General features: G+C 61.6%; 96 protein-coding genes, 1 tRNA gene and 15 pseudogenes (2 of these 112 cut by a window edge). 58 read left to right on the forward strand and 54 right to left on the reverse strand.

Going from position 1 to position 114953, the window contains the following annotated elements; translation table 11 throughout:
• Together AC5STB_RS22070 and AC5STB_RS22075 are read left to right on the forward strand one after the other, a co-directional pair.
• On the forward strand, positions 1-615 hold the 3' portion of the coding sequence (locus AC5STB_RS22070) for a heme-copper oxidase subunit III family protein (RefSeq protein WP_495445015.1). Its footprint begins 102 nt before the window's first position; only the last 615 of its 717 coding nucleotides appear in the window; its start codon lies off the left edge, out of view; the stop codon is at positions 613-615.
• Between the two features lie 9 nt (positions 616-624).
• Positions 625-990, forward strand: coding sequence for a cytochrome C oxidase subunit IV family protein (locus AC5STB_RS22075; RefSeq protein ID WP_495445016.1), 366 nt, complete (start codon positions 625-627; stop codon positions 988-990).
• A gap of 39 nt (positions 991-1029) precedes the next feature.
• Here the strand turns inward: AC5STB_RS22075 and AC5STB_RS22080 are convergent, their stop codons facing one another.
• Together AC5STB_RS22080 and AC5STB_RS22085 are read right to left on the reverse strand one after the other, a co-directional pair.
• Positions 1030-1734: a CpXC domain-containing protein gene (locus tag AC5STB_RS22080; protein ID WP_495445017.1), complete on the reverse strand. Its 705-nt coding sequence runs from the start codon at positions 1732-1734 to the stop codon at positions 1030-1032.
• Positions 1735-1757: 23 nt separating this feature from the next.
• Positions 1758-7301, reverse strand: coding sequence for a hypothetical protein (locus AC5STB_RS22085; RefSeq protein WP_495445018.1), 5544 nt, complete (start codon positions 7299-7301; stop codon positions 1758-1760).
• A 308-nt stretch (positions 7302-7609) separates the two neighbouring features.
• Here AC5STB_RS22085 and AC5STB_RS22090 point away from each other — a divergent pair, with 308 nt between their 5' ends.
• Entirely contained in the window at positions 7610-7960 is a 351-nt protein-coding gene (locus AC5STB_RS22090) for an META domain-containing protein (protein ID WP_495445019.1), read from the forward strand.
• Positions 7961-8021: 61 nt separating this feature from the next.
• Here the strand turns inward: AC5STB_RS22090 and AC5STB_RS22095 are convergent, their stop codons facing one another.
• From AC5STB_RS22095 to AC5STB_RS22115, 5 genes are all read right to left on the reverse strand, one after another.
• Positions 8022-8858 carry a TonB family protein gene (locus AC5STB_RS22095; RefSeq protein WP_495445020.1) on the reverse strand — a complete coding sequence of 279 codons (837 nt, stop codon included), beginning with the start codon at positions 8856-8858 and terminating at the stop codon, positions 8022-8024.
• On the reverse strand, positions 8855-9238 hold the full coding sequence (locus AC5STB_RS22100; protein ID WP_495445021.1) for an ExbD/TolR family protein: 384 nt from the start codon (positions 9236-9238) through the stop codon (positions 8855-8857). Before AC5STB_RS22100 ends, AC5STB_RS22095 begins: the two co-directional genes overlap by 4 nt.
• Before the next feature lie 10 nt (positions 9239-9248).
• Positions 9249-9626, reverse strand: coding sequence for an ExbD/TolR family protein (locus AC5STB_RS22105; RefSeq protein WP_495445022.1), 378 nt, complete (start codon positions 9624-9626; stop codon positions 9249-9251).
• A gap of 4 nt (positions 9627-9630) precedes the next feature.
• Positions 9631-10536, reverse strand: coding sequence for a MotA/TolQ/ExbB proton channel family protein (locus AC5STB_RS22110; protein WP_495445023.1), 906 nt, complete (start codon positions 10534-10536; stop codon positions 9631-9633).
• A 161-nt stretch (positions 10537-10697) separates the two neighbouring features.
• Positions 10698-10991: a DUF2218 domain-containing protein gene (locus AC5STB_RS22115; RefSeq protein ID WP_495445024.1), complete on the reverse strand. Its 294-nt coding sequence runs from the start codon at positions 10989-10991 to the stop codon at positions 10698-10700.
• Between the two features lie 268 nt (positions 10992-11259).
• Here AC5STB_RS22115 and AC5STB_RS22120 point away from each other — a divergent pair, with 268 nt between their 5' ends.
• Positions 11260-13098 carry an ABC transporter ATP-binding protein gene (locus AC5STB_RS22120; RefSeq protein WP_495445025.1) on the forward strand — a complete coding sequence of 613 codons (1839 nt, stop codon included), beginning with the start codon at positions 11260-11262 and terminating at the stop codon, positions 13096-13098.
• A 3-nt stretch (positions 13099-13101) separates the two neighbouring features.
• Here the strand turns inward: AC5STB_RS22120 and AC5STB_RS22125 are convergent, their stop codons facing one another.
• The 12 genes from AC5STB_RS22125 to speA all read right to left on the reverse strand — a co-directional run bounded on the left by AC5STB_RS22125 (position 13102) and on the right by speA (position 28436).
• Positions 13102-13392, reverse strand: coding sequence for a CcdB family protein (locus AC5STB_RS22125; protein WP_495445026.1), 291 nt, complete (start codon positions 13390-13392; stop codon positions 13102-13104).
• Positions 13380-13634: a type II toxin-antitoxin system CcdA family antitoxin gene (locus AC5STB_RS22130; RefSeq protein ID WP_495445027.1), complete on the reverse strand. Its 255-nt coding sequence runs from the start codon at positions 13632-13634 to the stop codon at positions 13380-13382. Before AC5STB_RS22130 ends, AC5STB_RS22125 begins: the two co-directional genes overlap by 13 nt.
• Before the next feature lie 112 nt (positions 13635-13746).
• Entirely contained in the window at positions 13747-14586 is an 840-nt protein-coding gene (locus AC5STB_RS22135; protein ID WP_495445028.1) for a sugar phosphate isomerase/epimerase family protein, read from the reverse strand.
• Positions 14583-15887, reverse strand: a complete 1305-nt coding sequence (locus AC5STB_RS22140) for a DUF6005 family protein (RefSeq protein ID WP_495445029.1) — start codon at positions 15885-15887, stop codon at positions 14583-14585. The genes AC5STB_RS22135 and AC5STB_RS22140 overlap by 4 nt, the downstream gene beginning before the upstream one ends.
• Entirely contained in the window at positions 15884-17125 is a 1242-nt protein-coding gene (locus AC5STB_RS22145; RefSeq protein WP_495445030.1) for an AMP-binding protein, read from the reverse strand. The genes AC5STB_RS22140 and AC5STB_RS22145 overlap by 4 nt, the downstream gene beginning before the upstream one ends.
• Positions 17122-18834: an IucA/IucC family protein gene (locus AC5STB_RS22150; protein ID WP_495445031.1), complete on the reverse strand. Its 1713-nt coding sequence runs from the start codon at positions 18832-18834 to the stop codon at positions 17122-17124. Before AC5STB_RS22150 ends, AC5STB_RS22145 begins: the two co-directional genes overlap by 4 nt.
• Positions 18821-20596, reverse strand: coding sequence for an IucA/IucC family protein (locus AC5STB_RS22155; protein WP_495445032.1), 1776 nt, complete (start codon positions 20594-20596; stop codon positions 18821-18823). Before AC5STB_RS22155 ends, AC5STB_RS22150 begins: the two co-directional genes overlap by 14 nt.
• Before the next feature lie 336 nt (positions 20597-20932).
• Entirely contained in the window at positions 20933-22927 is a 1995-nt protein-coding gene (locus tag AC5STB_RS22160; protein ID WP_495445033.1) for a TonB-dependent receptor plug domain-containing protein, read from the reverse strand.
• Between the two features lie 193 nt (positions 22928-23120).
• Positions 23121-23981 (reverse strand): agmatinase, encoded by an 861-nt coding sequence (speB, locus tag AC5STB_RS22165; RefSeq protein WP_495445034.1) that lies wholly within the window; start codon positions 23979-23981, stop codon positions 23121-23123.
• Positions 23978-25150 carry a carboxynorspermidine decarboxylase gene (gene nspC / locus AC5STB_RS22170; protein ID WP_495445035.1) on the reverse strand — a complete coding sequence of 391 codons (1173 nt, stop codon included), beginning with the start codon at positions 25148-25150 and terminating at the stop codon, positions 23978-23980. Before nspC ends, speB begins: the two co-directional genes overlap by 4 nt.
• A 108-nt stretch (positions 25151-25258) precedes the next feature.
• Positions 25259-26470: a saccharopine dehydrogenase family protein gene (locus AC5STB_RS22175; RefSeq protein WP_495445036.1), complete on the reverse strand. Its 1212-nt coding sequence runs from the start codon at positions 26468-26470 to the stop codon at positions 25259-25261.
• Between the two features lie 76 nt (positions 26471-26546).
• Complete coding sequence (speA, locus tag AC5STB_RS22180) at positions 26547-28436, reverse strand: biosynthetic arginine decarboxylase (RefSeq protein ID WP_495445037.1); 1890 nt, start codon at positions 28434-28436, stop codon at positions 26547-26549.
• Positions 28437-28803: 367 nt separating this feature from the next.
• On the opposite strand from speA, the gene AC5STB_RS22185 reads away from it, so the two are divergent.
• The 4 genes from AC5STB_RS22185 to AC5STB_RS22200 are packed head-to-tail and all read left to right on the forward strand — an operon-like array spanning position 28804 to position 32398.
• Positions 28804-29727 (forward strand): siderophore ABC transporter substrate-binding protein, encoded by a 924-nt coding sequence (locus AC5STB_RS22185; RefSeq protein ID WP_495445038.1) that lies wholly within the window; start codon positions 28804-28806, stop codon positions 29725-29727.
• Entirely contained in the window at positions 29720-30706 is a 987-nt protein-coding gene (locus tag AC5STB_RS22190; RefSeq protein ID WP_495445039.1) for an ABC transporter permease, read from the forward strand. The genes AC5STB_RS22185 and AC5STB_RS22190 overlap by 8 nt, the downstream gene beginning before the upstream one ends.
• A complete protein-coding gene (locus tag AC5STB_RS22195) occupies positions 30699-31643 on the forward strand; it encodes an iron chelate uptake ABC transporter family permease subunit (protein ID WP_495445040.1) in 945 nt (314 codons plus the stop codon). The genes AC5STB_RS22190 and AC5STB_RS22195 overlap by 8 nt, the downstream gene beginning before the upstream one ends.
• Complete coding sequence (locus AC5STB_RS22200; protein ID WP_495445041.1) at positions 31640-32398, forward strand: iron ABC transporter ATP-binding protein; 759 nt, start codon at positions 31640-31642, stop codon at positions 32396-32398. The genes AC5STB_RS22195 and AC5STB_RS22200 overlap by 4 nt, the downstream gene beginning before the upstream one ends.
• 48 nt (positions 32399-32446) lie before the next feature.
• Here the strand turns inward: AC5STB_RS22200 and AC5STB_RS22205 are convergent, their stop codons facing one another.
• From AC5STB_RS22205 to AC5STB_RS22225, 5 genes are read right to left on the reverse strand one after another with little or no spacing between them, the layout of a single operon-like run.
• Positions 32447-33337: a glucokinase gene (locus AC5STB_RS22205; RefSeq protein WP_495445042.1), complete on the reverse strand. Its 891-nt coding sequence runs from the start codon at positions 33335-33337 to the stop codon at positions 32447-32449.
• Positions 33334-34431, reverse strand: coding sequence for an ABC transporter ATP-binding protein (locus tag AC5STB_RS22210; protein WP_495445043.1), 1098 nt, complete (start codon positions 34429-34431; stop codon positions 33334-33336). Before AC5STB_RS22210 ends, AC5STB_RS22205 begins: the two co-directional genes overlap by 4 nt.
• Before the next feature lie 4 nt (positions 34432-34435).
• Positions 34436-35332: a carbohydrate ABC transporter permease gene (locus tag AC5STB_RS22215; protein WP_495445044.1), complete on the reverse strand. Its 897-nt coding sequence runs from the start codon at positions 35330-35332 to the stop codon at positions 34436-34438.
• Positions 35325-36197, reverse strand: a complete 873-nt coding sequence (locus AC5STB_RS22220; RefSeq protein WP_495445045.1) for a carbohydrate ABC transporter permease — start codon at positions 36195-36197, stop codon at positions 35325-35327. Before AC5STB_RS22220 ends, AC5STB_RS22215 begins: the two co-directional genes overlap by 8 nt.
• Positions 36198-36257: 60 nt before the next feature.
• A complete protein-coding gene (locus AC5STB_RS22225) occupies positions 36258-37502 on the reverse strand; it encodes an ABC transporter substrate-binding protein (RefSeq protein ID WP_495445046.1) in 1245 nt (414 codons plus the stop codon).
• Positions 37503-37731: 229 nt separating this feature from the next.
• On the opposite strand from AC5STB_RS22225, the gene AC5STB_RS22230 reads away from it, so the two are divergent.
• Positions 37732-38466 (forward strand): response regulator transcription factor, encoded by a 735-nt coding sequence (locus AC5STB_RS22230; protein ID WP_495445047.1) that lies wholly within the window; start codon positions 37732-37734, stop codon positions 38464-38466.
• A 5-nt stretch (positions 38467-38471) separates the two neighbouring features.
• Positions 38472-39914, forward strand: coding sequence for a sensor histidine kinase (locus AC5STB_RS22235; RefSeq protein WP_495445048.1), 1443 nt, complete (start codon positions 38472-38474; stop codon positions 39912-39914).
• A gap of 12 nt (positions 39915-39926) precedes the next feature.
• Here the strand turns inward: AC5STB_RS22235 and AC5STB_RS22240 are convergent, their stop codons facing one another.
• The 6 genes from AC5STB_RS22240 to AC5STB_RS22265 all read right to left on the reverse strand — a co-directional run bounded on the left by AC5STB_RS22240 (position 39927) and on the right by AC5STB_RS22265 (position 46081).
• The gene (locus tag AC5STB_RS22240; protein WP_495445049.1) at positions 39927-41300 is read right to left on the reverse strand and encodes an aspartate aminotransferase family protein; all 1374 of its coding nucleotides are present in this window, start codon (positions 41298-41300) and stop codon (positions 39927-39929) included.
• A gap of 81 nt (positions 41301-41381) precedes the next feature.
• A complete protein-coding gene (locus AC5STB_RS22245) occupies positions 41382-42857 on the reverse strand; it encodes an NAD-dependent succinate-semialdehyde dehydrogenase (protein WP_495445050.1) in 1476 nt (491 codons plus the stop codon).
• Positions 42858-42972: 115 nt separating this feature from the next.
• Positions 42973-43452 (reverse strand): Lrp/AsnC family transcriptional regulator, encoded by a 480-nt coding sequence (locus AC5STB_RS22250; protein ID WP_495445051.1) that lies wholly within the window; start codon positions 43450-43452, stop codon positions 42973-42975.
• Positions 43453-43464: 12 nt separating this feature from the next.
• Positions 43465-44457, reverse strand: coding sequence for a N(2)-acetyl-L-2,4-diaminobutanoate deacetylase DoeB (doeB, locus tag AC5STB_RS22255; protein WP_495445052.1), 993 nt, complete (start codon positions 44455-44457; stop codon positions 43465-43467).
• A gap of 3 nt (positions 44458-44460) precedes the next feature.
• Positions 44461-45648 (reverse strand): ectoine hydrolase DoeA, encoded by a 1188-nt coding sequence (doeA, locus tag AC5STB_RS22260; RefSeq protein ID WP_495445053.1) that lies wholly within the window; start codon positions 45646-45648, stop codon positions 44461-44463.
• 19 nt (positions 45649-45667) lie between these two features.
• Positions 45668-46081, reverse strand: coding sequence for a hypothetical protein (locus AC5STB_RS22265; RefSeq protein WP_495445054.1), 414 nt, complete (start codon positions 46079-46081; stop codon positions 45668-45670).
• A gap of 819 nt (positions 46082-46900) precedes the next feature.
• Between AC5STB_RS22265 and AC5STB_RS22270 the strand changes: the two genes are divergently transcribed.
• From AC5STB_RS22270 to AC5STB_RS22315, 10 genes are all read left to right on the forward strand, one after another.
• Positions 46901-48217, forward strand: a complete 1317-nt coding sequence (locus AC5STB_RS22270) for a serine/threonine protein kinase (protein ID WP_495445055.1) — start codon at positions 46901-46903, stop codon at positions 48215-48217.
• Between the two features lie 11 nt (positions 48218-48228).
• Positions 48229-49707 (forward strand): FHA domain-containing protein, encoded by a 1479-nt coding sequence (locus AC5STB_RS22275; RefSeq protein ID WP_495445056.1) that lies wholly within the window; start codon positions 48229-48231, stop codon positions 49705-49707.
• Complete coding sequence (locus tag AC5STB_RS22280; protein WP_495445057.1) at positions 49691-50695, forward strand: PP2C family protein-serine/threonine phosphatase; 1005 nt, start codon at positions 49691-49693, stop codon at positions 50693-50695. Before AC5STB_RS22275 ends, AC5STB_RS22280 begins: the two co-directional genes overlap by 17 nt.
• Positions 50692-51879 carry a hypothetical protein gene (locus AC5STB_RS22285; protein WP_495445058.1) on the forward strand — a complete coding sequence of 396 codons (1188 nt, stop codon included), beginning with the start codon at positions 50692-50694 and terminating at the stop codon, positions 51877-51879. Before AC5STB_RS22280 ends, AC5STB_RS22285 begins: the two co-directional genes overlap by 4 nt.
• 93 nt (positions 51880-51972) lie before the next feature.
• A complete protein-coding gene (locus AC5STB_RS22290) occupies positions 51973-54033 on the forward strand; it encodes a dynamin family protein (RefSeq protein ID WP_495445059.1) in 2061 nt (686 codons plus the stop codon).
• Positions 54030-54992: a dynamin family protein gene (locus AC5STB_RS22295; RefSeq protein WP_495445060.1), complete on the forward strand. Its 963-nt coding sequence runs from the start codon at positions 54030-54032 to the stop codon at positions 54990-54992. Before AC5STB_RS22290 ends, AC5STB_RS22295 begins: the two co-directional genes overlap by 4 nt.
• Before the next feature lie 60 nt (positions 54993-55052).
• Positions 55053-55424 carry a hypothetical protein gene (locus AC5STB_RS22300; RefSeq protein WP_495445061.1) on the forward strand — a complete coding sequence of 124 codons (372 nt, stop codon included), beginning with the start codon at positions 55053-55055 and terminating at the stop codon, positions 55422-55424.
• Positions 55421-56191: a hypothetical protein gene (locus tag AC5STB_RS22305; RefSeq protein ID WP_495445062.1), complete on the forward strand. Its 771-nt coding sequence runs from the start codon at positions 55421-55423 to the stop codon at positions 56189-56191. Before AC5STB_RS22300 ends, AC5STB_RS22305 begins: the two co-directional genes overlap by 4 nt.
• 153 nt (positions 56192-56344) lie before the next feature.
• Entirely contained in the window at positions 56345-56836 is a 492-nt protein-coding gene (locus tag AC5STB_RS22310; protein WP_495445063.1) for a GNAT family N-acetyltransferase, read from the forward strand.
• Positions 56837-57026: 190 nt separating this feature from the next.
• Positions 57027-57103: transfer RNA gene (locus tag AC5STB_RS22315), tRNA-Arg, on the forward strand.
• A gap of 232 nt (positions 57104-57335) precedes the next feature.
• Here AC5STB_RS22315 and AC5STB_RS22320 read toward each other — a convergent pair.
• A protein-coding gene (locus tag AC5STB_RS22320) for an IS5 family transposase (RefSeq protein WP_495444176.1) occupies positions 57336-58093 on the reverse strand; the annotation gives its coding sequence in 2 pieces (ribosomal slippage) (positions 57336-57769 and positions 57769-58093; 759 coding nt in all).
• Between the two features lie 56 nt (positions 58094-58149).
• Between AC5STB_RS22320 and AC5STB_RS22325 the strand changes: the two genes are divergently transcribed.
• From AC5STB_RS22325 to AC5STB_RS22345, 5 genes are all read left to right on the forward strand, one after another.
• Positions 58150-58479, forward strand: a complete 330-nt coding sequence (locus AC5STB_RS22325; protein WP_495445109.1) for a VPA1269 family protein — start codon at positions 58150-58152, stop codon at positions 58477-58479.
• 30 nt (positions 58480-58509) lie between these two features.
• Positions 58510-59669, forward strand: a protein-coding gene (locus AC5STB_RS22330; protein ID WP_495441156.1) for an IS3 family transposase whose coding sequence is annotated in 2 segments (ribosomal slippage) — positions 58510-58768 and positions 58768-59669 — 1161 coding nt in all. Because the reading frame shifts where the segments join, the coding sequence is not laid out codon by codon here.
• 292 nt (positions 59670-59961) lie between these two features.
• Positions 59962-60513 carry a hypothetical protein gene (locus AC5STB_RS22335; protein ID WP_495445064.1) on the forward strand — a complete coding sequence of 184 codons (552 nt, stop codon included), beginning with the start codon at positions 59962-59964 and terminating at the stop codon, positions 60511-60513.
• Positions 60514-60900 carry a hypothetical protein gene (locus AC5STB_RS22340; protein ID WP_495445065.1) on the forward strand — a complete coding sequence of 129 codons (387 nt, stop codon included), beginning with the start codon at positions 60514-60516 and terminating at the stop codon, positions 60898-60900. It begins immediately after the preceding gene.
• 308 nt (positions 60901-61208) lie between these two features.
• On the forward strand, positions 61209-61532 hold the full coding sequence (locus AC5STB_RS22345; RefSeq protein ID WP_495445066.1) for an H-NS histone family protein: 324 nt from the start codon (positions 61209-61211) through the stop codon (positions 61530-61532).
• 269 nt (positions 61533-61801) lie between these two features.
• Here the strand turns inward: AC5STB_RS22345 and AC5STB_RS22350 are convergent.
• Positions 61802-61933, reverse strand: a pseudogene (locus AC5STB_RS22350) (IS5/IS1182 family transposase); the annotation flags it as partial.
• Between the two features lie 65 nt (positions 61934-61998).
• On the opposite strand from AC5STB_RS22350, the pseudogene AC5STB_RS22355 reads away from it, so the two are divergent.
• Positions 61999-62352, forward strand: a pseudogene (locus AC5STB_RS22355) (transposase); the annotation flags it as partial.
• A gap of 196 nt (positions 62353-62548) precedes the next feature.
• The gene (locus AC5STB_RS22360) at positions 62549-63190 is read left to right on the forward strand and encodes an Hpt domain-containing protein (RefSeq protein ID WP_495445067.1); all 642 of its coding nucleotides are present in this window, start codon (positions 62549-62551) and stop codon (positions 63188-63190) included.
• Here AC5STB_RS22360 and AC5STB_RS22365 read toward each other — a convergent pair.
• The gene (locus tag AC5STB_RS22365) at positions 63178-63987 is read right to left on the reverse strand and encodes a response regulator (protein WP_495445068.1); all 810 of its coding nucleotides are present in this window, start codon (positions 63985-63987) and stop codon (positions 63178-63180) included. The two genes, AC5STB_RS22360 and AC5STB_RS22365, sit on opposite strands and share 13 nt — an antisense overlap.
• 208 nt (positions 63988-64195) lie before the next feature.
• On the opposite strand from AC5STB_RS22365, the pseudogene AC5STB_RS22370 reads away from it, so the two are divergent.
• Positions 64196-64312 (forward strand): annotated as a pseudogene (locus AC5STB_RS22370) (IS3 family transposase); the annotation flags it as partial.
• A gap of 108 nt (positions 64313-64420) precedes the next feature.
• On the opposite strand, the pseudogene AC5STB_RS22375 reads toward AC5STB_RS22370, so the two are convergent.
• Together AC5STB_RS22375 and AC5STB_RS22380 are read right to left on the reverse strand one after the other, a co-directional pair.
• A pseudogene (locus tag AC5STB_RS22375) lies at positions 64421-65101 on the reverse strand (IS5 family transposase); the annotation flags it as partial.
• A gap of 202 nt (positions 65102-65303) precedes the next feature.
• The gene (locus AC5STB_RS22380; protein ID WP_495445069.1) at positions 65304-66062 is read right to left on the reverse strand and encodes an IclR family transcriptional regulator; all 759 of its coding nucleotides are present in this window, start codon (positions 66060-66062) and stop codon (positions 65304-65306) included.
• A gap of 214 nt (positions 66063-66276) precedes the next feature.
• Here AC5STB_RS22380 and AC5STB_RS22385 point away from each other — a divergent pair, with 214 nt between their 5' ends.
• The 15 genes and pseudogenes from AC5STB_RS22385 to AC5STB_RS22455 all read left to right on the forward strand — a co-directional run.
• On the forward strand, positions 66277-67113 hold the full coding sequence (locus tag AC5STB_RS22385; protein WP_495445070.1) for a cyclase family protein: 837 nt from the start codon (positions 66277-66279) through the stop codon (positions 67111-67113).
• A 67-nt stretch (positions 67114-67180) separates the two neighbouring features.
• Positions 67181-67525 carry a cupin domain-containing protein gene (locus tag AC5STB_RS22390; protein WP_495445071.1) on the forward strand — a complete coding sequence of 115 codons (345 nt, stop codon included), beginning with the start codon at positions 67181-67183 and terminating at the stop codon, positions 67523-67525.
• A 3-nt stretch (positions 67526-67528) separates the two neighbouring features.
• A complete protein-coding gene (locus tag AC5STB_RS22395) occupies positions 67529-68323 on the forward strand; it encodes an SDR family NAD(P)-dependent oxidoreductase (RefSeq protein WP_495445072.1) in 795 nt (264 codons plus the stop codon).
• A 3-nt stretch (positions 68324-68326) separates the two neighbouring features.
• On the forward strand, positions 68327-69256 hold the full coding sequence (locus AC5STB_RS22400; protein ID WP_495445073.1) for a 3-hydroxyacyl-CoA dehydrogenase family protein: 930 nt from the start codon (positions 68327-68329) through the stop codon (positions 69254-69256).
• 38 nt (positions 69257-69294) lie between these two features.
• Positions 69295-70575, forward strand: a complete 1281-nt coding sequence (locus tag AC5STB_RS22405; RefSeq protein ID WP_495445074.1) for an ABC transporter substrate-binding protein — start codon at positions 69295-69297, stop codon at positions 70573-70575.
• Positions 70576-70623: 48 nt separating this feature from the next.
• Positions 70624-71352, forward strand: a complete 729-nt coding sequence (locus tag AC5STB_RS22410) for an ABC transporter ATP-binding protein (RefSeq protein ID WP_495445075.1) — start codon at positions 70624-70626, stop codon at positions 71350-71352.
• Positions 71345-72052, forward strand: a complete 708-nt coding sequence (locus AC5STB_RS22415; RefSeq protein WP_495445076.1) for an ABC transporter ATP-binding protein — start codon at positions 71345-71347, stop codon at positions 72050-72052. Before AC5STB_RS22410 ends, AC5STB_RS22415 begins: the two co-directional genes overlap by 8 nt.
• Before the next feature lies 1 nt (position 72053).
• Positions 72054-72917, forward strand: a complete 864-nt coding sequence (locus AC5STB_RS22420; RefSeq protein ID WP_495445077.1) for a branched-chain amino acid ABC transporter permease — start codon at positions 72054-72056, stop codon at positions 72915-72917.
• Complete coding sequence (locus AC5STB_RS22425; protein WP_495445078.1) at positions 72914-73942, forward strand: branched-chain amino acid ABC transporter permease; 1029 nt, start codon at positions 72914-72916, stop codon at positions 73940-73942. Before AC5STB_RS22420 ends, AC5STB_RS22425 begins: the two co-directional genes overlap by 4 nt.
• A 1-nt stretch (position 73943) precedes the next feature.
• Positions 73944-74876: a 3,5-dioxohexanoate:acetyl-CoA acetone transferase gene (gene kce / locus AC5STB_RS22430; RefSeq protein WP_495445079.1), complete on the forward strand. Its 933-nt coding sequence runs from the start codon at positions 73944-73946 to the stop codon at positions 74874-74876.
• A 296-nt stretch (positions 74877-75172) separates the two neighbouring features.
• Entirely contained in the window at positions 75173-76045 is an 873-nt protein-coding gene (locus AC5STB_RS22435) for a SphA family protein (protein ID WP_495445080.1), read from the forward strand.
• Positions 76046-76151: 106 nt separating this feature from the next.
• The gene (locus AC5STB_RS22440; protein ID WP_495445081.1) at positions 76152-76529 is read left to right on the forward strand and encodes a hypothetical protein; all 378 of its coding nucleotides are present in this window, start codon (positions 76152-76154) and stop codon (positions 76527-76529) included.
• An 869-nt stretch (positions 76530-77398) separates the two neighbouring features.
• The gene (locus AC5STB_RS22445) at positions 77399-77584 is read left to right on the forward strand and encodes a hypothetical protein (protein WP_495445082.1); all 186 of its coding nucleotides are present in this window, start codon (positions 77399-77401) and stop codon (positions 77582-77584) included.
• Positions 77574-78053: pseudogene (locus AC5STB_RS22450) on the forward strand (recombinase family protein); the annotation flags it as partial. The gene AC5STB_RS22445 and the pseudogene AC5STB_RS22450, both read left to right, overlap by 11 nt.
• Positions 78054-78167: 114 nt before the next feature.
• Positions 78168-78389, forward strand: a pseudogene (locus tag AC5STB_RS22455) (integrase core domain-containing protein); the annotation flags it as partial.
• Between the two features lie 255 nt (positions 78390-78644).
• On the opposite strand, the gene AC5STB_RS22460 reads toward AC5STB_RS22455, so the two are convergent.
• A complete protein-coding gene (locus AC5STB_RS22460; protein WP_495445083.1) occupies positions 78645-79007 on the reverse strand; it encodes a MerR family transcriptional regulator in 363 nt (120 codons plus the stop codon).
• Positions 79008-79075: 68 nt separating this feature from the next.
• Between AC5STB_RS22460 and AC5STB_RS22465 the strand changes: the two genes are divergently transcribed.
• Both AC5STB_RS22465 and AC5STB_RS22470 read left to right on the forward strand, forming a co-directional pair.
• Positions 79076-80326: an NADH:flavin oxidoreductase/NADH oxidase family protein gene (locus AC5STB_RS22465; RefSeq protein WP_495445084.1), complete on the forward strand. Its 1251-nt coding sequence runs from the start codon at positions 79076-79078 to the stop codon at positions 80324-80326.
• Positions 80327-81044: 718 nt separating this feature from the next.
• Positions 81045-81980 (forward strand): helix-turn-helix transcriptional regulator, encoded by a 936-nt coding sequence (locus tag AC5STB_RS22470; protein ID WP_495445085.1) that lies wholly within the window; start codon positions 81045-81047, stop codon positions 81978-81980.
• Here the strand turns inward: AC5STB_RS22470 and AC5STB_RS22475 are convergent.
• Positions 81934-82335, reverse strand: a pseudogene (locus tag AC5STB_RS22475) (integrase core domain-containing protein); the annotation flags it as partial. The gene AC5STB_RS22470 and the pseudogene AC5STB_RS22475 overlap by 47 nt on opposite strands.
• Positions 82336-82554: 219 nt before the next feature.
• Positions 82555-83309: pseudogene (locus AC5STB_RS22480) on the reverse strand (IS5 family transposase); the annotation flags it as partial.
• Between the two features lie 159 nt (positions 83310-83468).
• Here AC5STB_RS22480 and tnpA (AC5STB_RS22485) point away from each other — a divergent pair.
• A pseudogene (gene tnpA, locus AC5STB_RS22485) lies at positions 83469-83885 on the forward strand (IS200/IS605 family transposase).
• Between the two features lie 25 nt (positions 83886-83910).
• Here the strand turns inward: tnpA (AC5STB_RS22485) and AC5STB_RS22490 are convergent.
• Positions 83911-85203 carry a M24 family metallopeptidase gene (locus AC5STB_RS22490; RefSeq protein WP_495445086.1) on the reverse strand — a complete coding sequence of 431 codons (1293 nt, stop codon included), beginning with the start codon at positions 85201-85203 and terminating at the stop codon, positions 83911-83913.
• Between the two features lie 95 nt (positions 85204-85298).
• Between AC5STB_RS22490 and AC5STB_RS22495 the strand changes: the two genes are divergently transcribed.
• Positions 85299-86204: a LysR family transcriptional regulator gene (locus AC5STB_RS22495; RefSeq protein WP_495445087.1), complete on the forward strand. Its 906-nt coding sequence runs from the start codon at positions 85299-85301 to the stop codon at positions 86202-86204.
• 130 nt (positions 86205-86334) lie between these two features.
• Here the strand turns inward: AC5STB_RS22495 and exaC are convergent, their stop codons facing one another.
• The 4 genes from exaC to AC5STB_RS22515 all read right to left on the reverse strand — a co-directional run bounded on the left by exaC (position 86335) and on the right by AC5STB_RS22515 (position 92107).
• Positions 86335-87855: an acetaldehyde dehydrogenase ExaC gene (gene exaC, locus AC5STB_RS22500; protein WP_495445088.1), complete on the reverse strand. Its 1521-nt coding sequence runs from the start codon at positions 87853-87855 to the stop codon at positions 86335-86337.
• A gap of 133 nt (positions 87856-87988) precedes the next feature.
• Complete coding sequence (locus AC5STB_RS22505; protein WP_495445089.1) at positions 87989-88942, reverse strand: GAF domain-containing protein; 954 nt, start codon at positions 88940-88942, stop codon at positions 87989-87991.
• A gap of 130 nt (positions 88943-89072) precedes the next feature.
• A complete protein-coding gene (locus AC5STB_RS22510) occupies positions 89073-90377 on the reverse strand; it encodes an HlyD family type I secretion periplasmic adaptor subunit (protein WP_495445090.1) in 1305 nt (434 codons plus the stop codon).
• Positions 90374-92107: a type I secretion system permease/ATPase gene (locus tag AC5STB_RS22515; RefSeq protein WP_495445091.1), complete on the reverse strand. Its 1734-nt coding sequence runs from the start codon at positions 92105-92107 to the stop codon at positions 90374-90376. The genes AC5STB_RS22510 and AC5STB_RS22515 overlap by 4 nt, the downstream gene beginning before the upstream one ends.
• A gap of 575 nt (positions 92108-92682) precedes the next feature.
• On the opposite strand from AC5STB_RS22515, the pseudogene AC5STB_RS22520 reads away from it, so the two are divergent.
• Together AC5STB_RS22520 and AC5STB_RS22525 are read left to right on the forward strand one after the other, a co-directional pair.
• A pseudogene (locus tag AC5STB_RS22520) lies at positions 92683-93615 on the forward strand (IS5 family transposase).
• A gap of 87 nt (positions 93616-93702) precedes the next feature.
• Positions 93703-94063 (forward strand): annotated as a pseudogene (locus tag AC5STB_RS22525) (hypothetical protein); the annotation flags it as partial.
• Here the strand turns inward: AC5STB_RS22525 and AC5STB_RS22530 are convergent.
• From AC5STB_RS22530 to AC5STB_RS22545, 4 genes are all read right to left on the reverse strand, one after another.
• On the reverse strand, positions 94029-94586 hold the full coding sequence (locus AC5STB_RS22530; protein ID WP_495445092.1) for a hypothetical protein: 558 nt from the start codon (positions 94584-94586) through the stop codon (positions 94029-94031). The pseudogene AC5STB_RS22525 and the gene AC5STB_RS22530 sit on opposite strands and share 35 nt — an antisense overlap.
• A 36-nt stretch (positions 94587-94622) precedes the next feature.
• Positions 94623-94847 carry a hypothetical protein gene (locus tag AC5STB_RS22535; RefSeq protein WP_495445093.1) on the reverse strand — a complete coding sequence of 75 codons (225 nt, stop codon included), beginning with the start codon at positions 94845-94847 and terminating at the stop codon, positions 94623-94625.
• Between the two features lie 75 nt (positions 94848-94922).
• Positions 94923-95858 carry a helix-turn-helix transcriptional regulator gene (locus AC5STB_RS22540; protein ID WP_495445094.1) on the reverse strand — a complete coding sequence of 312 codons (936 nt, stop codon included), beginning with the start codon at positions 95856-95858 and terminating at the stop codon, positions 94923-94925.
• An 812-nt stretch (positions 95859-96670) separates the two neighbouring features.
• Positions 96671-96829 carry a hypothetical protein gene (locus AC5STB_RS22545; RefSeq protein WP_495445095.1) on the reverse strand — a complete coding sequence of 53 codons (159 nt, stop codon included), beginning with the start codon at positions 96827-96829 and terminating at the stop codon, positions 96671-96673.
• Positions 96830-97107: 278 nt separating this feature from the next.
• Between AC5STB_RS22545 and AC5STB_RS22550 the strand changes: the two are divergent.
• From AC5STB_RS22550 to AC5STB_RS22560, 3 genes and pseudogenes are all read left to right on the forward strand, one after another.
• A pseudogene (locus tag AC5STB_RS22550) lies at positions 97108-97266 on the forward strand (IS5/IS1182 family transposase); the annotation flags it as partial.
• A gap of 171 nt (positions 97267-97437) precedes the next feature.
• Positions 97438-97557 (forward strand): annotated as a pseudogene (locus AC5STB_RS22555) (IS3 family transposase); the annotation flags it as partial.
• A gap of 216 nt (positions 97558-97773) precedes the next feature.
• Entirely contained in the window at positions 97774-101151 is a 3378-nt protein-coding gene (locus AC5STB_RS22560) for a calcium-binding protein (RefSeq protein ID WP_495445096.1), read from the forward strand.
• A gap of 89 nt (positions 101152-101240) precedes the next feature.
• Here the strand turns inward: AC5STB_RS22560 and AC5STB_RS22565 are convergent.
• A pseudogene (locus AC5STB_RS22565) lies at positions 101241-101795 on the reverse strand (IS3 family transposase); the annotation flags it as partial.
• 60 nt (positions 101796-101855) lie between these two features.
• Here AC5STB_RS22565 and tnpA (AC5STB_RS22570) point away from each other — a divergent pair.
• From tnpA (AC5STB_RS22570) to AC5STB_RS22585, 4 genes are all read left to right on the forward strand, one after another.
• Positions 101856-102257: an IS66-like element accessory protein TnpA gene (tnpA, locus tag AC5STB_RS22570; RefSeq protein ID WP_495445097.1), complete on the forward strand. Its 402-nt coding sequence runs from the start codon at positions 101856-101858 to the stop codon at positions 102255-102257.
• On the forward strand, positions 102254-102604 hold the full coding sequence (gene tnpB / locus AC5STB_RS22575) for an IS66 family insertion sequence element accessory protein TnpB (RefSeq protein ID WP_134830743.1): 351 nt from the start codon (positions 102254-102256) through the stop codon (positions 102602-102604). Before tnpA (AC5STB_RS22570) ends, tnpB begins: the two co-directional genes overlap by 4 nt.
• A 60-nt stretch (positions 102605-102664) precedes the next feature.
• Positions 102665-104259, forward strand: a protein-coding gene (tnpC, locus tag AC5STB_RS22580) for an IS66 family transposase (protein WP_495445098.1) whose coding sequence is annotated in 2 segments (ribosomal slippage) — positions 102665-104240 and positions 104240-104259 — 1596 coding nt in all. Because the reading frame shifts where the segments join, the coding sequence is not laid out codon by codon here.
• A gap of 26 nt (positions 104260-104285) precedes the next feature.
• The gene (locus AC5STB_RS22585; RefSeq protein ID WP_495445099.1) at positions 104286-104888 is read left to right on the forward strand and encodes a plasmid pRiA4b ORF-3 family protein; all 603 of its coding nucleotides are present in this window, start codon (positions 104286-104288) and stop codon (positions 104886-104888) included.
• Positions 104889-104920: 32 nt separating this feature from the next.
• Here the strand turns inward: AC5STB_RS22585 and AC5STB_RS22590 are convergent.
• Positions 104921-105502 (reverse strand): annotated as a pseudogene (locus tag AC5STB_RS22590) (transposase); the annotation flags it as partial.
• 218 nt (positions 105503-105720) lie between these two features.
• Here AC5STB_RS22590 and AC5STB_RS22595 point away from each other — a divergent pair.
• Together AC5STB_RS22595 and AC5STB_RS22600 are read left to right on the forward strand one after the other, a co-directional pair.
• A protein-coding gene (locus AC5STB_RS22595; RefSeq protein WP_495441156.1) for an IS3 family transposase occupies positions 105721-106880 on the forward strand; the annotation gives its coding sequence in 2 pieces (ribosomal slippage) (positions 105721-105979 and positions 105979-106880; 1161 coding nt in all).
• Between the two features lie 528 nt (positions 106881-107408).
• Complete coding sequence (locus AC5STB_RS22600) at positions 107409-110210, forward strand: hypothetical protein (protein ID WP_495445100.1); 2802 nt, start codon at positions 107409-107411, stop codon at positions 110208-110210.
• 98 nt (positions 110211-110308) lie between these two features.
• Here AC5STB_RS22600 and AC5STB_RS22605 read toward each other — a convergent pair whose 3' ends face one another.
• The 5 genes from AC5STB_RS22605 to tagF all read right to left on the reverse strand — a co-directional run.
• Positions 110309-110551, reverse strand: coding sequence for a hypothetical protein (locus AC5STB_RS22605; RefSeq protein ID WP_495445101.1), 243 nt, complete (start codon positions 110549-110551; stop codon positions 110309-110311).
• Between the two features lie 669 nt (positions 110552-111220).
• Positions 111221-111466: a hypothetical protein gene (locus tag AC5STB_RS22610; RefSeq protein WP_495445102.1), complete on the reverse strand. Its 246-nt coding sequence runs from the start codon at positions 111464-111466 to the stop codon at positions 111221-111223.
• Positions 111467-111645: 179 nt separating this feature from the next.
• Positions 111646-113751 carry a serine/threonine-protein kinase gene (locus AC5STB_RS22615; protein ID WP_495445103.1) on the reverse strand — a complete coding sequence of 702 codons (2106 nt, stop codon included), beginning with the start codon at positions 113749-113751 and terminating at the stop codon, positions 111646-111648.
• On the reverse strand, positions 113748-114530 hold the full coding sequence (locus AC5STB_RS22620) for a PP2C family protein-serine/threonine phosphatase (RefSeq protein ID WP_495445104.1): 783 nt from the start codon (positions 114528-114530) through the stop codon (positions 113748-113750). Before AC5STB_RS22620 ends, AC5STB_RS22615 begins: the two co-directional genes overlap by 4 nt.
• Positions 114520-114953 carry the 3' portion of a type VI secretion system-associated protein TagF gene (gene tagF / locus AC5STB_RS22625; protein ID WP_495445105.1) on the reverse strand. The gene runs 241 nt beyond the window's last position, so the window shows 434 of its 675 coding nt (coding positions 242-675); its start codon lies beyond the right edge, outside the window; its stop codon occupies positions 114520-114522. Before tagF ends, AC5STB_RS22620 begins: the two co-directional genes overlap by 11 nt.

The raw sequence follows: 114953 nt of genomic DNA on the forward strand, positions 1-114953 counted from the left end.
TCCTGGGGCAAGGCGATGATGTGGATCCTGCTGTTGAGCGACACCTTTGTCTTTGCCTGTTTCCTGGTCGCCTATATGACCGCGCGCAGTTCAACCACCGTGGACTGGCCGAACGCAAGCGAGGTGTTTGCCCTGCACATCGGCGGCCATAATTTTCCGCTGCTGCTGATCGCGATCATGACCTTTGTGCTGATCTCCTCCTCCGGCACCATGGCGATGGCGGTCAACAGCGCCTACCGCAAGGCCCGCGTTCCAACCGCGCTGCTGATGCTGGCAACCGCGGCGCTGGGGGCCGCCTTTGTCGGCATGCAGGCCTTTGAGTGGACCAAGCTGATTTCAGAAGGCGTCCGGCCCTGGGAAAACCCCTGGGGGGCGGAGCAGTTCGGGGCGAGCTTCTTTATGATCACCGGCTTTCACGGAACCCATGTCACGATCGGGGTCATTTTCCTGGTGATTATCGCGCGGAAGGTCTGGCGCGGCGATTTCGACGGCGGCCAGCGCAGCTGGCTGTCGGCCGGCAACGGCGACTATGAGGGCGTCGAGATCATGGGGCTCTACTGGCACTTCGTCGATCTGGTCTGGGTCTTCATCTTTGCATTCTTCTATTTGTGGTAGGGGGACGGAATGGCACATTCATCAGAGATCGGTGGGACGCACGCCAAAGCTGCAGTTGATGAGCACGGCGGCCAGCAGCATCCGATCAAGCTTTACCTGCTGGTCTGGGGGCTGCTGTTCGTGCTGAGCGCGGCGTCGTATTATGTCGATTATGCCGGGCTGCAGGGCATCCTGCGGTGGAGCCTGATCCTGATCTTCATGGTGCTGAAGGCGGGGCTGATCACCGCTGTTTTCATGCATATGGCCTGGGAGCGGCTGGCGCTGAGCTATGCCATCCTGCTGCCGCCGCTGGCGCTGATCGGCCTGCTGGTGATCCTGCTGATCGAAAGCGATTACACCGCGGCCACCCGCGTCATCGAGCTGGGCGCCCGCTAGCGCTGCCCGGCTGCCGCGGGGTAGGGGGCGCCGGGATGGTCAGCCCGGGTGGCGGCCCTCGCCCATGTAGAGCTTCTGCATGTCGACGAAACAGCCGGCTTCCAGGCGGCTGCGGACCGCCGCCCAGCCTTCCGGGTTGCTCTGGATGGCGCGGTACAGTTCTGCCGGGACGGTCATGTATTCGATGTATCTCTCGGACGCGGTCTCCAGCCAGGCGAAGACATAGCCGTCTGCATCTTCATCCGCCTCGACCAGGCGCAGTTCGATGCCTTCGGCCATCGGCACAGACTCCACGCTGCGCAGGATGTGCAGCTTCATCATCTCGACAATCGTGTCATCCAGGCCCAGCTGCCTGACCAGGAGTTTCTCCCGCACCGCGGGCCAGCCGAAGGTCAGGCGCACCGCCAGGCCGCTGCCGACGTCGCGCGCCGCCGCCGGGGCCTGCGCCCCGTAGCTGGTGTCGAACAGCGCCTTGGCCTCGTCCTCCAGCTCCAGGTGGTCGCGCAGGCGGCTGGCGGGCATTGCCGCGATCCACTGGCCGTGGCCGGCATCAAGGTAGTTGAACTGCGGCTGCAGCCGGAAGCCTTCGCCGCAGGTGCCGCATTCGGTGTCCTGGAACCGGTCCTTTAGGATGTCTTCGCGCAGGTCGGGGCGGCGGTCGGCGTTCACGCTGCCCACAGCCATCATGGTCACCGGTGCCTCGCAGTGCGGGCAAACCAGGTTGACGGGGTGAAATAGGGACATCGGTCAGCAGCCTTTCGATGGGGTCAGAGTTTCGAGAGCCAGTCAGCGGCCGGGTGGTTCGGCTTCAGTTTGCCGGAGTGGAAGGCAGCATAAAGCTCCGAGAACCATTCGCCGGGCGCCCGGAACTGGTAGCCGGTGATCCCCTTGGCACGCTCGCTCAGCAGGTAGGAGTTCCAGGTGCTGGGATAGCTTTCCTGGTAGACAACCCCGCCGATCGCCAGCTTTTTGGCGGTGGCCATGCTGGACCAGGGCTGGGCGGGTTCCGAGGCCATGTCGACAAAGGCCTGCATCTGGACCCGGCGGCTATCCCATTCCTCGTCGGTGCAGGTTTCGTCCTCCGGCCTGGGCGGCACATGGGCGCTTTTGTTGTGGGCCATGTATTCGATGACAAATGCCTTGTCATAGCTGAACTTCGTGGCGATCTTTTCGGCGATGCCGGAGATATCCATGCCGTGTTCGGTCCAGCCGCCGAACTCCTTCTTTTTGCCGTTGCTGTTCATGAACCCGTGCTTGTCGTCGACCGCATGGCCGACTTCATGCAGGGTGTTCCAGTTGAAGAAAGTGATCGGCTCGTCATTGGCGGGTTTGCATTTCTCCAGCTCGGCGCGTTCCTCCGGGGTGGCGGCATCGTCCAGGCTGCCGACCGCGTCGTCGCTGCCGAAGGCATAGTTCGGGGAGACCCCGGCGTCGCCTTCATGCATCACGATCCGCTTTTCGTTGCCCTGGTACATCGAGCCGCCCTTGTCGGCCTCGTTGATGGCGAACTTTTGCAGCGAGTCGTTGTTCAGCGTGTGGTCCAGCGGCAGATCCTGCATCGCCTTGTAGAAGGCGACGATGTTCGGCCCCTTCAGGCTGGCGTCCGCAATCTGCGAGGCGGGTGCCAGGTTCTCGTTGTTGAAGTTCTTGATATCGCAGCCGAAACGCGCTTTGAACGCGACCTTTACCACGGCGCGCTGTGCTTCCGGCTCCAGGTTGTCGATCATCGCGTCCAGTTCATCGGTGCCGTTGGGCCGCGACAGGATTTCCTTGATGTCTTCCTCTTTGGGCGGAGTGTTGGCGCGCATTTCCGCCATCACAAATGCGCTGGTGCCGATGGCGCGGGCCTCTTCCAGCAGCTTGATCGCATCGCCCGGTTTCTTGCCGGCCACGGCGGCCGCGGCATCAGCCAGCTTCTTGCGCATGGTGTCGATGCTGGGCTTGATGGCATAGCGGTGCTCGTGTTTTTCCAGCACGCTCAGGCGCGGCTCCACCTCCGGTTTGGCGCGCAGTTCCTTGTACTGCTTGTGCTGCCCGGCCATTTCCAGCGCGGTCTTGGTCTGGGCGATGGCGGCTTCGATATCGCTGCTGACCTTGGCGTAGTTCTGGCCGTCCTTGGCAGCAGTTTCGGCACCGTCCAGCAGCTTTGCGGCTGCGTCGGTCTCGTCCTTCACATAAGCCGCCTCAGCGTGGCCGGTGACCGGGGGCAGGGCGGCGCGGGCGCGGGTGATTTCCTGCGCGATGAAGGCATATTGCGAGATCACCTCGTCAGCGGTGTTGCAGGCCTCCAACGCGGCCTTGAGGTGGCCCTTGGCGGTCTTGGCGTCCAGCCCGTCCTTTTGGCAGTTCTCGATTTCGGTACTGGCGGTGTCCAGATGGGTTTTGGCCACGGCGGCGTTTTCGCGGCTGCCGACCACCTTGATCGACAGTTTTGCCGCCTGCACCTGCGGCCACCAGGGGGCGCTGTCCTCGTCGCCGCCGATGGCTGAGTTCACCGCTTCAAGGATGCCATGGGTGTTGGCGGAGCTGATCGCCTCCTCGGCGGATTTGGCCACTTCCTCAGCCATGGTCTTGGCAGTGGCGTAGTCGCTGGGGGCCAGTTTGACCAGGTTGCCGTACTTCGCGGTCAGCCGGGTCAGCTGGGCCTCGATCGCATCGGCGTGCTTGTGGCCCTTGGCCTCTGCCAGCTTGGCCTCGGCGGCGGCGCGGGCGGGTTCGTAATCGGACGAGCCCTCGATGGATTTCAGCAGCGCCTTGGCGTCTTCGGTGATCTGCTTCAGAAGTTTGGTCGCCTGGGTGTAGTCGTTGTCGGCCAGATCGGTGCGCGCGGCGTCGAGTTTTGCAGCAGCCAGCCGGTCCGTCAGCGCCTTGATCCGGTCCTGGGTGGCATCGTTGTTTTCCGGTGCCAGCGCGTCCACCGCCGCCTGGGCATCGGTCAGCGCCGGGGTGTAGAGGGCTTCTGCTGCCAGCAGCCGCTGGCAGGCCAGGAGTTTCTGATAGGCCTTCTCGAACATTGGCCGGGCGAGGGGATAGGTGCGGGCCGCCAAAACCGCCTTGTACTTGGCGAAATCCGCATCCGCCCGGGTGATCAGATGCCGGCCGGCTTCCTTGCCCGCGCCGACCAGCGGCGGACGCAGGTTGTTGAAGAAGGGATCCTCCCAGCCCAGCACTGTTTTGACCATTTGAATGTCGGCATCGGTGGCTGTCTCCCAGCCCGCGGCAGCCTTGGCCTTCCCGGCGGCGGCCTTGAAGTCGCGGGCGGTCTGCTTGGCTGTGCTTTCGTCGAGCAACGCCTGGACTTCGGTCTTGCGGTGGGTCAGCTGGGCTTCGACATCGCCGCCTTGGGTGGTGATCTTGGCGATGATCGCGGCAGCCTTGGTGCGGTCCGCCTTGATGGTCTTGAACAGCTCGCCGTCGGCGCGGGCTTGTTCGGCGATTTTGCGGGCGGCGCCAAGTTTGGCCTCGGCGCCCTTGTAGTCATAGGCCTCCGGCTTGATCAGATCGTCTGCTTCGCCGCTTAGCTTGTTGGCGTCGCCGATGTGCGGCTGCAGGCAATTGGCATCGTTCAGCGGCGCAAGCGCGGCAATCTGCGCCGCCAGCGAGGCCTTCAGCTCGCCGTAGGCGCGGTGCTGGTGGATCAGCACCATCGCCTGCTTGAGATTTGAGATGGCGCTGTCCAGATGCGCCCTTGCATCGTCGTATTTCTTGGCCGTCTTGGCTTTTTCGGCCTCTGCCGCGGGCAATTGGGCCTTGGCGATCAGCGCGGTGAAATCATTGCCGGTATCGGCCGCGACCACCTTGTCGCGGATACCGGTGAAGACCTTGAAGGCCGGATCCCACTTTTTCTTCAGATCGTCGAGCGCGGCGGTATCGGTCATCCCGTCCAGCTCCACCGCGGCCTCTGCCGCGGCCTTGGCGCTGTCCGCCCGTTTCCCGGCGTCCGCCAGGCAGGTGCTGGCGGCGGCGAAGTCCAGTTTCAGCGCGGCGGCTGCGGCCTCGGCCATCAGGGCCTTGGCGTCCTCCAGCAGGGTTGCCGCCTGCGGCACGTTTTTCAGCGGGTCAATCTTGCCCTGAACCGCCACGCGCTTTTCCTTGTAGGCCTTGCAAGCGTCCGCCTGGGAGGTGGCGGCGGGCCAATCGCCCTGGGTGGCGTCCAGCAGGGTCAGGGCGGTGGAGTATTTGTGCAGCACTGCTTCGGCCTTGGCGGAGGCAAGGTCGGCCTCCATCTTGAGGATGAGCGCTTGGATGCCGGAGGCGCCGTCGTGCTCCTTGAACGCCTTCAGCTTGGCCTCGAAAGCGGTGAGCTTGGGGCCGTATTGCTGAACAACCGGGATTTCCTTCTCGATGAAGGGCCGCACGCTCCAGAACTTGTCCAGATTCTTGAGCGACTCGGTGTAGTCCTTGGAGGTGGCCACGTCTGAATCGGTGTAATAGCCGTTGGCCTCGTCCAGCTTGTCCTTGAGCAGGTTTTTGACCGCGGCGGCAAGCCCGGCCCAGCTGTCGACCCAGGTCTTGGCGTTCGGGCGCTCGGTTTCATAGCGTTTGCGCCGCGCCCGCACCTTGGCGGTCCTTTCGTGGACCTTGGCGATCTCGTCCAGCTTCTGGATGCCGTCCTTGAATTTCTTGGCGGCCTTGTCCTGCTGGGCGGCATCGTAGAGCCGCTCCATCTCCCGCGCGGCGTCGTCCACCGCCGGGTCGCCGACGGTGACGCCGCGGGCGGCATCGGCCAGCGCCTTGCGGTCGGGGTCGAGCGCCATGAAATGGGCGAACGCATCCGCCAGGACTTCGGCCTTGGCAATCTCGGCCTCGGCCGCGGTAAGATCCGCCGTGGCGGTTTTCAGGTCGTGCGCCTTGGCCCTGTCCACCGCGGCGGTGCGCAAGCCCTTGATGCGGGTAATCTCCGGCGCGATCTCGGGTGCTGCGGCCTTGGGGTGGCTGGTCAGCGGCACCATCCGCAGATCGAAGATCTCCAGCGCCTTCTGGAATGCGGTCTTGTTCTGGGTGTCGGCGGCAACCGCCTTTTGCAATGCGTCCAGCGCCTTTGCACCGGCATCCAGCTTGGCGCCGCTGGCGTCCTCGGGCTTGGCCTTGGCCTGGGCGGCCAGTGCCGCGACCTTGTCGAGCGCGGCCTTCCATTTATCCGGGGTCTGGCTGACCGCCTCCGGCACCATGGTGTTGTAGGCCTTGACCGGCCCGTCCTTCAGCGCCTTGAGCGCGGACTCGATCCGGGCGATCTGTTCGTCGGCAGTGGCGTCCGCGGTATCACCGCCAGTGTCCCCGGAGGGCGGGGCAGCCTGTTCAGGTGCCTTGGCCGGGGCCGCTGGCTTGGCGGTTGTAACTGTATCGCCATCACCTGCCGCCGCTGCCTTGGCGCTGGCCGGGACTGCGTCGCCGCTGCCGGTTTCCGCGGCGGCCTGGCGGGCCTTGGAAATCGCCTGCGCCAGCGGGCCGACCGCCTTGAGCGCGCCCTCGTAATCCGGCGGGCTGGCGGCGGCGCGGGCCTTGATCTGGGTCCAGACGGTTTCGATCTTCTCCGACTGCGCGGTTTTCAGTGCCAGCACCTCTTCGATCAGCGGTTCCAGCTTGGCCGCGGCCTGCCGCCACTTGCCTTCCAGCAGGCTCTGCCGCTTGGCGCGGGCGGCGGCGTCCTGGGCGGCGGTCTTCATCTCAGCCGAGAGCGTGGCGACATGTTCCAGCGCGGCAGCAAAGCCGCTGCCCTCGGCCTTGGCCTGGATCGCTTTCCACAATGTCTCTGCCTTGGAGAGATCGATACCGGTGATGTCGCGGAGCTTGGCCATGCTGGCCTCGACCTTGGCGGCGGTAGTTTTCCACTTGGCCTCTGCCGGGTCCGGCCCGGCAGAGGGGGCGGCTGGTGCTTCCGGCGGCGTATCGGTGACGGTGTCGCCGCTGGCGGCCGGAGCAGCCTGGGGGGCGTCCTGCGCCGTTTGATCTTCGTCATCATCCTCCGACTCGACGACATTGCCGCTGGGATCGAGAATGAGGATCTTGTATTTTAGCCCGACCACCATGAACATCTTCTTGGCCTTGCGGGCCATGCCGGGCACGATCTTGCCCTCGACCGACATTGATAGTTCCTTGCCGTCCAGCTTGAGGCTGCCGAAGGTGAACTGCGGGGTTTCGCCATCGGATTTCGCCTGCTTGCCCAGCACCTTTGCGGCCTTGGTCTTGTGGGTGAGAAAAATCGAATTCTCGATCTTTTTGCCAAAGCACAACCCGAAGGACAGCGCGCGCTTGCGGGCGATTGCCATCTGTTGCTTGATTTCTTTTGCAGCGGATCCGTCAAGAGGCATGGGGCAGCTCCCTGAACTGAAAAACTATTTAAAACCAGATGCTTAAGTTGCCATATTTGCAAGGGTCGCATGGAAGCCGGAGTCCGGCAAGATTTTTTTCTTGTCAATCACCGCTAGCTTGTCACACTCGAACGCGATGTGCATCGAGGTGAAACGATGATGGTTTTCCACCCGGCCGCGGACGCCAAATGAACGGGCCGCGCCTTGCCCGGGCCGCGGTTTTTGCGGTCTTTGCGGGGGGATGCGCCGGGCTGGCCGTGTGGCCGTTTGCCTCTGACAGCGGAACCGGACACAGCGGAGGAAGTTCCATGAGCGCAACCACGGCAGCAGATCTTGACGGCGCCTGGATCGTGCAGAAGGCCAGCGGCGAGGGGCTGGAGAAGGCTGCAGGCCTGCGGTTCGATTTCGACGGCGGCACGCTGTACGGCTCCAGCCCGTGCCGCAGCTTCACCACCACGTTCGGGCCGGGGCTGGAAAACCTGATGCTGTCGCCGTTCCAGATCGGCGGCGGGCTGTGCGACGAAGAGACGATGATTGCCGAGCGGGAGTTCCTGGAGCAGATGCGCCTGGTCAACCGTATGGAAGTGACCGTGGAGGGCGAGCTGGTGATGTACAATTTCGACCAGCCGCTGCTATGGGCCAAGCGGCTGGAAGAGTGAGGCGGCTGCGGCGGGTTTCAGGCTGCAGGCCGTGGCTGTAAGAGAGGTGCGGCAGGCCTGCTTAGCGGGTGAAGCTGATCGGCAGGTTGAGCCTGATCCGGCTGGCCTCAAGCTGTTTGGGGGCGGCGGGAAACCGGCCGGCCCGGGCGACGGCGGCGAGGGCGGCCTGGTCGAAGGCGGCAATCCCAGAAGATTTGGCGATCCTGTGATCCAGCAGCCGCCCGTCGCGGGCGACGGTGAGGCGCAGCACCACCTGAGCCTGACCGCGGGCGCCGGAGGGGTAGCGCTTGCGCCGCTCGATGCGGGCGCGGATCTTGTTGCCCCAGACATTGCGCAGCTTGGCTTCGCGGCCCGGATTGGCGGTGGCGGTCCGGGCGCCGCCTGCCTGTCCGGCCTCTGCGCCGCCGCCTGCACCCGCGGCGCGCTGGCCTGCCTGTCCAGCGGCGTTGCGGGTAGAGTTCGCCTTGGGCGGCGGTGTCTGCTGCGGCTTGGCCTGCGGTTCCGGTTTTCGCTCTGGCTCCGGTTCCGGCCTGCGCGGTTTCGGTGGCGGTGGCGGGGCGGTGTCCGCCTGTACCGGACGGGCGGCTGCAGGTTTGGCGAGCGGGGCCAGTACCGCGGCGCGGGGCGCCTGGGCCAGCTCGATCTGCGGCAGCGCCGGGGCCTTGGCCTGCGGCAGCGGTTCGGTGTTCGGCATGTCGATCTGCGGGGTGGTTTCGGGCGGTTTCTGCCAGGCCTCTGCCATGCGGGCGACCTCGGCGCTGGCGGGCTGGATCGAAACCAGAGCATCACCGCCCGCGCCGCTGGACTGGGCGCCGCTTTCCGGTGCGCTGGCAAAGAGCGCGATGTGAATGAGGCCTGCAAGGCCCGCAAAGACGGTGAATTCAGCGGCGCGTTTCATGGCTGGCGCACCACCAGTTCGGCGCTGGAAAGACCGGCCTCTGCCAGCTGGCGCAGGATCCGGGCCAGCGTTTTGGCCTCCAGCCGGGCGTCGGCGCGCAGTTGGACGTTGGGGCTGCCTGCACTGGCGGCGGCGAGGCGGGTGAGGGCGGCCTCGCCCTCGGCCCCGTCGAAATGCATCCGTCCCGCGGCGTCGATATAGAGCACGGGGTCGGCCTCTGGCGCGGTTTCGGAGGCGGCATCGGGCGGGGTCACGTCGAAGGGGTCGGGCTGGGCCAGCCGGGAGGTCATCAGAAAGAAGATCAAGAGCAGGAACACCACGTTGATCATCGGCACGATGGATTCGGCGCGGGGGCGGCGGGGGGGATCTGTCAGGTCCATGGGTATTCCCTCACTCCACCAGAACAACGTTGCTGAGACCCGCCTGCCGCAGCAGCGCGGTCACGTCGGTGATGCGCTGCAGGCTGGCGCCGTCGCGCCCCCTGAGAATCAGCATGTCGGCTGGGGTCTTCATCAGGGGGGCCAGCGCCTGGGCCAGGTTGCTGTCCGCCACCGGCACGCCATTCACATCGAGGTTGCCGGGGCCGACGCCGATCAGCCGGGGCGGGCCGTCATAGGTGCCGCCCTGTCCGGCCAGCGGCAGCTGCAGAACGGTGTCCATGCCAAAGCGCGAGGCCAGCATGAAGAACACCAGCAACAGGAACACCACGTCGATCATCGGCGTCAGGCTGGGTTTGCGCCGGGGGCGCGGTGCGGGGGCGAGCTGCATGGGGTTACTCTGCGGCCAGCGCCAGCTGGTCGGGCCGGGAGGCGACGAAGATTCGGGTGGCGCTGTCCTCCAGGTCGCGGCGGATGCGGCTGATCACGGCCTCGAACCAGGTCAGCGCGGCGGAGGCGGGGATGGCGACCGCCATGCCGGCGGCGGTGGTCAGGAGCGCCTCCCAGATGCCGCCGGCCAGCAGGGCCGGGTCGGCCTTGGAGCCTGCGGCCTGCAGCGCCTGGAAGGCGGCGATCATGCCCAGAACAGTGCCGAGAAGGCCCAGGAGGGGCGCGATGGTGGCGATCAGCTCCAGCGCGCCGAGGCCGGTGGCGGCACTGGCCAGATGCAGTTTGGCGACCCGCGCGGTTTCTTCGCGGGCGCGGTCCTCTGGCAGGGCGGCGGTGGCGTTGAGGGCTGCGGTCACGACCTTGGAGCGCACGCCGATGCGGTTTTTCACGATGGCAAGTGCGGCGGTGCGGTCGCCGCGTTCATAGGCCGCGACGGCATCGGCGGCCTTGCCGCGGGACCAGGCGCCGATAAGGGCCAGCCGCCAGATTTTCCACAGAATCAGCGCCAGGGTGATGATTGACAGCGCGGCAATGGCCCAGATCGAGGGGCCGCCGTCGCGCAGGAACTTCAATGCCTTGGCATAGGCATCATTGGCCATCTGCGTCAGTTCGGGCTGTTCAGCCACGGGCTGCGGGGCAGGGGGGGCTGCTGCGTCCGCGGCCGGGATTTCTGCATCTGCGGGAAGAGCAGGGGCCGGAGTAACAGGGGTTGACGGCTCTGGCGCTGTTTCGGCGGCGGCGGGTGTGTCTGCGGTGATGGCAGGAATTGGAGCTGCCGGGGTGTCCTGCGCTGCGGCAAAGGGGGCCATGAGCAGAAAGGCAGCCGCGGCCGCGGGTAAACGAAGGGTCATGGACCGGTCTCCAGCCAGAGGCGCTGCAAGGGCAGCGGCGTCAGTTTTTCGGAAATGGCTGGGCGGCCCCTGAGGGAACGGGGAGTGCCTTGCTGGATGCGTCCCGGGGAAACGCGGGGGCACGGGTAGGAAAACCAACCCGTTTTGTCAAGATTTAGGGATCAGGCAGCGGCGGACTGCCAGGTCATCGCCTCGAATTCCTCGCGGAAGGCGAAGCGGGCGAGGTGGCGGTCGATGATATCGCGCGCCTCGGCCAGGTCTGCCGCGTCCGGCGCGGTAACCTCGGCGGTGAGGACGCCATCGGCGGCGTGCAGGGTGGCAGGCCCCATTCCCAGTGCCACGGTGCCGCGCGCGTCGTCGTGTTCCACGGCCACCTTGTGGGCGAAGTGCTTGCACAGCTGCTGCAGGTATTTGGAGGCGTTCGGGGTTTCGAACCGGCCCTGGTCGGTGAGCATGATACAATCCTTAGTCTTTTACTCAGATTGCGGCACAATAGCGCGCCGGGGGCGTGCCGCAAGCGGAAATCCGATGGCTGTTTTACCAGCGCGGCGCGATTTTCGCTGCTGACAAGCGGGGCATGGGCGCCTACAAGGGCCACGCTGCGGTGCAGGCAGGATCCGCGCCCTTGCCCAAGTAAGTCTCTGAACCAGGGGCCAAGGGCCGGGCGGATACGGCGACCCACATCTCAAGCGGTTCCATGAAAATCCTTGAGAGGCCTCCAAAATGTTCCGGGCTTTTGAAAACCTTGTCGATCCATTTGCGCCTGCGCATCAGGCGCCGCCGCGGCCCGCCTTGCGGGCCTATCTGGCGCAGCAGCTGGCGCCCTACCGCAAATGGCTGCCCTTGATGTTTGCCACCGGCGTTCTGACCGCGCTGATGGAGAGCGGGCTGATCTTCTATTCCGGCCGGGTGGTCGATCTGATGGCCGGAACCGGCGCAGGGGCGTTCTGGGCGCAACATGGCCGGGAGATGCTGCTGGCGCTGTTTTGTGTACTGATCCTGCGGCCGTCGCTGGTGGGGCTGAACCATCTGCTGCTGGAGCAGACGCTGTCGTCGAACCTGCAGGAGCAGGTCCGCTGGCAGGCGCATAGGCATCTCTTGGGGCAGTCGGCGGGGTTCTTTCAGAACGATTTCGCCGGGCGGCTGAGCAACCGGGTGATGCAGATGGGGCCTGCGGTGCAGGACAGCGTGCATATGCTGTTCGAGGCGGTGCTGTTTGCCGTCACCTATATGATCGGCGCGGTGGTGGTGCTGTCGCAGATCGACTGGCGGCTGGCGGTGCCCTTGGTGGCCTGGGTGGGTCTTTATGCGCTTTATGTGCGGCACACCGCGCTGAATGTAGCGGCGACGGCTGAGAAATGGTCCGATGCGCGGTCCGCCGCGACCGGGCGGATTGTCGATGCCTATGGCAATATCGAGACGGTGAAGCTGTTTGCCCGCGACGGGCAGGAGCAGGCCTATGCGCTGTCGGCACTGCGGCGGCTGCGGACGCGGTACCAGCGGTTCCTGCGGATGATGACGCGGCTGGCGTTCGGCAGCATTGCCATTAATGGCGTGCTGATCCTGATCGTGGTGGCGCCTGCGATCTGGCTGTGGATGCATGGCCACGTGAGCGTCGGCGAGGTGGCGGCGGCCTCAGCCCTGACGATCCGGCTGAACGGCATGAGCGGCTGGATCCTGTGGGTGACGATCCGGCTGTTTGAGAACATGGGGGTGATCCGTGAGGGGCTGCGGTCCCTGTCGGCGGAACATGAGGTAACGGATGCGCCGGAGGCAAAGCCGCTGGAGGTGCACAGTGCCGAGGTGCGGGTCGAGGGGCTGCGGCATCATTACGGCAACACCCAAGGCGGGGTGAATGGCATTGACTTGCATATCCCCGCGGGTCAGCGGGTCGGCATTGCCGGTCCGTCGGGGGCTGGGAAATCGACTTTGATCAACCTGCTGCTGCGGTTCCGCGACCCGGAGGGCGGGCGCATCCTGATCGACGGGCAGGACATCCGCGGCGTGACGCAGGAGAGCCTGCGCAGCCGGATCGGGGTGGTGACGCAGAACACCTCGCTGATCCACCGCTCGGTGCGGGCCAATATCATGTACGGCAATCCCGGCGCGACCGAGGCGGAGATGATTGCCGCCGCCAAGCGGGCGGAGGCGCATGAGTTCATCATGGGCTTGCGCGACCATGAGGGGCGGACAGGCTATGACGCTCATGTTGGCGAACGCGGCGTGGCGCTGTCGGGCGGCCAGCGGCAGCGGATCGCGATTGCGCGGGTGGTGCTGAAGAACGCGCCGGTCCTGATTCTGGATGAGGCGACCTCGGCACTCGACAGCGCGGTGGAGGAGGCGATCCAGAAAACTCTGCTGGACGTGATGCAGGGCAAGACGGTGATTGCGATCGCCCACCGGCTGTCGACGATTGCGCAGATGGACCGGATTGTGGTGCTGCAGGAAGGTGAAATCGCCGAGGACGGCAGCCACGCGGAGCTGTTGGCGCGACGGGGTGTTTATGCCGGGCTGTGGCAGCGTCAGGCCGGTACGGCGGAGCGGGTGCCGGAGGCGGTGTAAGGGCTAGACGCCCGCCATCAGCACATCCACCGCGCGGGTGATCAGGTCGCCCTGATCTGCAACAGAGCCGGTGCGGCGCAGGCTGGCGCGGCGCACCGCCGCGATCAGCCGGGTCGCCAGCACCAGGCGCTGGCCGTTGTGGGTGATTTCCGGGTTCAGGTGCGTCACGGCTGGGTAGTTTACCAGCAGCGGGATGACAACGACGGAGGGATCGGGCGGCAGCAGGTCGCTTTCCACAACAACCATTGAAACGCCGTTGTACTCCGCGACGTCGAAACGGGTCAGGGTTTCCACGAGGATGCCCCTGGTGCGGTCATGATGTCCGCCAGCGGGTGGCCGTGCTGTTCGTGCCAGTCGGATTGTGCGGCAAAGGCGCTGGCGTTTTCTTCCAGCCATTGCTTGCGCCGTGCCTCGCAGACGGCCTGAAGCAATGCTGCCTCTGCCACGGCTGAGACGTTGATCCCGAGCGTCTTGGCGTGGTCCAACGCGCCGGCGTCCAGCGTCAGGGAGGTCTTGCGTTTGGCGGTGGCGGTCATGGCGTATGCTCCGTCTGGGTACCGCTAATATATACCGCAAGATGCTATTTCACAAACTCCGGTGCACCGGACTGGGCGCACCGGGTATTCATGTTGGGCAGGAGAGGCTGTTTCAGACCGCTTCGGCGGTCTCGGGAATGTCCTGCCGGGTTCGGGTGCGGATCTGATCAATATCGCTTTTCAGGGTCTGGAACACCGCATCTCCGAACCACTCCAGCGAGGCCTCGCACATCGGGTCCCCGGCCATGGCGGCCAGCAGGGTGCTGTAGTCATAGGCGCCTTCGAACAGTGGCACCATGCCGTCGCGGCTGCCGGCGGCGCTGTAGACGTTGCCGGGGGCAAAGACGTCCAAACGGTCGCGGGCGGAGACGTTTTTCAGGTGGTAATGCGCGATGCGGGGCAAGAGAATTCGGCGGGCCTCCACCGGGTCGTCGCCGCCTTCCCAGACGTGCAGCGCGTCGAAATTGATGGCGAGCGCGTCGTGGCCGGTGGCGTCAATCAGGTCGCAGGTGGCGGCCAGCGTATCGGCGAGGGTGCCGGGGTGGGTCTCTACCAGCAGCCGCAGCCCGTGGTCGTCGGCGATGATGCAGGCTTCGCGCAGGGCGCGGATGGTCTGGCGGCGCTCGTCAGGCGTGGCGGCGGCGCTGGACTGCTGGCCTGCGAAGGTGCGCATCTTGGCGGCGCCCCAGGTGCGGGCCTGGGTGCAGAGCGCCAGGGTGCGGGTCCGCAGCAGATCGGGGTCATGCAGCGGCAGGTAGTCGCTGATCATCGGCACCGACAGGCCCTGCGCGGCCATCCATTGCGCATTGTGAATGGCCAGAGGTGACTGGTTGCGGGCGTGGACCCCCCACAGCTCGATGCCCTGAAAGCCGTTGTCGCGGGCCCAGAAGGCGATGTCCTTGAGCCCGATCAGCTGGTGGCGGAAGGAAATGGTGCAAAGCGAGATTTTCATGCCGGTACCTCCTGCGGCTGGGTGTCGTCCAGTTGGGAGCTGGCCGGAAAACTGGGCTGGGCTGGCAGGTTGGCGGCGCACCAGATGTCAAACTGGGTGTGCAGCGCCGCCTTGATGGTGAATTCGAGCTGGTCCAGCGCATCCAGCGCCGCGAACAGGTCGGGGATCATGGCGCGGTCGCCTGTATGGGCGATGCGGGCGGCGAGGAAGTGCAGGCTGCGGAAGCCTTCGCAGAGTGCCTCGACCCGGTCGCATTCGGCGTCGAAGGGTTCAAACGCGGTGTCCAGCTCCTGCCAGAAGAAGGCGAAGGCGTGCTCATAGGCGTATTTGCGCAGGGAGAGCACCGGCATTTCCCGCACCGCGCGGCCCAGGTCCGCCAGTGCCAGCGGGCGGGCAGGGTCGCAGTGGTATTCAAAGATCCCCCGCAGGGCGGAGGTCAGCAGGTTGCCGTCCGCGCGGAAGGTCTCGGTGAAATAAGCGGCCAGATCCTGTGGCTGCGGTGCCTGGGCGTTGCCGCTGTTCAGGATGTATCCACCCGCGACGGTGGGCTGCGCCATGGCGTTCAGGATGGTCTCGCGCGGCAGGTCGCCGCGCCAGCGGTAGTCCGGGTCGTGAAGGTGCCAGAGGTCAGGGTCGTGGGTCAGCTCGATGATGACGTAATGCGGGAAGGGGTTCTGATTGTACTTATTCTCGCGCTCCGGCAGGTGGAACATGTCGAGGAACACCACCAGTTGCTCGTCGTCGGATTTGGTCGAGAGGAGCTGCTCGAAGCGGATGAGGTTCGCTTCCTTGGTCTTGGTGTGGTCGTACCATTCGCGCACCGGGATATTGTAGAGCCGCTCGACCCAAGCCGCGAAATGATCCTGGGTGATTTCCTCGCTGTGGTAGGCGAGCTGCATCGCCGGGGTCACCGCAAAGCTGCTGTCCCAGGTGCCGAAGTAGAAGGGGCGGAAGTTCAGGTGTTCGTGGCGGCGGATCGCGGCGCAGAGGCAGCTGACGAAGCAATGCACGGTGATTTCGCTGGGGGCGGGGGCGGTGTCTGCGGCGGGTTCGGGAGCCTCACCCAGCAGCATGCGGATCAGTCCGTCGACGGTGGCGAAGTCATCCTTGGACAGCTCGCGTTCAGGCATTTCGATGCCGTGGTCCGTTTCCAGATGCAGCATCAGGTTTATGAGGACCACCGAGTCGATGTGCAGGTCGTCGTTCAACACCGCCTGCGCGGAGAAATTCTGCATATGCGGGTTGGCGAGCGGTCCGGCCAGTGTCCGGCGGACGGCCTCGAGAATACTGTCGTAAGTCATGCGGGAACCGCCTCCTGTGCGTACTGGGCCGAGATTTCGCGGCGGCTGATCTTGCCGTTGGCCTGGCGGGGCAGGGCGGGCAAGTGTTTGATCAAGGCGGGCTGCTGGTAGTCCGCCAGTGTGCTGCGGCAGGCCTGGCGGATGGCGTCTTCGGTTGCCGTGCCTGAGTAGAGCAGGCCGGCACGGGCGCCGGAATGCGGGTCGGTGAGGCGGAAGGCAACTGCATCGGAGACACCGGGCAGGGCCATTACTGCCTTTTCGACGTCCTGCGGATAGACGTTGAGGCCCGCCACGTTGATCATGTCGTCTGCGCGGGCGGTGAAGACCAGCATTCCGCTGCCGTTCAGGTGGCCGAGGTCGCCGGTGTCGACCGTCTGTCCCGCAATGGTGATTCGCACGGCCTCCGGGGTGCCGCTTTGGCCTGCTGTCAGAACAACATGGGGCAGCGGCTGGCCGACGTCATAGGGGTTCTGCAGATCCTGGTTGATGGCGACGCATCCGGCCTCGGAGCAGCCGTACTGCTGGAACAGATAGGTGGTTCGGGCGCGGATCAGCTGGAACCAGGCCTCTGGCAGCACGGTGCCGGAGGTGTTGGCAGCGTAGAGCCGCTGGTCCGCGGGCAGGAGGCGCGCCAGCGTGTGCAGCATCGCAGGCGACGTGTAGAGCAGCGGTTGATCCGTTTCGCGCAGGCGGCGCAGGATGTATTTCGGGTTCAGGCTGTCGAGCACGACCGGCACATGGCCGCGGTGCAGTGCCACGAAAACGCCGGCAATAAGCCCGTAGGAATGGGTGACAGGGCAGGCGATGACCGGTGTCATCGCGGTGCTGGCGGTGAAGAAGGCGGCGTAGCTTTCGACCTCTGCCGCGATTTCAGCCCATGTGCGGGTGATCACCTTGGCCGCACCTGTGGTGCCGGAGCTCATCTGCACCAGCACGCCGCCGCGCGGCGTGTCCCCGGATTGCTGCAGCGCGGTCTGTTTCAGACCGTCGCTGAGCATCACATCGCAGCCCGCGGCCTGCGCCATATCGCGGGCGGTCTCCGGCGGGATGCCGGGGTGGATCGGGAAGACGCCGGCATTTTGCGCGCGCAGGTACAAAAGTGCCGAGAGCGCGGCGCCAGCGTTCTGCATGTGCAGGCCGTAGCGGCGGGTGGCGGGATCAATCAGGACGCGGTCCAGCCGCGCGGCGAGCTGAGAGGGGTCGATTGGGGTGTCGTTCAGAACAAACAAGGCAGTCATCCTTTCTCGGTGGCCAGGGCATTGGCGATCAGGTGGCCGTGCAGCGGGGCGTCAGGGTCAATCTTGCGGGTGATCAGGCTTTCGGCACGGATTTGCGGGGTGAAGGGCGCGAAGGCCGCCTGACGGTCCTGCATCCCGTGCTCAGCCGCGTAGCGGTCCAGCCGGTTGCGCACCCGGCGCCAGAAGACGGTTTCCGGCAGGCCGTAGTGGCGTTGCAGAAGGTCGGAGACGTCAGCGAGGTTGAAGACAAACAGCGTGTCCATCACCAGCCAGCGCAATTCCTCAGCAGTGGACATGCGGTGGAATTGGTCCAGCGGCGCGTCCTGGTAGGCTGGATCGATCTGCGCAAGGTCCGGGCAGAGATCGGGTCGCGACAGCAGGTCCTGCACGTATTCCAGGCTTTCGTGGAAATCGCGCGCAATCAGACCAGTTGGCCAGCCGTTTTCGTGGTGCAGGATCAGGTTCTGGCCATGCGCCTCCAGCCCGATGCCGTGGGCGGCCATGAGGTGCCAGATTGGCAGCACGGCAACCTCGATCAGCTGGGCGAGCCAGGCGTCCAGCCCATGCGCCTCGATCCAGGGGGTGATCAGGGGGGTGCCGTCGGGTTCCGTCAAGGCGAGGCCGTTGAAGGGCATCATGCTGTCTGCGGGCAGGCCAAGCGACTCTGGGCTTTGCCGCCAGATCGCGGCCAGATGCCCGTCCAGCGCGGTGCCGCGGCCCGCGGTGATGGCGGCGTATTCCGGCAGGATGGTGAGCGGGTAGCGGCTGGTGAACAGGGGGTCGCTGTCCAGCACATCCGCCAGCCAGCAGGAGATCGCGGGCGCGACGGCGACCGATTCCGGCGCGAGAGTGCGCAAGGAGGACGTATTGCGCATCGCCATTGCGGTTTTCACATGGGCGCGGGCGGGGGTTCCGGCGTTCATTAGAGTGCGGACTGACTGAGTTGCGCGGTAAACCTCGCCGATGGGGCCGATTTCTGCCAGCTGGCCGGCCTCGCGCCAGGTGGTGAACAGCGGATCGTCCTGCAGATTGGCGTGCTGCCAGGGGTGCAGAGGCAGCAGGCGGTGGGTGCTGAGCGGTGCGCCCTGTTCTTCCGCCAGTGCGGTGATGCGATGCCATTCGGCGGTGCCCAGCTCCCGTTGCCAGAAGTCTTTACAGGGCAGCACCTGCTGCACCAGGTCATAACGGAACAGCACGCCGGTCAGGCGGAAGGTTTCGCCGCCCTCCGGCCCGTAAGACAAGTGGTCAGCGTCGGAAAACCCGCTGCGGGCCTTGAAGCAAGGGTGATAGGGGTGACCTTCGTGCAGGGCGGTTTCCAGCGCGGAAATGCTCAGGCGGTGCCGCCGTGCTGCCGCGGGGATGTGCCGTGCAGTGAGGTTGCTGAGGTGTTCGGTGTGGCTGAGGTCGGCGCGCAGGATCTCCAGCGCGGGCGAGGGGTCTGCGACCGCTGCCAGCACGTCTGCGGTTGAGGCGGGGCGCCAGGTGCTGCCGTCCTGGACTTCGATGCTGCCCTCCTGCAGACGGTAGCGGCCGAAAGCACCACGGCGGCCGCGGGCGCGGAACTGCGTCCCGCGCAGGGACCAGCTGACGGTCCGGCTGCGATCCAATTCAAGCGATGCGGCCCAGCCTTCGCTGAGCAGCGCCTCGCACAGCTGGCGCAGCACGCGAGGGGCGGAGGTGGTGCGGCTCAAGCTCTCATGCAGGGACATCGGTACGATCCTGCATAGGCTGCGGCTGCACCGCGGCGATAGGATTTGGCATTTGCAGGAACAGCCCCTCTTGCGCTTCGGTTTCCAGCTCATCCACGTTGCGGGCGCGGGTCAGCAGGTTGGCCTTGGCGGTGAGCGCAGGCGCGGCCAGCAGATACTGGGCGAACTCTGCCCCGGCGCCGCTGAGGCGGCTGGCGGCAGCGGTCAGGCGGCGGCGCAGCTGCAGCAGCAACGCGGGCTCCGGCACCAAACCGTCGCAGCCCAGGCGGCGGATCACCGCGAAGATCTGGTTGACCACCAGGTAATAGGCCAGCCGCTCATTGATATGCGCGCGGGGGTAGACCAGTGCGGGCTGGTCTGCCAGCGGCGGCTCCAGCGCGCTGAGGCGGGGCAATGCGTCCTGGGCGATGAAATAGCCCTGGTTGTCGCGGTAGTAGCCGCGGGACGGCAAGCCGGTGCTGAGGTCCAGGAGGCTGTTCTGCTGGTGCGCCTCCAAGGCGATGCCGTGGCAGTCATAAAGCTGCAGCACCGGGTCGAGCATGCAGGTAAGATAGGCGTCGAACCAAAGGCGGGCGGTGTCGCTGGGGGCTTCGCCGCGCTCTGACGCCAGCCGCTGAATAAGACTGGCCAAGAGGGCGCTGCGGCCCGGCAGCGGGTCGGCGGTGAGGGCGGCGAGGTTGTAGATGCCCTTGCCTGCGGAACCCATGAAGGGATTTTCGCGCAAGATCACCTCAAACCCGCTTTCACGGCGGCCCGGCAGGGACAGGGTCAGAAAGGCCGGGTCGTTGAGGATGCGGAAGCGCGGGTTGAGGCTGTCCGCGTTCAGGTGGTGCAGCAGCCGGGCCATGGAGACGCCGGTTTCCAGTTCATTGTGTTTGGTCACGCGCAGGGAGTTGGTCAGCCGCACCGGGATTGAGAATTTCAGCATCCAGGGGCAGCCGGGCGCATAGAGTGTGCGCACAGAGGAGGTGGCGGCAAATTCGCAGCCGCCCTCACCCAAATCGCGCAGGCGGCCGGAGGCCAGCAGCACCTGCACGTCCGGGTCCAGCCGCAGCATCTGCGCCTGCAGCGGGTGGGCGGGGATCAGCACCTCATCGGACCGCAGCCGGAAGGCGCCGTCCAGGCCGGGGATCTGCCGGATCAGGTCGCTGGCCGCGCCCTGTGCCGCACCTTGCGACACGAGGCTTTCGTCTGCGGCAAAGAAGGTGAGGCGGAATTGCCCCGAGTATTCAGGTGCATAAGCCGACTGTTGCCAAAGCGGCAGCCCGTCGCGGCTTTTGGGTGTGGGGTGCTGCCAATGTCCATAGCTGAGCGCCTGCTCCGCTGTCAGGAAGCTGTCCGGCTCATCCGCGTCCGCGTGGCAGCGCAGGATGTTTTCGATCTCTCCATTGCTGTTGAAGAGCGCGCGCAGGAATTCCGGCAGCTTTGCTGTGTCGCGGCTGTTCAACCGTGCAAAACAGTCCTGGGCGATCAAGGTGAGGACCTGCACTGGCGGCGCGGCTTGCCAAGTGCTGGAGCCGTCGAAGAGGATTTGCGCCTGGCCAAAACGGTGCGGGCCGGTCTCGGAGAAGTAGGCGATTTTGACCCGCAGCCGGGCGGGAATGTGGCTGAGCGGCAGTTCAACTGCATCGCGGCTGCCGGTGAGGATAGCGCTGCCGGGGGCCATTTCGCGCAGATAGGTGTTGAGCAACGCCTGCAGCGAGGCGGTTTGCGCCGCAGCGGCGGCGCAGGGGCCGGGGTGGAATGGGGGCTGAAAGCTCATCGCGGGCCTCCCGGAAGGGAGGGGAAAGAGGCAGTGTGCATGGTGCAAACGGGTCCCGTAGCCGGTCCGCGAGAACGGTCCCGGCGCAGTGCCGGGCCAGCAAGCGGGCCGGGTCAGATTTCGACAAGAACTAGCGGGATAGCTGGCTGCGGAGCGGCGCTGGCAAAGAGCTGGGCGCCGGATGTGAAGTGACGTTCACGCCGCCTGTTTAACCTGTTCGGCGGAGCGGGAAAAGGGATTTCCGACTATTTTACTGAGGTTTGCGGTTTTCCGCGGAAATCTGCCGAAACATGATGCCCGAGCGGCAGCGCCGGGACAGGCGCTGCCGCGGGTTGGTTAGAACTTGACGGTGGCTACAACAGAGAATGTCCGGCCGGGTTCATTCAGTGTTTGAATCTCACCGTTATCGGCTCCCCAAGTGGCACGGTCGGCATATGTCTTATCAAATACGTTCTTCACTTCAGCGCGGATGCTGACGTTGTTGTATGCAGGGGGGGTATACTCTGCGAAGAGGTTCAGCACTTCATAGGAGTCCATAGCAACAGGCGGAAGCCACCCGGGAGGCAGATCGTTGGCCCCGCTATCATACCCCAGTGCAGCGTCGATACTGCCGCCGACCAGTAAGTTCAGGCTTGGAATTTCCTGTTGCACTTCAAGCGCCAGAATTTCACCCAAGGGTGCGCCATAGTCGACAAGATTTGGCGCAGAAGCGATTTCCCCATTCAGATAGTTTTCGCTTTTGCTGAACGTGAACCGTGCAAAACCGCTGTTCCAGCCGTAGGTGGCGGCGACGTTGAAGCCCTTGCTTTCGAAATTCTCACCGGAAACAATCCCGGCCCGGGAAACGCTGCGGGCGTCGTCAATGCTGGTCTTGAACAGCTCGCCGCCCAGAGTCCAATTGCCGCGCTGCCAGTCCGCCCCGACGACGACGTTTTGGGCGCGGGACGAGCGGATGTCCGTGTAATCCCAAGGCCGGAAGAACAGGAAGTTGTCCTCCAAATCGTAACCGCCGAAGACATTGGAATAACCTGCCCGCAGTGACAGCGAATCGGTCACGTCATAGACTACCGACAGGTTGCCGCTTGCGCCCGAGACGTCATTGGTGAAGGCGTTGCCGCTTTGGGCAAAGTCCTGTCCGGTGAAATCCTGCCAGTCATAGCGCAGGCCGGCCGAGACGCTGAGCCGGTCTGTGGGTTCCAACCGGGCCTGGGCGAAGAGGCCGACGTTCTTGCTTTCCTCGCCGGTTTTGCCGTTGGTCCAGGACGCGTTCACGGAGGTTTCGCGGACCTGATAGTCGACACCGGCGGTGATGGTGTTGCTGTCGGACAGGTGGAAATCATTCTGCAGTGTCAGCGAATAGGTTTGCGCCGTGCTGTGTGTGGAGTCGCCCCAGGGATCGAGGGGGCGGTCCACGCTGATGTCAGAGAAACCGAGCCTTGCGGTGGGATCCCAGAGCCCGGTTTCGTTCCCGCTTTCATAACTCAGCGCGGCAATGCGGCGCTTGGTGTTGTACTCGAATTGCCCACGGCTGGTGTTGCCGGAGTTCGGCTGGAAGTTGCGGAGCGCGTTGTCTTCAACCTGCTGCAGAGACAGCTCAATCCGGTCCCCTTGGTCGCTCTCGTGGGCGAATTTCAAAAGGCTGGCGGTCAGGTTGGCGGAAGAACCCGGCACTTCATTTCCGTCGCCGTCTTCAAAGCTGTCGCCGGTGGCGCGTTTGGCGTAACCGAGGATTTCAAAGCCGTTGCTGCGGCCCGCCAGCGTCAGCGAGCCTTGGGCGGTGCCGCCGTTACTGGAATAGGACAGGCGGGACCGGCCGCCGAAGGTTTCGCCGTCTTCGATAATGTCTTCGGCGTCGATGGTTTCCATCACCACCCGGCCCGCCAGCGCGCGGGGGCCGGCGTCAGCGGGGGCCACGCCGGGATCGACGCGCACCGACTTCATCAGGCCGGGATCGAATGCATTGGCGCTGACATGGTGGAAGATACGGTTGTTTTGGCTGACGCCGTCCACTTGAATTGCGAGTTGCAGCATATCGACGCCGTTGACGAAGATCTTCTGCGCGACCGGTATGGCGCCGCCGACGGAGACCGAGGCGATGCCGGCAAACAGGTCCTTGAGGTCGCCCATGGCAGCGCGTTCGATCTCGGCGTCGGCCACATAGATCGAGGTGGCGCGGTCGGCGGCATTGCCGATTGGGTCGCGCTGTTTGACCACGATCGGGTCGAGCGACAGGACCTCGTCGTCCTCTGCCAGGGCGGCGGAGGCGGTGATGAGGGAAAGCGCGGTGCTGCAGAGCAGCCCGGACAGGCGGATGCTGGAAGTTCGTGCCATGATTAACCCGTGTTCTTGGAGCTGTTAGCTTGGGTTAAACCTGGCTTGCCTTTTCAAAGGCTTGGGCCTGATAGGGAGGGATTGCGCCGGGCGCAAGGATGTATTGTTGAGTAATTTAGTTTGCTATGCGCTGTTGCAGTTTTGCCGCGCAAGGGATGCGGCCGGAAACACATGGCCCCCGGCCGCCGGTGCGTTACGTGGCGGATGCGAAGGACATCAGCGCATAGGTGATCTGGGCGGTGGTGAATTCCGACACCCGGCTGTCCTCGTTTGGGGCCAGCTCCACCACGTCGCAACCTGCCAGATTGCGGCCCGCCAGCGCAGAGCGCACGATGTTCAGCGCCTGATAATAGCCAAGGCCTCCGGGAACCGGGGTGCCGGTAGCGGGCAGGATCGCGGGGTCAAGCCCGTCGACGTCAAAGCTGACATAGACGTCCTGCGGGAAATCCGCGGGCAGGGTGACGGACTGGATGTTGCCAGTGACCAGCTCCTCTGCGTCGATGGAGATCACGTTGCAGGCGGTGCGGCGGTCGACTTCCTCCTGGCTCATGGCGCGGACGCCGTACTGGGCGATGGGGATTCCGTCTTCCTCAGCCAGCAGCTGCATCACCGAGGCGTGGGAGTGGCGTTCGTCCTGATAGGCCTTGCGCAGGTCGGCGTGGGCGTCGATCTGGACGATGCCGACCGGGCGCCCCAGCGCGCGGGCGACACCGCGCACCGCGCCATAGCTGAGCGCGTGCTCGCCGCCCAGCGTCACCGGCACCGCGCCTGCGGCCACCGCGGTTTCGGTGCGGGCGGCGATACGCTCCATCACCTCGGGCAGGGGGCCGGTGCAATCGACGGCCTCTTCGGTCACGATGCCGGCGGCGCAGGGTTCGCTGTCGCGATAGAGGCGCTCCAGCTCGACGCTGGCTTCAAGGATGGCCTCCGGGCCGCCTTCGGTGCCGCCGCCGTAGGAGACGGTGCGCTCCAGCGGAACCGGGATCACCCGGAAGCGGGCGGTGGCGGGATCGCGTTCGGCGGCACTCAGTTCACCTTCGAGGAAGTAGGTCATGACAGGCGGTCCTTGAAATCGTCATAGGAGGGGGTGCGCAGGATCTGCAGCGCGTCGGTTTCGGAGTTCCACAGCGCAATCGCGGGCAGGGGAACGCCGTTGAAGGTGTTGGTCTTGACCATCGAGTAATGCGACTGGTCGAGAAAGGCGATGCGGTCGCCGGGCTGCGGCGGCGCGGCAAAGCCGTAGTCGCCGATCACATCGCCCGCCAGGCAGGACGGCCCGCCCAGCCGGTGCGGCGGCACGTCTGAGACTTCGCCCAATAGGTCGGGGCGGTAGGGGGCCTCGATCACGTCGGGCATGTGGCAGGTGGCGGAGATATCGGTGATCGCCAGCGGCATGGCGTTTTCGGCCACGTCCAGGATCTCGCCCACCAGGATGCCGGAATGCAGCGCCACAGCCTCACCCGGTTCGATGAAAACCTCGACATCGTAGGTTTCGCGGATGTGGCGGATCAGGGCGATCAGCCCGTCGCGGTTGTAGTCCGGCATGGTGATGTGATGGCCGCCGCCGAGGTTGATCCATTTCAGCTGCTTGAGGTGGTTACCCATCTTCTCTTCCAGTGCGGCGAAGGTGCGCTGCAGCGGTTCGAACAGCTGTTCGCAGAGCGTGTGCATATGCAGGCCCTCGACGCCTTCCCAGTCCTGATCGCTCAGCTGCGACACCGGCGTGCCGAGGCGCGAGCAGGGGGCGGTGGGGTCGTATTTCTCGTTCCAGCCTTCGGAATGCTCGGGGTTCACGCGCAGGCCGATCGAGATGGTTTCGCCACCCGCGCGGGCCTCTGCGATCAGCGGCGCAAAGCGGCGGTGCTGGGCGGGGGAATTGAAAATCAGGTGATCCGACAGACGGATGATCTCCGGCAGGTCGTCCGCCTTGAAGCCGGCCGAATAGGTGGTCACCTCGCCGCCGAATTCCTCGCGCGCCAGCCGCGCCTCATAGAGGCCGGAGGCGCAGGTGCCGGAGAGGTAGCGCCGTACCAAGGGGGCCACGGCAAACATCGAAAACGCCTTGAGCGCCAGCAGGACGTTGGCGCCAGAGGCATCCGCCACCTGTTTCAGGATCGTCAGGTTGCGCTCGACCGCCACCTCATCCACCACAAAACAGGGCGACGGCACGCGGTGCAGGTCGAAGCGGGCAAAGCTTTCGGTGGAGAGCGCTTTGATATCCATGGCGGGGTCTTTCGTTGCGGCGGGAACGGAAAGGGCCGGCTTCTGAAGAAACCAGCCCGCTTGGTCAGCCGCGGGCAAAGGATGCCCGCAGCCGGTGTCAGATGGAGATCAGAACTCCGGGTGGCCGTCCAGTTCGACCACCTGCCAGGGCAGGCCGTCGGTATTCAGCATGTCCATGAAGACATCCGGGTCCAGCTGTTCGGTGTTCCACACACCCGGCTCGCGCCAGGTGCCGTTCATCACCATCGCGGCGCCGATCATGGCCGGCACGCCGGTGGTATAGGCCACCGCCTGGCTGCCGACCTCGGCGTAGCATTCCTCGTGGTCGCAGATGTTGTAGATGTAATAGGTCTTCTCTGCGCCGCCGTCCTTGGCCGGGCCGGTGATGATGTCGCCGATGCAGGTCTTGCCCTTGGTCAGTTCACCCAGTTCCGAAGGGTCCGGCAGCACGGTTTTCAGGAATTGCAGCGGGATGATTTCTTGGCCGTTGTGGATCACCGGCTCGATGCTGGTCATGCCGATGTTCTGCAGCACGGTGACGTGGTTGATGTAGGCGTCGCCGAAGGTCATCCAGAAGCGGGCGCGCTCGATCTCGGGGAAGTGGGTCGACATCGACTCCAGTTCCTCGTGATACATCAGGTACATGTTCTTTTTGCCCACGGCGGGGAAGTCGAACTCGTACTTATGGGTCATCGCCGGGGATTCGATCCAGGCGCCGTTTTCCCAGTGGCGCGCCGGGGCGGTGACTTCGCGGATGTTGATTTCCGGGTTGAAGTTGGTGGCAAACGGCTTGCTGTTGTCGCCGCCGTTGCAGTCCAGCACGTCGATCAGGCGGATGCCCTCCAGCTTGTGCTTGCGCACCCAGGTTGCCATGATCGAGGTGACGCCCGGATCGAAACCGGCGCCCAGGATCGCGGTCAGGCCCGCTTCCTTGAAGCGCTCCTGATAGGCCCACTGCCATTTGTATTCGAACTTGGCTTCGTCCTCGGGCTCATAGTTGGCGGTGTCGAGGTAGTGAATGCCGGCCTCAAGGCAGGCGTCCATCAGCACCAGATCCTGATAGGGCAGTGCGAGGTTCACCAGCAGCTCGGCACCGGTTTCCTTGATCAGCGCCACGGTGTCGGCGACATTCATCGCGTCCAGCTGGGCGGTGCGGATGGTGACGCCGGTGCGTTCCTTGACGTTGGCGGCGATCTCCTCGCATTTGGAGACCGTGCGGCTGGCCAGGGTGATCTCCTTAAAGATCTCCGGGTGCATGGCCATCTTGGTGATCGATACGGATCCGACGCCGCCGGCGCCAACAACCAGAACCTTTTCCATGTGTATTTTCCTTTGCAGAAGGGGCCGAGGCCCCGGTGTTCCGATGTGCCCCTGGGGTGTCTTCCGGGGGGCGGCTTCAGTCGAAATAGGTGCTGCCCGCGAGGCTGTCCTTGTAGGCGGCAATCATCTGGCGGCGCTCCGCGGCGTTGACCCTGCCTGCCTTCACGGCGCGTTCCACCCGCTTGCGGAAGGTCTCCAGGCACTGGCGCGGGTCGTATTCGACATAGGACAGCACTTCGGCGATGGTATCGGCCTCGGTCTCGTGCTCGATATCAAAGCCGCCCTGGCCGTCCAGAGAGATGGTGACCACGTTGGCATCGCCAAACAGGTTGTGCAAGTCGCCGAGGGTTTCCTGGTAGGCGCCGACAAAGAACACGCCGATCAGGTAATGCTCATCCTCGCGCAGGTCGTGGACCGGCAGCGCATTGGACGTGCCGTCGGCAAGGATGAAGTGATCCAGCTTGCCGTCGCTGTCGCAGGTGATGTCGGTGATCATCGCATTGCGGGAGGGAAGTTCGTTCAGGCGCTGCAGCGGCATCATCGGGTGCAGCTGGTCGATCGCCCAGACATCCGGCAGCGACTGGAACAGCGAGAAGTTGCCCTGGTAGTGGTCGGTAAAGGCGCCGAGCGCGCTGGCGGCTTCGGCCAGGCTCTCATCCGCGCGCGCGGCGGCCTTGAACAGGCCGGCCAGATACAGGAACGTCTGTTCGGCACGCGACAGCTGCGCCAGCCCGATCTGGCCGCGGCGGAACAGCGCCCGCAGCTCATCCCGGTAATAGATCGCGTCGTTCAGCGCCTCCTGGAAGCGCGGCGCGCCGATATAGGCCTCCACCGCCATCAGGTCGGAGACCAGATGGTGGTCATCGGGCTGCACTTCCGGCTTTTGCGGCGCATCGTACAGCGTGGCGCCCAGCACCTCGAAGATGAAGATCGAGGAATGCGCCACCACGAAGCGGCCGCTTTCGGTGACGATAGTGGGGTGGGGCAGGCCTGCCTCATCCAGCGCGTAGCGGATGGTTTCGACGATATTGGTGCAGTATTCGTTGACGGTGTAGTTGACTGAGTTGTCGTCCGGGCGGCGCGCGCCGGTGTAGTCAACGCCCAGGCCGCCGCCGAGGTCCATATGGGTCAGCGGCGCGCCCATGCGGGTGAGTTCCACAAAAAACCGGCAGGCCTCGTCCGCGGCGCGGCGGATGTCGAAGATATTGGGTACCTGGCTGCCCAGGTGGCTGTGCTGCAGCACCAGGCAATCGAGGAAGCCGCTGTCGCGCAGACGGTCCATCAGGGTCACCAGATCATGCGCGCCGAGGCCGAAGGTGGAACGGTCGCCGGAGCTTTCCTGCCATTTGCCGGTGACGCGTTCGGTCAGCTTGACCCGCACACCCAGCAGCGGGCGGATGCCCAGATCCTCGGCCACCCGGCGGACGATGTCGAATTCGTCCAGCGTTTCGATCACGATCACCGTGTTGTGGCCCAGCTTGCGCGACAGGATCGCCAGCCGGATGAAGGCCTCATCCTTGGAGCCGTTGCAGATCAGCAGCGCATCTTCGGGCAGGGGCTGCGACAGGGCAATCATCAGCTCTGGCTTGGAGCCGGCCTCCAGCCCGTAATTGAATTTCTGGCCCGCGGCCATCAGATGGCCGATCACCTCGGCCTGCTGGTTCACCTTGATCGGGAACACGCCGCGGTACTGGCCCTTGTAGCCCGCGGCCTCAATCGCGCCGTTGAAGGCGTCATGCAGCTGGTTCAGGGACTGTTCCAGGAACTGGTGCACCCGCAGCACCACCGGGGCGGAGATGCCGCGCGCCTCGATCGCGGCGATCACCTCCGGCAGCGGGGTCGGCTTGGCGTCCGGGTCCTGCGGCAGCCGCAGTGCGACTGCGCCGTCCGGGGTGACCTCCAGCATGCCGCCGCCCCAGGCATCCAGGCCATAGAGGCTCTCGTATGTCTCAGCGCCGCTGCTCATCGGCATTGCGCCTGTGCCGGGCGTTTCGGGAAATCGGAGAGGGGGAGCCGGTGCGGCATCGCGGGGCCTTTCTGTCCAGAGTTCGAGGGGGCTGGGAGGTGCAAAGCTGACGGTTCGGTTCGAAGCCTTATCAGGTGCAGGACCGTGCGGTGGCCGCCTCCTTACAATCGGGGGTCTGCTGCATCAAGAGGTTTTCTGCAGGCAGGACGGTGATTTGTGCGCCTTCGCAGGGCGGCTGTATCTGCGGGCTGCCGCAGAGGCAGCCGAATGGCGCGTCTGGACTTTTGCAGCATGTGCCGGTAAGCCCCCCTTGATTTTCTGCAAGCCTTCAAAGCCAGCCGAATTCCATCTCATCAGAGGACAGGAAATGGCACATTGGAAGGTTTTGCAACTGGCGGCGCCGGTTTTTTTCGCCCTGGCGGGTGCTGCGGCAGCCCAAGGCGTGACGGTTGAGACAGCGCGGGGCGGTGTCGAGCTGCCTGAAAACCCAGAAAGAATCGTGGTTCTGGACGTGGCCGCGGCGGATACGCTGGATGCCCTTGGGGTGCAGCCCGTGGGGGTGCCTGCGAAGATGTTCGTGAGCTATCTGGACGATCTGCAGGAGAGTGCAGAATCTGCCGGCACGCTGTTTGAGCCGGATTTCGAGGCGATTGCCATGCTGGCGCCGGACCTGATCGTTGCGGGCGGGCGGTCGTCGACCCAAGTTGAGCCGCTCTCGGAGATTGCCCCGGCCGTCGACATGACGATTTGGGGCACCGATCTGGCAAAGCAGGCGGTGATGCGGCTGCGCGAGTATGGCCGCATGACAGGGCGCGAAGCACAGGCGGCAGAGCTGGAGGCGGCGTTTGCGGCCAGCCTGGCAGCGGCAAAAGCGGCGGTGAAGGGGCGCGGCGATGCGCTGATCGTGATGACCAACGGGCCGCGGGTGTCGGCCTATGGGGCGCAGTCGCGGTTCGGCTGGCTGCATCAGGCGCTGGAGCTGCCGGAGGCGGTGCCGGATCTGGATGCGCAGACCCATGGCGAGGCGGTCTCGTTTGAGTTCATTGCCGCCGCCGATCCCGACTGGCTGATCGTCGTGGACCGGGCCGTGGCGCTGGGGCAGGGAAATCAGGCGGCAGAGGTGACGCTGGACAACGCGCTGGTGGCGGGCACCAAGGCCTGGTCGCGGGGCCAAGTGATCTATCTGAACCCGGCCAGTATCTATGTGGCGGGCGGCGGCATCCAGTCGATGAGCGCCACGCTGGAAGAAATCAAAGCCGGGTTTGCGCAGGGCGTTAAAGCCGGTGGCTGATCTGGCCGCCCCCGCTGCGGCTGCGCCGCGCCGCTGGCTGCTGCTGGCGGCGGCGCTTTTGGTGCCGCTGGCCGTGGTCAGCCTGCTTGTGGGGGCCGGGCCGCTCTCGTTCAGTACGCTGCTGAGCGATCCGCAGGCGCTGAAGGTGCTGGCCGTCAGCCGCATCCCGCGCACCGCCGCGGTGCTGCTGACCGGTGCGGCGATGGCGGTGGCGGGTGTGATTATGCAGCTCTTGGTGCGCAACAAGTTTGTCGAACCCGGCACCACAGGCACCAGCGAGGCGGCGATGCTGGGGCTGCTGGCGGTGACGCTGCTGGCACCGGGCGCGCCCATTCTGGTTAAGATGCTGGCAGCCGCCGGTGCGGCGCTGGCGGGCACCGGTGTCTTCATGCTGCTGGCCCGCCGCATCCCGCCGCATCAGGTGCTGCTGATCCCATTGTCCGGGCTGGTCTATGGCGGCCTGCTGATGGCTGTCGCCACCTTCATCGCCATCGAGGGCGGGTTGCTGCAATACCTTGGCGTTTGGATGAGCGGCGAGTTCTCTGGCATTCTGGCGGGCCGGTATGAGCTGCTTTGGCTGGCGGGCGGGCTGGCGCTGCTCAGTTACTTTGCCGCCGATCAGTTCACCATTGCCGGGCTGGGCCGGGATGTCAGCCTGAATCTGGGCCTGCGCTACGGTCAGGTGCTGGGGTTCGGCATTATCACCGTGTCGCTGGTGTCGTCCCTGGTGATCGTGACGGTGGGGATGCTGCCCTTCATCGGGCTGGTGGTGCCCAATCTGGTTTCGCGCCTGATGGGCGACAACCTGCGCGAAAGCCTGCCGGTGGTGGCCGCCGCCGGGGCCGGGCTGCTGCTAATCTGCGATATTCTGGGCCGGCTGCTGCGCTACCCCTATGAGATCCCGGCGGGCACCGTCTTTGGTATCTTTGGGGCTGCCGTTTTCCTGTACCTTCTGCTCGGGCGGCGGGCCGATGGCTGACCGGCGGTTGATCGCCTTAAGCGCGCTGCTGGCCGCGGCGGCGGCGCTGTTCCTGTTCTGGGGCCTGCGCGGCCCGATTGCCTATATTCTGGAGCTGCGGCTGGTCAAGCTGGCGGCCCTGCTGGCAGTCGGCGCCTCAGCCGGGGTGGCAACAGTGCTGTTTCAGACCATCAGCCAGAACCGTATCCTGACGCCCTCGATCATGGGGTTTGATGCGCTGTTTTTGCTGCTGCAGACCGGGCTGGTGGCGGGGTTGGGGGCTGCGGGCGCCAGCCGGATCAGCGGCCTGCCGGGCTTTGCGCTGGAGACCGCGGTGATGCTGGGAGCGGCGCTGCTGTTGTTCACCAGCCTGCTCAGCCGCACCCGCCACGATATCCAGCTGATGGTGCTGGCCGGCGTGGTGCTGGGGGTGATGTTCCGTACCCTCACCGCCTTTTTGCAGCGGCTGATGGAGCCCTCGGAATTCACCATGGTCGAGGCGCGGATGTTCGCCCAGTTCAGCGGCATTGACCGCTCTGCTCTGCTGGCGGGGCTGGGGCTGATGGCGCTGGCGGCCTTGTGGCTGGTGCGCAATCACCGCGTGCTGGATGTGGCCGCGCTGGGGCGCACCCCGGCGCGCAGCCTTGGCGTGAGTTATGACGGGTTGCAGCTGCGGGTGCTGTGCCTGATTGCGGCGCTGGTGTCTGTGGCAACCGCGCTGGTGGGGCCGCTGGCCTTTCTTGGCCTGCTGGTCACCAGCCTCGCACACAGCCTGATGCAAAGCCACCGCCACGCACTGCTGCTGCCCGCCGCGGCGCTCATCGGCGCGCTGATCCTGGTGGCGGGCCAAACCGTTTTTGAACGGCTGCTGCACCTGCAATCCACCCTGGCCGTTGTCATTGAGTTCTGCGGCGGCCTGTTGTTTCTGTTCTTGCTGGTGAAAGGAAAAATTCGGTGATCCAAGTCTCTGACCTCACCTATGGTCCCGCGGCAAATCCCATTCTGCAGGACGTCAGTGTTGACATCCCAGCGGGCCGGGTGACGGCGCTGATCGGTCCCAATGGCGCGGGCAAATCAACGCTGCTGAAGCTGATCGCACGGCAGCTGACCGCCGCGGACGGCAGCATCCGCATGGACGGGATGGATCTGGCGCAGGCAACCCCTGCGGAACTGGCCCGCAAGATGGCCGTGGTAGCGCAGCATCTGAGCGTTGCCAGCCGGGTCCGGGTGCGCGACCTGATTGGCTTTGGCCGCTGGCCGCACAGTGCGGGGCGGCTGGGGCCTGAGGATCATGCGGCCATTGCCGGGGCGGTGGAGCTGTTTGATCTGGGCGATCTGCAGCAGCGGTTTCTGGATGAGCTGTCGGGCGGCCAGCGGCAGCGGGCTTTCATCGCCATGGCCTATGCTCAGGACACCGACTGGCTGTTGCTGGATGAGCCGTTGAACAACCTCGACCTGCAACACGCCCGCAACCTGATGGCGCAGTTGCGGCAATTGGCAGAGGCGCAGGGTAAGGGCATCGTGATCGTGGTGCATGATCTGAATTATGCGATCAGCTGGTCCGATCACGTGGTGGCGCTGCGGGACGGGAAGGTGGCCTTTCAAGGGCCGGTGGCAGAGGCGGCCACTGCGGAACGGTTGAGCTTGCTCTATCAGACACCGGTGGCAATCACCCAGTTGGGCGGCCAGCCTTTTGCACAGTACCACCGGTAAACGAGCGTCCTGTAATGCGGGTTATGTAAATAAAAGTGTGCCCCCGCCTTAGCCCGGCAGATGCAGGGCGGCGCAGCCCTTGAGCGCGGCGGCATCATCCAGAATGACATGCACCGGGGCGGCGATGCGGGCGTCCAGTTCGAAGGGTTGCTGGAACCGCTCCGCAAAGACCGCCCGCGCCGGGGATGCGAGAACGCTGCGGGCCACGGCGCCGGCGAAATAGACACCCTGCGCAGGCAGAAAGGCCAGCATCAGGTTGCGCGCCAGAAGTGCCAGAAGGTTTGCATAGAAAGCCTGAAAGTCCTGTGCGCCGGCATCCCCCTCTGGAAAATGCGCGCGCACTGCCGCATGACCGCGGCCAGAAAATAGGTGCTCCACTGTGTCAAACGCTGCAGCTGCAGCGCCGATGCCGCTGCGCAGATGCGCCGCCACGTCCTGCGGCAGGCTGACGTGGCCGTATTCGACGTTGAGGCACCGCACTTGTCCGCCAGTGCCCAGCACCGGCGAAAGGTTGAAGCCGGTGCCAATTCCCACTACCAGCCTCTGGCCGTCTCCGCCCGCATCGTCTGCGGGTGCGATCACCGTATCGAGGCACTCTGCCCCTAGATGCGGGCAGGCTTGCCCCAGCGCGGCCAGGTCGTTCAGCAGATGCACAGGAGCGCCATCCAGATGCTGCGACAGCGCTGCAGCGTCAAAGTACCAATCCCGGTTGGTGAGCCGCGCGGTGGCGCCGGTAACCGGACCGGCGATGGCAATCGCTACCTCGGATACCCCGCCGGGCGCGGCCCCTTGCAAGTACTGGTCCATCACGTCCGCAAAGCCGGCATAGGCCTCGTTGCGGAAGCTTTGCACCGTGTCCGCCAGCAGCACACCGTCCCGCGCCAGACCGATGCGCGTGTTGGTGCCGCCCACATCGGCGGCCAGCCGCAGCCGGGTCAATTCAGCCGCTCGCCGGTTGCGGGCGAGAAGTAGGAGACCTTGGACAAGTCAAAGGCCAGGTCCAGCATTTGCCCCGGCTGCGCCCGGGTTTCCGCATGCAGCCGTGCGGTCACCTGTTTGCCGCCCAGCTCTGAAACAACATAGGTATCGGCGCCCGCGGGCTCCACCATGTCGATGAGGCAGGCCGCCTCCTGCACGCCCTCGCCGGCGCGAAAGCCCGCCTCAGCAATGTCTTCGGGGCGCACGCCCAGGATCACGTCCTGCGGCAGGCCGGTAGCGCGGGTGTCTTTCAACACGATGGGGGCGCTGCCGCCGCAGTCCATCTCGATCCGTGTGCCCTCGCCATTCGCCTCGGCACGGGCCGGGATCAGGTTCATTGCCGGGCTGCCCATGAAGTCGGCCACGAACAAGTTGGCGGGCTTGTTGTAGATTTCCGCCGGGGTGCCGATCTGCTGCACCACGCCGCCCTTCATCACTACGATCTTGGTCGCCAGCGTCATCGCCTCGATCTGGTCGTGGGTGACATAAACCATGGTGGCGCCGAGATTGTGATGCAGCTTCTTGATCTCGGTCCGCATCTCCACCCGCAGCTTGGCGTCGAGATTCGACAGCGGCTCATCGAACAGGAACAGCTTGGGGTCGCGCACCAGTGCGCGGCCCATCGCCACCCGCTGGCGCTGGCCGCCAGAGAGCTGGCCCGGGCGGCGGTCCAGCAGCGCCTCGATCTGCAGCTGTGCTGCGACCTCCTTCAGCTTGCGGTCCTGGGTGGCGGCATCGGCGCCGCGCACCTTCATGCCGAAGGTGATGTTCTTGGCCACGGTCATCGTCGGGTAGAGCGCGTAGGATTGGAACACCATGGCGATGTCGCGGTCCTTGGGGCTGACATGGGTCATGTCACGGCCGCCGATCTCGATCTGCCCGCCGGAGATCGGCTCCAGCCCGGCGATGCAGTTGAGGAGCGTGGACTTGCCGCAGCCCGAGGGGCCGACCAGCACCAGAAAGTCGCCCGGCTCGATGCTGACGTTGGTGTCCTTCAGGATCTCGGTAGCGCCGTAGTTCTTGCGCAGATTGGTGATGTCCAGAATAGGTGCCATGGATTTACCCCTTTACGGATCCAGCGGTCAGGCCGCGGATGAAGTATTTGCCGGCAACGGCATAGACCAGCAGCGTCGGCAGCGCGGCGATGATCGCGGCGGCCATGTCGACGTTGTATTCCTTCACGCCGGTGGTCGAGTTGACGATGTTGTTGAGCGCCACGGTCACGGGCTGGGTGCCTGCCTGGCTGAAGGAGACGCCGAACAGGAAGTCGTTCCAGATCTGGGTGAACTGCCAGATCACGGTCACAACGATGATCGGCAGCGACAGCGGCAGGAAAATCGACCAGAAGATGCGGAAGAAGCCCGCGCCGTCGACCTTGGCCGCCTTCACCAGATCCTGCGGGATGGTGACATAGAAGTTGCGGAAGAACAGTGTGGTGAAGCCGATGCCATAGATCACATGGACAAAGATCAGCCCCGGAATGCTGCCCGCCAGACCCATCAGCCCCAGCATCCGGGCCATCGGCAAGAGCACCACTTGAAACGGGATGAAGCAGCCGAACAGCATCAGCGAAAAGATCAGGTTGGCGCCGCGGAACCGCCATTGCGCGATGACATAGCCATTGGCTGCGCCGAGCATGGTGGAGATCGCCACCGCCGGCACCGCGATCACCACGGAGTTCCAGAAGAACGGGCGCAGGCCCTCGCACTGGATACCGGTGCAGGCCTCCGACCAGGCGGTGCGCCAAGCGTCGAAGGTGACCTCGCGCGGGAAGGCTATCAGGCTGCCGGTGCGGATTTCCTCCAGGCTTTTCAGCGAGGTGGTGATCATCACAAAGAGCGGCATCAGGTAGAACAGGGCGAATAGGCCCAGGAGGGTGAACAGCAGCCAGCGCAAGGCGATGCGGCTCCAGTTCGTTGCCGCGGGGCGGGCGGGGTCAAGGGTCAGGTCAGTCATGTTTGGCCCTCAGCTCAGAGTAGAGGTAGGGAACGATGATCGCAAAGACGACACCCATCATCACCATGGCAGAGCTCGCCGCCTGGCCGATGTCGCCGCGGGAAAAGGCCATCGTGTACATGTAGGTGGCGGGCAGATCGGTGGCATATCCGGGGCCGCCGCCGGTGAGGGCAATCACCAGGTCGAAGCTCTTGATCGCGAGATGCGCCAGCACGATGAAAGCGGACAGGAAGATCGGCGCCATAGAGGGGATGATGATCGCGGTATAGATCCGCCAGGCGGGGATGCCATCAACCTGCGCGGCCTTGATGATCTCGCCATCCACCCCGCGCAATCCGGCCAGAAACAGCGCCATCACAAAGCCGGACGCCTGCCAGACGCCTGCGACGACAACCGCATAAATTGCCTTGTCCGGGTTGATCACCCAGTCGAAGGTGAAGGTTTCGAACCCCCAGCCGCGGACCATGGCCTCGATCCCCAATCCGGGGTTCATGATCCATTTCCAGGCGGTGCCGGTCACGATGAGCGACAGCGCCATGGGGTAGAGGTAGATGGTGCGCAGCACGCCTTCGGTGCGGATCTTCTGGTCCAGCAGGATTGCCAGCATCAGGCCGAGGACCATCGAGATCACTATAAACAGGGTGCCGAACACAAACAGGTTCGACATCGCAGTGTCCCAGCGCGGGGCGTTGAAAAGGCGCTCGTACTGGATCAGCCCGTCAATCTCGTACTTCGGCAGCAGTTTGGAGCGGGTCAATGAGACCCAGGCGGTCCAGATGATGAAGCCGTAGACAAACACCAGCACCGCAGCGAAGGAGGGTGCCAGCACCATCTTCGGAATATGACGTTCAAGCCATTGGGACATTTTAGCGGCCCTTGAATAAGTGGCCCCGCATCCCGGAGGACGCGAGGCCCGGGGGGAGGTTCACATGGAGTTGGCGACGGCGTCGGCCAGCATCTGAACGGCCTCAGCCGAGGACATGTCCGAGTTGAAATGCGCGGTCACCACATCGGTGATCGCCCCGGACTGCGCGCCGCGCAGCGCCATGCCGTGGGCATAGCTGGGCAGCAGCGAGCCGTTCTCGGCGCTTTCGCCCATTTCCTTGGCCGACAGATGCGCGCAGGAGTCGAACGCATCCAGCTTCACATCCACCCGCGCCGGAATCGACCCCTTGTTGAGGTTGAACACCTCCTGGAATTTCGGGCCGACGATCAGCTTGGCCAAGAGGTCCTGCCCGGCCTGTTTGTCCTCGCCGTCAACGTCGAACATGGCGAAGCTGTCCACATTATAGAGGAACCCGTCACCCGGCACCGAGGCACACAGGAAATCCTTGCCCGGCTCCTTGCCTGCGGCAAGGAATTCGCCCTTGGCCCAGTCGCCCATGATCTGGAAGGCCGCCTCTCCGTTCATTACCATCGAGGTGGCCAGGTTCCAGTCGCGACCGGGGAAGTTGGCGTCCACATAGCCGCGCATCTTTCGCATCTGGTCAAAGACCGCGACCATCTTGTCCGACTTCAGCGTCTCCATGTCCAATTCGACAAACGCCTTGCGGAAATCCTCCGGCCCCAGAATGCCCAGGGCCACCGCCTCGAACACGGTGGCGTCCTGCCAGGCCTGGCCGCCATGGGCCAGCGGGGTGACGCCCGCCGCCAGCAGCTTGTCAGCAGCAGCGTTGAACTCCTCCCACGTCTGGGGCATGTCGATACCGCTGGCCTCCAAGAGTGCGGCATTGGCCCAAATCCAGTCGACCCGGTGCACGTTCACCGGTGCGGCGCACCATTTGCCCTCGCATTTCATATGCTCGGCAATGGAGCCTGGAAGCACGTCTGCCCAGCCCTCGGCCTTCGCGACGGAGGAGATATCGGCCAGCACGCCCTCCTCATACCATTCCTGGATGGCGGGCCCTTTGAGCTGCACCGCGGTGGGTGCATTTCCGGACAGGACGCGGGCGCGCAGCGCGGTCATCGCCGCATCGCCGCCGCCGCCGGCCACCGGCATGTCGGTCCAGGTGCCGCCGTTGTCGGCAAATTCCTGTTGCAGCACCGCGGCCGACTTGGCCTCGCCGCCGGATGTCCACCAGTGCAGAACTTCGGCCTCCGGCCCGGCCGCTGCCGGTGCCGCACAGGCCAGTGCCACGGCCGATACGGTCGCAAAAGCGGTGTATTTCATCGCTCATTCCTCCCTTATGTGACGGCTGCTCCCCGCAGCCTTCTCCAATCAGCTTGCCCGCTCCCGGTGCCGCAATTCAATTGCCCTGCGCCGCCCGGCGCGGGTGCCAAAGCAGTTTTTCCGCCAAGCTGTTACCTGTTGTTACGCAGCAATTGATTTTGTTGCATGATGTTACAAACAAACAGCCGGGATAGCCGCAAGGGGCGGTTTTCGGGGAGGAGAGCAACAGATGGCGATTCCGCGGCTTCTGGTGGTGGATGACGACGTTGAGACGCGCATGATGCTGACCCAGTATCTGCGCCAGAACGGCTTTACCGCCCTGCCCTGCGGCAGCGAGGCGGAGATCCGCGAGCAGATTGGCGCGGGCCGGATCGACCTGATCCTGCTCGACGTGATGCTGGGCGATGAAAACGGGGTGGAGATCTGCACCCGGCTGCGCGCCGAACAGAATGTGCCGATCATCCTCGTGTCGGCGCTGTCCGCCGATCACCAGCGGATGGCGGGCTATGAATCCGGCGCCGATGACTATATCGCCAAACCGTTCAACCCCGACCTCCTGCTGGCCCGCGTCCGCGCGGTGCTGCAGAGGGCGCGGCGGTCCTCGTCGCTGATCTACCGGCGCAGCGTGGCCACCTTCCGCTTTGGCGGCTGGACCTATGACGCCAAACGGGACGAAGTGATTTCCCCCGTGGGCGTGCAAGTGGCGCTGTCGCGGCGCGAGACCGGCTTGCTCAAGGTGTTCCTCGCCAACCCGCATATTCCGCTCACGCGCGAGGAGATCGCCGCGGCGCTGGATGTGACCGGCGAGGGCGGAACGGAGGAGGGCTCCGGCCGCGCCATTGACGTGCTGGTGGGCCGCCTGCGTTCTAAGATCGAAGACACCCCCAAGGACCCGCGGCTGCTGCGCACCGAGCGGGGCACCGGCTATGTCCTGGCGGTGGATGTCGAGACCGGCAGGGACTGAGGCGGGTGGCACTGCGTTTTCGCACCCGGGGGCTGATCCTGCTGCCGCTGGCCTTTGCCGCCGGGCTGGGCGGCGCCTGGGGCTGGTTCCATTCCGGCGCCAGCTGGCAGACGCATCTGACCCGCGCCGCCATTGCCGGCATTACCTTGGACGGCACCCTGCGCCGCGGTGCGCCAGCGCCTGCAGGGGTGGCGGTGACGCCGATGGCGCCGGATCAGGAGGCGTCCCTGACCGCAGGTGACTATTTGCGGTTGGAGGGGATCGCGAAGCCCTCCCTTTTCACAAATGTCTCAATCATCGATAGCGGTGCAGATCCCTTGTCGGGGGAGGTTCTGGCGCTGGTCATCGCTTCCCCTGCCCTGCGCTATCCGGTGGCAGAGCTGCCGCCTTCGGGCGGGGCAACTGCGGCGGAGAAACTGGGGGCGGTCACCCGGCTGCTGGCAACCTATTGCAGCGAACCGGTGATCTTTGCCCGCGCCGGTTACGGGCCGTGGCAGCGGGTGGACGGCACCGCCATCTGGAGCTGTTCCGCGGCGCCGCGTGATTACCGCCTGCCCGCGGTTCTCTTGTCGCTGCTGGCCTTGGCGGTGCTGGCCACGATGGTGATGGACACCTCGGCCCATTTCGACCGATTTGCCCGCGCCCTGCGCCACCGCCGCCGCCTGGGCGGGCCGGACGCCTATGCGATGCAGGGCCCCGGCGAGCTGCAGGAAATCGTCTCGGCAGTGAACAGCTATCTGGAGACCGAGCGCGAACAGCTTGCCAGCCGCGCCGCGGTCCTGTCGGGTGTCAGCCATGACCTGGGAACACCCGCCACCCGGCTGCGGCTGCGCGCAGCGCTGATCCAGGACGCGGAACTGCGTCAGAAGTTCGAGACCGACCTGGACGCCATGACCGGAATGATCGAAAGCGTGCTGACCTACACCCGCGCCGAGATGAGCGCCGAAACCCCGCGCCGCCTGTCTCTCAGCTCTCTGGTGGAAGCGCTGGCCGCCGACTATCAGGACATGGGAAAACCGGTGGAACTGCTGTCGGCGCAACCGCAGGTGGCGGCGGGCGGGCGGTCTGTCTTTACCTCTGCCCCCGGCCACAGCGCTGTGCCGGAGGGCCGGCCGATGCTGGTGGTGGCGCGCCCCGTGTCGCTGCAGCGGGCGGTCACCAACCTGATCGACAACGCGCTGAAATACGGCCGCCGCGCCGCCATCACCCTCAGCGCCACTGCCGATCACGCCATTATCACGGTGGAGGACGAAGGCTCCGGGATGACGGCGGCAGAGATCAGCGAAGTGATTGCCCCGTTCCGGCGCGGCGACAACACCCGGGCCATCGACGGCTTTGGCCTGGGGCTGACGATTGTTGCAACGGTGGCGGAACAGCATGGCGGACGGCTGTACTTCGAGGACGGCAGGCGCGGCCTGCGCGCCGTCCTTGAGATTTGCCGCAATTGAACGGTCTGAAGCTCAGCCCAGCACCGCCTTGACCGCGCGCAGGGTGGCATCCACCACTTGATCAGCCTCGGCACGGGTCAGGCAGAACGGCGGCGCAAAGCCCAGGATGTCGCCCTGCGGCATAGCGCGTGCAATCACCTTGTCCTGCTCCAAGAGCTTGGCGGCGATCTGCGGTCCGATTTTGTCAGCAGCGTCAAAGAACGTGCGGCTGTCCTTGTCCTTTGCAAATTCCACCGCGCACAGCATCCCCTCGCCGCGCACGTCGCCCACATTAGCATGGCCAGAAAGCGCCTCTGCCATGGTGGCGTTCAGATAGGCGCCTGTTTCACCGGCATTGCTGACAAGGTTCAGCTCATCAATCAGTTTCAGGTTCGCCACCCCTGCCGCTGCGCCGATGGGGTGCGCGGAATAGGTCCAGCCGTGGCCGATCGGGCCGTTCTCGTCGGTTCCCTGCTCCAGCACTTTCCAGACCTTGCCGCTGACAATCGAGCCCGACAGCGGCGCATAGGCCGAGGTGAGGCCCTTGGCGATGGTGATGATATCGGCCTCGATCCCGTAATGGTCAGAGCCAAACATAGAGCCGAGGCGGCCGAAACCGGTGACGACCTCATCCGCCACCAGCAGGATGTCGTGCTTCTCGAGCACCGCCTGAATTGCCGCCCAGTAGCCTGCGGGCGGTGGCACGATGCCGCCGGTGCCCAGCACCGGCTCGCCGATGAAGGCGGCGATGGTGTCCGCGCCTTCGCGTTCGATCAGCGCTTCCAGTTCCGCCGCGCAATGGGCCACGAACTGCTCCTCGCTCTGATCCAGGTCGGCGCGGCGGTAGTAATATGGCGCCTCGGTGTGAATGACCTGCTCCACCGGCAGGTCGAACTTCTTGTGGAACAGCTCCAGCCCGGTCAGCGAGCCGGTGACCAGCCCCGATCCGTGATAGCCGCGCCAGCGGGAGATGATCTTTTTCTTTTCTGGCCGTCCAAGGATATTGTTGTAGTACCAGATCAGCTTGACGTTGGTTTCATTGGCGTCAGAACCGCCAAGGCCGAAATAGACCTTGGACATGTTCTTGGGCGCGCGGTCCAGGATCATCTTGGCAAGCGTGATCGAGGCCTCGGTGCCGTGGCCGACATAGGAATGGTAATAGGCCAGCTCCCGGGCCTGATCGGCAATCGCCTCGGCGATCTCCTGGCGGCCATAACCAACGTTCACGCAGTAAAGCCCGGCAAAGGCGTCCAGCAGTCGGTTGCCGTCGCGGTCCTCGATGAACACGCCGGAGGCGGTTTTAATGACCCGGTTCGGGCTTTCGCCGCGGGCGTGCTGGGCCAGATGGGTCGAGGGGTGAAAGAAGGTCTCGCGGTCCCACTGGTCAAGCTGGTCGTTCTTCAGCATTGAATTTTCCTTCCGTTAGCGTTCTGCAGCCAAGAGATTTTCGAAATCTCGTGGCAAAAAATCGTCGAAGATTTCTGTTCGTCACGCCCAGTCGCGGCAGACGTATTTGATCTCGGTGAAGGCCTCCATGCCCAGCCGCGCGCCTTCGCGGCCCAGGCCGGACTGCTTGGTGCCGCCAAAGGGGATCGGCGCGCCGGTCACCTTGGTGCGGTTCACCGCCACCATGCCGTATTGCAGCGCGCGGCTGAGGCGGTAAATGCGGCGCGGGTCCTGGCTGTGGACATAGGCGACCAGCCCGTATTCGCTGTCATTGGCGAGCGCCACCACTTCTTCCTCGCTATTAAAGGGGGTGACCGGGGCGACGGGGCCAAAGGTTTCCTCCGACATAATGCGCGCGCCGGCGGGCACATCGGTCAGCACCGTGGCTTCATAGAACAGCGGCCCCAGCGGATGCCGCTTGCCGCCGCAGGCAAGCATTGCGCCCTTGGCCAGCGCATCGGCAACGTGCTCCTCCTGCTTCTGAACCGCCTTTTCGTTCATCAGCGGGCCAAGGTCGCAGTCGTCCATGCCCTTGCCAATGGTCAGCGCCTGGGCGGCTTCGGTAAACTTGGCGCAGAACTCCGCATAGACGGGCCGCTCCACAAAGATCCGGTTGGCACCCAGGCAATCCTGGCCGGAAGTTGCGAATTTTGCCTTGATGGTTTCGCTGACGGCCTTGTCCAGATCGCAGCCCTTGAAGACGATCACCGGCGCGTGGCCGCCGAGTTCCATCACCAGTTGCTTCACCGTGTCCGCCGACTGGCGGTACAGGAGCTTGCCCACTTCGGTGGAGCCGGTGAAGGACAGCGCCCGCACCCTAGTGTCGCTTGTCCAGGGTTTCACCACCATTGCAGCGTCGCCTGTGACCACATTGAACACGCCCGGCGGAAAGCCTGCGCGCTCCGCCAGTTCCGCCAGCGCCAGCGCGCTGAACGGGGTTTCGGCTGAGGGATGCGCGACCACGGTGCAGCCTGCCGCCAGCGCGGCGGCGGCCTTGCGCGTTATCATGGCAGAGGGGAAGTTCCAGGGCGTGATCAGCGCCGCCACGCCCACCGGTTCGCGCCACAGCTCCACCTCCGCATCCGGCAGGTGGCTGGTGACGCCCTCGATATTGGGGCGTTTGGCCTCCTCCGCGTAGAACTCCGCAAATGCTGCGCCATAGTCGATCTCGCCCCGCGCCTCGGACAGCGGCTTGCCCTGTTCCAGCACCATGATGCGGGCGAGGTCTTCCTTGTGTTCCTGCTGCAATTCGAACCAGCGGCGCAAAGCGGCGGCGCGCTGTTGCGGCAGCATCCCCGCCCAGCCCGGAAACGCCGCCTGCGCCGCATCCACCGCGGCAGAGGATTCCTCTGCCGAGAGGCTGGCAACATGGCCCAGCTCCGCCCCGTCGGCCGGATCGCAAACCGGGAAGGTCTCGTCATTGGCGGCGGCGCACCATTTGCCGCCGATGTAGGAAAATGAGCGCACCAAGGCCCTGTCGGCAATCTCGGCACGGGCTGAGAGAGCGGTCTCTGTCATGGCTGTCCTCCTCATGTCTTGCAGAGGAGTGTGCCTGTCCGCAGCAGAGGAAGTGACTGAAGTTTGGCAGGCTATCAGAGGAAACAGCTGCCAGTCAGGTGCTTTCGTGCGGGGTTCACCCCTGCCCGAGCAGAATATCCAGCGGCGGCGCGCCCGCGCCTTTGACCGGCTTGGTCACCACATAGGTGAAATAGCGGCTGAGGCCGATGCGGGCGTCCAGCATCTCGTCGATCAGCCGCTGATAGGCGTCGATGTCGCGGGTGACGATCTGCAACAGGTAATCGAACCCGCCCCCAAGCGCCCAGCAGGCGGTGACCTCGTCATAGCGCTGCATCGCCGCCTCAAACGCACGGAAGCTTGCGGCGGTGTGGTCCGCGATTTCAGCCGCGACAAACACCGTCACATGCGGTGCCAGTTTGCGCAGGTTGATGCGGGCGCCGTAACCTTCGATCAGCCCGGCTTGTTCCAGCTTTTTCAGCCGGTCCCAGCAGGGCGTCGGCGACAGGCCGATCCGCTCGGCCAGCGCGGCCTTGGTGATGCGGCCCTCAGTCGAGAGCACGCGCAGGATGTCGAGGTCGCGCTGATCCAGTAGCATGTGGTCCGCCTATCAGCCGCCGGTGACGCCGACAACCGCAACGCAGTCGCCGGACTTGATCAGCCCGGGAAAATGGCGGCTGATCAGGAGGCCAGCGCGGCGGGCGCGGTACTCCACCGGCGGCTGGCCGGTGCGGTCCAGCGGCCAGACCCGCGCCAGCAGATCGCCTTTGGCCACCGGCGCGCCCAGGTCGGTCATGATCTCAAACAGCCCGTCGCCCTCGCAGAACAGGTAACAGTCATCATCCGGCATGGTCAGGTTAACGGTTGCGTCGATCTGCATTTCCCCCTTCAGGATGCCTGCGTGGATCAGCACATTGCGCAGCCCCTTCTTGGCGATGGCATTGCTGCGCGCCGTCGATGACCCGCCGCCGCCGAGTTCGGTGGTGACAAGCACCTTGCCCATCTCCTCGACCGCGGTGTCGTACATGCCGCCGCTGTCGATCTCCAACAGCTCCACCGAATACGGCGCGTTGAACGCCTTCATCGCGGCAAAACACGCCTCCTGCGTGGCCTTGTCATCGAGGATATGCGCGGCGGCAAACGGCACGAAGTCCAGCGTCTTGCCGCCGGAGTGGAAGTCCACCGCCAGATCCGCCAGCGGCAGCAGCGTGCGCTGGAAGTAGTCGGCGATCTTCTCAGTCACGGTGCCGTCGGGACGGCCCGGAAACGCGCGGTTCAGGTTGCCCTTGTCGATGGGTGAGGTGCGGCTGGCGGCCCGGAACGCCGGGTAGTTGAAGGCCGGCACGATGATCAGCCGGCCGGTTACATCCCCGGCCTTCGTAGTGGCGGCCAGCTCGTGCAGCGCAATCGGGCCTTCGTATTCATCGCCGTGGTTGGCCCCGGTCAAGAGCGCGGTAGGCCCGTCACCGTTTTTGATCACCGTCAGCGGGATCATCACTGAGCCCCAGGCGCTGTCGTCGCGGCTGAAGGGCAGTTTCAGGAAACCGTGGTGCACCCCGTCCTGGTCCAGCGGAATGGTGGGTGAAATCGGATTTTTCTTCATTGCTCAGTCCTTCACGAACATTTTGCGCGGCACATCTGACAGGCACTCCGGCCCGTTTTCCCCGATGCGGATGCTCTCGGTGATCTCAAATCCCCAATCCTCCATCCAAAGGCCGGTCATGAAATGGAAGGTCATGTTTTCCTGCAGCACCGTGGTGTCGCCCGCCCGCAGCGACATGGTGCGCTCGCCCCAGTCCGGCGGGTAGCTGACACCGATCGGGTAACCGGTCCGGTTGTCCTTTTCGATGCCGTATTTCTTAAGCACCTTGAAAAACGCTTTGGCGATGTCCTCGCAAGTATTGCCGGCCTTGGCTTTTTCCAGGCCCGCCTCCATGCCTTCCAGCACCGCCTGTTCCGCGCTCAGGAAGGTCTGCGTCGGCTTGCCTAGGAACACGGTGCGCGACAGCGGGCAATGGTAGCGGTGCACCACGCCCGCGATCTCGAAAAACGTGCCCTCGCCGGATTTCATCGGCAAATCGTCCCAGGTCAGATGCGGCGCGGCGGCGTCAGAGCCGGAAGGCAGCAGCGGCACTATCGCCGGGTAGTCGCCGCCGAAGCCAAGCTCCGCGTCATAACGCAGGCCCGCGTCGTAAATATCGGCCACCAGATCGCATTTGCGCATCCCCGGTTCGACCTTCTCGACAATCCGCCGGTGCATACGCCCGACGATTTGCCCGGCCTGGCGCATATAGGTCAGCTCGGCCTCGGATTTCACGGCCCGCAGCCAGTTGACCAGCGCGGTGGCATCGGCGCAGCGCGCGTTGGGCAGATGCTTTTGCAGGGACATGAAGGCGGCGGCGGTGAAATAGTAGTTGTCCATCTCGACACCGATCACGCCGCTGTCCAGCCCGCGGTCTGCGAGCTGCGCCGACAGGTAATCCATCGGATGCCGCTCGGAGGACTGCACATAGTGATCCGGGTAGCCGATGATACTGGCCGGCGCCATGTAGCAGGTGCGCAGCGCCCCGTTGGCGTCCTGACCCCGGCCGTACCACAGCGGCTCTCCGTCCATGCTTACGACAACACATTGATGCACATAGAAGGACCAGCCGTCATAACCGGTCAGCCAGTTCATGTTCGAGGGATCGGTGACGATCAGAAGATCAAGCCCGCGGCGCGCCATCTCGGCCCGGGTCTTGTGCAGCCGCGCCTGATATTCAGCGTGCGGGAAATACAGCGTGGGATTTGCCATATGCGTTCATCCTGGTTGATCAGCTGGTGAAAGTGGCGCCAGCCCCTGCGGCCTCAGCCCGGGGACTTTCAAGGGTGGCGATGGCGGTGTTCTGTACGCCGGTGCCGGTCAGGTCGGCAATGATCAGGCTGCTGTCCGGCCGGCGGTCCTGGGCTGTGCCCGCAGCGGCAAAAGCCAGCCCGTACATTTGGTTGCCGGTGGAGATTCCCACAACCGCCGCCGCAAGCTGCGTGTTTATCAGCGGCAACACCGTCTTGGCGGCGCTGCGTCGCTTGACACAGCGGGTAACCTGGCTGGGTTCCAGCTTCGGCACCACCTGCTCGCCTCTGAACGGGCTCAGCGCGGGCGATTCCATCAGGGCGGCCCGGAGGATACCTCGGGATGTCCGCGCCCGGGCGGCGTAACCACCCTGCAGGGCGAGCTTCTCTTTCATCAGCCTCTCGTCTTTACAGTTTGATGATCGGTCAGGCCCGCCGCAGGTTGCACCGGACCCGTTGATTCCAGCGCGGCGAGAATGGCCTGAACGAGCCTTGGAAAGGCTTGCCCTGCGAGTCAAATTCTTTTTGTAACGTGACACTCAAAAGGCCAACGCTGACGCCTCCCTCCGGGACCAGTCCTCCGGCATCGTTCCAGCGGTCGCATTTGCCAGGGGGGGGTAGCAAAACATTACTTTTGGCGTGCTTTTGCGGCAGTAGTCCTTCGGCAAATCCGGCAGCAATTCATCGCCATCTGTTTCCGGCCCGGCAAGAGACAGCACCGGCTGGCACAGGCTGAGACCAGCAGGTGATGGGTGATCTCGTCTGCCCTCACGGTATCGCCGGGACGAGTCAGCGCCGCCCGCGCTGCCGTCAGGCTGCAGCTGACCCTGTGGGTTATTAGAATCCGCCCCGCCGGCACCTCCCGCCCTCAAGTCTTCAGCCAGTCAGCCCGCGTCTCCCAGTACGCGACAGGGCCTGTACTGGGGCAGCAGTACAGAAAATAAAGGGGTACAGCGCTCTTTAACATTGAGGCAGGTCCGAATGCCGCGCTTAGGTCCGGCTGGATAGCCACGCAGTTTAACTAACTTCAATACAACTAGCCGGCGGCGCATTAACCCAATGTTTTCTGACCTTTCGGAATAATTGCGGCGGAATTCGGGCGGATCTGCCTCAATTGCCCGAATGGGGCCGCGAACATTCCCCATTCCGCCGGCAGCGTTAAGGTCCAGCCGCTTGTTCCGGCTGCGTCCCTGCTGCCACAAGGAAATGCCAACGTGCCTCACGACACATCTCCTGCCGAACCGGCACCGGTCTGCGAACTGCCTAGCGGCGTCAAGCTGCTCCAAGGCCAGTACCAGATCGAGCGGCCGCTGATCAGCGGCGGTTTCGGCATCACCTACCTGGCCCGCGACAGCCTGGAGCGGCGGGTGGTGATCAAGGAGTGCTTTCCCGCGGGCCTGTGCTGCCGCGACGGCTATGAGGTGGCGCCGGCTGCGCCGGAACACGCAAAGTCCTGCCGCAACGTTCTGCGCGCTTTTCTGCGCGAGGCGCATCTTTTGGCCCGCGCAGAACATCCCGGGATCGTCAGCGTGCACCAGGTCTTCAAGGAAAACCAGACCGCATATATCGCGATGGAATTTATCGACGGGCTGGACCTTCTGACAGTGCGTGAGGAGCAGCCGGAGCGGCTGACCGCACCGCTGCTGCGACAGGTCCTTGATCAAGCGCTGGAGGCGCTTGGATGCCTGCATGGGCTGGGCATCCTGCACCGCGATATCTCGCCCGACAATCTGCTGCTGGGCAAGGACGGGACATTGACGCTGATTGATTTCGGTGCTGCCGCTGGCAGCACTCCGCGGGACGACACCGCGCTGCCGATGCTGCTCGCCGTCAAGGATGGCTACTCTGCGCATGAACTTTACAAACCCGACCTGCCGCAGCGCCCGGCCTGCGATATCTACGCGCTTGGCGCCACCTTCTATTACCTGATTACGGGTGAGGTTCCGGCCGGAAGCCAGCAGCGGCTGACCGCGGTGACGGCTGGCAATCCGGACCCCTGCCCTCCGCTTTTGGGCGGGCCCTGGGCAGTGGACCCGGCGCTGCTGGCAACCGTGGATCAGGCGATGTCGGTGCTGCCGGGCGAGCGTTTTCAGTCTACCCGTGACTGGGCCGGGTTGCTTGCGGAAAACGATGCCGCGGACCAGGCGCCCCATGCCACGGCCTTGCCTCAGGCCGCCGCTGCGGCGGCGGACAGCGGCGCGCTGGATGCCGCGATTGCCAACCTTGTCGCTGCTACCAACGTAAGCCTAACCCCTGGCCAGCCGCGCGCCGCGCGGCCGGACGCGGCGCAAAAACCGGCAAAGGACAAGCCCCGTCCGCTGGTCAATCTGTTCGGCGAGCCGGTCAGCGATCTGGAAGCCTGGCTTGCAGAGGAGGACGCATTGGCACGGCGCAGCAAAAAAGCCCCTGCAGCCGGACAGCCGCCTGCGGCCCCTGCCCTGGGGCAAGAACCTGCAATACCCACATTTGCAGGCCGTCTGCGCAAGATCTTCGGGTTTCAGAGCGGCAGCCCGGAAACAGTTAAGAACTGAAGGAAACGGTCATGAAATTCATCAAGGATATCATAGGCGAAAAGCGGGAACGGATCAGGATAGACGCGCCTGCCGCGGAACCGGTGCAGCCGCCGCCGCAGGACCCTTTCGCTTCGCCCTCCGGCGAGGCAGAGACAGCGGCAGGCAACAGCGGCGCGGCGTTCAGCCTGGACCGCGGCTTTTTGCTGGACGCGGAGCCGGAAAAGAACGCCTCTGAGGAGTTCTTCGTGCCGGAGGATTTCCTGGACGACAGCCCCCCGGACGCGAACGAAGAGGACACTGAAGCGGCCGCCGCTCCGCAGGACATGGCAGAGGGCCCCGCCGTTAGCCAGGAAAACGGAGCGCCCGAGGAGGACGCCATCGCAGCCTTCTTTGCCCGCGAGCAGGCACAAGTGCCGGCACCCTCCTCTGCCGGGCAGGTCACCTCCGCGCCAGGACATGAGCCGGCGCACCCGGACACGCTGGACGGCTTTGGCGCAGCCGCCGAGGAGCCGGAGCAACAGGCCTACGTGCCGGAAGACGCTCACGTGGCTGAGGAAGACGATCCTGGCGCCAATCTGACCGGGGAAGAAGAGGGTTTTCCTGACGCCTTCAAAGCTGAGGCTGATTTCGATCGCTTGCAGCAAACAGAGCCGGCAGCTGAACGGCCGGGGGCCTACCGGATCTTCCGCCGCAATGCGGCCCGCGGCTCTGGCGAACCCGAAACCGCGCCTGAAGGACCCGGTGAGGCACCAGTGGCCGCCGCACCGCAGCCGGGTCCGCAACCTGAAACTCGAAAGCAGCCGGACCTGCAGCCACAGCCGCAGCCGGATCCAGCCTGCGCAGCCGATGATGCCCCAGAGGGTATGATCCGGCACCAGCCTGTGGCACAGCCCGCTCCTCAGACGGCGCAGCAACCGGCGCCCCGGCCGGCCGCTGAGGCGCCACTGCCTGCTGAGCCGCAGGCGCCGCCCGCCACGGATGCGCCGATCGATGTGCCTGCCCCCTCAATGGGCCGCGGCGCCAGCCGCGCGGGCCGCGTCAAAACACGCCTTCTCGGTTTCAGCCCGGCGCAGGCCCCCGGCAGCGACCCGTTCGCGCGCAACACGGAAACTGACGCACCCGGCTACACCCAGTTCCCGGTCGGCTGGCTGGCGGTGGTGCAGGGTCCGGGCCGCGGCGCTGCCTTCAGCCTGTTCAGCGGCGTCACCGTAATCGGACGCGGCGAGGACCAGACCGTGCGGCTGGATTTCGGCGACAACAGCATCTCGCGCGACAACCACGCCGCCATCGCCTACGATCCGGAGCAAAAGTCCTTTTACATCGGTCACGGCGGCAAGGCGAACCTGGTGCGCCGAAACGGCCGCCCGGTGCTCAGCACTGAGGAGCTGGCGGCGGGCGATGTGATCCGCATTGGTGAAACCACCCTGCGCTTCGTGCCGCTTTGCGGCGCCGATTTCGGCTGGGACCAGCCACAGCAAGGCGACGGCTCCCATGCTGCATTCAGCTGAGCTTGAATATGACGCCGCGACGGCCATCAGCCAGGGCCGCCGCGACCGTCAGGAAGATGCCGTGGCGGCTGATTTCCTGGCCGGCGCCGGTACCGGCTTTGCGGTGCTGGCCGACGGCATGGGCGGCCATGCGGCTGGCGATGTTGCTGCCAAGATCGTGGTCACTGAGGTGTTCAGCGAGCTGAAGCTGCGCGCAGGAGAGCCGGAGCAGCTAGAACCTGCCATCGCCGAAGTGCTGCAAAGCGCTGCCGACGGCGCCAACGCCTGCCTTGGTGAATATGCCAGCCATCAACCGCAGGTGCAGGCCCAGGGTATGGGGGCCACGCTGTTGGCACCGGTGCTGTTCCGCGAACGGCTCTACTGGATATCGGTAGGCGACTCGCCGCTTTACCTGTTCCGCGACGGCGCGCTGACCCGCCTCAATGCTGACCACACGATGGCGGCGGAGCTGGAGAAGCTGGTGGCCCGCGGCCGCATGGATCCGGCCGAAGCCGCCGCCCATCCGGACCGCCACTGCGTGACTTCGGTGCTGACTGGCGCCGGCATTCCGCTGGTCGACTGCCGCAGCGCCCCGCTGCGGCTGCAGCACGGCGATATTGTGCTGGCCGCCAGCGACGGGCTGCTGTTTCTGGCAGAGGAGGAGATTGCCGAAGTGCTGGCCGCCGAATGCCACAGTCCCAGCGCCCGCATCGGTGCCGCGCTGATGCGGGCGCTGGAGGCGCTGGACGCGCCAGAGCAGGACAACGCCGCCTTCTGCGTGATCAAGCCCTTCGATCCGCAGGCCGCCCCCGAACTGCCCGCCCCGCCGCACTTTGCCGAAGCCCCGGCGGCTGAACCACAGCCGGAGGCGGCTGAGCCGCTGCCGGGCAGCCAGCCCGCCGCTCCGGCCCGCCCCCGCACCGGCCGCCGGGTGATCACCTTCCTGGCATCCGCAACTTGGCGCGACGCGCCCGGCGACGGCCGCAGCAAGACGGATGCATCCGCGTGAGCCTACCCCAGAGAGACATAACACCGCTGGCGGGACAGCTGGAGCGGACGCTCAGCACAGGGCTTCTTCCCTCGGAAGTCAGCGGCTGGGGCAGTCAGCTGTTGCAGCGCCTGCGCCAGCCGGTGCAGGTAGCGGTCGCAGGCGCCCCTGGCGCCGGCAAATCCGCCCTCATCGACATGCTGCTGGGCCGGGTGGTCATTGGCCGCAACGGCAGCGGCCTGCTGGTCGACATCTGCCATGGTCCGCAGGAGGCCGTGGTGTTTGAGACTGCCGCAGGCGAGCGCCTTCAGCAGCCAGGTGTGCTCGCCCGGTTGAAAGTGCCGGAAGGGACCCGCCGTGCACGCCAAATCCTGCCAGACCCGCAGCTGCGCTGGCACAGCTACCGAGAGCTGCCGCTGGCCGGGCCGCAGGAGCACCGTCAGGATGCGCTGCTGCAAGCGGCCGCTGCGGCGGACATAATTCTGTGGTGCAGCCAGGACTTCACCGCCGCTGAGCAGGCGCTTTGGGCGGCGGTGCCCGACAGCACCAAGGACCACAGCTTCCTGGTGCTCACCATGGCCGACCGCCAGGTGATGCGCGGTACCCTGCCTCAACTGATCGAAGCGCTGGAGCCGGTTGCCGCGGAGGAGTTCCTAGGCGTCTACCCGGTGGCCGCGATCCAGGGGCTGACCGCCCGCACCGCCGGGGCGCCGCAGGACGGCCTCTGGCGCTCCAGTGGCGGCAAGCAGCTGAGCGGCGACATGCTGCGGCAGGTGGATTTGGGCCGGGCCTCGGATGTGGATCAGGCGGAGCTGCTGATCCGGCAGTTCGGAGGCTCCCTTCCGGCCGAAGCCGCGCCATCGGTACCCGCTGCCGCATCCGCGTTCGCGCCGCCCCACAGCCTGGCGGCCGCGCTTGACCAGCTGCAGCAGGGGGCTGAGCAGATGCTTGCAGAAGCTGAGGCCGCTGGCGGCCCCCAAGCCGGACCAGTTCTGGCGCAGTGCATGGAGCTGATCCGCGGCCTGTCGCAATCGCTCGGCACCCTGCCCCCCGGTGCCACGGCGGATGCTGCCCGCGAGGCGGTGCAGGACGGCGAGGAAATGCTGATGCTGTGCCAGCTGGAGCAGGACGAGGACGCAGCGGTCGACGCGGTGACGCTGCTCATACAACTGAAGAAGGAGCTGTCCGGGGATCCGCCCGGATAAGGCTCGCCGCCCCCTGCCCGCCTGTGCTGCCCTCTTGCGCCGGCGGGCGGGCCAGCAAAAGAAACGCCAAAGCAGGACACAGCAGGTTCCGCCATGAACATGGAAAACCAGATCGAAAGTGCAACCGACATCCGCGCCTCTGCGCGTCCCACCAACCTGAGCGCCGGGATGGAGCCGCTGGCGGCCTATGCCCGCCAGGCGCGGCGGCTGGACGGTGCGCTCACCACCCTGCACGGCGTCGCCGGCGAGCGGTTGCAGCGCAGCTTAGCCCGGCTGCAGGAGGAACTGGCCGCCTTCGAGCCCAGCGTCACCCTGCTGGGGCAGGTCAAATCCGGCAAGACCTCGCTGGTCAATGCGATGGCGGGCTGGGCCGACCTCTTGCCCTCGGACGTGAACCCCTGGACCTCGGTTGTCACCTCGCTGCACCTGGAGCCGGGCGACAGCCGCACCGAAAACAAGGCCAGCTTCCAGTTCATGACCGAAGAGGAATGGGACCGTCTGACAAGCAAGGGCGGCCGCATAGGCGAATTGGCAGGCCGCGCCGGGGCGGACAGCGAGCTGCAAAAGATCCGCACGCAGATCGAGGAAATGCGCGAGCGCTCCCGCCAGCGTCTGGGCCGGAAGTTCGAGCTTCTTATGGGGCAGAAGCACGACTACGGCTATTTCGACAAGAACCTGATCGAACGCTACATCTGTCTTGGCGATGACTTCGCGGGCGACGAGCCGGGCACGGTGGATGAACAAGGCCGCTTTGCCGACATCACCCGCGCCGCCGATCTGTACCTGAACTGCCAAAGCGTACCGCACCGCCTTTGCCTGCGCGATACGCCGGGTGTGAACGACACCTTCATGATGCGTGAGCAGATCACCATCCAGGCAATCCGCGACAGCCGTATCTGCGTGGTGGTGCTTTCGGCGGGCCAGGCGCTGTCCTCGGTCGACATGGGGCTGATCCGGATGATCTCCAACCTCAAATCGCGCGAGGTCGTGATCTTCGTCAACCGCATCGACGAACTGGCCGACCCGGCAAACCAGATCGCCGAGATCGAGGCCAGTATCCGCCAGACCCTGGAAACCCACCACGGGCCGCAGGAGGCGACCATTCTCTTCGGAAGCGCCTACTGGGCCAATAAGGTGCTGACCGGCGGGCTGGAGGACATGGATCCGGCCAGCTCCGCCGCGCTGATTAACTTGGCCGAGGCTTCGGTCAATGCCTCCCACGCCAAGGCCTCGGCACAGAATATGGTGTGGGAGCTGTCAGGTATCCCGGCCCTGAACCGTGCGGTCTCCGAACGCATTGCCGCCGACCTCGGTGCGCCGCTGCTCCAGCGCATCGCGGCCTCCGCCACCACCGCTGCCACTGGCCAGCAGGCCGCTAATGCTGTGCAGGTGCGGGGTGACAGCGGCGGCGGCGGTGTCAACATGCACGACGTCCGCAGTGCCTTCGAGAGTATCTGCCAGACTCATATGGAGGCGCTGGAGACAGAGGTGAAGCTGGTGCTCAACACCTTTCACGACCGCGCCGACCGGGCCCATGCCACCTTCACCGACCGTGCCACCCATGCGCTGATAGATCATCTGGAGAAATGGGGCGAGGACATTCATTGGGAATACGATCCCGCTGGGCTGCGAATGCTCCTGCGTTCTGCATACTCAGTGATGACAAGCCGCCTGCAGTCCGCCGCTCTGACCCGCTATGAGGCTGCGGTGCAGGATGTGGCGGAGCTGCTTTATGACGGTTTCGGCCAGGCTGTCGAAGGCATCCAGCTGGCGGTGCCAGAGGTGCCCCAGCCCTCCTCTCCGGTGGCTTTGGCGCAGTCCATCGCGCTTGATTTCAACGACAGCTGGTGGTCCGCCTGGTGGCGCCGGACGCGCGGCTACAAGGCCTTTGCCAAGCGCTTCCGCAGCCTGATCGCGGGAGAAACTGAGGATTTCATGACCCAGCTCAAGACGGTGCAGACAGCGGACGCCCGCGCCGCAATCCTTGCGCGGCTGCAGACCTTCTTCGACGATCAGCGCGACATCCTGCTAGAGATTGCCGATTGCTCGCGCGGCGGCGGCGACATGCAGGCACTGTTTACGGGGGATGAGGCCTGCCGCCGTCAGTCCCAGACCTCTACTGCCTTGGAAACACTCAGGAGTTTCTCCGCATGACGTATCAGACTGCTTCGCAGGCGACCGCCCCTGCTCCCTTCGCTCCCGAAACTGCCGCGGCGCGCAAGCCCCGGCTGGCGCTGATGGGCGAATTCAGCGCCGGCAAAAGCACCCTCACTAACCTGCTGGTCGGCCGCCAGCCGCTGCCGACCAGGGTCACCGCCACCCGCCTGCCGCCGGTGTGGATCTCCCACGGGGCGGAGGGCGCCCGCCTTGTCGGCACCGACGGCAGCGAAACACCGGTGCCGCTGGAGGATCTGGATAATGTGCCGCTGGAAACCACCGCGCTGATCCGCCTGACTTTGCCTGCCGAGGCGCTGGAACTCTGTGACCTCATCGATATGCCAGGCATTTCCGATCCCAATATGCCTGCCAGCGTCTGGCAGAACCTGCTGCCGGAGGTCGACAGCGTGATCTGGTGCACCCATGCCACCCAGGCCTGGCGCCAGTCAGAGGCCGCCGCCTGGGAAGAGATCGCGGCCCGCCTGGATGCCCCCAGCACCCTGCTGATCACCCATTTCGACAAGCTGAAGACCTCACGCGACTGCGACCGGGTGCTGCGCCGCGTGCAGAAGGAAACCGGCGATGCCTTCAATGCCATTTTCCCGTTGTCTCTCAGTCAGGCGCTCTCCGCTGGCGAAGACATGGAGGCTTGGAAGACCAGCGGCGCCGACGGCTTCATTGAGTATTTGGTTGAACTGTTGCTGAACTGGTCGCAGCCGGGGCGTGGCCATACAAGGGCCCGGAAACCGGTAGCGGTAGAACCGCTGCAGCCTGACCAGGCCCTGCGGGCAGACGTGCTGGACATCGCCGCCCCTCTCGGCGGCAGTGCTCCGCCGCTGGAGACTGTTGAGGCTGATAGCGGCCCGCGGGTGATGCCGCGCCGGGTGTCGTCTCCCTCGCGGCGCAGCCCGCGGCCGGACCGTTTCCCTCCAGAAGCCCCGTTTGACAGCGAGTAAGGACGCCATGCCGCCACGACCCGTGCCACAGCCCATGCAAGCCCCCGGCGGAGGGGGCCGATGACCCTGGCCCGCCAGCTCGACGGCCTGCGCCGCCTGGAGCCTGGCTGCCGCCTGGCCGCTTTTGGCGATCTCAGTGCCAGCATCGTCCTGCGCAGCAGCAGCGCGGCAGGTCACCCGCAGGAGTATCTTGACGATCTTTGCCAGCAGGCCCGGCGCGGGTTTCTGGCGCTGGATGCCGGTGCCCGGGCCGCGGCGTCCCCCGCGGGGGATGACGTGCTTGTGCTGGCTCCGGGCGAGGCGCGGCTGTTCCTGCGCGCCGCCGGCGGCTCCGGCGACGCGGTGCTCTGTGTCTGCGCGGATGCGGAAGCCGCCGCGAGGCTGGCCTTCCCGGCGCGGCAGTTTCTGGCAGCCCTGGACGGTGGGACATGACGGCGGACCCAGCGCGTCAGGTCCCGAAGCCGCAGACCGCTGAGGCTGCGCTGCGGCAGGCGCTGGCCCGGCTGGCGCAACCGGCAGGCTTCGGGTCCAGTGGCGGGCAGAAAAACCTCAGCGCCGTTGTGCTGCAGGAAATCAGCGAAACCGTTCTGCCGCGCCAGCTGACCCTGGTGATCGGGCAAAAACCTGCCGCAAGCTTCACCCTTGCGCAGCGCAGGCTGGCAGACCTCAGCCTGGCTGCCGCCGCAGACCCCGCCCGCGCTATAGAGGACCCGGCCGCGGCGGCGCAGCAGTTTGCCGCCCGCCTGCGCCGCCTCGAGGCAGAAGCAGAAGGCCGCACGTTCCGCTTTCTCCGTCGTGCCTGCTCTGCGCCTCAGGGTGCCGGTTGCTGCTCCGTGCAGATGCTGAAGGCGGCTCTTTGCGCTACGGGTGACCTCGGGCCGCTGGACCGCTTCCGCACCCTGTCGGCCGAACACGCCGCCGCCTCTCTTTATTGCCCGCGCGGCAGCGCCACCATCGAAACTGCTGGACCCGCGCCGCTGCTTGCCCAACTGGAGGCGGTGCGCGGTGCACTCACCGCCCGCACCGCCCGCCCTGCCTCGGCCCGGATGCCGGTGCCGAAGCCTGACTGCCTGATGTTGCCGGTTTCGCCTCAGTTGCACATCCTCGCAGCCTCAGACGGCGGCGCCTTGCTGCTGCTGGCAATGACGCCTGCTGCAGCCCAAGCCCAGGCCGCTGCCTGGAGCGGCATCTACGGTTGAACCAAGCGCCCGTTGCTCAAAGATGAGGCAGTTGGCGCCGCAGCGGATGATCCAAACGCGTTTCCGGGTTTGCCGGCTGCCCTGCGCCCGCTACAACGAGGGGACAGACGGCTGCGGCAGCGCAGCCTGCACGCAGTACAAATGGACCCCGCGATGACCGCCACAGCTTCCCCCGCTTTCGACATCGCCGCCGCCTGCCCTTCGGACCCGGAAGCTGCTGATCTGATCAACCGCCACCTGGCGCAGATGGCGGCGCAATCGCCTGAGGAAAGTTGCCATGCGCTCGGTGGCAGCGGGCTGGAAGGGCCAGAGGTGCAGTTCTTCCTGTTGCGCCGGGACGGCCGGGCGCTGGCGATGGGCGCGCTCAAGAATTTGGGCGGCGGCATCCGGGAACTGAAATCGATGCACACCCTGACCGAGGCCCGCGGCAGCGGTGCCGGGCGGGCCATGCTGGCCTTCCTGCTGGATTTTGCCCGCGGCGAACAGGCAGCCGAGGTCTGCTTGGAAACCGGCTCAACCGATGATTTCCTGCCCTCACGCAGGCTGTATGAGTCCTTCGGCTTTGCGCCCTGTCCGCCGTATGCGGATTATGCTGAGGACCCTTGGTCGGTGTTTATGCGACTGGATTTGCGCGCCGCGGCTTGACCCTTGGCGGGAGCCTGTCATAACTGGCGCCAAGCGGTCCCTTAGCTCAACTGGATAGAGCAGAATTAACCCCCTATCCTCTACCGAATGGACTTAAATCATTGTTTTGTAGAGATAACTTTCTAGTAGGCAAATAGTCTTCCTACTAAGTTGACATGGCCGTAGGCTTCGTCCAAAACGGCTTAAGTGCGCCCACGTAATTCAACTGGATAGAATATCCGACTTCTAATCGGGCTGTTGGGGGTTCGAGTCCTCCCGTGGGCGCCACTATCCTTTCCTTTTCTTAAGCCGACGGGCTATCCGTTGGTCCCAAGCGACTCCCGCGAAAAGTCAGCATATTTTCAGGAAAAACAGCGCGTTGTGAATTTTCCACTCTGTTTAAGGGCGCGCTGACTTTCATTGTGCTAGGCCTCAATGAAGAGCTGCGCTATTCTAGTTAAAGCCCCAATAGTTCTTCAGGAGAAAATTTTTCCGAACTAGGCTCTGGACTCATTGAGTTTCAAAGCCAGTAGATAACGAGGGCTGCAAGCGCGATTGCTGACAGGAAGACTTTTGGGCATCTGTCGTATCGTGTCGCAACCCGCCGCCAGTCCTTCAGCCTGCCGAACATAATCTCAATGCGGTTGCGCCGCTTATATCGGCGTTTGTCGTATCTGATGGCTTTCTTGCGCTGCTTTCGACCGGGGATGCAGGCGCGTATCCCTTTGTCTTTCAAAGCTTCTCTAAACCAATCGGCATCATACCCGCGATCTCCGAGAAGCCATTGGACGTCAGGCAGGCCACTCAGCAGCGCCTTTGCACCGGTGTAATCACTGACCTGTCCGGCAGTCACGAACAGGTTCAGTGGACGCCCCTGGCTGTCACAGATTGCGTGCAGCTTAGTGTTCATGCCGCCCTTAGTGCGCCCGATCAGGCGCCCACGCCCCCCTTTTTAACCCCAAGACTGGAGGCCGTACGGTGTGCTTTCAGGTAAGTTGCGTCGATCATCACAGTCTTTTCCTCACCGTGATCAGCAGCCAGACCGGCCATCATCTGGGCAAAGATGCCTTTGTCGCTCCACCGCTTCCAACGATTGTACAAGGTCTTGTGCGGGCCGTAATTTTTGGGCGCATCACGCCAGCGCAAACCATTGCGATTGATGAAGATAATTCCGCTCAGAACACGCCGGTCATCAACACGCGGCTTACCGTGGGACTTCGGAAAATAAGGCTCAAGACGGGCCATCTGCGCGTCCGTCAGCCAGAAAAGATCAGACATATCACCGCTCATTTTTCGAACTGTGAATCACGCCACCCACCGGAAATCAATGGGTCCTGACCCTAAATCGTGAAGGTGAAGACTTTCATTTCTACGTCAACACAAACAAAACTTCAGATAGAACGCATGAGTTCGGTGAGATGTCCGGGTACATGGTACCTTGGTTGTACACGCCGATGGTCGAGTTGTTTGATCGCCTAAGGCGTTGGCAGCAGGAATATAATGCAATCGAAGTTCCGACACCGTACAAAGAAATACAGTGGTCCTTAGGCAACGATGCGCCGCCAAAAAAAGTCATAGAGAATATTCCTGATAGGTTCTACCTTTTCCGAGACATAGACGGTCGCCATGACCTGCCCCCCGCAAAATCCCTCACCATGAAGTAGAGTCTGCCCAACCTATGTAGGAGCAGACGAATGCGTAAGAGCCGTTTCACTGAGGCGCAAATCATCGGGATGATCAAAGAGCAGGAAGCCGGGATGCCGACAGCGGAGGTGTGCCGTCGGCACGGCCTGAGCCCGGCGACCTTTTACAAACTGAAGTCCAAATATGGCGGCATGGAGGTGTCGGAGGCCGCGCGGCTGAAGGCCCTGGAAGATGAGAACGCCAAGCTGAAGCGGCTGCTGGCGGACACGATGCTCGACAACGTGGTTTTGAAAGACCTGCTGGGAAAAAGCTGACGACACCGAAAGAGCGGCGAGAGGCAGCGCTCAATGCAATGCGGGATCATGACATCTCGCAGCGCAGGGCCTGTCGGCTTGTCGGTGTCGACCCCAAGACGGTCCGGCGCGAACGCCCGCTCGACCATCCCGAGATCCGCCAGGAGATGAAGGAGATCGCTGGCAAACGCCGCCGGTTCGGCTACCGGCGGATCGGCGTGCTGCTTGAGCGAAAAGGCATGATCATGAACCACAAAAAACTCTACCGCCTCTACCGGGAAGAAGGCCTTGCGGTGAAACGGCGGCGGGGCCGCAAGCGTGCCCGGGGCTCGCGAACGCCGATGCCCGAAGCCACACAGCCCAACCAGCGCTGGTCCCTGGATTTCCTGGCAGACAGCTTCGGCGCGTCGCGGAAGTTCCGCATCCTGGCCGTAAACGATGACTGCTGCCGGGAAAACCTGTGCCTGGCCGCGGACACCAGCATTTCGGGTGAGCGCGTTGCCCGGGAGCTGGACGCGCTCGTCCGGATCTACGGAAAACCTGTTTGCGTTGTCAGTGATAACGGCACGGAATTCACCAGCCGGGCAATCCTGAGATGGGCCGACAGGAACGGCGTGGATTGGCATTACATCGATCCCGGAAAACCGCAGCAGAATGCCTTCATCGAGTCATTCAACGGAAGCCTGCGGGACGAGCTTCTCAATGAAGAGCTGTTCGATACCCTGGACGATGCCCGCCGCAAGCTGGCGCTGTGGCGCTACGATTACAACAACGTCAGGCCGCACTCTTCGTTGGGGAACAGAACGCCAAAGCAAGCGCGGCAGGCGCTTGAGCAATTTGAGGGCTCCGCGCCTGCCGCGCTTGCCAAGCCCGAAACCGACGACTACCAAAATCAAACCCGCAGACTCTCGTCATGAGCGAGGGACCCGCGGGGGGCAGGTCACGTGGAGTCGGAACACCGGTTACATTAATGGTGAGACCTTCCCGGTTGAAACCGTCGATGATATTCAGCACCCTGAAAGCATAGCTGCGGCAGCCGGAGCGAAGCCGGCTGAACGAGCCACCGTTCAACCCAAGTATTGCCGAGCCAATCGACATTTGAACCACACTGACAGGCGGCACTTACCGTTCGCCAACCCATCCCATTTTTAAACCCAGCGAAACCTTACCAAGTCAATAAGGGGAGGAACTTATTACGAAGGAAACGATATGAAGACACTTGTTGTTGTGCATCCAGGGAGCCTGTTTTGGAGCGCCGATTTTTCCGTTGGAAAGCGTGCAGCCTGGGAATGCCGAAGCCGGATAATGGAAGAGATCGCGGGGCACCAGGGGAACTTCATTGTCATCGATGGTTTTCTTTCTGATGAAATTAGCGACGAGTTCGAAGACGTCATCCAAACAGGATTATCTAACGCAATTACTTGTGCAACTAGGACAGGGAAATTGGGGACCTTCACCGCATTGCGTGTTTGGGGCTGTGATGGAGGAGAAAGGCCATTCGAAGGCTGGCAAGGTTTTGGGAGCTGCACTCAGCCTATGGTATTTTCGGGCCAAGAGGAAGCAGCGGAGTATATTTCCAGCAGCTTAGCCTCGAATGAAATCGTTGTCACTGGAGCATGGGCCACTGAACATGGGGAATGGGGGTGTGTGAACTCGGTTGCCGATGTCTTTCGCTCTAGGTTACCGAGCGCCTCGGTTAGGGTTTCTGAAGATGCACTTTTTGAGGGCTCCGGAACAAAATCCAGTTCGCTAAATATGTAGTTGAGCGTACTCGGCTCTGCAGATGGCGTTCCGGGCGGTTTGGGAGTTTGGTTTTCGCATCTCCCGTACTTTGGCCGCCCGCCAATGGTGCATTTAGCAAGTTTTGGTCATGACCGCTCTTTCGGCGAGCTAAACTTGGAATCCTTAACACTGCTGGTATGGAATGGAATTGTGGCAAGCTGCTCGACCTCAGAGCAGAGCCTGGCCATTAAGGCGAACAAGGAATACCATGACTTCGCGATACCGTTTACTTCAACCGATGTTGCTTCAGTCCGGGCCGTTATTTTTCATCACACGCAACGGGTTCCAGCGTTTATTCTTGAAGAAGTTCCCTGGATGCTTGTCAGACCGGAAAAGGAAAGATCAGTCGTGTCTCCGAAATCCTAGATGGTACTAGGCGCGGCATTGTGGCACCTTCGTATTCGATGAGGAACAGCCTTAAGAACCATATTGGGTGCCAATCTTACTTTTAGCGATGGGCACCCAATCCAGCTAAGCTCCTTTCTCCTTGGGAGGAGCTACTTTGACTGTGTCATGCTGTTCTGGCGATCCCTTAATTGAGCGCTGTCGCCGAATGGGCCACGTCGTGCATCACTGATCTTATCTTGTTGCAAAAAACCTGCACCCTACACCTCTTAAGCTTGCCCCGATGTCACTTTTCTGATTTGACCGTGCAAAACTGAAAAAGGTGAACCATGGCGATTGATATTACCGGCCTCAACGTTTCTGAACTTGAAGCACTCTCTCAGGAAATTGAGGCTCGCAAGGCCCAAGTTGCTGAAGAGGCCAAGCAGAATGCTTACAATGAGATGCTTGCCATTGCTGAAAAGCACGGCGTTAGCTTTGAAGAAGTTGTCGCTCTGCGCAGCGGTAAAGGACGTAAGTCAGGTTCGAAAGCAGCCGCGAAGTACGCCAACCCCAATGACCCCTCGCAGACTTGGAGCGGACGTGGTCGCAAACCTGGCTGGGTTCATGAGGCCTTAGAAGCTGGTAAGTCTCTCGAGGACATCGAAATCTGAAGAGAAGCGCGACGGAGGGGTTAGCCTGCTTTTTGATCCGTTTCAAAATTTCTGAGCGCAGGCGGCTTCATGCCGCCTGGCTTCTTTCTGAAATGTTGGGTCCTCGAGAAGACTGTTAAGCCACTGTCTAAGGAGTTTACAACAAGCCCCTAACAGGCCGCTGAATTAGTCAGGCCAGTGGGACGCTGTTCTCCGTGGTGGAATGAGTTCTCTCATCGTTCTTCCGGATTGGGTGGCTGGAAGCAGGCCTGCGTCCCCCCCCTCCAGCCTCATTCCGCCAGCAACCGGGGCAGCCGGGCGAAATTTCCGGCTGCGAGCGTCAGGATGAAGCGCGACCGCACCCGTTCGACGCCGCGATAGACGGTCTGGGATATGCCGCCAACGGTCTTGGCCCAGGGGTAATCCCCCCGATCTTAAGGGGATGCGGCAGTAGAATTTTCTCGGCAGGATGAACGAGGAGATTCCGATGAAGAAGACACGTTTCACAGAAGCTCAGATCATGAGTGTGCTGCGCCAGATGGAGGGCGGTGTGCCTGCCGCCGAGCTGTGCCGCGAGCACGGGATGAGCAGCGCCACGCTGTACAAGTGGCGGGCGAAGTATGGCGGCATGGACGCCAGTCTCATCAGTGAGAGCGAGCTATTGTCCGCCATTGGTCCGAGGACAATGGCGAGCGGCGATGGCCGAGGAGAACCGGCGGCTGAAGCGCATGTACGCTGACGTCAGCATGCAGAACGACCTGCTGAAGGAGGCGCTCGGAAAAAAATGATCCGGCCAGCTCAACGCCGAGAGTTGGCCGTGAAAGCGGTGGCGATGAGAGGCAGTCGCTCCGGCACTCAGACCTTTGCCCAGACCGCCCAATGCGCCGGCGATGGCCGCATTCCGGACGTTGGCCCCTTCACGGCTCACAACGTGCCCGCGCACACCTTCCTTGCCGGATCCCGCCATATAGCCCGCGACCTTGGTTTCCAGGACTTCCCCTTGCCGGTTAACGCAAGTCATGGAAATAAGACGCACCTTGACCCGCTCAGAGGACAAGTCTCCGGTGGCCGACCCCTGCACGGTGCAGCCCTTCAGGTTCACTCGCGCAGGCTGGCTGTTTCCAAGCGCTGCGGTCACCGCCGAGCCGGTAATCAATCAGGAAAAGGGGCTGTTTTACGCGGGCGGCAACCAGCAGCATTATGAAGCTTCCCTGCGCCGGTTCCATGCTAGTCTGAGTGAATGGTCCGCAGGTCTGGCTGCCCAGGCTGACAGCCCGGAAGGCCCGGGCGTGGCCAATCTCCTTCATGTCATTAAAGGGGTGGCCGGCACGGTGGGAGCCGACAGGCTGGCGGAACTTGCGGCAAGCGCTGAGAAAGGAAACACCTCTATCGAAACAGTGGAGCAGGCCCTATCCCAGATGCTTGAGCAGTTCGACGCCCGCAGCCCTCTTTCTGCACATGAATTGCCGTTCTCCCCGGGTAGGCTGGATAGGATTGGGGCACTTAGCAGGAACCGTGACATTCAGGCCCTTGAAGAAGTACTGAATACGGAATCAGGGGATCTTCCGGAAACTGCCAAGGCGGCACTTCAAAGCCTTAAGGCGGCTTTGAAAGTGCTGGACTTCGAAACGGCTGATCAAATTGTAGAACAGCTCGCGGGCTCTCTTCACGAGGACTGAAACTGTCCGATGTCTGAACACATCTGGGCCAGTAACTGCTCGGCTTTCTCGAGCCGGTCTGCCCGCCGAGCCAGCAGTTTTTCCAAGGCCGTTTTCGCCTGGCGGAGTTCAATATGGCTGCGGATCCGGGCACGCAGAACAGCGGGCACAATCGGCCGGGTGATAAAGTCGCAGGCGCCCATTTCCAGGCCTTTGGTTTCATCCATCGGATCATCAAGACTGGTCAGGAATATCACCGGTACATCAGCAAGGCTGGCCGTGGATTTGATTTGCCGGCAAACCTCGTAGCCATCCATATCCGGCATCCGGATATCCAGCAGAACCAGGTCTGCCAACTCTCCTGCGAGAAAAGACAGGGCTGCTTTTCCGGAGGTCTGCGGAATGATCCGGTAAGCGTCCCTTAGCAGGCCGTGCAGGTGGTGAATGTTTTGAGGTGTGTCATCAACCACAAGAATCGACGGCTGCTCTTCATCATCTCCCGGAGGGGCCGTGCCTTCCAGTTCAGGGCCATTGCTGATTTCTCCGGCCAGTTCCCTGGCCGCAACTGCAATGGCGGTCAGATTGGGTGACACCGTTGCAAAGAAGCGCGCCCCGGCAGCCCCCATGAGCGCCCGGTTCGCGTCCCTCTCAAACAGAGAAATTCCAAGATGGCTTTCCAATGCCCGGATCTGCCGGCTGACGGCCTCTCGCGAGACATTCAACTCTTCCGCCGCAGCGGTAAAACTGCCTAGACGGGCAGCAGCTTCAAACGCAAGTAGAGAAGTCAGAGGCGGCAAGTGGCGTTTGAGTTGTTTCATGCTTTGCGTTCCGGAATGCTATGCATCTTGGACCGGAGGTTACGGCCGCTGTTTCATTTGTTACCGTGTAAGACTGGTCATTGAACAGGTGTTGCAGAAATATCCTGCCTTTTGATGCTATCAATTGGCCGCTCAGCCACGTTCACAAAGATTGGAATGCCCCATCTGAACTGGTCCACCGTTATGTTTAGGAAACGGAGGACAGAGAATGGCGAACAAGCGGCACAAGCCAGAGGAAATAGTTCAGAAGCTGTGGCAGGTTGATGTGCTTGTCGGGCAAGGAATGGCGCGGGCTGATGCAGTCCGGGAGGTTCGCATCACGGAGCAGTGGAGTTCGTCCCGATTTCCGGACAGATTGATTATTGACCCTATGCTGCGCTTTTCCAAGTCATGGTTTCGTATGCTTGCGCAGGGGTTGGGTAGCCTATGGCGGAGTGTCGTAGGCGCCGTCCGCGGTGACGCTGCCGATCTTCTGATCTGGTGGAATCTGGTCCAGTAATTCTGGCAACATAGGCGCGTCACCAATGTTGCTGCCCGTGATCTCGACGGTCCGAACCTCCAACGTTTCCTCGTCGATACCACTCTCGGGATCATGCTGCGCATGACCCTGCCGGGCAAGGGATATGTATCTTGCGCCAGATGCGGCGTTTTGAGTCACCATGCCTGCGGGCGTTCCATTCACCTTCGCTTACGGCCTTGATGCCGGTGCTGTCCGCTGCCCGGCAGTGCATCACGCAGTGACGTCACGAGAGGGGATCAGCAGATTCAGCGGCCCCGTACCGCCACGATAGGGGGTGCTCACATTCAGCGTTCGTTGACAGCGGCACAGGGTACTAAAGTCTGGCATGGTCCAGTCCAGGCCGACCAGCCGCAAAAGGCTTTGTACGAACCCCGTCGTTTGCCGCAACGGCATGCCGAAGAGCACCTTCATCGTCAGACAGGTCTGGATCGCCGCGTCGCTGAAGCTCGGTTGTCGACCGCTCTTGCCGGTCGGTGGCGGCCGCCATACCATTTCTGGATCGAACCACACCGTCAGCGATCCACACCGCTTCAACGCTTCATTGTAAGCCGACCAGTTCGTGGTCTTGTATTTCGTAGAGGCCCAACTGCTCATATCATCCAGCTAACATGCTGGATTCATACAGTGAATCCCTCATCCGATTTGTGCAACAAGGCCCAGCTATGCAATAACTTTCACCCTGGACCACTCAAGTGGGTCCGCTCACATCCTTCCGTAGGCTGAGGAAACGCACCATCAAATCTTGGGATCAATTACCTAGGTATTGGGGAGAATGAGATCAAAGTTCGCACTTTGCTTACAGGGCAAAGTACTGCTTCAAGCTTCTGGACGTAGCCTGCAGTGCTTTTTTGACGTCCCCGCTTCGGTCGGCATACCGCGAAGTGGGCATCGGGACAGAAATAGCGTGCAGATCCCCGTGCCAATCGCGGAAAGCTATACCGATCGCGGAAATCCCTTCCGAGTGATTATCCAAGTCATAAGCGATGCCGGTTTGCCGCACTTTGCTCAGCAATTCCAGAATGTCTTCCTCGCGTTCGCGAGCCCCCGTGCGCTGCCATTCTTCGTGGATCAGTTCGAGTGCCTCTTCCTCGGGCAACTGCGCCAGGCAGGCACGGCCGTTGGCGGTTGTGGTCAGCGGAAAAACTTCACCGACCTTTGAAACAGTGGTGAGCCGCTGGGTTCCTGGCACCTGATCGAGAAACACCATGCCGGCCCCGCGCAGGGCGGACAAGTCCGCCGTTTCCCCGGTCTTCTGCGTCAGTTCCGTCAGCAGCAGCCGACAATGTTCCACGATGTTGAACTGTGCCGCCTTGGCGAGTGTGTTGAGCTCTGGGCCCAGCTTCAGCCCGCGGCCTTGGATATCGCTGACCACAAAGTTCTCGGCAGCCAGAGCCCCCGTGATTCTCTGCACCGTAGAGCGGGGCAACCCGACCCGGTCTGCGATTTGCCCTAGGCTCATTCCTGTATCAGTTTCTTTGAGCACGCGCAGGATTGCCGCTGCGCGAGAAATGACCTGAATTCCACCTTTGTCATTTTTCACTTCTTTTTCAGCCATCTAAATATCCTGCAAGTGTGTTTTTCGTGGTTTTCCGGCGATTTATGTCGTCCGTTACTGCACCACAATGCGGTGCAAGTCAACTGCATCGTGATTTAAATATTGACCGTATTGCAGTGCATGTGTATCAATATGCGGGACAGGTGAAGAGCCATCCTGAACAAATTTGAAACAACCAGCACCGGGATTCCGGTGAACAGAGGAGATGTGCCTAATGGTTAAAGTCCGCGGCATAGAGTTCCAGGCAAACACTGACAACGACATGGGGCTGGAGTTCTACAACCTGAGCCACCGCTACGGCTTCCAGTGCCCGAACTGGCCGTATTTCAAAGACGTGCAGATCGATCGAAAGCACTACATGGCCAAATCTGGCGTGCTGTCGCAGACGATCACCACCACCATGCATGTGACCACCCACATCGATGCTCCGGCGCATGTGGTGCCGGGTACGCCCTTCATTGATGAAGTGCCGCTGCCGCATTTCTTCGGCTCCGGGCTGGTTGTCTCCATCCCCAAGAAGAAATGGGAGCAGATCACCGCCGACGACCTGGAAAGGGCCTGCGGCCACGCCATCCGCAAGGGCGATGTGCTGATCATCAACACGGGATGGCACAAGCAGTATGAGGACGGTGATTACTTTGCCTACTGCCCCGGCCTGGTGTCTTCGGCGGCGGATTGGATGATTGAAAAAGGCGTCAAGGTTGTCGGCCACGACACCCAAGCCAATGACCATCCGCTGGCCACCGCCATCGGCCCGCAGCGCAACGGCCCGATCCTGCCGCATCTGGAACAGGAATATCTGGAGTGGTCGGGTGGCCGTGACTGGAAAGACGATTTCCCGGAATGGGAGCCGGTCCACAACAAGCTGTTCGCAGAAGGCATTCTGGGCATCGAGAACGTCGGCGGCGACCTGGATGCAGTGTCGGGAAAGCGATGCACCTTTTCCTTCTTCCCCTGGAACTGGGACCGTGGCGACGGTTGCATCATCCGTCTGGTGGCGATGATCGACAAGGAACAGAACTACCGGATCGAGGCAGGCGAGAGCTTCTGAGCACTTCCCGGACTGGCTGCCGGGCAACCGGCAGCCGCTTTTCCGCAACAGCAAAACGAGCGGCCATATGCACGTAAAACGGTTTTCAGATGCCCAGCCCTATGATGCCCCGAACCACTTCGGATGCCACGGCTTGCGGCTGCAAGGGTTTGAGGAAAACGGCCCGGAGAATCAATGGGTGGGCTTGAGTCACTTCCTGCCCGGAGGCGGCGCCGGTCCGGACTCGACACCGTTTGAGAAAGTCTACGTGGTACTGGAAGGCGAGATCACTGTAATCATCGGCGGCCAGGAAACCACTTTGGGAAAATATGACAGCTGCACCCTCGCGCCAAACGAAATCCGCAAGATCGAGAACCGCTGCAACAGCGTTTGTTCCATGCTGGTCATAATCCCCTATCCGCCGGAGGCCTGAGAGATGAATACGGACACTAACCCGCTGTCGATGTTCGACGTGAAAGACAATACCGCGCTGATCACCGGCGCCTCAGGCGCCTTTGGCATAGTGGCTGCGCGCTACCTGGCCGGCGCAGGCTGCAACCTGGTGTTAGCGGCCGGCAATCAGGACGCATTGGATCAGGCAGCCGCAGAATGCCGCGAGCTGGGCTCCGCCGTAGTCACGGTCAACACTCGCCCCGAGGATGAAGCTGCCTGTGACGCGCTGGTCGAAGAGGCGGTCCGCAACTTTGGCAGGCTGGATATTCTGGTTGTTGCCTCCGGCATGAACAAGGTTGCATTGATCAACGACATGGCGCCTGAGACCTTCAGCAAGGTGATGGACGCCAATGTCAACCAAAGCTGGCTGCTGGCCCGTGCCGCCTCCAAACAGATGAAGGAGCAGGGCTACGGTAAGATCATTCTGGTCAGCTCGGCCCGCGGGCTGCTGGGCCATCCGGCCGGCTATACCGCCTATTGCGCCTCCAAGGCGGCAGTGGACGGAATCACTAAGGCACTGGGATGCGAGTTGGGCAATTCCGGCATCACCGTCAATGCCATTGCGCCGACCGTCTTCCGTTCGCCGCTGACCGCGTGGATGTTCGAAGACACCGAAGAGTCGCAGAAAGTGCGCGACGGTTTCCTGACCCGGGTGCCAAAGGGGCGGCTGGGCGAGCCGGAAGATTTGGCCGGGCCACTGCTGTTCCTCGCCTCCCGAGCGTCTGATTTCTACACCGGGCATATTCTATATGCCGACGGCGGCTATACGGCGGGCTGAACGATGGTGCGGAAAAAACAGCAGATCGCAGTGATTGGAGCAGGCCTCATGGGCCATGGCATTGCTCTCACACTGGCGCGTGCCGGTCAGTATGTGGCGGTCACCGATCCCTTGCAGCAGGCGCGCGATACCGTCCCGGCCCGCATCCGGGCCAGCCTTGTGGCAATGGGCGACAGCGAAGAGAAGATTGCAAAGAGCCTGAAGATGATCGAGGTCTTCAACACTACTGCGGGAGCCGTGCGGCAGGCGGATGTGGTCTTTGAGGCAGCGCCAGAAAAGCTGGAGCTCAAAAGGGCTATCTTTGCCGAGGTAGAAGATCACGCGCCGGATAGTTGCATAATGGCTTCCAACACCTCGGTGATGCCGATCACGGACATCATGTCCGGCCTGCGCTTGCGCGAGCGGGCGCTGGGAACGCATTGGTGGAACCCGCCGCATATGATCCCGCTGGTGGAAGTGGTGAAAACCGGATGGACCTGCCCGGATGCCGCGGCCGAAATGATGGCCTTGCTGGAAGACGCCGGCAAAACCCCGGTAATGGTGGAAAAGGACATTCCCGGCTTCATTGGTAACCGTCTGCAGCATGCGTTGTGGCGAGAGGCGGTTAGCCTGGTGGAAAACGGCATCTGTGATGCAGCGTCGGTGGATACAGTGACTAAGTCCAGCTTTGGCCGACGGCTGGCTGTTCTTGGCCCGCTAGAAAACGCCGATCTCGTCGGAACCGACCTGACGCTGGATATCCACGAGAATGTTTTGCACGACCTCGAAAGCAGGAAAGGCCCGTCGCCCTATCTTCAACAGCTGGTCGGGGAGGGTCGGCTGGGCATGAAGGCGGGCGAGGGTTTTCTAAAATGGACCAAGGCCGAGGCTGAAGATGTGCGCAACCGGGTGGCACGGCATCTGAACCGACTGGACGGCATCTTGCTTGACTAAATGAAAAACCGGGATGAGCCCGGTCAAGGGAGGATACAATGATCAAGGTAGTGAAGCCTGTTTCACGCCGCAGCTTTCTAGCGTGCGCCAGCACCATGCTGGCGGCGCCGACGCTGCTGAACGCAACCCGCGCCTATGCGGCCACCCCGACCCTGCGGGTCGGCCATGTAAGCCCTCGCACCGGACCGCTGGCAGGTTTTGCCGAGGCGGACGACTATGTGCTCTCTGCTGTCCAGCAGGCGTTTTCGGCCGGTCTGGTAAACAACGGTAAAGCCTGGAACGTCGAAATTATCTCAAAAGACAGCCAGTCCAATCCCAACCGCGCCGCAGAGGTTGCCGCCGATCTCATCCTGGGCGAGGAGGTTGATATCATCGTCGCGGCCTCAACTCCCGACACGGTGAACCCGGTGGCGGACCAGGCAGAGGTGAACGAAGTGCCCTGCATCACCACGGATTGCCCGTGGCAGCCTTATTTCTTCGGTCGCAACGGCGTGCCGGGTGAAGGCTTCCAGTCGACCTATCATTTCTTCTGGGGGCTTGAAGATGTTATGGATGCCTTTCTCGACATGTGGGGCAAGTCCGGTGTTGCGAAAACAGTCGGCGGCCTGTTCCCCAATGATGCCGATGGCAACGCCTGGGGGCATCCGCAGCTTGGCCTGCCCCAGCCGCTGGCCGATGCCGGCTATACGCTGACCGATCCGGGGCGCTACCAGCCGCTGTCGGATGATTTCTCCAACCAGATCGCGGCTTTCAAGTCGGCAGGCTGTGAGATTGTCACCGGCAATATGATCCCGCCGGATTTTGCCACCTTCTGGGCACAGGCGGCGCAGCAAGGGTTCAACCCCAAAATCGTCACCATCGGCAAGGCGCTGCTGTTCCCGTCGGTGATCGAGAGCCTGGGCGGCCGCGGCGACGGGCTAACCTCCGAGGTTTGGTGGTCGCCGAACCATCCGTTCTCCTCCTCCCTCACCAGGCAAACTTCCAAAGAGTTGGCGGACGGGTATACGGCCGCTTCCGGTCGCCCCTGGACCCAGCCGATCGGCTTCAAGCATGCACTGTTCGAAGTGGTTGCGGATGTGGTGAAACGGGCAGAGGACCTGGAAGATCCCACCGCCATCGTGGACGCCATTGCCAAGTCCGATGTGCTGACCATCGTTGGTCAGGTGAACTGGTCCAAGGGACCGCTCAACAATGTCACCAAAACGCCGCTGGTCGGCGGCCAGTGGCAAAAGGCGGGCGATACCTTTGAGCTGCAGATCGTCGCCAATGAGGCCGACCCTGAAATCCCGCTGACGGCTGATCTGAAGCTGCTTGGATAACAGTGGAGGTGGCGCAGCCAAGCGCCGCCCGCTTCAAGGCAAGAAAACATGACCACAATTTTGAAATTGGACAATCTGAGCAAGTCCTTTGGCGCCGTGAAAGTGGCGCAGGAGCTCAGTTACGAGGTGGCTCAGGGTGAGGCACTTGGCGTGCTTGGCCCCAACGGGGCGGGCAAAACCTCGATGTTCAACCTGATTACGGGCACCCTGGCTGCCAATAGCGGCCGAGTCATCTTTGACGGCCGGGACATAACCGGTCTGGGGGCGGCCAAGCGCTGCCGGGCCGGCATTGCCCGCAGCTTCCAGGTGCCGCAGCCGTTTTCCGGCATGACGGTCTTTGAGAACGCGATGATTTCAGCCACCCAGGCGGCCGGGCTGAAGGGACAGGAGGCTGAACAGTTTTGCCTCCAGGTCCTGGAGCAGACCGGGTTACTGTCCAAGGCCAATGTGCTGGCGGCCAACCTGACTTTGCTAGAGCGCAAGCGGTTGGAAATGACCCGCGCGCTGTGCGCTAAGCCCAAACTGCTGCTGCTGGACGAGATTGCCGGAGGTCTGACCGAAGGCGAATGTGTGTCGCTGGTGCAGACCATCACGGCCATACATAAATCCGGTGTAACCATCATCTGGATCGAGCATGTCGTGCATGCGCTGATGGCCGTGGTCGACCGGCTGATCGTGATCGACTTCGGCAAGAAGATTGCGGAAGGTGAGCCGGAGGCGATCATGCAAAGCCCAGAAGTGCAGGAAATCTATCTGGGGATTGAAGCCGATGCCTGATCCTGTTTTACAGATAACGAGCCTAGATGCCCATTACGGCGATTTCCAGGCGCTTTACGGCGTGGACATGCAAGTGGCCCCCGGCGAGGTGCTGGCGATCATCGGCGCCAACGGGGCCGGCAAGACAACGCTGATGCGTTCGGTTACCGGCCTTTTGGCCAACGGCCCCGGCCAGATCTGGCTCAAGGGGCAGGACATCAGCGGATTGCGTGCTGATCAGGTGGCCGCCTGCGGCCTGGCCATGGTGCCCGAAGGCCGGCAGCTGTTTCCCTCGCTGTCGGTTGAGGAAAACCTTCTGATCGGTGCGCAAGCCGGGCGCAAAGGCCCCTGGACGCTGGAAAAAGTCTATGCGCTGTTCGAAATCCTGGCGGAGCGACGCAACGTGCCCTCGACAGCGCTGTCCGGCGGCCAGCAGCAGATGGTGGCCATCGGCAGGGCCCTGATGTCGAACCCGGAGATGATCCTGTTCGACGAGATCAGCCTCGGCTTGGCGCCGATCATCATCAAAGACATTTACGAGGCCTTGCCCGACATCATCGGCGAAGGCATGAGCGCGGTCATTGTCGAGCAGGACATCACCAAGGCGCTGGCGGTCTCGTCGCGGGTCTATTGCCTGCAGGAGGGGCGGGTGTCGTTGGAAGGCGCCTCGGCCACGGTTTCCCGCGAAGAGATTTCGCGCGCCTATTTCGGGATGGAATAATATGGAATGGCTCAACACAATCATTCAGGGCACGCTGCTGGGAGGCTTGTACGCGCTGTTCGCGGCCGGTCTGTCGCTGATCTTTGGCGTGATGCGGTTGGTCAACATCGCCCATGGTGACCTGATCGTTCTGGCCGCCTACCTGGGTCTGACTGTCACTTCGGCCGCCGGGTTGCACCCGCTGGTGGCCCTTGTGCTAGTGGTGCCGGCCATGGCCGCCACCGGCTATGTGCTGCAGCGCGGATTGCTCAACCATACGCTGGGCGACGATCTCTTGCCGCCACTGCTGGTCACTTTCGGCCTGTCGGTTATCCTGCAGAACGGGCTGCTGGAGGTTTACACGGCGGATCCGCAAAAGATGGCCTCCCCGACGCTGGAAACTGCCAGCCTGTCAGTAGGTCCGCTCTCTATCGGCCTGCTTCCACTGCTGACCTTCGGCATTGCTATCGCCGTGATCGCCGGGCTGCAGTGGACCTTTTACCGGACCGCTTTGGGCCGGGCTTTCCGGGCTGTTTCCGACAATCAGGACATCGCCCAGCTGATGGGGCTGAACAAGCGCCACATATTCGGCCTGGCCATGGCCCTGGCGTTGGCGGTGACCGCAGTCGCGGGCATCCTGCTGGGTCTGCGAACAAGCTTTGACCCGGCGGCGGGCAGCGGGCGGCTGATCTTCGGCTTTGAGGCGGTGATCATCGGCGGTCTGGGCAATCTGTGGGGCACCTTGGCGGGCGGCGTCATTCTGGGCGTGACGCAGACTATCGGCGCCAAGATCGACCCGGGCTGGCAGGTTCTGGCAGGCCACATCGCCTTTCTCACCATTCTTGCAATCCGCCCGCAGGGCCTGTTCCCGAGGATGACCGGATGAGTCTTCACACCTACTCTGTCACCCGCAGCTCCAGCGCGGCCCGCGCCGCTGCCATCCTTGGCGCCATCGCCCTGGTTGTCCTGATTGCCGCGCCCTGGTGGACCGGCCGCGCCGACATGCGCCTGATGAGCGAACTGTTCCTTTACATGGCCCTGGCCTCGCTGTGGAACCTGATGGCCGGGTATGCCGGCCTCGTCTCGGTCGGGCAACAGGCCTATGTGGGCTTTGGCGGCTATATGCTGTTTGCGCTGACGATCTTCGGCGGGCTGCATCCGCTGGCGGCCATTGCCGCGGCCGGGGTCCTGGGGGCGCTGATCTCGATCCCCGCAGCCTTCCTCGCCTTCCGCCTGCGCGGCGCCTATTTTGCCATCGGCACCTGGGTCATCGCCGAAGTCTTCCGCCTGTCCTTTGCCCAGATCTCGGCGCTTGGCGGCGGCTCCGGCTCCTCGCTGCCGGTGAGCGTCGTGAAATCCCTCGCGTCCAGTCGCTCGGGCCGCGAAAGCCTCAGCTACTGGCTGGCGCTGGGGGCCGTGGTTCTGGTGATCGCAGCAATCTATGTTTTCCTGCGCTCGCGCCGGGGATTGGCGCTGACCGCAATCCGCGACAACGAGCTGGCGGCGGGTTCGCTGGGGATCGACATCTGGCGCACCAAGTTTGCCGTCTACGTGGTCACAGCTGCGCTCACCTCGCTGGCTGGCGCGCTGATCTTCCTGCAAAAGCTGCGAATCTCGCCCGATGCGGCCTTCTCGGTCAATGACTGGACGGCTTTCGTGATCTTCATCGTGGTGATCGGCGGCATCGGCACCATCGAAGGGCCAATCATCGGTACCCTCATCTTCTTTACCCTGCGCGAGACGCTCGCCGACCTTGGCACCATCTACCTGATGGTGATGGGGCTGGTGGCCATCGTGGTGATGCTGAAGGCGCCCAAGGGTGTCTGGGGCTTGATCCGGGCGCGCTTTGACCTGCAACTCTTCCCGCTCGGCTACCGCGTCGTGCAATCCAAAGACAAGAAGGACGGCTGACATGGCCCGCCAGAAAAAGACCATCATCACCTGTGCCATCACCGGGGCGATCCATACCCCAACGATGTCGGATGCCCTGCCCTATACCTATGACGGCATCGCCGCCCAGGCGGTCGAGGCGGCCGAGGCCGGCGCCTCCATCCTCCACCTGCACGCCCGCAATCCGGAGACCGGCGCCCCTTCGGTGGACCCCAAGGATTTTGCGCCGTTCCTGCCGCGCATCAAACAGGGTACGGAGGCGGTGGTGAACCTCAGCACCGGCGGCTCGCTGACCCATACCATCCAGGAGCGGATCACCCCGGCAAAAACCTTCAGCCCGGAAATGTGCTCGATGAACATGGGGAGCATGAATTTCTCCTTCCATCCGCTGGCCAAGCGCTATGACGATTGGAAGTTCGACTGGGAGAAGGACTATGTCGCCAATTCCGACGGCAACATCTTCCGCAACACCTTCCGGGATATCCGCGAGGCTGCCGAAACCCTGGCGCCGCACGGCATCAAGTTCGAACATGAATGTTATGACGTCGGCCATCTATACAACCTGAAATTCTGCATGGACATTGGCCTGTTCAAGGCGCCGGTCTTCATCCAATTCATCTTTGGCATACTTGGCGGCATCGGGCCGGAGGTAGATAATCTGATGTTCATGAAGCGCACTGCCGACCGGTTGTTTGGTGAGGATTATCGCTGGTCGGTGCTGGGGGCGGGCGGTGCCCAGATGGGGCTGGCGGCCACCGCGGCGCAGATGGGTGGCAATTTACGTGTGGGGCTGGAAGACAGCCTGCTGATCCAGCGCGGCCAGTTGGCGGAAAGCAACGCCCAGCAGGTGCAGAAGATCCGCCGCATCGTCGAGGAGCTGGGCAGCGAAGTGGCCACTCCGGATGAGGCCCGCGAAATACTGGCGCTGAAAGGCGGGGACAAGGTTGCCTTTTAGACGGAACCTCAAGCTGAACCGGACAGGTGGGGCGTTTTAACCTAGACCGTTCTTTCATCCTGACGCTCTGAAAGCCTTTTTTAGGAGGCCCAGGGCGGGAGCCCTGCTTCCGTCAAGGGAGAAGCTGTGCCTCCTCAACGCTTCAAAGCTTTCTGGTCAGGCGCGTGCGGCGGCCTGGGAGAGACCGGAAACCAGGATCTGAACATGGCGCTGACAGCCATGTAGAGGCCGCAACGGCCTCACACCCTGACCGGCGGCCAGCAGGCCGGCGGATCGCATAAAAAAGGAGGAGCAATATGGGACTGCAAAAAATACTCGGGATGGCGCTGGCCGGCCTGATGATCACCTCAGCTGCCGAGGCCAGGGAGCCGGGTGTCGGGCCGTCGTTTCCGGCCGGGCTGACCATCGGCATTCCGACCGGCGCCTTGCCGCCGCCGGGCACTTATGTGCTGCAGCGGTTCAATTACAGCAGCGGCAATGTCGTCGACGGCGATGGCAACGACATCGGTGTCAGCGTGAACGCCAAAGTGGCCTCGACACAGATCAACTTTTCTACCGATTGGGAGCTGTTCGGGGGCCGCTACATGACCTTCATCGCTTTCCCATACATGGTGGATCTCGATGTTTCGACGCCCGGCGGCTCGTCCTCGTCGAGCGGCCTGCTGAACCCGATGTGGAAACATCTGTTGTCCTGGAACCACGAGAATGGCTGGCACACCTCGGCGGGCCTGGGCATCTATCTGCCTGTCGGCGACGATGATGTGGCGCCCCAGTTCGACTACATCCTTGAGCCTGAGTTTGCCGTCAGCTACCTGAGCAAGGATTGGCAGTTCACTGGCCAGGCTGTGTTCAACATCAACGGCAAGAACAGCGATACTTCGTACAAGTCCGGCAATGAAATGTTCCTGAATGCTACTGTTGTTCGTAACTTTGGCAAGTTTTCGATCGGGCCGACAGCTTACTACACCACCCAGCTAACCAGCGACCGGAATAATGGCACCAACTATGGCGGCGTGGCGGCAGGCGACGCCGAGGCTTTTGCGCTTGGCTTGCATGCATCCTACAATTTTGGCCCTTTCGTCGGTCGGCTCAACTACACAAACAGTGTAAAGGCGCGCAACACAGTAGATGAGGAAAACCTGTGGGTGCACCTTGAGTTCAAGTTCTGAACAACCCGGCTGAAACCTGGCAGCGTTCATGCGCAGGTTTCAGCCTCAAAAGACGGTTTGAAAGACGGTTTGGCGGAACGATACGAGTTTGCGCGATGTACTTGACGTGACCACACGTAGCTCCAACCGGACCAGGGCGCTTGCTTTGATTTCCCGCCTTGCTAATCTGCCGCCCGAAGCACGGGTAACGGAGACTGATCGGCTCGCATCTGAGATGGGAACTTGGTTTGGAAAACGTCGCGGCCAAATCAATCGGATCGACTTCGCGGGCGAGGCTGCCGGTGTTTTGGGTATTCCCCTCGCTGAGCTGTTGCTTAAGGTGCTGTCGTTCGGCACAAAGCGCATTGCTTCACATTCTTCCGCGATTGATCAGTTCGCCGATGCCGTTTCCCGCACGGTTCGCCGAGGTCGGAATGAGGATATCGATCTGCTTGCAAAGGTTCAGCGAGTAGCGCGCCTTCATGTGAGTAGAGACAGCTCATAGTAGGATCGATGTTTGCGGATCTGCGTTGGGCGGCTAAGTTCAAACTCTACTCGTCAATGTTGAAAGGTGTGCGCGATGTCTCATGATCGGCCTCTTACACCGCTAGCAACTGTATTCTTCAGGCAGGTTGAGCGGTCCATTTCTGGCGAGCTTTGCACAAGGCGTTTGCGAGTGTGACGAGCTTGCGGGCTACAGCCGTGATGACGACCTTATGTGATTTTCCGGCGGCGCGAAGACGGTCAGAGAAGACCTTCAGGACTGGATTGTGATGGCTGGCGACGAGTGCGGCTCCCTTTGAGCATTCGCTGAAGAACGGGAAGAGCCCCCAGCTGCCATTGCCTCCAGACCCGGCCTCCCAGTGAGCTACTCCCCAATGCTTGGACAGGATCTGGCGTGGTTTAAGCCACTTTCTGCTCCTGCTGATTGGTTTGGGGTTCATTTTTTCTCAGCCAATAGACCATGGCGGGAGGCTTGCCGCCAAGGGCGGAATGTGGGCGTTTTCGGTTATACAACTGAACGCCAGAACACCAACGTTACCGACCGGCGCGAGGTTTTTTACCCATGGCACCCCTGGTTCGGCAGATCGGTCTATGTCCATTCTGTGGTCGACAAGCCCGGCGATGCAGTGTTTCGGTGCAATCTCACCGGTCGCCGGTCGGACCGGCTTCTGGAAGTTCCCATTTGGATGTTTGACCGGGCAGCATGTGCTTCCTGCCGCAGTTCTGGTTCTGCGCATGTGGGCCTGGAGGCTCTAAGAGCTCTCGCGGGGCTGGTATTCGACGCCGCTTGTGTTCCGCTCAATAAATCCGGCTCCCCATCACGCGATGACGCAGCATCGGACTCTGAACACGAGATTCGGAGGTTGGCCCATGCCGCGCAAAATGACGACGACGCAACTCGAGCTGTTCCCGGACATCCAGTCCGCACCCGTGACACAGACACCGCCTTGGCAAAGCCTTCCCGACGACACGCAGCAAACACTGACACGGTTGATGGCACGCCTGATAGCAGAACACGCCGGTGCGGCGGACGGGGGGAGCGATCATGAAGCATGAGAAGATTGGTCCGCAGCATTTGGAACGCAAGGCGATCCTTTACGTCCGCCAGTCATCAGCCCACCAGGTCCTGCACAACCGGGAAAGCAGCGCCCTGCAATATGCCATGCGGGAGCGGCTTTCGGATTTGGGCTGGAGCCGGATCGAGGCCGTGGATGACGACCTCGGACGTTCTGCCGCCGGGGGTGTCGCGCGGGAAGGCTTTGACCGGATGATCGCCGATGTTTGTCTCGGCAAAGTCGGCGCCGTCGCGGCGCGTGAAGTATCCCGCTTTGCGCGCAACAGCCGGGACTGGCAGCATCTCGTCGAGATGTGCCGTGTCGTCGACACAGTGCTGATCGATCAGGAAACGGTTTATGCGCCGCGTGATGGCAATGACCGGCTGCTTTTGGGCCTGAAGGGCAGCCTGAACGAATACGAGCTCGACCTGCTCAGGCAACGCTCCCTCGCCGCCCGCCACGAGAAGGCGCGGCGCGGCGAACTTGTCGTCGCCGCCCCTGTCGGCTTCGTAAAGGCCGGGGACAGGCTTGAGAAAGACCCGGACCGCCGCGTGCAGGAAGCCATATCCCTGGTTTTCAACAAGGTTGCCTTGGCATACATCCAGCCCGGAAAGCCTCAGCAGAACGCCTATGTCGAGCGCTACAACCGGACGGTCAGGCACGAATGGCTGGACTTATACATTTTCGAAAGCATCGAAGAGGTCCAGCAGATTGCCACCGAGTGGCTCTGGCCCTACAACCATGAACGCCCGAACATGGGCAACGGCGGGATGACACCTGCACAGAAACTGAAGATGGCTGCGTAAATTCTACGACCAAGCCCCCGCAAAAACGGGGGGATTACCCCTCCGACATGACCGCCTCCCAATATGGATTGTTGCGATCCCACCTTGGCACGTCGATGCCGTCGGGGGGTGGTTACAGCATCAGAGCCCCTCGGGTGGAAGACGCCTGCAGAGGTATTCAGAGAGAAGATGATGGAAGAACTGGGCCGCAGCTCCTATTCTGTGAAGTAACAGAAGTCGCGGTGCAGGTATCGCACATAGATTGTGTAAATTCCCCTAGCAGCCCTTTGTCTTCGGATCATTCAGGTACGCGATCATCTCGAGAAGGCTCTGGCGAATTTCGTGCAAATCCCGGATCTTCCGATCCACATCCACCAGCTTATTTTCGAGATTGGCAATGACCTCCGGACGCGGGATCGTGCTTGCCGGGTCATCAGGCAGAAAGCGCCGAATCTCTGACAGAGAAAAGCCAAGCGACTTGCTCATTGCGATTGTCCTAATGCGCGAGACAATCTCTTCGGGATAGTCGCGGTAGCCATTGCTCTGACGCTCCGGCGGAGGGATCAGCCCGTGTTTTTCATAAAAGCGGATGCTCGACGCGGGGACGCCTGTCGCCTCAGCCAATTTTCCGATTTTCATGCCCTTGACCTTCAACCACTGTCGAACGTTTATATCACGAGGGATCAAAAAAAAATAGGATCCCTGAAATGACCGCTTCCCCGCTTTTTGAACCGCTTGTGCTGCCCAACGGCGCGATCCTGAAAAACCGCCTTGCGAAAGCCGCGATGGAGGAAAGCTTGGCGGCCTATGGCCAGGTTCCAGATGCCAGGCTGCACCGGCTGTACCGCCGCTGGGCCCGGGGCGGTGCGGGGGTGCTGATCACCGGCAACGTGATGATCGCGCCCGACGCGCTGTCGGGGCCTGCGAGCGTGGTTCTGCAGGAGGGCACGGATCTAAAGCCGTTCAGGAAGTGGGCTGAGGCCGGGCGCGCGGAAGGTGCCGCCTTTTGGATGCAGATCAACCATCCGGGCCGTCAGGTGATGGCATCGCTGGGCGAAGAGACGGTCTCAGCCTCGGATGTTGCCGTAAAGATCCCCGGCATGTCCAAGAACTTCAACCCGCCCCGTGCGCTCCGCGAGGCGGAGATCAGCGATCTGATCACCCGTTTCGGCACCACGGCCAAGCTGGCAGAGGAGGCGGGGTTTGACGGCGTTCAGATCCATGCGGCGCATGGCTACCTGATCAACCAGTTTCTCTCCCCCCTTACCAACCGCCGCACGGACCACTGGGGCGGACCGCTGGAGAACCGGGCGCGGTTCCTGTTCGAGGTTGTGCGCGCGGTGCGGGCGCGTGTTTCCGAGCAGTTCACTGTTGCCGTGAAGCTGAATTCGGCCGATTTCCAGAAGGGCGGGTTCGACCAGGAGGATGCCAAATGGGTGGTGAGCCAGCTGGGGGATATGAGCATCGACTTGGTCGAGGTGTCCGGTGGATCCTACGAAAGCCCGGCGATGCAGGGGCGCCGGGAGGACGGCACAAGCACTGGAAGGCGAGAGGCTTACTTTGTCGACTTCGCGCGTGACGTTGCCGCAGAAGCCACGATGCCCATCATGGTCACTGGCGGCATCCGCTCCCGTGAAGTGGCTGAAAACGCGCTAACTGGTGAGACTGGGGGGATCGGTGTGTCCGTCCTTGGGATCGCCCGGGCGATGGCGTTTCAGCCTGACCTGGTGGAGAACTGGAAAACTGGAAAAACGCCAGTCATCGAAATTCCAACTGTTTCTTGGAAGAATAAGCGGTTGGCGGGGTTTGCGTCCATGGTGCTGGCCTATGTCCAGTTGGAGCGCTTGGCACTCGGCAAGGTGCCTCGGGCACCACGGTTCCCGTTTCTGGCGCTGATAAAGAATCAGATGAAAGCCAAGCGCTGGACAAAACGCTATCGCAGCTGGCGAGAGACGTAGCCATAAAGGAAGCGCAGACTAGGCGCAAAAATCGAAAGACGGCGTTGGCTGTCGTCGGTTAGTTCAACCACTTTCCCAAAAATTTTGCACATGGTTGAAGGAGGCAATTATGTTAGATGCCGTGTGGCTTGCAGGATATCAGTACTCAATTGCATATTTTGTTCTGCCTCCCTCTCATGTAAGCCGGTGCGCATTTGTTCGCTCTTTGCGCTTATTCTTACTGTGTTCGGTGTCCTGTGAGTTGCTAAAGCGGATCAACCGTGATTCATTCCCGGTTGATCCGCACAGTTTTCCCGTTAAAACCGGCTTTTTTACTTTCCAGAGCTTCTCTTCAAGTATCGGACTTCGGTGTCCAATTCTACTGAGTGCTTGTTTTCAATCTTATTCGGATCTGACCGCTGGCCCGGCCGCGCTCGTTGCATCGAGATTTCGGCTGACGTTGGGACAGAGACCACATTGGCTACCAGAGCTATGGAAATTCGTTTCGCCAAAAAGGAGCGTACTGAAGAGATTCGTATGCTCGATCCAATCCTCAGGGCCCGTGGAAGAAGGCGCACGCGCTGCAAGGGAAAGATTGAACAGGGCGCTTCCGCGCCTGGGTTTTGAGATCTTTGACGCTGTGCGGCTTGCAGGTATTGGCGGTCCTTTCAACCGGACCCTTCGGCGAGGGCGCCCAAGCGGAGGTGCTCTGGAATGGTAGAAAAGTGATCTTTGCAGATTGCCGATCACCCCATCACAGGATGCGCGTTTCCAAATAACCAGTGAAAAAATGAAACTGAAGTCAGCACGGAAATACGCCTGGAATGGCTTTGAAGTTTTCATGTGCCAACCTGATGAACCAGGCGTGGCCCATACCGCCCCGCAACCGGCTGACGTCCCTGATTATGATACAATAAGGGTTTGTCGCGTCATTAGCGGGCACGGTACCTTAGCCTCTGATGGAGTGGTGCACAATCTGTCGGTTGGTGACATTTACATACATGCCTGCAGAAAATTCTCTTCAAGGCCGTGTATTTTATCACGCTGTGCGCCCAATTTTTCGAAGATTGTGTACTCTTTTAGTCCATTTGACGAGGTTGCTTTCAGGGGGCTCGGGGTCGCTGTGTTTCAAAGCCGAGATCCAGTAGGAACAATTTTAGGGGCTGCGTTAGGCGCCTTCGAAGAGACAGCGCTGACGGGACCTCAGCCGGAACACAGTTTTATTCCACAATTTGTGCGATCCATAGTACAGGAATTACTCGCCAATCTATCCCAATTGGAGCCCAAGGATAATTACGAGAAAATACGCCGCCGCGCCCGGTTCTTTATTGAAAAGAACTTGACGAACCCGGATCTTGAGGTGGGGAAAATAGCGTGTTACGCCTGCACGTCACGGTCAACGCTCTACCGGGCCTTCGAAAAAGAAGGCGGTGTTCACAAGGTCATAAACGAAATTAGATTGATATCTGCTAAAAAGATTCTTCAAATGGGGCTCCCGGTTCGTGGTCGCATAACGGAGATATCTCACCGATGCGGGTTCAAGACACCCAGTCAATTTCACAGAAGTTTCAAGAGAAGATTTGGGGTTACTCCAAAGCAATTTGGTGAAGAGTTTTCAGAGAGGGTTGTCAAGGATGGAAATCAAAATGTATCGGTGCCGAAAAAGGTCGACTGAAAATTAATGGCCTTGATGCTGTAATCTTGAGCAGCCCCACTTGAGTGGTCCAGTTTGAAAGTCCGTGCATGGTTGGCCTTTGATCCATCGAGACGATGGCCTCTGGCGCAGGTCGGCGGTAGCCCAATGCACTGTGGGGTCGCTAAGTATTGCAGTGTTTTCTCCAGCTTTCAATGATGATCTGAGCCTCGCGTAACGAATAGAAGATTTCACCGTTCAGCAATTCATCCCGCATTCGCCCGTTGAAGCTTTTGCAGTATCCGTTCTCCCAAGGGGATCCTCGCCCAATGTAGGCTGTCTTGGCGCCAACTGCTTTGATCCACCCCCTGGCGGCCTAGGCTATGAACTCAGGGCCATAGCCAGTCGGGAAGACTAGCAAATCGCAGCATACGTCATGTGTGGATGCCCCGGATGCAAGGGGCTTTTGAACTGCTCAGACCTGTGATCGAGTACGCTCATGTGTCAGGCCTGTTTAAGCGGCATTTCACATGAGCCGCGGCCGGTATGGTAATGCGAAGATCGGGTCCAAATTAGTGTCGCGAGCTGAAGGGCTCTCTACTAGGGTCAGGATTCGTAACCAATAGATGACGGTCGCAGCCAGAGCGATGGCAGAGAGGAAGACCTTGGGACAGCGATCATAGCGTGTCGCCACGCGCCGCCAGTCCTTGAGCCTGCCGAACATGATCTCGATGCGGTTGCGTCGTTTGTATCGGCGCTTGTAGTATCGAACCGGTGTCTTTCGTTTTTTTCGGCCGGGGATGCATGCGCGTATCCCTTTGTCTTGCAACGCTTCTCGGAACCAGTCGGCGTCATAGCCGCGGTCCCCGAGCAGCCAGTCGACCTTGGGCAGGCTTCTTAGTAACGCCCGCGCACCGATGTAGTCGCTGACCTGCCCAGCGGTGACGAACAGGCTGAGCGGTCGCCCGTGGCTGTCGCAGATGGCATGCAGTTTGGTATTCATGCCGCCCTTGGTTCGGCCGATCAGGCGTCCACGCCCCCCTTTTTCGCGGCCATGCTGGTCGCAGTGCGATGCGCCTTCAAATAGGTCGCGTCGATCATTACGGTCTTTTCCTCGCCGTGCTCGGCAGCCAGGCCGACCATCATCTGCGCGAAGATGCCTTTCTCGCTCCAACGCTTCCATCGGCTGTAAAGCGTCTTGTGCGGACCATATTCCCGCGGCGCATCCCGCCAGCGCAACCCATTGCGATTAATGAAGATAATCCCACTCAGAACCCGTCTGTCATCGACCCGTGGCTTGCCGTGCGACTTCGGGAAGAAAGGGGTAAGTTTGGCCATCTGCTCGTTGGTCAGCCAGTAAAGGTCGCTCATGTCACCGCTCCGTTTTCCGAGCCGTGAATCACGCAGCGCGTTGAAAATCAATGCATCCTGACCCTAGCCTGTGCATGTAAGCTTTTACTGTTAAAAGTTTTTTTAGTATCCGCTCCCTGAATCAAACCCTCCGGCTTCCAGCCGGATCCGCTTAAGCGCATGCAATATGATACTGGCAAACACTGCGTTTTCTACCACCGATACCATATCGTATGGTCGACCAAATACCGCTACAAACTGCTGCGCGGGGCATTGCGCTTGCGGGTGCGCGACATCTGCCGCCAGGTCTGCGCCTAGATCGGGGTCACCATTTTGCGCGGGGTGCTGTCGAACGACCATGTTCAAATGTTCGTGTCGCTCCTGCCGAAACTCGCCATCTCCGATCTGCTGCGCAAGATGAAGGGCCGTTCATCTTACCGGGTGCAACGGGAATTCCCCGCGATCCGCAGGCGCTACTGGGGCTGCCGGCTCTGGGGCCGCGGGTAATTTTCAACCACCAGCGGCGCCATCACCGAAGACATCGTACTTCAGTACCTGGAAAATCACATTGCCGATCCTGCCGACGCCAGCCGGTAGTCGTTCAGTGGGTAGAATCACGGCCTCACTTTCGCGGAAGGGTAAAGGATGGCTGGAACCCTGTGCCCATCAGGCTTTCTTCAAACGGAAATTCCGACAGGATTTCGATGCCGGTTTCAGTCACAAGAACCTGCTGCTCCAGTTTGACGCCTTCGTGGCCGCCTTCCTCGCCGATATAGCTTTCAACGCAAACGGTCATGCCCGCCTCGATCACGCCGTTATAGCCCGCATCCGGAAAGTCGCCGCGGTGGTAAAGATAGGGATATTCCCCGGTCATCCCGCAGCCGTGCGAGGACAGGTAGTAGCGGTTGGCATAGTATTTGTCTGGAATGTCCCATGCCTGATCGGCGTAGTCGCGGAAGGTCATTCCCGCCTTCAGTATGCCCATGTTATGGTACACCTGCTCCAGCGCGGTTTGATACAGGGTCATTTGCAGGCCGGTAGGTTTGTCAGGGCCCGCATGGAAGGTTCGGGAAAAATCGCTATAATAGCCGTGGCAGCCCACTACATCGGTGTCCAGCGCAACCAGTTCGTTCTCGCCGATCAGGTGATGCGCGGTTTCCTGAAACCAAGGGTTGGTACGCTCGCCCGCCGAGAGCAGCCGGGTTTCGCAATAGTCGCCGTTCTGTTCGATCACGGACTTGTGTAGCACCGACCACAGCTCATTCTCGGTCATGCCGGGGTGCAGGGCGTCCCGTAGCTTGCCGACGCCGACCTCGGTTGCACGCAAGGAAGCCCGGACGCATTTCATCTCCTCCTCCGACTTGATGGCGCGGGCCATTTCGACAGGCTCCTGAGCATCAACGATCTTGAACCCTGCCTCCTGCATGGCGATCGCTGCGCCGGCGTTTATCCGTTCCATGCCGACGGTAGCCCCCTTGCCGGTCAGGCTGGCAATAAGATCACCCATGCCTCGCGCCCACGACCGTTCGCGCTCTGCAATATGCGGACCTGCAGCCACGAAACTCGCGGTGTTGGCAGGGCGCACCTCGTCGACGGTCTCGAAGCCATCGGCCAAGTGCAGGCAGCCGGTGAATTCGAACAGGATCGAGCGGTCTGCGGTCAGCAGCAGATAGCGCGAGGGCGCGTTGCGCATCGAGAAAATCTGCATGTTGCGGGTGCCGGTGGCATAGCGAATGTTGATCGGGTCCGACAGGATCACTGCGCCGATGCCGCGTTTGACCATCTCGGCGCGCACCCGGCCCAGACGGTATAGGCGCACCGCTTTAAGATCGATGCCTTCGCTTTCCGGGGAGCGGTCCAGCAGAGCTATGCCCGTTAGGTCGCTGCGCTCGGCATGCCAGTCGAAATTCGCCATATGAATCTCCATAAGTTTGTTGATTACATATGATATAAATTCATGGTATACTGTGTAAAATTCCTAAAACTTTCGGATTTAACCAAGAAATGGTTATGAAAAGATACCGCAAATCCCTGCCTCCCCTCGATGGGCTCATTTTTTTCGAGGCTGCGGTGCGTCATCATAGCTTTTCCGCTGCAGCGGAGGAGCTGCTGGTCACCCAGACTGCGGTCAGCAAGCGCATCCGGCAGCTCGAGGATCACTTGGGCGTGGCCTTGTTTCTGCGTTCTGGCCGGGTGATCGAGCTAACAGAAGAAGGTCGCAAACTGGCTGAGCAGAGTGCCATTCTGCTCGACTTTACCGAAGCGGCCCTGGCCAGCGTTGCCTCACGCCCTAATGCCCCGGTGCGTATCGCCGCCAACAGCGCGGTGTCGCTATTCTGGCTTTCGCAGCGGCTGAAGGGTTTTGGCCTGTCTGATCGGGCCTGCCCGGTTGAGCTTGTGTCCTCCGATCTGCCGACTGCCCTGCTCGACGATGCGAACGACATTGCCATCCTGCATGGATCGGGCACATGGCGGGGCCGCGCAGCGATCCCGCTTTTGCCCGACGTTCTGGTGCCGGTGATCTCTCTGGGACTAGCGCAACACGCGGACATAAGCGCCGGTCAATCGATCTCGCTGATTGAACCGGAAAAGCGTCCGCCTTTGCTGAATTTTCCCAGGATAACACCGGACTGGACCAACTGGGACAATTGGGGCAACGCCCGCGAAGTGAAGGGTTGGCCGCAAACCCTATGCGGGACCTACGCCCGGTCCATCGGTGCCGCTCTTGAAGGCGCTGGCATCGCTCTGGCCAGCCCGCATATCCTGTCAGCCGAGCTGGCCAGCGGGCAATTGCTGCAGCTTTCCCCCGTGGCGCAGTCAAGCCAGCATGCGTATTTCCTGACATATTCGGATGAGCGGCACCTGCGCCCGGATGCCAAGCGGCTTGTCGACTATCTGGCCGGAAATGCCGGTTGAGCTGCCGGGGCCTCTATCACAGCGGGCGTGGCTTGGAAAAGAGTGATGGGGCCGATTTCCCGGCGCCATCTTGCTTCTGACTTGAACAGCTTGCCTTCGTAGATTTCTGCAAAGGCCGGGAAACCCGGGATCAGAAAAAACCCAGTTTATTGGGGTTGTAGCTGACCAGCATGTTCTTGGTCTGCTGGTAATGGTCCAGCATCATCTTGTGGGTTTCGCGCCCGATGCCGGATTGCTTGTAGCCGCCGAAAGCTGCGTGTGCCGGATAGGCGTGGTAGTTGTTCACCCAGACGCGCCCTGCTTCGATATTGCGGCCAAAGCGATAGGCGCGGGTGCCGTCGCGGGTCCACACGCCGGCGCCGAGGCCGTACATTGTGTCATTGGCAATAGCGAGTGCTTCTTCCTCGTCCTTGAAGGTGGTGACAGATACCACCGGACCGAAGATTTCCTCCTGGAAGACCCGCATCTTGTTGTGGCCCTTCAGAATGGTCGGCTGCACGTAGAACCCGTCGGACAGGTCGCCGTTGAAGCGCGCGACTCCGCCGCCGGTCAGCACCTCGGCGCCTTCCTCAACGCCGATGGTCAGATAGGACAGGATCTTGTCCTGCTGCTCCTGGCTGGCCTGGGCACCAACCATGGTCGCCATGTCGCGCGGATCGCCCTGCTTGATGGCTTTAACCCTCGCGATGCACCGTTTGATGAACTCCTCGTAAATGTCATCCTGGATCAGCGCGCGGGACGGGCAGGTGCAGACCTCGCCCTGGTTGAAGGCGAAGAGGACGAAGCCTTCGACCGCCTTGTCGAGGAAGGCGTCGTCTTGGGCCATCACGTCAGAGAAAAAGATGTTGGGGGACTTGCCGCCCAGTTCCAGCGTCACCGGGATCAGGTTTTCGGTCGCAGCCTGCATGATCACGCGGCCGGTCTCGGTGGAGCCTGTAAAGGCAATCTTGGCAATGCGCGGTGACTTGGCGAGCGGTCCGCCCACTTCCGGCCCCATGCCGTTGACGATGTTCAGCACGCCTGCGGGCAGCAGGCCGGCGATGACCTCGATCAGAACCATGATCGCGGCCGGGGTCTGTTCGGCGGGCTTCAGCACGATGCAGTTGCCGGCGGCCAGTGCTGGGGCCAGCTTCCACGCTGCCATCAGAACAGAGAAGTTCCAGGGGATGATCTGCCCGACAACGCCAAGGGGCTCGTGAAAGTGATAGGCAACCGTGTCGTGGTCGATCTCAGACATGGAGCCTTCCTGGCCGCGCAGGACACCGGCGAAGTATCGGAAATGGTCAACCGACAGCGGAATATCCGCGGCGGTGGTCTCTCGGATCGGCTTGCCGTTGTCCCAGGTTTCCGCAGTGGCAATCAGCTCAAGGTTTTCCTCGATCCGGTCAGCGATCTTCAGCAGCAGGTTTGACCGTTCCGCAGCAGAGGTCTTGCCCCAGACGTCCTTGGCTGCGTGGGCTGCATCCAGCGCAAGTTCTACGTCCTCGGCGGTGGAGCGCGCCACTTCGCAAACCTTGGCGCCGGTGATCGGAGTGATGTTATCGAAATACTGCCCTTTGACCGGGGCGACGAACTTGCCGCCGATGAAATTGTCATAACGGGTCTTGAACGGTGAGACATGCTCGCCCGTGATCTGAGTCTGTTCGTTCATGGAGTCCTCCTCTGGTCCCGGTCCTCCGCCGGGAATGCCAAAGAAGATGCTGGCAGGGTTGCATGCTGTCAGCCCGACCCGGCCGGCCCCTTGCCGCAACCTGTCTCAGGAGTGAGACAGGTCAGGCCTGGTTTCAGCCGATCCCCAGCCGCTTCATGCGCCGATAAAGGGTTGCCCGCCCGATACCGAGATTGCGCGCGGCCTCGGAGACGTTGCCGTTTGCCCGCGAGAGCGCCCGGTTCACTGCTGCCCGTTCCGCCTTTTCGAAACCGGTCGGGCCGTCTTCCCGTCCGAAGAGATCCGATGCAGGAAGCGATGTGATAGGGCCTGCGTGGTTCAGTCCGAACGCCTTGCGGGCACCGCGGGTGGCCCCGAGAACAAGGTCGTCCTGATCCACCGCCAGCAGCATGGCTGCCTCGCTGTCATCAGTGTTGGCTACGATGATCCGCGCACCCGGAAAGGCGGCGCGGAAGTTGTCCGTCTCGATTTGCCGGGCGGTCTGAGCCACCATCGCTGCGATAAGCTGGTTGAAAGCCTCGGTCTGGTCGGCGCGAGCGGAGGAAACGTCGAGTGCGCCGATAAGTTCGCCTTCGGGTCCGAAGATCGGCGCGTCCATGCAGCTCATGCCCGTATTGCGGGCGTGGAAATGCTCATCGCGGTGAATGATCACCCTGCGGCCTTCGGCGATGCAAGTGCCAATGCCGTTAGTGCCTTCCGAGGCTTCCGACCAGTCCGATCCCGGCGCCAGCCCCCAGGCCTCGAAGGCGGGCACATCACTGTTGGATGTCCTCAGGTCCAGCACCACGCCCTTTGCATCGGTCAGCAGCACCCCGCAGCCGGAACTGCCAACCAGTTGGAACAACGCGTCGAGTTTTGGAGCGGCCACAAGCATCATCGCCTCGGATTGCCCGCGCCGTTCCGCAAGTGCCTGCTCAGTGATACGCCTAACGCCCCTCTTTTGGCCGGGGTCCAGCCCGTGGTGGTCGAGTGATCGCCGCCACGACGCTGCCAAGCGTGACCGCGCAGCGGCGTCTGGTTGGCTCGTAACCTCTACCACGCGTGCAACATGCCGCGAATTTGAACCCAAATCGAAAACCCTCCTAGTTTCAACAGTCGCAAGGATTTGGCGTTGTGGAAAGATCAGCGATTGGCCCGAGTATCAGCGATTCACTATCCTGCGCGTTGATAATAGCGGCCCTAGTTCTATGAACCTACTTCTAACTCTCGCGGAAGGCCTTGTTAAAATAGTCGGCCAGCGGCTTGACCAGATAGGCCAGCGGCGAGCGGCTGGCCGTGCGGATGTAGCTTTCCACCGGCATGCCCGGGATCAGCACCGTGCCCTTTGGCAGGCGGTCGCGCTCACCCGGGTTCAGCTCAATCTCTGCCCGGTAATAGGAAATGCCGCTGCCCTGATCCTCAAACGCATCGGCAGAGACCTGGGTCACGTGGCCGAACAGCTCCGGCGTGCTGCGCTGATCCAGCGCCGAGAAGCGCAGGGTCACCTCCTGGCCGGTGAACAGCTGGTCGATGTCGGTCGGCGCCACCTGCGCGGCAATCACCAGGGGCCGGTCCTGCGGCACCAGATACAGCACCGGATCGGCAGGCCGGATCACCGACCGCGGAGTTTGCACCTGCAGCCCGTAGACAATGCCCGAGACCGGCGCGGTTATGTCGAGCCGCGCCAGCCGCTGCCGCAGCGAGCGCCGGGTTTCTGCCAGCTCCAGCTCCTGATAGCGCAGGTCGCGCAGGCGGGTGATCGCTTCCTCGCGCTGGCCGGTGCCCAGCTTCAGTATCTCGATGTCGATCTCGGTCATCCGCCCTCCGGCTTGCGCCTCGGAGGCCACCAGCTCGCCCCGGTGGCCTCCGAGGCTGGCCTGGGTGCGGCGCAGGTTCAGCACGGTGGCGGCCTGGGCCAGGCCGCGGTCCAGCAGAGACTGCTGGTTGCCCAGTTCCTCGCCGATCAGATCCAGCTGCACCTGCATCGACTTCTGCTGCGCACGGATGCCGCGGATCTGCTCCGCAATCTGCGCCCTGCGCTTTTCCAGCTGCTCGATTTCGCGCGCGGTGGTGTCCTTGCGCGCCTGAAACAGGCGCCGCTGGCCCTCCACCAGGTCCTTCACCTCCGGCTGCTGCTCTGCGGCCTGCAGAAGCTCCGGCTCAAACGACACGGTCTCAGCGGTGTCCCGCTCCGCTTCCAGGCGGCCGCGGCGCGCCATCAGCTCGAACAGCTGGCCCTCTGTGATGACCAGACGCGAGGTCAGCTCATCGGCATCAAGCCGGAGCAGCGTATCGCCCTCAGCCACGGTATCGCCCTCGTCCACCAGGATTTCCGCAACAATGCCGCCGTCCAGATGCTGCACCACCTGACGGTTGCGGTCGACTTCGATCCGCCCCGTTGCGACCACCGCGCCGGAAATCGACGACATCACCGACCAGGTGCCAAAACCGCCCACCAGCACCAAGAGCGCAATCAGGCCGAGGGTCAGCTGCCGCCGTGCAGGCCAGTTGTCTTGCACCGTCATCTCACACCTCCTGTGCCAGTGGCCTGGCGGATGTTCTGATGGTTGGCGACCATTTCCTGCAACACCTTATCCTTGGGGCCAAAGGCCGTCTGGGTGCCCTTGTCGATCACCAGCAGCATGTCGCATTCCTGGATCGCCGCCGGACGGTGCGCCATGATCAGCACGGAACGGCCTTCCGCCTTGATCTGCTTGATCGCCGTGTTCAGCGCAATCGACCCTTCGTTGTCGAGGTTGGAATTCGGCTCATCCAGGATCACGATCACCGGATCGTCAAACAGCGCCCGGGCCAGCCCGACCCGCTGCATCTGGCCGCCCGACAGCCGCCCGCCGGTGGCATTGACGCGGGTGTCATAGCCTTCGGGCAGTTTCAGGATCATCTCATGCGCGGCGGCCTTGCGGGCGGCTTCCACCACCTTCTCAGGGTCGGGCTGCTGGTTGAGACGGGCAATGTTCTGCGCGATGGTGCCATCAAACACCTGCACCCGCTGCGGCAGATAGCCGATGTGGCCGCCCAGAACATCCGGCGCGTACTGGTCCAGTGCCGCGCCATCCAGCCGCACCGTACCGGCCGCAGGGCGCCAGACACCTGTCAGCGCCCGCGCCAGGGTCGACTTGCCCGACCCCGACGGGCCGATCACCCCAATCGCCATGCCCGGCTTCACCTGAAAATTGACATTGCGCAGCAGCGGCGTATTGCTGCCGGGCGGCACAATGGCCAGCCCCTGCACGTCCAAAAGCGCCTTTGGTTTCGGCAGCGCGGTGCGCTCTGCTTCTTCCGGCACCTTGTCCAGCAGCTCTGCCAGGCTGTGCCAGCCCTTCAGCGCCCGCTGCACCACCACCCACTGGCCCAGACCCAGCTCAATCGGGGCCAGCGCCCGGCCCATCAGGATCGAGCCGGCAATCATTGCCCCCGGTGTCACCTCATTCTGCAGCACCAGATAGGCGCCCAGCCCCAGCATCGCCGACTGCAGAAACAGCCGCAGGGTCTTGGTCAGCGTGGTGAAGCCGCCGCCAGTATCATTGGCGGCCACGCTGTCCTTCAATGCGGCGTCGCGGGCCAGCTTCCAGCGGTCGAAAGAGGCATTGCGCATGCCCATTGACTGGATCATCTCCGCCTCATTGCGGATCTCTTCGGACATCAGATTGGCCTTGTGACCGGTCGCGCCCGCCTTTTGCTGCGGGAGCCGGGTAAAGAGCTGGTTGAAAAAGGCAATCATCACCAGCACGGCACCGCCGGCCAGCGCCAGCAGGCCAAGCCAGGGGTGGAACAGCGCAATCCCCGCCAGGAACACCGGTGTCCAGGGCAGGTCGAAGGCGGCTGTCAGCACCGGTGAGGAGATCAGCCGCTGCACCGCCTCCAGGTCGCTAAGCCCGGTTTGCGCTGCCGGATCCTGCGCCACCGCCGAGCGGCGGATCATCGCATCAAACACCCGCTTGTCCAGCGCGGCCTGCAACCGCGCACCCACCCGCGCCATGATCCGGCCGCGGGCATAGTCCAACAGCCCCATCATCCCGTAGAGAAAAACAACCAGCAAAGACAGCGCCAGAAGCGTCGCCTCAGACCGGCTGCCCAGCACCCGGTCATAGACTTGCATCATATACAAAGGCCCGGTCAGCATCAGCAGGTTCACAAAAAAACTGAAGATGCCGGTGAACCAGTACAGCCCCCTGCTCTGCCGCCGCACCCTGCGCAGCTCTTCGTACCCGTTCTTATAAAAGGTTTTATTCATGGTCAGACTGCAATAGTGGCTCTGTGGCTTCCGGTCGAGCTGCAACTGTGTCATTTTGACAATTACAATCTAATTTCCAGACCCGCATACTTGGGAAGAAAACCGCCACAATTTGGCTGGGGGAAACCGAATGTATAACGGGATTCATGCCAAACTTCTCTTTCTTGATTTTGCCAGTAACAGGACAATTTTCTGTCTTCGTTTTAATTTTGGAGATGGGTCAAACGATAGACATATAGGCAACCTTTCCAATGCCCAAATTGCGAATTCTTAATTGAACACCACATTCAGTCTCAATTTTTACAACATATGCGGCAAGACGCAGTGCTTATAGTTTCTTCACCAAGCTCAAGCCGAGCATTTGGAGAATGCCAGAAGTGTTGGGAAATCACATTGCCATTGCGTCCAATTTTATTGACGCTCCGTCCCGAAAACATCTGAATATTCAGCAAACCGGCATTGATGCTGTAACCGCCCCCCGACGGCATCACTGTGCCAGAGTGGGTCTGCAAGGCTTTGTTGCACAAATGAGTTGAGGGATTCATCTTGCGAATCCAGCATGATAGCTCGAGCATATGAGCAGTTGGGCCCCTACGCAGTACAAGACCAAGAACTGGTCAGCTTACAATGACAGCTTGAAGCGACGTGTGTCGCTGTCAATCTGGTTTGATCCCCAGATGGTCTGGATACCGCCGCCGACGGGCAAACGCGGTCGGCGGCAACAATTCAGTGACGCCGCAATCCAAGCCTGCCTGACGCTGAAGGTGTTGTTCGGCATGCCGCTCCGGCAGGCGACAGGCTTCGTTGAGAGCTTGCTGAAGTTGGTCGGGTTGGGCTGGGAGGTGCCGGATTTCAGCACCCTTTGCCGCCGTCAGAAGACGCTGAACGTAAACCTGCCGTATCGTGGTGGGACTGGCCCTCTGAACCTTCTGATCGACAGCACGGGGATCAAGGCAGAGGGCGAAGGCGAGTGGAATGCCCGTTAGCACGGCGGCCTCAAGCGACGTATCTGGCGCAAGATACACATAGGGGTCGATGAAGAAACGCTGGAGGTTCGGGCGGTCGAGGTCACCACCAGCAACATCGGTGATGCGCCCATGCTGCCTGAGCTACTGAAGCAAATTCCGCCCGATCAGGACATTGGATCGGTCACCGCTGACGGGGCTGACGACACGCGCAAATGCCATGATGCGATTGCCGAGCGGAATGCCCATGCTGTCATTCCGCCTCGCAAGAACGCCAAACCGTGGAAGCCCACGAGCGCTGGGGCCATTGCTCGGAACCAAGCCGTGAAGGCGACAAGATACCTGGGCCATACTCTGTGGCGACGATGGAGTGGATACCACCGCCGAAGCCGCGTCGAGACCAAGATGCATTGTGTGAAACGACTGGGCCAGAGCCTCATGGCGCGGGACTTCGACCGGCAGGTCGCGGAGATCCAAATCCGCATCGCCGTGCTAAACCGTTACACACTTCTTGGCATACCCGTCACAGAGCCCGTAGGATAAGTCCGTCCGGGGAAAGGGGAAGAACGCTCTTCACCCGATTTGTGCAACAAAGCCAGTTTTGCCATGCAAACCACTTGTCGGGCAGTGGATACGCCTATTGTTCCTGATCTCCTCGACCAAATCCCAGCAGACGAAGAGACCGGATCCGTGACCGCCGACAGGGTCTACGAGCCCGGGCGCGGTGGCACGAAACGAAGCCCTGCGCGCGTCGACGCACCTGGGTTGTGCCATCTGGCGACGATGGAGCAGATGGCACAACCGGAGCCGGGTCGCCGAGTTGCAAGTTCGCATCGCCGTTCTGAACGGCTACACCGCTCTCGGTATACCTGTCACAATGCCCGTGGAGTATTTCCATCCGGGCAAAGGGGACCTGCGGTCAGACCCGGATTCGTGCAACAGCGCCGTTTCCGACCCTAAACAAGTCCCGCTTTCTTCAAATTGGACATGACCGTCTTGAAGTCCTGAATAATTTTCTCTTTCCTCTTAATTTCATTGAATAGCTTTTCTGCATTTTTTTTGTCGCCAAGCGTCATAGCAACCATCATGTCTTTCAGCTTCCTCTCATCACTTATCCCCAGTACTTTCGCCGCTTTTTTGGGTTGCCCAATTTTTGTCTCAGCTACATAGGTCTTATATTCCTCACTAGTGCGAAAACCGGTAGCGACATCAGTGCCAAGCATCATAGCTACGTCCTTCTTTGCTGCCGCAATGATTTTTTTCCAGGCTGGATTGTCAAAATCCCCTCTGTTGGCAAGCAGGGCGGCCGCTTTGGCGATTTTCCCCGGAATATTTACGGGCTCTTTGCCATTCTTCTGATCCAGATATCGAATCCACAGAGATTCTGGATTCCCCTTGTTCTGAGTAAATAAAAATTCGTTCAGGCAGTGCCTTCTCTTGCAATAGCCAATGTATGCTGCAGTCAATTTCTTGTCGCGAAGGATATCCGCGACTGATTTTGGGTTATCTGACATGACATTCTTCCATTGTTTAAAACATCTATCCGACTCTTAAAGCAAATATCCACCGCGAGTCACAGATGGGCTTATGTTGAAAACAAAAAAATCCTCCTCATTGGCCAGCTCATCGGCATTCTTTTCCCATTGCGCGAACAGGTTTAAGATTGTGATCAACATCTTAGCGCAGTGACCGCACACACCGACCCGCCTGACCTGTTTGCAAAGGTGAGTATTGCCACCCCCCCAAATTGTACTTTCAAGAACTTTTTCAATCATGCGCCTGCTTGAAGCTTATTTGGCCATCAACTCTTAACTTCAACCAATATCAGCCTCTATTTCCTCCATTAATTTTCAGTCGACCTTTTTCGGCGCCGATACATTTTGATTTCCATCCTTGACAACCCTCTCTGAAAACTCTTCACCAAATTGCTTTGGAGTAACCCCAAATCTTCTCTTGAAACTTCTGTGAAATTGACTGGGTGTCTTGAACCCGCATCGGTGAGATATCTCCGTTATGCGACCACGAACCGGGAGCCCCATTTGAAGAATCTTTTTAGCAGATATCAATCTAATTTCGTTTATGACCTTGTGAACACCGCCTTCTTTTTCGAAGGCCCGGTAGAGCGTTGACCGTGACGTGCAGGCGTAACACGCTATTTTCCCCACCTCAAGATCCGGGTTCGTCAAGTTCTTTTCAATAAAGAACCGGGCGCGGCGGCGTATTTTCTCGTAATTATCCTTGGGCTCCAATTGGGATAGATTGGCGAGTAATTCCTGTACTATGGATCGCACAAATTGTGGAATAAAACTGTGTTCCGGCTGAGGTCCCGTCAGCGCTGTCTCTTCGAAGGCGCCTAACGCAGCCCCTAGAATTGTTCCTACTGGATCTCGGCTTTGAAACACAGCGACCCCGAGCCCCCTGAAAGCAACCTCGTCAAATGGACTAAAAGAGTACACAATCTTCGAAAAATTGGGCGCACAGCGTGATAAAATACACGGCCTTGAAGAGAATTTTCTGCAGGCATGTATGTAAATGTCACCAACCGACAGATTGTGCACCACTCCATCAGAGGCTAAGGTACCGTGCCCGCTAATGACGCGACAAACCCTTATTGTATCATAATCAGGGACGTCAGCCGGTTGCGGGGCGGTATGGGCCACGCCTGGTTCATCAGGTTGGCACATGAAAACTTCAAAGCCATTCCAGGCGTATTTCCGTGCTGACTTCAGTTTCATTTTTTCACTGGTTATTTGGAAACGCGCATCCTGTGATGGGGTGATCGGCAATCTGCAAAGATCACTTTTCTACCATTCCAGAGCACCTCCGCTTGGGCGCCCTCGCCGAAGGGTCCGGTTGAAAGGACCGCCAATACCTGCAAGCCGCACAGCGTCAAAGATCTCAAAACCCAGGCGCGGAAGCGCCCTGTTCAATCTTTCCCTTGCAGCGCGTGCGCCTTCTTCCACGGGCCCTGAGGATTGGATCGAGCATACGAAGCTCTTCAGTACGCTCCTTTTTGGCGAAACGAATTTCCATAGCTCTGGTAGCCAATGTGGTCTCTGTCCCAACGTCAGCCGAAATCTCGATGCAACGAGCGCGGCCGGGCCAGCGGTCAGATCCGAATAAGATTGAAAACAAGCACTCAATAGAATTGGACACCGAAGTCCGATACTTGAAGAGAAGCTCTGGAAAGTAAAAAAGCCGGTTTTAACGGGAAAACTGTGCGGATCAACCGGGAATGAATCACGGTTGATCCGCTTTAGCAACTCACAGGACACCGAACACAGTAAGAATAAGCGCAAAGAGCGAACAAATGCGCACCGGCTTACATGAGAGGGAGGCAGAACAAAATATGCAATTGAGTACTGATATCCTGCAAGCCACACGGCATCTAACATAATTGCCTCCTTCAACCATGTGTTTCACAAAGTATATTGCTTTATGCACGTCAGCGTAAAATTCCAAATAATCATTTACTCTCCAAACTTTTCCTCATGCAATTTGCAGAAACGGGGGCTGTCCAGGCTACTGGCTAGATGGCCTGCTGAGTGAGCTATCCGAACGCCCTGTGTTGGCATCAGCATGAGGTGGCCTCGAGCGCTTACACAATCTCGGAGATCCGCTCTGCAGGCAGGCCTGGCGCCGGTTCGATCCCGACTTCGCCTGAGACGTTCCGGCTCACCTCTGTTAAAGCGGCAATAACCAGCTCTGGCGGCGATTCCGAAGCATCGAAGACCACCAGCGGGGCGAAGACCGGCACGTCAAGCTCCTCCGCCGGCAACATCAGCTTCGCCAGCCGACGCCAAGCAGACAGTTGGTTCGGCAAAACTTCACCGCGCGGCCACGCCATTCTCCGACACCGCTCGGGCCTTGGCCTTTTTCCCCAGCGCCGGTGACCAGAAGCGTAGATCTTGACACCCTAAGATTTTAGAAGGGAATTTGTAGCGCACATTGCGGAACGCTCACCCCACTGTGAGTTGTGAAAAATCTCGCTGCACGGGAAAGGTGCTACAATGTGGTGTGCAGACGCCGGTTGCGAAGCACCGCAAGAGAAGCGAGCAGGCGTTTGGATGGGCCAGGGCCGTTGGCGGCATGTCCCAGGCCGTCTATCGTGGCGGCGATCGGGTGCGGTCGCGCTTCATCCTGACGCTCGCAGCCGGAAATCTCGCACGACTGTCACGGTTCCAGGGGGCATGAGGCTGCATGACGCGGCCACAGGCCTGCTGCCAGCCGCCCGATCCGGAAGGGGGGTAGATAAGGAAGACCATCCCCTCAGAGAGAACAGCGTCCCGCTGGCCTGACTGATTCAGCGCCCTGTTAGAGGCAGTATTTATGACAAAAGGGTAGCTATCTGGTGACTTTCATACTCGGTTCGCGCGTCACGGGGAGGGTGTAGTCGCGATTCTTGAGCAAGCATGCAAGCGCGCCGGATGCCCAGCCTCCATCCGTGTTGATCGGGACAGTGAGTTTATCTCTGAACAAATAGACCCTTGAAGCGGTTGGAATCAAGCCGGCGGGTGATTCCGATAGTGAGATCACCGCCAATGAGCCAGACAGTGCGCACGAATCTCACTTTAATGTTCGAATGTCTCAATCTTGGAATAAAATAGGAATTTTATTGACTTCTGCTGATGTCGTTGAGGACCTTTACGAAGATGCTGAATGCAGACAACGGAATCTAAAAGACTACAGGGAGGAAACAATATGACAGATACGATCGAACCGAGAAAAACCTGGTGGGGCAATTCAGGTGACGGGGAGAACAGCAGCCACATCTACTATTGGAGGCTGGTTGACGACTACGTCACCGAGGTCAGCGAGGCGACGGGCAATATCGTCGGGGATTATCTCAACGGCAATCTGTGGATAAATGGCGATGGCAGTATCGGCGTTGATGGCAATGACACGAACGGATCGCCAAGCGCGCAACCGCTTTACGACCTGAATTCGGACGAAATCTGGCAGTCGGACAGCAGGGATTTTGACAAGGTAAAGTCTCCAAGCATAAATACCCAAGGCAATACACATCAGGAGTCCTGGAGCTGGAGCGGCGATGCAATCGTCCTTGCGCAAAACGGCGGCCGAAATGGCTGGGATACCGGTATCGGCTATCAGCTGCGAATCAGGGATGCCGGGCAAGACGTCGTCATGGTCGGCGCTGAGGACGTTCGGAATGTTCTGATCTTTGACGGGAAAGAGGACGACACCGCCAAGCGTACACTCCACGGGGGCGACGAGAATGACCTGCTTGTCGTTGTTGAGGACTCATCGTTTAAGTGGGATCATTTTGAATGGGATAGTTTAGAGGGAGATTACGTCCACGAAAGAAGGGATTCGACACCGGAATTCCGTTATGAAGGTGCTGGTGGTTGGACGGCATATCACCCTGGATCCTCAGGTGACATCTTTGAAACTAAGGTTCTGCAATCTCATGACAACGGCGGCTACTTGGATAACAACGTCGGTGGGCAGGTCCTTCTCAATGGCGAAGGTGGCGATGATCTGCTTATCGGCAACGGCGACAATGCAACCTTGATCGGCGGCACCGGTGACGACTGGCTTTACGGCAGCCGTGGTGGCGATCTTCTGCTGGGGGGAAGCGGCAATGACGTCATCAACCCGGGCCGGCGCACCAAAGATGACGGTGTTGCCGATGTCATCTACAGCGGCGAAGGCAACGACGTCATCTATAGTGGGCAATATGGTGTCAACAAGGTTGTCACGCAGGCTGCACATGGTCTCCAGGGGGAGCTCAGTGACCTGGCAATTCTCAACCTCTATCTCGCTCCCTACTACGGGGCTGCTATGGGTATGGGGCCGGCGACTGCTCAGGTCTCCAACTTACTCGGGCTTGCCAACCAGATTGCCGGCATGGCGACGCGCGACCGGGACGATGCGGTTGAACTGATACAAGAGGCGCCGGAATTCGACTATATCGACGTGAAGGACTTTTCGGCGGCGCATGACACCTTCATCCTGAACACCCTCGATGGCTACGGCAATACCATCAATGACGTCGTCGCAACCAGCAATGGTTCCGATGCCAATGACGCGACGATGACCTTTTCCCACGACGGCAACGATTACGTCTATCTGCGTCCGGCTCACGAAGATATCTTCGACATGGTCCGGGCCGCCGACGCGGGCGCAGCGGGCACCGACGGGATCAACGCGGTTCTCGGTGGCTACCAGGTTTCGGGCTCCAACACGTCGGAGCGCGACGACATGGTCGAGGACCTGCAAACCGCCTGGCTCGAATTTGCGGAAAACACCGTGACCCGGCTTCACTATGCGCACCCCTCCGGTGCCGGCAAGGGCGTCGTGGTGTCCAAGGACGGCAATGCGAGCGGCATGCCCGACTTCTTCGTCGATCTGGAGAACGGAAAGGTTCTGACGCAATCCGGCAATGCCCCGGGCACGGCCACCACCAACACCGATTTCTGGAATATGCTGTCCGACAACGAGGCGGACATCGTGGCCGCGATCGAGGGCATCGTGCCGCCGGTCGACAGTGATGAGCTGGAAGGGTTCGGCGTCGCCTATGTGGGATCGTTCTTCGGCTACGACATGAAGTGGGACGACATCGACACCACATCCTTCGAATCCGTGGACGGTGCGTCCGTCCAGGATGCGGTGGCGCTGTGGGGGTCGGACAAGGACGATGTGTTCTGGACCGAAGACGATACAGCCGGCGACATCGGTCTGATGGCCCGTCTCGGCAAGGGCAACGACCTTCTGGAGGCGAGCTACGGAATCGTCGACGCCGACGGCGGCGACGGTGTCGACACCTTCTCACTGGCGCGTCTGAACAACAGCACCCCGGGCGACGACGGGTACTACATAGACCTGGACACATCCGTTACGAAGGATAACTCGGACTTCCATTGGAAGTTTGAGAGCGCCGACGGCACGGACGCCCAAACCGATGACCACTACTTCACCCTGGCCAATTTCGAGAACGTTGTGGGCTCCAACAAGAAGGACGTCCTGGAGGGGAACGATTCGAATAACATCCTCTACGGCGAAGGTGGTGCGGACCTCATCCGGGGCCAGTCAGGTAGCAATCGCTTGTACGGCGGCGCAGGAGATGACGTTCTCTGGGGCGGAACCGGTGTTGATTTTCTGGAGGGCGGAGCCGACAATGACTCCCTTTTTGGAGCTGCAGGCAACGATACGCTGCAGGGCAGCGGCGGCGACGACCATCTGTCGGGTCATCATGGTGACGATTACTATGTGCACTATGGCAGTTGGCTTCGTGCAACCATCGAGGAGAACGGGAGCGGCGTCGACACGGTGTATCTCGGGTCGATCAACTCCGACCACGTCGGCGGCGAGGCCTGGCGCGTCGAGATCGATGGTGACGACCTCAACATCATCTACGCGGATCGCGGGGACGGCAACACGCATGGTGTCTTCATCAAGAACGGGCTGGAAGACAGCAACGGTGACGGAGGCTATGGTCATAGCGATCAAAACGTCATCGAGAATTTCGAGTTCGCGGATGGTGTGACGTTGACATTGGACCAACTCGTGGCGGGCGCCGTGATGGAACCCAGCACCACCATCGTAGGCACGTGGGGTGATGATGACTTGGTCGGTGGCGACGGGCGTGATCGTTTTGAGGGGTCGTATGGAGACGATACCCTGAGCGGCGGAGGTGAGAATGATGTACTTATTGGCAATCGAGGCAAAGATGTGTTGAGGGGCGAAGGAGGCGACGACACTTTGTCAGGCAACAGAGACAACGACACCTACGTACATTATGGTTCCTGGCTTCGCTCAAACATTAATGACAACGGGGACGGTGTCGACGAGGTATATCTCGGATCGATCAACTCCGACCACATCGGCGGCGAGGCCTGGCGCGTCGAGGTCGATGGTGACGACCTCAACATCATCTACACGGATCGCGGCGACGGCAACACGCATGGCGTCTTCATCCTGAATGCCCTAAAAGACAGCAACGGCGATGACCTCCTTGATCATAACGACCGTGACGTCATCGAGTATTTCGAGTTCGAGGATGGTGTGACGTTGAGCCTCACGCAACTTCTACAGGACAGCACCTTGGAGTATATCTAGACTTCCAGCGCATAGCTTGATACTAATTTTCCCTCCCCTTTATGGGGAGGGGTAATCCCCCCGTTTTTGCGGGGGCTTGGTCGTAGAATTTACGCAGCCATCTTCAGTTTCTGTGCAGGTTTCATCCCGCCGTTGCCCATGTTCGGGCGTTCATGGTTGTAGGACCAGAGCCACTCGGTGGCAATCTGCTGGACCTCTTCGATGCTTTCGAAAATGTATAAGTCCAGCCATTCGTGCCTGACCGTCCGGTTGTAGCGCTCGACATAGGCGTTCTGCTGAGGCTTTCCGGGCTGGATGTATGCCAAGGCAATGCCCCGGTTCTCGGCCCATTCCATGAGGGTGCCACTGACGTATTCCGGGCCGTTGTCGACTCGAATTCTCCCAGGGGCACCACGCCATTCGATGATCTGGTTCAGGGCTCGAACAACCCGTTCCGCTGGCAGTGAAAAGTCGATCTCAATGCCCAGTCCTTCGCGGTTGAAGTCGTCCAGAACGTTCAGCAGCCGGAATTGCCGTCCATCTCCCAGCCTGTCGGCCATGAAGTCCATCGACCAGACCTCATTCGGGGCCTCAGGCACAGCCAGTTCGTCCGGCTTTTCCCGCTTCAGACGCTTGCGAGGCTTGATCCGCAGGTTCAGCTCCAGCGTATGCCTCCGGCGGAGGCCGTCTGACGAGATTACAGTGCTGGTGATAAGTCCGACCTTATGGCCGACCAAAGGTTCAGACCTGAGATCGAAGTCCTTTCCGCCGCTGACGCTCCGCGCCGGCGGCACTGGAGCGATGCAGATAAAATCCGGATCGTGGAGGAAAGCTTTGTGGGGCATCGCCAGGTCGCAGCGACAGCCCGGCGGCATGGTGTATCGCGCTCTCTTTTGACGATATGGCGGCGGCAATACCGGGACAGGGAACTTGGCGACGAGACCTCACCAGCATTTATCCCGTTGACGCTTTCGCCTGGGACGCCCGCGCCAACACCAGTCGCACAGTCTGGAGCCGACGATGTCCTGCTCGAGATCGTACTGAGGAACGGGCGCCGGCTCCTTGTCCCCTCCACAGTGGACCCCGAGATGCTGGCCCGGCTTCTCCCGGTGCTGGAGGGGCGATGATCGCCTTCCCGGCGGGGGTACGCGTTTGGATCGCGGGCGGAGTGACCGACATGCGGCGCGGCATGAACACCCTGGCTCTGACTGTTCAGCAGGGTCTTGGGCGCGACCCGCATGCGGGTGAGATTTTCTGCTTCCGGGGGCGCAAGGGCGACCTGGTCAAACTGCTTTGGCACGATGGTGTCGGCATGTCGCTCTATACCAAACGGCTGGAAGCGGGGAAGTTCATCTGGCCGGCCAGCGGGACCGGCGAAGCGGTGCAGATCTCCGCTGCCCAGCTCGGATACCTGCTGGAGGGGATCGACTGGCGTAATCCGCGCTGGACACAACGCCCTGCAAAGGCGGGGTAAATTGGCCTCATCAGCCCTATTTTCATAGGTTTTGCGGTGCGCACGTGGTAGGTCTCGGCCATGTCAGATGCCGCTTCCGAGATTGCCAGATTGCGCGCCGCACTTGCGGCATCGGAAGCACGTGCCGAAGCTGCCGAGACTGAACTTGCGCAGGCCCGGGCGGTGGTCTCGACCTCCGAGGCAATGATCAAGCATCTCCGGCTCGAGATCGCCAAACTCCGGCGCGAACAGTATGGCCACAGCTCGGAACGGCGTGCCCGCTTGATCGACCAGATGGAGATGCAGCTCGAGGAGCTCGAAGCTGCGGCTGCCGAGGATGAGATCGCGGCAATGAGGCTGACGAAGACCACGGCCGTGGCCGGCTTCGAACGCTGCCGCCCGGCACGCAAGCCCTTTCCGAACGATCTGCCGCGTGAACGTGTGGTGGTCGAGGCCCCCACGGCCTGTTCCTGCTGCGGCTCAGATCGCATCGTGAAGATGGGGGAGGACATTACCGAGACGCTGGAGGTGATCCCGCGGCAATGGAAAGTGATACAGACGGTCCGTGAGAAGTTCACCTGCCGGGCTTGCGAGAAGATCAGCCAGCCGCCGGCGCCCTTCCACCCCACGCCCCGTGGCTGGGCCGGTCCGAACCTGCTGGCGATGATCCTGTTCGAGAAGTTCGGGCAGCATCAGCCTTTGAACCGTCAGGCCGAGCGCTACGCAAAGGAAGGTGTCGATCTCAGCCTTTCGACGATTGCCGATCAGGTTGGGGCCTGCACCGTTGCACTCGAGCCTCTTCATGCGCTGATCCGGACCCATGTCCTTGGGGCAAAACGCTTGCACGGCGATGACACAACGGTGCCGCTGCTGGCAAAGGGCGGGACAAAAACTGCCCGGCTCTGGACCTATGTCAGGGATGACCGTCCCTTTGGCGGCGGCGCTCCACCTGCCGCTTTGTTCCACTTCTCCCGTGACCGCGGAATGACCAACCCGAACCGGCACCTCGCCGGGTGGCAGGGCATCCTGCAAGCCGATGCCTATGGCGGCTACAACGACCTCTACCGCGCCGGACGCGATCCGGCGTCAGTCAGCAGCGCGCTGTGCTGGAGCCATGCCCGGCGTAAATTCTTCGAGCTCGCCGACATCAAAGGAATAATCCGCAGGGGCAAGCCTGCCCATGACATCTCGCCCGTGGCGCTGGAGGCGGTGGCCCGGATCGACGCGATCTTCGACATCGAGCGCGGCATCAATGGCCTGCCCACCGAAGAGCGGCACGCCATCCGGCAACGGTTGTCCCGCCCTCTGGTCGAGGCATTGCACGACTGGATGAGCACGGAGCGCGACAGGATGTCGAAGCATAACCCGGTCGCCAAGGCGATCAGCTACATGTTCACCAAGGACCGATGGGCGGCCTTCAGCCGCTTCCTTGACGATGGCCGTATTTGCCTGACGAACAATGCGGCCGAACGGGCCCTGCGGGGCGTTGCTCTCGGCCGGAAGTCTTGGCTCTTCGCCGGCTCGGAGCGTGACGGCGACCGCGCTGCGTTCATGTATTCCCTGATCGTCACTGCCAAGATGAACGATGCCGATCCTCAAGCCTGGCTGGCCGATGTCCTCGCCCGGTTGCCCGGCACGACTGCATCCCGTGTGCCGGTCTATTGCCGTGGAACTGATCTCCGACCGAGAAAAGGATAGCTGCATGATCCTGATCGCCCGCCTGCGGATCATCCTGAACGACGTTGATCCTCTGCCTATGCGCCATACCGAGGTGCCGCTGAAGATCAGGCTCGACCGGCTGCATGAGGTTATGCAGGCAGCTATGGGCTGGAACGATACCCACCTCTATGAGTTCCGTGCCGGCGATGCTGGCTGGGGCATACCAGATCCGGATGGGTTCTATGATGGCCCGCTGCCCGCAAAGAAAACGACGCTGGAGAAGGTGCTCGAGGGGACCGGTGTCAGGACGGTCCAGTATATCTATGACTTCGGCGACGACTGGGACCACAGCATCCGGGTCGAGCGGGTCAACAATGCCACCCCCGGCGTTCTCTACCCGCGGCTTCTCAAGGCCACCGGCGCCTGTCCGCCAGAGGACGTCGGCGGCGCCTGGGGCTACGAGGAGTTCCTCGAAGCCCTCGCCGATCCCGGCCACAAGCAACATGACGACATGGTCCGCTGGTCGGGTGGCGCGTTTGATCCTGACGATGCCAAGGCCGACAGGATAGTCGAGCGGCTTAACCAGCTTGCAAAGAAATGGGCTCCGCGGCCCCGCAAACCCAAAACTCCCAAGGGCACGACCTGAGAACTGCCCACGTCCGTGGTCTACGGCGGATGGTTCAGCTCCAGCTCGCGGTAGATCCGGTACACCCGCTTGTGGTTCCACCTGTGACCTTGCACGTTGCGCAGATACAGGAAACACAGGCCAAAGCCCCAAGTCTTCCTTGCAGCCGTCAGGCCGAGGAGCAGGTCGGCGATTTGCTCGTTCTCCCCGTCCAGCTTCGGGCTGTACCGATAGCACGTTTCACTGACTTCGAATGCCCGGCATGCCAGCGCAATGCTGACGCCCTTCATCGCCACCGCTTTCACGGCCAACTCTCGGCGTTGAGCGGGCCGGATCATTTTTTTCCGAGCGCCTCCTTCAGCAGGTCGTTCTGCATGCTGACGTCAGCGTACATGCGCTTCAGCCGCCGGTTCTCCTCGGCCATCGCCGCTCGCCATTGTCCTCGGACCAATGGCGGACAATAGCTCGCTCTCACTGATGAGACTGGCGTCCATGCCGCCATACTTCGCCCGCCACTTGTACAGCGTGGCGCTGCTCATCCCGTGCTCGCGGCACAACTCGGCGGCAGGCACACCGCCCTCCATCTGGCGCAGCACACTCATGATCTGAGCTTCTGTGAAACGTGTCTTCTTCATCGGAATCTCCTCGTTCATCCTGCCGAGAAAATTCTACTGCCGCATCCCCTTAAGATCGGGGGGGATTATCCTGCCACCCGCCTCCCAAAAGGCGAGGTTCGGCCAGGTGGCGGCGAAATTTTGGTCAGAGCCCAATATGCTGAATGCTGCATGACCTGCCCCCCGCAAAATCCCTCACCATGAAGTAGAGTCTGCCCAACCTATGTAGGAGCAGACGAATGCGTAAGAGCCGTTTCACTGAGGCGCAAATCATCGGGATGATCAAAGAGCAGGAAGCCGGGATGCCGACAGCGGAGGTGTGCCGTCGGCACGGCCTGAGCCCGGCGACCTTTTACAAACTGAAGTCCAAATATGGCGGCATGGAGGTGTCGGAGGCCGCGCGGCTGAAGGCCCTGGAAGATGAGAACGCCAAGCTGAAGCGGCTGCTGGCGGACACGATGCTCGACAACGTGGTTTTGAAAGACCTGCTGGGAAAAAGCTGACGACACCGAAAGAGCGGCGAGAGGCAGCGCTCAATGCAATGCGGGATCATGACATCTCGCAGCGCAGGGCCTGTCGGCTTGTCGGTGTCGACCCCAAGACGGTCCGGCGCGAACGCCCGCTCGACCATCCCGAGATCCGCCAGGAGATGAAGGAGATCGCTGGCAAACGCCGCCGGTTCGGCTACCGGCGGATCGGCGTGCTGCTTGAGCGAAAAGGCATGATCATGAACCACAAAAAACTCTACCGCCTCTACCGGGAAGAAGGCCTTGCGGTGAAACGGCGGCGGGGCCGCAAGCGTGCCCGGGGCTCGCGAACGCCGATGCCCGAAGCCACACAGCCCAACCAGCGCTGGTCCCTGGATTTCCTGGCAGACAGCTTCGGCGCGTCGCGGAAGTTCCGCATCCTGGCCGTAAACGATGACTGCTGCCGGGAAAACCTGTGCCTGGCCGCGGACACCAGCATTTCGGGTGAGCGCGTTGCCCGGGAGCTGGACGCGCTCGTCCGGATCTACGGAAAACCTGTTTGCGTTGTCAGTGATAACGGCACGGAATTCACCAGCCGGGCAATCCTGAGATGGGCCGACAGGAACGGCGTGGATTGGCATTACATCGATCCCGGAAAACCGCAGCAGAATGCCTTCATCGAGTCATTCAACGGAAGCCTGCGGGACGAGCTTCTCAATGAAGAGCTGTTCGATACCCTGGACGATGCCCGCCGCAAGCTGGCGCTGTGGCGCTACGATTACAACAACGTCAGGCCGCACTCTTCGTTGGGGAACAGAACGCCAAAGCAAGCGCGGCAGGCGCTTGAGCAATTTGAGGGCTCCGCGCCTGCCGCGCTTGCCAAGCCCGAAACCGACGACTACCAAAATCAAACCCGCAGACTCTCGTCATGAGCGAGGGACCCGCGGGGGGCAGGTCATGCACCTTGCTCCAGCGGCAGCTATTGGGAAACCAGCGAGACTTCAAGAAGCACATGAATCTCCTGGAACCGAGCTCAACTCGGCGTTTCAAAACATTTCAATTGTGCCTGTTTCATCTTCTCTGAGCCAAACTCCCAGAGATCAACCGGGCTCCGATGGCTCCGATGGCGACCATGGGCCTCGATCAGAGGCGCCCATTCACCGGCGGCATTGAGGAGTTGCTTCAAAGAAACACTTCAGATCCGGGGAAAAACTGGAGACAAAGTTGAACCGATACGTTTGGTCTAATAACCAGCAGCGCCCGCAACCGGCCTTGGTTCACAAGACACCCTTGAAAGCCATCATGGAGTGATGCAACGTCAGACCAGAGTTGTTCAGAAAGCGCCCGTGGTATCTACAGGAATGTCAGATTTACCTATGAGAAGACGTGATTTTATAAAATACATTTCAACCCTACCTGCTGGCCATAGCATAAAACGCGCCATCCCCCTTGGTCTGGCTATGACCGTTTCTGGCACATCGAGCACGCGTGCCTCAGAGGGGCTACGCTTTACCGGGGAAAAGTCGATCACCGCTAGGAGCCGCATTCGCTCGGTTATGTCCGCCAGTGCTAGCGCCAATCTTTTATCGCAAAGCGCTAATCAAAAAGCTGAATTTAAGAAACTTGCATTGGCCTTTTACCGCTATGCTGCGTGGAAGAACGGGAACGATACACCAGATCTGTCGGATGTTGGCCTCGTCGCCTTTTACAATGGCGACGGGTTGCCCCAATACCTCGCGGGCACGTCTGAGAAAGAAACCGGTCGCAGCCATCGCATGTTGGAACTGGCCGATGATTTCTTCTATCTTGCGCCCGCCTATGGCACCGTTGGACTGGGCCTATTGACGCTAGCAAGCGCACCGCTTGCCGGTGCTCTGACCGTCGGGATCGGTGTCTCGATGCTTGGATACTACGCGACCCATAACATTCTGCCCGACATTTTGGGCGATCTAGAACAGACTTCGGTCAATGCCGATCGCGTACAAAATGGAGCAAACGGGCTCTATTTTCTAATGGAGATGGAGGCATCGAACAACCTCAATGAGATGGATCAATTCTTTCAGTCCAACCCGGATCTTCAGATCCCCTATGGTCGCGCTATCGCTGATAGCACGACCATTTTAGGCGACGCCGCAGGCATCACACCCAGCGAAGCGGATGAGCTGTCCAACACTCCAGATCAAGACCGCGCGCAGGAAATCTATACCAATGTTCAAGAGCGTCTCCTCAATGATATCGAGCAGCGCACACAAGCGATCGATGATCGTCTAAATGATCTAGAGACCTTGTCCGATGACCAGGCACGCCTGAGCGCCCTGCAAGCGACGATGCAACAATTAGAACGGGATTCGCGTGAAATTCAGGGGGCGATTCAAGTCACCAGCTTTATCGTCGGTGCCTTTTGGGGCCCTAAAGTGGGCAACCAGATCGCAACCATTGCCAATGCAGCCCATAGTGTGTGGTTCGCGGCCAAGCAATATTCCTTAGGGGTCATAGGTGGATGGGCCATGGCGGGAAGCGCTGTTGGGGCCTTTAGTGCAATTGCAGCACTTTCGCAGCCCAGCAATCAGCAAATGGTCCTTTCATCCTTGCGCATGATCTCACAGCAAATCGCCGCTGTACGCAAAGAAATGCATCAACGATTTGATCGTCTGGAACAGATCCTAGGCAGTCTATCGGCGACCCTTCAAAACGCATTGGGGCGGATCGAGACCAATCAGCAATATCAAATATTCCTGATCCGGCAGTCCGAGCTGATCCTGCGCAACTTCCGCTCAACCTATATTGCCCAAGAACGAGAAGCAGCGATTGGCGATCTTCTGGTCGCAGTCGACACGTTCGAGGCCTATGCAGCCAGCAGCACGCCCCTGAAAGAAACCCAATTCATCGACATCCTTGTGCGCGCCCGCAACTATGCCAGCCGCGTTGCACGTCAGCCGATCTTCAACAGTTTTGTGGAGGATATTGCTGGCGAAGACCTGTGGCGCCGCGTCGAAGAAAGCGGAACGCTCGACTCGGCCTTCGGCCTCTTGGGCAGTATTGCGAAAGAGTTCGGTGTCGAGGGTGTGCCTTCTGATTTGCCGAACCCGACCGAATGGGCGCGCGGGGCCACTGTTGCTACAGGTGCAGAGCTTTTGGGGCGAACCTACGACAATCCGACGTTTCCCCGTATGCTCAGAAGCTTGGCTGCGGACGGGGAGCAGATTGTCGGCGCCCTCACTTCACTTGGCGATAGCACGGTTCTGACGAAAGTGCTGCAAAACATGCAAGTTCACTCCAGCGAGCTGGTTGAAGCGATCGACAAAAGCATCCGCGACACAATCCAAAGCGAGTGGAAGATCGGGGATCCATTCACCTACAGCGTGCCTGATTACAGCGTATATCGCGGTGGAACGGCTGACTCTTGGCTGGTGCCCGATGTGAACAATCAGATCAGCAACAATCCGTTTTTGATCGCGCAAAGCATTGGATTTATTGAATTGATTGAGGTCCCCAGTCCCCTTGATGTCCCGCCTGATCCCGACAATATTGTGCCAAAGTCAAACAAGGAAAATCCTAGTGACGAGAGTATCGAGATCATCCCAAAGTCCCTGACGCTACCCGGCTTTTGGGAGGAAAAACGATATTTCCGCGTCAAAATCATCAAGGGTAAAGCGAAGGGAAATTTCATCGGCGACGCCTATGATTACTTCGCGGTGCTACGCAGTGGGTGGACCAATCGAGGTCCATTTCAAACGCGTGGTTGGCTGCGCTTTAACCCGGATTTGCCGCCCGGGAATTTCCCCAGTGCAGATGCCACCCGATTTGCCTATCTCTATGACTCGATCCGTCACGAAATTTCCAACTACCAAAGATGGCTCGTCCAGACTGGCATCAATGAGCGTATAGAAAACGAAATAGGTCTAGAGAATTTCCCGCAGTTTGCTGTTGAATACCGCAAGTTCCGTTTTCTGGCGACGTTGCGCAGTTGGACGCGCTCTTTTGATTCGGACATGCCGGACAATGTGATCATCGATGAGGGTTACAAAATTGGTCCCGATAACGTGTTCCGCTTTGCTGCAGACTTCATGCACAGAAAGCTAGGTGTTGTTGGACCGCGCGGCCTCGATGAAACGATCCGGTTGCTTAAGCTTGAGGTCAGCAAGGATATTAAAAACCGCTTTATCGACTTGCTGGCAGCGGCCGAGAATGAAGGTGCCTATACGCCGCCTGTATTCCTGATGGATATGACCAATGTGCTGAACAACCGATCCTTGTCGTAAGCGGAAAGTGGAGAAGTAAAAAATGAAACCCTTCGGCTTTGGCAAAGGCGCTGAAACTTAAATTGGATGGAGCACCGCGAATAATCACTAAATGAACACTAGGCGGCTCCAGCCGCGCGAAAACGGACATTGCTCTGCCAAATGTGAACGACGGCAAAGTCCCGCGTCTGGTTTGTCGGATCAAGCTGCGGCGAAAGCACGGTCTTGGTTCCAGCCAGAACAACGCCCTTGAACGGCTGGTATGGTGAAATCCGCTGCGCCGCTGAAAATGTTACGCCGCAGGCGCGGGGGTTTTCTGCATCAGCAAACATCAAAAAGCGAATGTCGGCATTGTCCCGCAACCAAGTCTTACGATGCCAGTTTCATGCTACGCCCTCGACAAGCGGCAGCTTTTGATCGCGGCACCGCGGCGAAAATCGTGGCCTGATCTGGCGACAGTAAGGGATTTTTTAAAGGTCTCTCTCTGCGCATAGCGGACATCTGGAGGTGCCTAGCCTGCGTGTGCGGCGATGGGCAGTTCCGTCCCGCAAGGTTTCTGCTGAACGTTGGAGTAGAGCTATTCTTGCGTTACGGTTATTCTTTTCGTGTCGATGCGCCTGTTAGCCCGCAGTGGCCAGAAATGCTCCGATATTTGAGGTCTACGCATTTCTGGCCACTGCTGACGACGGGCGCGCTTAACCGGTAGAACAGCTTTGGGGGTTGTTTGATGTTCGCGGCAGGCTCGGAACTGCTGCGAAGGAGGCAATATGCTAGCTAGCCGGTAACTTCCGGTAGGAAATGTTAGGGGGTTATTTGAGCAGCTGACTTCTAATCAGCAGGTTGAGGGTTCGAGTCCTTCAGGGATCGCCAATTCCCCAGTTTGCCAATCAGGCATAACCTTGCACACTTTGGGGGTTTTGATGCACACCCTGTGTCAAGTGGAAAGTGCCAAGTGAAGTTGAGAGTAGTAAAGGCTCAGATAGAAAACGCTTTCGCTCCTCGACCGGCCCCGGGGGTCCAGCAGGCAAATGTCAGCTCATGAGCGTGTTCAGGACGGGTGCCACCTCCTTTAGGAGGTAGATCGGTGCGATAGCCACACCATTCAGCCGGAAAGCTTCAATCCCGTGAGCTGCAAAAGCCGCCAGAATCGTGTTCCGATGAAGCCCGGTCTCCTTCACTATCACCGTCGGCGTGGTGAACTTTTCATGGAAAGCAGCGATGTCCGCACCGGACATCCGCCACTGGGAGCGCTTTGTCACCGGGTGCAGAACCTCCATCGCAGGCGTATGTGTTCCTGACAACCCCCATCTGTGCACGTTCAGGACACTTGGGCCTATTACTGATGCCAATGGCCGCCCTATAAGATCTTTCATGACCGCCGGACAAGTCAGCGGCTAAACCGGTTCCAGGGCACGTCCAGCCTAATCAAGTCAGGGGGGCTCTGGAGTTTTGCGGTTCAGTCCCTTGAGGGCACTTCGGATGCACCCGGCTCTGCTTGAGTGGAAACGGTGTCAGGGACTGTCAAAAGCACATAGGAAAGAGCAGCGCTGGCCTGGCGGCGCTTCGACCGGATTTCCGCTAGAACCTGAGGCAGCAGTATTGCCGCATCTTTGCCGTCCGGGGCGGTGGCGGCGTGTATCAGAGGGACGTCGCTTGCCACTGCCAGGACAAGCTGCGGCGCAGCCTTGGAGCCCGGCGCCAAGTTCAAACCGAATTCCAGGCTCCGGTCTGCGCCGCTGCCCTGGGCCAGCCGGCCGGTGAGGTTGTAGATTCTGCCCTGGGCGCTGATCAGAACCACCCAGACCGATTGTCCAGGCATTGCGCGGACCGCGGCTTGCAGCGCCTCGCCGCTGACAGCACGATCACCTGAAAGTACCAGCTGCACGGGATCTGGCTGGCGGCCCTGGAGGGCGCGGGCGAAATAAGCCCCCGCGCATTGTTCTTGGGTGATCGTGCGTTGCAGAAGCGCCGGACGGGTTCCGAAGCGATCCTCGTAAGCTGCGGGCAAAGTTTCGAACCCGTCACCATCCGCCGAATAGGTTTCCACCATGCCTGCATTGGGACCGGAAGGAAGCCGGGTGGCGAAGCCGCAGGCACCCGCGTCAAATGCTGCAAGAAACCCATCGCGGGTATTAGGAGAAGGCGGCGGAAGATCCGGGGCGGGCGACTGGGCAGCCGGTTTTTCAATATTGGCCGCCAGAGTAGTAAACCCGGATTGCAGCTGGCCTGATCGCCAAGCATGCCAGCCGGCTGCACCAGCGAGGAGACACAGCAGCATCGCGAACGCGGCCGCATTGCGCCCGGCGCTCCGCGTTTTCTGATGCCGGGTTCCTGCAGGACCACGTGCCGCCGGGGGGATCAGCGCGGACTGGCTGGACAAGGCTTCGGCCGCTGAGGTCTGCGCGGCCATTAATGAAGTTTGTGGCGGCAAGGCCAACCCGGCTGCAGAGATCTGCAACCCCGGCACCGGAAGCGGTACACTGGCGGCTTCCCTGTTAGAGGGCGTCGAATTTGCATCGAAGCCGTTCAGAAGCTGCAGCACATCCTGCATCGTTGCGGGCCGCTTGGCCGGGTCGGGCTGCAGCATCCGTGCCAGCAGCGGCTGGAAATCTTCCGGCAGCGCCGACAAATCCGGGACTTCTCTGCGGGCCTCCACGGCCTCCGAAATGGAACTGCCCATTTCCAACGGTTTTCCAAGCAGCGCTGCCGCGGTCAGCAGCGCCAGCCCGTAGATGTCGGTTGCCGGGCTGGTTCCGCCGCCGAAGTGGCCCAGTTGCTCCGGGGCTACGTATTTGAACTTGCCAGCAAACTTGCCCGCTGCGGCGCCTTCGGGAATCGTTTGGGCCCGGGCAATGCCGAAATCGATCAGACGCGCCTCGCTGACGATGCCGAGCGGCAGCATCACGTTGTCCGGCGACAGGTCGCGATGCACCACACCTTTCCCATGCGCCTTTGCCAGCCCCTTTGCCAGGCGCCGGAGCAGAACCTTGCCTGTTTCGCCTGGAAGAGCCCCGTACTGTCGTAAGTAATCCGACAACGGGATACCGTCGATGAATTCCATCACCAGAAAATAGCGGTTCAGATCCCGGTCATGGACGTAATTGTAATAGCGGACAATAGCGTCGTCAGTCAGCAGCCGCAGCGTGCGCGCCTCGCGCCGGAACATGTCGCCGGCTTGCATATCGCTGATAAGCTCTGGCCGGATCGCTTTGATCGCAACAGGGTCTTCGGTGCCAATCTCGATGCCCCTGTACACTTCACCCATACCACCGGATTTCAGCGCCGTTTCAATGCGGTAGTTATTATTGATAACGGTGCCGGGCCTGAGGCCTGAGGAAGCTGCCGGCGCGGTGCCGTCCTCCGGGCGTGAAAGAGAGGCAGGAGCCGCGCTTGCCGGGGCGGCAGGATCTCTGTCGGGTGCTGCATGCGGGTGCTCATGCAATGCAGCAGGCTGGCGCGACATGCTCAGCGCCTGTTCTCCGCTCATGATCTGCGTCCGGTCGTCCGCACCGGCAGAAGCGGATTCATCAGCCTGAGGGTTTTCGGGCGCCGCCCTGCTCATGCCAGATCGTCCAGGATGTCGTCAGCCGGCCAGCTGCCGCCGCCGGGGTCAGCGGTGCAACGGACGGCCACCACCGTGACATTGTCCTTGGCGCCGCGGTTCAGTGTTTCACGGACCAGCGCGTCACACGCCTGTTGCGGTGGCATAGACGCGAGGCAGGCGGCGATTTCGTGGTCTTCTATATGTTCAGTCAGCCCGTCTGAACAAAGGCAGAAAACGTCCCCCGGCTCAAGCTTGCCGCTGACCTGGTCGCACTGCGGATCACTTCCGGTGCCAATAGCACGGGTGATGACGTTCTTGCGGGGCCAGTTCTCAGCCTCCTCAGGCGTTATCGTACCTGCGGCGAGCAGCGCGTTGACTTCGGTGTGGTCGCGGCTTTGCTGAACCAACTGGCCGTTGCGCAGCAGGTAGGCGCGGCTGTCGCCTGACCAGATGCAGGCATAGCGGCCACCATGCACCAGAAGTGAGACCACTGTGGAACCGACCGTGCAGCCGTCCAGCTCCGCACTCCGCGCCCGGATCTGGTCGCTGGCTAGACGCAGCCGGTCCATGAACCGGGATGTCAGATCCTCTCCGGAGGCCGCGCAGCCGACTGAATTCAGCTGCTGGACAATGGAGGAGCTGGCAAAGTCGCCCGCCGCATGGCCGCCCATGCCGTCGGCGACTGACCACAGCCCCCAATCGGGGCGTGCCAGCAGGGCGTCTTCGTTGACTTCTCGGCGGCATCCCACGCTGGTGGCCGATCCGGTTTCAAACGCTGGGCAGAATTCAGCTGTCACCGGCCACCCCTTCTGAGCTTCGCGGCGTGCCGGCCAGCAGCCAGTGAAGTTCCGGTGCCGCGGGCATGCCGCCGCATCCGAGCCAGATGGCTGCTTTGGCACTGCTGGCAGGCGCCCACCAGTAACTGCGTGTCAGCAGCGCGCGTTCAGCATCTGCTCCGCTGGCCGCATTGAGCAGCTTGGACAGATCGCCGCTGGGCTGATGCGCCCACAAAGTGCTTCCTGTCTGCACGGTCTCCTCATCTTCTGAGGGTAGCTGCAGATGCAGCCCATCCAGCAGGGCAGCCCCCCCCTGCCCCGGCTGCATGGCCGAGAAATGAGCCGCCAGCACCTCATAGGCGGATTGGTCCGGATCCTGCAGCGGGGCGGGCACCGCTGCAGCCTGAGCAATCAAAAACAGAGGGTAACGCCGCCCGGCGCGGT

The organism is Leisingera sp. CC-HEC093 (assembly GCF_059429195.1).

Coding starts and splice junctions, on each gene's coding strand:
- AC5STB_RS22465 (WP_495445084.1), top strand. CDS start 79,076: ATGACCGCTTCCCCGCTTTTTGAACCGCTTGTGCTGCCCAACGGCGCG.
- AC5STB_RS22095 (WP_495445020.1), bottom strand. CDS start 8,858: ATGAAACGCGCCGCTGAATTCACCGTCTTTGCGGGCCTTGCAGGCCTC.
- AC5STB_RS22175 (WP_495445036.1), bottom strand. CDS start 26,470: ATGGAAAAGGTTCTGGTTGTTGGCGCCGGCGGCGTCGGATCCGTATCG.
- nspC (WP_495445035.1), bottom strand. CDS start 25,150: ATGGATATCAAAGCGCTCTCCACCGAAAGCTTTGCCCGCTTCGACCTG.
- AC5STB_RS22495 (WP_495445087.1), top strand. CDS start 85,299: ATGAAAAGATACCGCAAATCCCTGCCTCCCCTCGATGGGCTCATTTTT.
- AC5STB_RS22110 (WP_495445023.1), bottom strand. CDS start 10,536: ATGACCCTTCGTTTACCCGCGGCCGCGGCTGCCTTTCTGCTCATGGCC.
- AC5STB_RS22400 (WP_495445073.1), top strand. CDS start 68,327: ATGGTGCGGAAAAAACAGCAGATCGCAGTGATTGGAGCAGGCCTCATG.
- AC5STB_RS22115 (WP_495445024.1), bottom strand. CDS start 10,991: ATGCTCACCGACCAGGGCCGGTTCGAAACCCCGAACGCCTCCAAATAC.
- AC5STB_RS22240 (WP_495445049.1), bottom strand. CDS start 41,300: ATGCTGAAGAACGACCAGCTTGACCAGTGGGACCGCGAGACCTTCTTT.
- speA (WP_495445037.1), bottom strand. CDS start 28,436: ATGAGCAGCGGCGCTGAGACATACGAGAGCCTCTATGGCCTGGATGCC.
- AC5STB_RS22100 (WP_495445021.1), bottom strand. CDS start 9,238: ATGGACCTGACAGATCCCCCCCGCCGCCCCCGCGCCGAATCCATCGTG.
- AC5STB_RS22290 (WP_495445059.1), top strand. CDS start 51,973: ATGAACATGGAAAACCAGATCGAAAGTGCAACCGACATCCGCGCCTCT.
- AC5STB_RS22515 (WP_495445091.1), bottom strand. CDS start 92,107: ATGAATAAAACCTTTTATAAGAACGGGTACGAAGAGCTGCGCAGGGTG.
- AC5STB_RS22105 (WP_495445022.1), bottom strand. CDS start 9,626: ATGCAGCTCGCCCCCGCACCGCGCCCCCGGCGCAAACCCAGCCTGACG.
- tnpA (WP_495445097.1), top strand. CDS start 101,856: ATGGCCGACCAAAGGTTCAGACCTGAGATCGAAGTCCTTTCCGCCGCT.
- AC5STB_RS22460 (WP_495445083.1), bottom strand. CDS start 79,007: ATGAAAATCGGAAAATTGGCTGAGGCGACAGGCGTCCCCGCGTCGAGC.
- AC5STB_RS22445 (WP_495445082.1), top strand. CDS start 77,399: ATGCCGCGCAAAATGACGACGACGCAACTCGAGCTGTTCCCGGACATC.
- AC5STB_RS22510 (WP_495445090.1), bottom strand. CDS start 90,377: ATGACGGTGCAAGACAACTGGCCTGCACGGCGGCAGCTGACCCTCGGC.
- doeA (WP_495445053.1), bottom strand. CDS start 45,648: ATGGCAAATCCCACGCTGTATTTCCCGCACGCTGAATATCAGGCGCGG.
- AC5STB_RS22075 (WP_495445016.1), top strand. CDS start 625: ATGGCACATTCATCAGAGATCGGTGGGACGCACGCCAAAGCTGCAGTT.
- AC5STB_RS22610 (WP_495445102.1), bottom strand. CDS start 111,466: ATGGAGGTTCTGCACCCGGTGACAAAGCGCTCCCAGTGGCGGATGTCC.
- AC5STB_RS22230 (WP_495445047.1), top strand. CDS start 37,732: ATGGCGATTCCGCGGCTTCTGGTGGTGGATGACGACGTTGAGACGCGC.
- AC5STB_RS22335 (WP_495445064.1), top strand. CDS start 59,962: ATGAAGACACTTGTTGTTGTGCATCCAGGGAGCCTGTTTTGGAGCGCC.
- AC5STB_RS22600 (WP_495445100.1), top strand. CDS start 107,409: ATGACCGTTTCTGGCACATCGAGCACGCGTGCCTCAGAGGGGCTACGC.
- AC5STB_RS22615 (WP_495445103.1), bottom strand. CDS start 113,751: ATGAGCAGGGCGGCGCCCGAAAACCCTCAGGCTGATGAATCCGCTTCT.
- AC5STB_RS22090 (WP_495445019.1), top strand. CDS start 7,610: ATGAGCGCAACCACGGCAGCAGATCTTGACGGCGCCTGGATCGTGCAG.
- AC5STB_RS22295 (WP_495445060.1), top strand. CDS start 54,030: ATGACGTATCAGACTGCTTCGCAGGCGACCGCCCCTGCTCCCTTCGCT.
- AC5STB_RS22395 (WP_495445072.1), top strand. CDS start 67,529: ATGAATACGGACACTAACCCGCTGTCGATGTTCGACGTGAAAGACAAT.
- AC5STB_RS22195 (WP_495445040.1), top strand. CDS start 30,699: ATGGCTGACCGGCGGTTGATCGCCTTAAGCGCGCTGCTGGCCGCGGCG.
- AC5STB_RS22390 (WP_495445071.1), top strand. CDS start 67,181: ATGCACGTAAAACGGTTTTCAGATGCCCAGCCCTATGATGCCCCGAAC.
- AC5STB_RS22365 (WP_495445068.1), bottom strand. CDS start 63,987: ATGAAACAACTCAAACGCCACTTGCCGCCTCTGACTTCTCTACTTGCG.
- AC5STB_RS22130 (WP_495445027.1), bottom strand. CDS start 13,634: ATGACCGCCACCGCCAAACGCAAGACCTCCCTGACGCTGGACGCCGGC.
- AC5STB_RS22345 (WP_495445066.1), top strand. CDS start 61,209: ATGGCGATTGATATTACCGGCCTCAACGTTTCTGAACTTGAAGCACTC.
- AC5STB_RS22425 (WP_495445078.1), top strand. CDS start 72,914: ATGAGTCTTCACACCTACTCTGTCACCCGCAGCTCCAGCGCGGCCCGC.
- AC5STB_RS22560 (WP_495445096.1), top strand. CDS start 97,774: ATGACAGATACGATCGAACCGAGAAAAACCTGGTGGGGCAATTCAGGT.
- AC5STB_RS22410 (WP_495445075.1), top strand. CDS start 70,624: ATGACCACAATTTTGAAATTGGACAATCTGAGCAAGTCCTTTGGCGCC.
- AC5STB_RS22280 (WP_495445057.1), top strand. CDS start 49,691: ATGCTGCATTCAGCTGAGCTTGAATATGACGCCGCGACGGCCATCAGC.
- AC5STB_RS22305 (WP_495445062.1), top strand. CDS start 55,421: ATGACGGCGGACCCAGCGCGTCAGGTCCCGAAGCCGCAGACCGCTGAG.
- AC5STB_RS22380 (WP_495445069.1), bottom strand. CDS start 66,062: ATGGCTGAAAAAGAAGTGAAAAATGACAAAGGTGGAATTCAGGTCATT.
- AC5STB_RS22145 (WP_495445030.1), bottom strand. CDS start 17,125: ATGACTGCCTTGTTTGTTCTGAACGACACCCCAATCGACCCCTCTCAG.
- AC5STB_RS22490 (WP_495445086.1), bottom strand. CDS start 85,203: ATGGCGAATTTCGACTGGCATGCCGAGCGCAGCGACCTAACGGGCATA.
- AC5STB_RS22405 (WP_495445074.1), top strand. CDS start 69,295: ATGATCAAGGTAGTGAAGCCTGTTTCACGCCGCAGCTTTCTAGCGTGC.
- AC5STB_RS22080 (WP_495445017.1), bottom strand. CDS start 1,734: ATGTCCCTATTTCACCCCGTCAACCTGGTTTGCCCGCACTGCGAGGCA.
- AC5STB_RS22150 (WP_495445031.1), bottom strand. CDS start 18,834: ATGTCCCTGCATGAGAGCTTGAGCCGCACCACCTCCGCCCCTCGCGTG.
- kce (WP_495445079.1), top strand. CDS start 73,944: ATGGCCCGCCAGAAAAAGACCATCATCACCTGTGCCATCACCGGGGCG.
- tnpB (WP_134830743.1), top strand. CDS start 102,254: ATGATCGCCTTCCCGGCGGGGGTACGCGTTTGGATCGCGGGCGGAGTG.
- AC5STB_RS22265 (WP_495445054.1), bottom strand. CDS start 46,081: ATGAAAGAGAAGCTCGCCCTGCAGGGTGGTTACGCCGCCCGGGCGCGG.
- AC5STB_RS22385 (WP_495445070.1), top strand. CDS start 66,277: ATGGTTAAAGTCCGCGGCATAGAGTTCCAGGCAAACACTGACAACGAC.
- speB (WP_495445034.1), bottom strand. CDS start 23,981: ATGACCTACTTCCTCGAAGGTGAACTGAGTGCCGCCGAACGCGATCCC.
- AC5STB_RS22220 (WP_495445045.1), bottom strand. CDS start 36,197: ATGTCCCAATGGCTTGAACGTCATATTCCGAAGATGGTGCTGGCACCC.
- AC5STB_RS22275 (WP_495445056.1), top strand. CDS start 48,229: ATGAAATTCATCAAGGATATCATAGGCGAAAAGCGGGAACGGATCAGG.
- AC5STB_RS22250 (WP_495445051.1), bottom strand. CDS start 43,452: ATGCTACTGGATCAGCGCGACCTCGACATCCTGCGCGTGCTCTCGACT.
- exaC (WP_495445088.1), bottom strand. CDS start 87,855: ATGAACGAACAGACTCAGATCACGGGCGAGCATGTCTCACCGTTCAAG.
- AC5STB_RS22585 (WP_495445099.1), top strand. CDS start 104,286: ATGATCCTGATCGCCCGCCTGCGGATCATCCTGAACGACGTTGATCCT.
- AC5STB_RS22120 (WP_495445025.1), top strand. CDS start 11,260: ATGTTCCGGGCTTTTGAAAACCTTGTCGATCCATTTGCGCCTGCGCAT.
- AC5STB_RS22535 (WP_495445093.1), bottom strand. CDS start 94,847: ATGATTGAAAAAGTTCTTGAAAGTACAATTTGGGGGGGTGGCAATACT.
- doeB (WP_495445052.1), bottom strand. CDS start 44,457: ATGAAGAAAAATCCGATTTCACCCACCATTCCGCTGGACCAGGACGGG.
- AC5STB_RS22300 (WP_495445061.1), top strand. CDS start 55,053: ATGACCCTGGCCCGCCAGCTCGACGGCCTGCGCCGCCTGGAGCCTGGC.
- AC5STB_RS22310 (WP_495445063.1), top strand. CDS start 56,345: ATGACCGCCACAGCTTCCCCCGCTTTCGACATCGCCGCCGCCTGCCCT.
- AC5STB_RS22420 (WP_495445077.1), top strand. CDS start 72,054: ATGGAATGGCTCAACACAATCATTCAGGGCACGCTGCTGGGAGGCTTG.
- AC5STB_RS22415 (WP_495445076.1), top strand. CDS start 71,345: ATGCCTGATCCTGTTTTACAGATAACGAGCCTAGATGCCCATTACGGC.
- AC5STB_RS22155 (WP_495445032.1), bottom strand. CDS start 20,596: ATGAGCTTTCAGCCCCCATTCCACCCCGGCCCCTGCGCCGCCGCTGCG.
- AC5STB_RS22530 (WP_495445092.1), bottom strand. CDS start 94,586: ATGTCAGATAACCCAAAATCAGTCGCGGATATCCTTCGCGACAAGAAA.
- AC5STB_RS22085 (WP_495445018.1), bottom strand. CDS start 7,301: ATGCCTCTTGACGGATCCGCTGCAAAAGAAATCAAGCAACAGATGGCA.
- AC5STB_RS22225 (WP_495445046.1), bottom strand. CDS start 37,502: ATGAAATACACCGCTTTTGCGACCGTATCGGCCGTGGCACTGGCCTGT.
- AC5STB_RS22140 (WP_495445029.1), bottom strand. CDS start 15,887: ATGACTTACGACAGTATTCTCGAGGCCGTCCGCCGGACACTGGCCGGA.
- AC5STB_RS22185 (WP_495445038.1), top strand. CDS start 28,804: ATGGCACATTGGAAGGTTTTGCAACTGGCGGCGCCGGTTTTTTTCGCC.
- AC5STB_RS22435 (WP_495445080.1), top strand. CDS start 75,173: ATGGGACTGCAAAAAATACTCGGGATGGCGCTGGCCGGCCTGATGATC.
- AC5STB_RS22160 (WP_495445033.1), bottom strand. CDS start 22,927: ATGGCACGAACTTCCAGCATCCGCCTGTCCGGGCTGCTCTGCAGCACC.
- AC5STB_RS22215 (WP_495445044.1), bottom strand. CDS start 35,332: ATGACTGACCTGACCCTTGACCCCGCCCGCCCCGCGGCAACGAACTGG.
- AC5STB_RS22245 (WP_495445050.1), bottom strand. CDS start 42,857: ATGACAGAGACCGCTCTCTCAGCCCGTGCCGAGATTGCCGACAGGGCC.
- AC5STB_RS22210 (WP_495445043.1), bottom strand. CDS start 34,431: ATGGCACCTATTCTGGACATCACCAATCTGCGCAAGAACTACGGCGCT.
- AC5STB_RS22135 (WP_495445028.1), bottom strand. CDS start 14,586: ATGAAAATCTCGCTTTGCACCATTTCCTTCCGCCACCAGCTGATCGGG.